Source organism: Sphaerisporangium sp. NPDC004334 (assembly GCF_053602655.1).
Genome location: NZ_JBSGDZ010000017.1, coordinates 1 through 115,343, shown reverse-complemented (window position 1 = coordinate 115,343; position 115,343 = coordinate 1). Strand labels below are relative to the sequence as shown.

At 71.7% G+C, this 115,343-nt stretch carries 93 protein-coding genes, 3 tRNA genes and 1 pseudogene (1 of these 97 running past the window's edge); 62 read left to right on the top strand and 35 right to left on the bottom strand.

The window, feature by feature from the left end:
* Positions 1–1,523: the 3' portion of an NAD-dependent DNA ligase LigA gene (gene ligA / locus ACWEN6_RS23145; RefSeq protein ID WP_452572671.1), read on the top strand. The gene continues 766 nt to the left of window position 1, outside the view; the window shows 1,523 of its 2,289 coding nt (coding positions 767–2,289); the start codon falls outside the window, past its left edge; the stop codon is at positions 1,521–1,523.
* Between the two features lie 258 nt (positions 1,524–1,781).
* On the opposite strand, the gene ACWEN6_RS23140 is transcribed toward ligA, so the two are convergent.
* A complete protein-coding gene (locus ACWEN6_RS23140; protein ID WP_452572669.1) occupies positions 1,782–2,879 on the bottom strand; it encodes a LuxR C-terminal-related transcriptional regulator in 1,098 nt (365 codons plus the stop codon).
* Positions 2,880–3,184: 305 nt separating this feature from the next.
* Here ACWEN6_RS23140 and ACWEN6_RS23135 point away from each other — a divergent pair, with 305 nt between their 5' ends.
* The 6 genes from ACWEN6_RS23135 (at position 3,185) to ACWEN6_RS23110 (ending at position 15,834) form a co-directional block, all read left to right on the top strand.
* On the top strand, positions 3,185–7,219 hold the full coding sequence (locus ACWEN6_RS23135) for a S8 family serine peptidase (RefSeq protein ID WP_452572667.1): 4,035 nt from the start codon (positions 3,185–3,187) through the stop codon (positions 7,217–7,219).
* 465 nt (positions 7,220–7,684) lie between these two features.
* Positions 7,685–9,751 carry a putative bifunctional diguanylate cyclase/phosphodiesterase gene (locus ACWEN6_RS23130; protein WP_452572665.1) on the top strand — a complete coding sequence of 689 codons (2,067 nt, stop codon included), beginning with the start codon at positions 7,685–7,687 and terminating at the stop codon, positions 9,749–9,751.
* A gap of 134 nt (positions 9,752–9,885) precedes the next feature.
* A complete protein-coding gene (gatC, locus tag ACWEN6_RS23125; RefSeq protein WP_354847287.1) occupies positions 9,886–10,185 on the top strand; it encodes an Asp-tRNA(Asn)/Glu-tRNA(Gln) amidotransferase subunit GatC in 300 nt (99 codons plus the stop codon).
* On the top strand, positions 10,182–11,672 hold the full coding sequence (gene gatA / locus ACWEN6_RS23120) for an Asp-tRNA(Asn)/Glu-tRNA(Gln) amidotransferase subunit GatA (RefSeq protein WP_380829433.1): 1,491 nt from the start codon (positions 10,182–10,184) through the stop codon (positions 11,670–11,672). The genes gatC and gatA overlap by 4 nt, the downstream gene beginning before the upstream one ends.
* Complete coding sequence (gene gatB, locus ACWEN6_RS23115) at positions 11,669–13,177, top strand: Asp-tRNA(Asn)/Glu-tRNA(Gln) amidotransferase subunit GatB (RefSeq protein WP_452572663.1); 1,509 nt, start codon at positions 11,669–11,671, stop codon at positions 13,175–13,177. The genes gatA and gatB overlap by 4 nt, the downstream gene beginning before the upstream one ends.
* Before the next feature lie 230 nt (positions 13,178–13,407).
* Complete coding sequence (locus tag ACWEN6_RS23110; protein ID WP_452572661.1) at positions 13,408–15,834, top strand: VanW family protein; 2,427 nt, start codon at positions 13,408–13,410, stop codon at positions 15,832–15,834.
* Positions 15,835–16,005: 171 nt separating this feature from the next.
* On the opposite strand, the gene ACWEN6_RS23105 is transcribed toward ACWEN6_RS23110, so the two are convergent.
* Positions 16,006–17,382, bottom strand: coding sequence for a PQQ-dependent sugar dehydrogenase (locus ACWEN6_RS23105; RefSeq protein ID WP_452572659.1), 1,377 nt, complete (start codon positions 17,380–17,382; stop codon positions 16,006–16,008).
* An 83-nt stretch (positions 17,383–17,465) separates the two neighbouring features.
* On the opposite strand from ACWEN6_RS23105, the gene ACWEN6_RS23100 reads away from it, so the two are divergent.
* The 5 genes from ACWEN6_RS23100 (at position 17,466) to ilvC (ending at position 24,903) form a co-directional block, all read left to right on the top strand.
* Positions 17,466–18,374 carry a 2-hydroxyacid dehydrogenase gene (locus tag ACWEN6_RS23100; protein WP_452572657.1) on the top strand — a complete coding sequence of 303 codons (909 nt, stop codon included), beginning with the start codon at positions 17,466–17,468 and terminating at the stop codon, positions 18,372–18,374.
* 254 nt (positions 18,375–18,628) lie between these two features.
* Positions 18,629–21,271 carry an EAL domain-containing protein gene (locus ACWEN6_RS23095; RefSeq protein ID WP_452572655.1) on the top strand — a complete coding sequence of 881 codons (2,643 nt, stop codon included), beginning with the start codon at positions 18,629–18,631 and terminating at the stop codon, positions 21,269–21,271.
* A gap of 183 nt (positions 21,272–21,454) precedes the next feature.
* The gene (locus tag ACWEN6_RS23090) at positions 21,455–23,293 is read left to right on the top strand and encodes an acetolactate synthase large subunit (RefSeq protein ID WP_452572826.1); all 1,839 of its coding nucleotides are present in this window, start codon (positions 21,455–21,457) and stop codon (positions 23,291–23,293) included.
* A 46-nt stretch (positions 23,294–23,339) separates the two neighbouring features.
* Positions 23,340–23,864 carry an acetolactate synthase small subunit gene (gene ilvN / locus ACWEN6_RS23085; RefSeq protein WP_354847308.1) on the top strand — a complete coding sequence of 175 codons (525 nt, stop codon included), beginning with the start codon at positions 23,340–23,342 and terminating at the stop codon, positions 23,862–23,864.
* Between the two features lie 28 nt (positions 23,865–23,892).
* Positions 23,893–24,903 carry a ketol-acid reductoisomerase gene (gene ilvC / locus ACWEN6_RS23080; RefSeq protein WP_354847311.1) on the top strand — a complete coding sequence of 337 codons (1,011 nt, stop codon included), beginning with the start codon at positions 23,893–23,895 and terminating at the stop codon, positions 24,901–24,903.
* 66 nt (positions 24,904–24,969) lie between these two features.
* On the opposite strand, the gene ACWEN6_RS23075 is transcribed toward ilvC, so the two are convergent.
* Together ACWEN6_RS23075 and ACWEN6_RS23070 are read right to left on the bottom strand one after the other, a co-directional pair.
* The gene (locus tag ACWEN6_RS23075; RefSeq protein WP_452572653.1) at positions 24,970–25,116 is read right to left on the bottom strand and encodes a hypothetical protein; all 147 of its coding nucleotides are present in this window, start codon (positions 25,114–25,116) and stop codon (positions 24,970–24,972) included.
* Positions 25,117–25,147: 31 nt separating this feature from the next.
* Positions 25,148–26,077 carry a hypothetical protein gene (locus tag ACWEN6_RS23070; RefSeq protein WP_452572651.1) on the bottom strand — a complete coding sequence of 310 codons (930 nt, stop codon included), beginning with the start codon at positions 26,075–26,077 and terminating at the stop codon, positions 25,148–25,150.
* Between the two features lie 189 nt (positions 26,078–26,266).
* Here ACWEN6_RS23070 and ACWEN6_RS23065 point away from each other — a divergent pair, with 189 nt between their 5' ends.
* Positions 26,267–26,737 (top strand): hypothetical protein, encoded by a 471-nt coding sequence (locus tag ACWEN6_RS23065; protein ID WP_354847318.1) that lies wholly within the window; start codon positions 26,267–26,269, stop codon positions 26,735–26,737.
* Between the two features lie 202 nt (positions 26,738–26,939).
* Here the strand turns inward: ACWEN6_RS23065 and dacB are convergent, their stop codons facing one another.
* The 3 genes from dacB to ACWEN6_RS23050 form a co-directional block, all read right to left on the bottom strand.
* Entirely contained in the window at positions 26,940–28,508 is a 1,569-nt protein-coding gene (gene dacB / locus ACWEN6_RS23060) for a D-alanyl-D-alanine carboxypeptidase/D-alanyl-D-alanine endopeptidase (protein WP_452572649.1), read from the bottom strand.
* 144 nt (positions 28,509–28,652) lie between these two features.
* Complete coding sequence (gene thrS, locus ACWEN6_RS23055; protein WP_452572647.1) at positions 28,653–29,945, bottom strand: threonine--tRNA ligase; 1,293 nt, start codon at positions 29,943–29,945, stop codon at positions 28,653–28,655.
* Positions 29,946–30,243: 298 nt separating this feature from the next.
* Positions 30,244–30,786, bottom strand: coding sequence for a DUF1707 and FHA domain-containing protein (locus ACWEN6_RS23050; RefSeq protein WP_354847326.1), 543 nt, complete (start codon positions 30,784–30,786; stop codon positions 30,244–30,246).
* An 89-nt stretch (positions 30,787–30,875) separates the two neighbouring features.
* On the opposite strand from ACWEN6_RS23050, the gene ACWEN6_RS23045 reads away from it, so the two are divergent.
* The 3 genes from ACWEN6_RS23045 to ACWEN6_RS23035 are packed head-to-tail and all read left to right on the top strand — an operon-like array spanning position 30,876 to position 34,709.
* Positions 30,876–31,460: a PadR family transcriptional regulator gene (locus tag ACWEN6_RS23045; protein WP_452572645.1), complete on the top strand. Its 585-nt coding sequence runs from the start codon at positions 30,876–30,878 to the stop codon at positions 31,458–31,460.
* Positions 31,450–32,148: an ABC transporter ATP-binding protein gene (locus ACWEN6_RS23040; protein ID WP_452572643.1), complete on the top strand. Its 699-nt coding sequence runs from the start codon at positions 31,450–31,452 to the stop codon at positions 32,146–32,148. The genes ACWEN6_RS23045 and ACWEN6_RS23040 overlap by 11 nt, the downstream gene beginning before the upstream one ends.
* Positions 32,145–34,709: an FtsX-like permease family protein gene (locus ACWEN6_RS23035; RefSeq protein WP_452572641.1), complete on the top strand. Its 2,565-nt coding sequence runs from the start codon at positions 32,145–32,147 to the stop codon at positions 34,707–34,709. The genes ACWEN6_RS23040 and ACWEN6_RS23035 overlap by 4 nt, the downstream gene beginning before the upstream one ends.
* 86 nt (positions 34,710–34,795) lie before the next feature.
* On the opposite strand, the gene ACWEN6_RS23030 is transcribed toward ACWEN6_RS23035, so the two are convergent.
* Together ACWEN6_RS23030 and ACWEN6_RS23025 are read right to left on the bottom strand one after the other, a co-directional pair.
* Positions 34,796–36,187: an MFS transporter gene (locus tag ACWEN6_RS23030; protein ID WP_452572639.1), complete on the bottom strand. Its 1,392-nt coding sequence runs from the start codon at positions 36,185–36,187 to the stop codon at positions 34,796–34,798.
* Positions 36,188–36,515: 328 nt separating this feature from the next.
* The gene (locus ACWEN6_RS23025; protein ID WP_452572637.1) at positions 36,516–37,415 is read right to left on the bottom strand and encodes a hypothetical protein; all 900 of its coding nucleotides are present in this window, start codon (positions 37,413–37,415) and stop codon (positions 36,516–36,518) included.
* A 533-nt stretch (positions 37,416–37,948) separates the two neighbouring features.
* On the opposite strand from ACWEN6_RS23025, the gene serA reads away from it, so the two are divergent.
* Entirely contained in the window at positions 37,949–39,538 is a 1,590-nt protein-coding gene (gene serA / locus ACWEN6_RS23020) for a phosphoglycerate dehydrogenase (RefSeq protein ID WP_354847344.1), read from the top strand.
* Between the two features lie 515 nt (positions 39,539–40,053).
* On the top strand, positions 40,054–40,176 hold the full coding sequence (locus tag ACWEN6_RS23015) for a hypothetical protein (RefSeq protein WP_354924863.1): 123 nt from the start codon (positions 40,054–40,056) through the stop codon (positions 40,174–40,176).
* An 80-nt stretch (positions 40,177–40,256) separates the two neighbouring features.
* On the opposite strand, the gene ACWEN6_RS23010 is transcribed toward ACWEN6_RS23015, so the two are convergent.
* Genes ACWEN6_RS23010 through ACWEN6_RS22995 form a run of 4 tightly spaced genes read right to left on the bottom strand, consistent with a single transcriptional unit; the run spans position 40,257 to position 44,202 of the window.
* On the bottom strand, positions 40,257–41,189 hold the full coding sequence (locus ACWEN6_RS23010; RefSeq protein ID WP_452572635.1) for an ROK family protein: 933 nt from the start codon (positions 41,187–41,189) through the stop codon (positions 40,257–40,259).
* Positions 41,186–42,379, bottom strand: coding sequence for a sugar ABC transporter permease (locus ACWEN6_RS23005; RefSeq protein ID WP_452572633.1), 1,194 nt, complete (start codon positions 42,377–42,379; stop codon positions 41,186–41,188). Before ACWEN6_RS23005 ends, ACWEN6_RS23010 begins: the two co-directional genes overlap by 4 nt.
* Positions 42,376–43,095, bottom strand: a complete 720-nt coding sequence (locus tag ACWEN6_RS23000; RefSeq protein WP_452572631.1) for an ATP-binding cassette domain-containing protein — start codon at positions 43,093–43,095, stop codon at positions 42,376–42,378. The genes ACWEN6_RS23005 and ACWEN6_RS23000 overlap by 4 nt, the downstream gene beginning before the upstream one ends.
* Entirely contained in the window at positions 43,096–44,202 is a 1,107-nt protein-coding gene (locus ACWEN6_RS22995; RefSeq protein ID WP_354924870.1) for a sugar ABC transporter substrate-binding protein, read from the bottom strand.
* A 126-nt stretch (positions 44,203–44,328) separates the two neighbouring features.
* Between ACWEN6_RS22995 and ACWEN6_RS22990 the strand changes: the two genes are divergently transcribed.
* The 3 genes from ACWEN6_RS22990 (at position 44,329) to ACWEN6_RS22980 (ending at position 47,971) form a co-directional block, all read left to right on the top strand.
* Positions 44,329–45,534 (top strand): ROK family protein, encoded by a 1,206-nt coding sequence (locus ACWEN6_RS22990; RefSeq protein ID WP_452572629.1) that lies wholly within the window; start codon positions 44,329–44,331, stop codon positions 45,532–45,534.
* 68 nt (positions 45,535–45,602) lie between these two features.
* Complete coding sequence (locus ACWEN6_RS22985) at positions 45,603–46,667, top strand: 3-isopropylmalate dehydrogenase (RefSeq protein ID WP_452572627.1); 1,065 nt, start codon at positions 45,603–45,605, stop codon at positions 46,665–46,667.
* A gap of 206 nt (positions 46,668–46,873) precedes the next feature.
* Positions 46,874–47,971 (top strand): branched-chain amino acid aminotransferase, encoded by a 1,098-nt coding sequence (locus ACWEN6_RS22980; protein ID WP_452572625.1) that lies wholly within the window; start codon positions 46,874–46,876, stop codon positions 47,969–47,971.
* A 43-nt stretch (positions 47,972–48,014) separates the two neighbouring features.
* Here ACWEN6_RS22980 and ACWEN6_RS22975 read toward each other — a convergent pair whose 3' ends face one another.
* Positions 48,015–48,581 (bottom strand): Uma2 family endonuclease, encoded by a 567-nt coding sequence (locus ACWEN6_RS22975; protein ID WP_452572623.1) that lies wholly within the window; start codon positions 48,579–48,581, stop codon positions 48,015–48,017.
* A gap of 516 nt (positions 48,582–49,097) precedes the next feature.
* Between ACWEN6_RS22975 and cimA the strand changes: the two genes are divergently transcribed.
* The gene (gene cimA / locus ACWEN6_RS22970; RefSeq protein ID WP_452572621.1) at positions 49,098–50,672 is read left to right on the top strand and encodes a citramalate synthase; all 1,575 of its coding nucleotides are present in this window, start codon (positions 49,098–49,100) and stop codon (positions 50,670–50,672) included.
* 152 nt (positions 50,673–50,824) lie between these two features.
* Here cimA and ACWEN6_RS22965 read toward each other — a convergent pair whose 3' ends face one another.
* Complete coding sequence (locus tag ACWEN6_RS22965) at positions 50,825–51,373, bottom strand: N-acetyltransferase family protein (RefSeq protein WP_452572619.1); 549 nt, start codon at positions 51,371–51,373, stop codon at positions 50,825–50,827.
* A gap of 192 nt (positions 51,374–51,565) precedes the next feature.
* Between ACWEN6_RS22965 and ACWEN6_RS22960 the strand changes: the two genes are divergently transcribed.
* The 3 genes from ACWEN6_RS22960 to ACWEN6_RS22950 all read left to right on the top strand — a co-directional run bounded on the left by ACWEN6_RS22960 (position 51,566) and on the right by ACWEN6_RS22950 (position 55,311).
* The gene (locus tag ACWEN6_RS22960) at positions 51,566–52,639 is read left to right on the top strand and encodes an LLM class flavin-dependent oxidoreductase (protein WP_354847380.1); all 1,074 of its coding nucleotides are present in this window, start codon (positions 51,566–51,568) and stop codon (positions 52,637–52,639) included.
* A gap of 128 nt (positions 52,640–52,767) precedes the next feature.
* Positions 52,768–53,421, top strand: coding sequence for an FMN reductase (locus tag ACWEN6_RS22955; RefSeq protein ID WP_452572617.1), 654 nt, complete (start codon positions 52,768–52,770; stop codon positions 53,419–53,421).
* 69 nt (positions 53,422–53,490) lie between these two features.
* Positions 53,491–55,311, top strand: a complete 1,821-nt coding sequence (locus ACWEN6_RS22950; RefSeq protein WP_452572615.1) for a BTAD domain-containing putative transcriptional regulator — start codon at positions 53,491–53,493, stop codon at positions 55,309–55,311.
* 88 nt (positions 55,312–55,399) lie between these two features.
* Here the strand turns inward: ACWEN6_RS22950 and ACWEN6_RS22945 are convergent, their stop codons facing one another.
* A complete protein-coding gene (locus ACWEN6_RS22945) occupies positions 55,400–56,377 on the bottom strand; it encodes a PLP-dependent cysteine synthase family protein (RefSeq protein WP_452572613.1) in 978 nt (325 codons plus the stop codon).
* Between the two features lie 113 nt (positions 56,378–56,490).
* Here ACWEN6_RS22945 and ACWEN6_RS22940 point away from each other — a divergent pair.
* Positions 56,491–56,781 (top strand): annotated as a pseudogene (locus ACWEN6_RS22940) (NAD(P)H-dependent oxidoreductase); the annotation flags it as partial.
* Between the two features lie 236 nt (positions 56,782–57,017).
* Positions 57,018–58,826 (top strand): CBM96 family carbohydrate-binding protein, encoded by a 1,809-nt coding sequence (locus ACWEN6_RS22935; RefSeq protein ID WP_452572611.1) that lies wholly within the window; start codon positions 57,018–57,020, stop codon positions 58,824–58,826.
* A 106-nt stretch (positions 58,827–58,932) separates the two neighbouring features.
* Here the strand turns inward: ACWEN6_RS22935 and ACWEN6_RS22930 are convergent, their stop codons facing one another.
* The gene (locus tag ACWEN6_RS22930; RefSeq protein ID WP_452572609.1) at positions 58,933–59,136 is read right to left on the bottom strand and encodes a DUF397 domain-containing protein; all 204 of its coding nucleotides are present in this window, start codon (positions 59,134–59,136) and stop codon (positions 58,933–58,935) included.
* Positions 59,129–59,950: a helix-turn-helix domain-containing protein gene (locus tag ACWEN6_RS22925; protein WP_452572824.1), complete on the bottom strand. Its 822-nt coding sequence runs from the start codon at positions 59,948–59,950 to the stop codon at positions 59,129–59,131. Before ACWEN6_RS22925 ends, ACWEN6_RS22930 begins: the two co-directional genes overlap by 8 nt.
* Before the next feature lie 175 nt (positions 59,951–60,125).
* Between ACWEN6_RS22925 and ACWEN6_RS22920 the strand changes: the two genes are divergently transcribed.
* Positions 60,126–60,557, top strand: a complete 432-nt coding sequence (locus tag ACWEN6_RS22920) for an ATP-binding protein (protein WP_452572607.1) — start codon at positions 60,126–60,128, stop codon at positions 60,555–60,557.
* 3 nt (positions 60,558–60,560) lie between these two features.
* On the opposite strand, the gene ACWEN6_RS22915 is transcribed toward ACWEN6_RS22920, so the two are convergent.
* Positions 60,561–61,004 carry a MarR family winged helix-turn-helix transcriptional regulator gene (locus tag ACWEN6_RS22915; protein ID WP_452572605.1) on the bottom strand — a complete coding sequence of 148 codons (444 nt, stop codon included), beginning with the start codon at positions 61,002–61,004 and terminating at the stop codon, positions 60,561–60,563.
* A 171-nt stretch (positions 61,005–61,175) separates the two neighbouring features.
* Between ACWEN6_RS22915 and ACWEN6_RS22910 the strand changes: the two genes are divergently transcribed.
* Entirely contained in the window at positions 61,176–61,622 is a 447-nt protein-coding gene (locus tag ACWEN6_RS22910) for a hypothetical protein (RefSeq protein WP_452572603.1), read from the top strand.
* 43 nt (positions 61,623–61,665) lie between these two features.
* On the opposite strand, the gene ACWEN6_RS22905 is transcribed toward ACWEN6_RS22910, so the two are convergent.
* From ACWEN6_RS22905 to ACWEN6_RS22895, 3 genes are all read right to left on the bottom strand, one after another.
* Complete coding sequence (locus ACWEN6_RS22905) at positions 61,666–62,082, bottom strand: YybH family protein (RefSeq protein ID WP_354847407.1); 417 nt, start codon at positions 62,080–62,082, stop codon at positions 61,666–61,668.
* Positions 62,083–62,187: 105 nt separating this feature from the next.
* Entirely contained in the window at positions 62,188–63,744 is a 1,557-nt protein-coding gene (locus tag ACWEN6_RS22900; RefSeq protein WP_452572601.1) for a nitrilase-related carbon-nitrogen hydrolase, read from the bottom strand.
* On the bottom strand, positions 63,728–64,309 hold the full coding sequence (locus tag ACWEN6_RS22895; protein ID WP_452572599.1) for a TetR/AcrR family transcriptional regulator: 582 nt from the start codon (positions 64,307–64,309) through the stop codon (positions 63,728–63,730). The genes ACWEN6_RS22900 and ACWEN6_RS22895 overlap by 17 nt, the downstream gene beginning before the upstream one ends.
* A 374-nt stretch (positions 64,310–64,683) precedes the next feature.
* On the opposite strand from ACWEN6_RS22895, the gene ACWEN6_RS22890 reads away from it, so the two are divergent.
* Positions 64,684–65,301: a hypothetical protein gene (locus tag ACWEN6_RS22890; protein WP_452572597.1), complete on the top strand. Its 618-nt coding sequence runs from the start codon at positions 64,684–64,686 to the stop codon at positions 65,299–65,301.
* Positions 65,302–65,456: 155 nt separating this feature from the next.
* On the opposite strand, the gene ACWEN6_RS22885 is transcribed toward ACWEN6_RS22890, so the two are convergent.
* The gene (locus ACWEN6_RS22885; protein ID WP_452572595.1) at positions 65,457–67,157 is read right to left on the bottom strand and encodes a heparinase II/III domain-containing protein; all 1,701 of its coding nucleotides are present in this window, start codon (positions 67,155–67,157) and stop codon (positions 65,457–65,459) included.
* A 312-nt stretch (positions 67,158–67,469) separates the two neighbouring features.
* Positions 67,470–67,856 (bottom strand): antibiotic biosynthesis monooxygenase family protein, encoded by a 387-nt coding sequence (locus tag ACWEN6_RS22880; RefSeq protein ID WP_452572593.1) that lies wholly within the window; start codon positions 67,854–67,856, stop codon positions 67,470–67,472.
* Positions 67,857–68,213: 357 nt separating this feature from the next.
* On the opposite strand from ACWEN6_RS22880, the gene ACWEN6_RS22875 reads away from it, so the two are divergent.
* The 3 genes from ACWEN6_RS22875 to gltX all read left to right on the top strand — a co-directional run bounded on the left by ACWEN6_RS22875 (position 68,214) and on the right by gltX (position 74,311).
* Entirely contained in the window at positions 68,214–72,041 is a 3,828-nt protein-coding gene (locus tag ACWEN6_RS22875; RefSeq protein WP_452572822.1) for a HEAT repeat domain-containing protein, read from the top strand.
* Positions 72,042–72,132: 91 nt separating this feature from the next.
* On the top strand, positions 72,133–72,909 hold the full coding sequence (locus ACWEN6_RS22870) for a fumarylacetoacetate hydrolase family protein (RefSeq protein WP_354847428.1): 777 nt from the start codon (positions 72,133–72,135) through the stop codon (positions 72,907–72,909).
* Positions 72,910–72,970: 61 nt separating this feature from the next.
* Positions 72,971–74,311: a glutamate--tRNA ligase gene (gene gltX, locus ACWEN6_RS22865; RefSeq protein ID WP_452572820.1), complete on the top strand. Its 1,341-nt coding sequence runs from the start codon at positions 72,971–72,973 to the stop codon at positions 74,309–74,311.
* A gap of 146 nt (positions 74,312–74,457) precedes the next feature.
* On the opposite strand, the gene ACWEN6_RS22860 is transcribed toward gltX, so the two are convergent.
* Positions 74,458–76,452, bottom strand: a complete 1,995-nt coding sequence (locus ACWEN6_RS22860; protein WP_452572591.1) for a M3 family metallopeptidase — start codon at positions 76,450–76,452, stop codon at positions 74,458–74,460.
* A 218-nt stretch (positions 76,453–76,670) separates the two neighbouring features.
* Between ACWEN6_RS22860 and ACWEN6_RS22855 the strand changes: the two genes are divergently transcribed.
* The 3 genes from ACWEN6_RS22855 to ACWEN6_RS22845 all read left to right on the top strand — a co-directional run bounded on the left by ACWEN6_RS22855 (position 76,671) and on the right by ACWEN6_RS22845 (position 77,332).
* Positions 76,671–76,742: transfer RNA gene (locus tag ACWEN6_RS22855), tRNA-Gln, on the top strand.
* Positions 76,743–77,151: 409 nt separating this feature from the next.
* Positions 77,152–77,224, top strand: a tRNA-Glu gene (locus tag ACWEN6_RS22850).
* Between the two features lie 35 nt (positions 77,225–77,259).
* A tRNA-Glu gene (locus ACWEN6_RS22845) sits at positions 77,260–77,332 on the top strand.
* Between the two features lie 128 nt (positions 77,333–77,460).
* Here the strand turns inward: ACWEN6_RS22845 and ACWEN6_RS22840 are convergent.
* Both ACWEN6_RS22840 and ACWEN6_RS22835 read right to left on the bottom strand, forming a co-directional pair.
* Positions 77,461–79,104, bottom strand: a complete 1,644-nt coding sequence (locus ACWEN6_RS22840; protein ID WP_452572589.1) for a hypothetical protein — start codon at positions 79,102–79,104, stop codon at positions 77,461–77,463.
* A 197-nt stretch (positions 79,105–79,301) separates the two neighbouring features.
* Positions 79,302–80,018, bottom strand: coding sequence for an IclR family transcriptional regulator (locus ACWEN6_RS22835; RefSeq protein ID WP_354847437.1), 717 nt, complete (start codon positions 80,016–80,018; stop codon positions 79,302–79,304).
* A 140-nt stretch (positions 80,019–80,158) separates the two neighbouring features.
* On the opposite strand from ACWEN6_RS22835, the gene leuC reads away from it, so the two are divergent.
* The 4 genes from leuC to ACWEN6_RS22815 all read left to right on the top strand — a co-directional run bounded on the left by leuC (position 80,159) and on the right by ACWEN6_RS22815 (position 82,841).
* Positions 80,159–81,535, top strand: a complete 1,377-nt coding sequence (leuC, locus tag ACWEN6_RS22830) for a 3-isopropylmalate dehydratase large subunit (RefSeq protein ID WP_452572587.1) — start codon at positions 80,159–80,161, stop codon at positions 81,533–81,535.
* A gap of 13 nt (positions 81,536–81,548) precedes the next feature.
* Positions 81,549–82,136 (top strand): 3-isopropylmalate dehydratase small subunit, encoded by a 588-nt coding sequence (leuD, locus tag ACWEN6_RS22825; protein ID WP_354924907.1) that lies wholly within the window; start codon positions 81,549–81,551, stop codon positions 82,134–82,136.
* Complete coding sequence (locus ACWEN6_RS22820) at positions 82,115–82,375, top strand: SCO5555 family protein (RefSeq protein ID WP_452572585.1); 261 nt, start codon at positions 82,115–82,117, stop codon at positions 82,373–82,375. Before leuD ends, ACWEN6_RS22820 begins: the two co-directional genes overlap by 22 nt.
* A 166-nt stretch (positions 82,376–82,541) precedes the next feature.
* The gene (locus tag ACWEN6_RS22815; protein ID WP_354847449.1) at positions 82,542–82,841 is read left to right on the top strand and encodes an HU family DNA-binding protein; all 300 of its coding nucleotides are present in this window, start codon (positions 82,542–82,544) and stop codon (positions 82,839–82,841) included.
* A 339-nt stretch (positions 82,842–83,180) separates the two neighbouring features.
* Here the strand turns inward: ACWEN6_RS22815 and ACWEN6_RS22810 are convergent, their stop codons facing one another.
* Positions 83,181–83,393, bottom strand: a complete 213-nt coding sequence (locus ACWEN6_RS22810) for a hypothetical protein (RefSeq protein ID WP_354924909.1) — start codon at positions 83,391–83,393, stop codon at positions 83,181–83,183.
* A gap of 65 nt (positions 83,394–83,458) precedes the next feature.
* Here ACWEN6_RS22810 and ACWEN6_RS22805 point away from each other — a divergent pair, with 65 nt between their 5' ends.
* Entirely contained in the window at positions 83,459–84,859 is a 1,401-nt protein-coding gene (locus ACWEN6_RS22805; protein WP_452572583.1) for an MFS transporter, read from the top strand.
* Here ACWEN6_RS22805 and ACWEN6_RS22800 read toward each other — a convergent pair.
* The gene (locus ACWEN6_RS22800; protein WP_452572581.1) at positions 84,846–85,751 is read right to left on the bottom strand and encodes a TetR/AcrR family transcriptional regulator; all 906 of its coding nucleotides are present in this window, start codon (positions 85,749–85,751) and stop codon (positions 84,846–84,848) included. The genes ACWEN6_RS22805 and ACWEN6_RS22800 overlap by 14 nt on opposite strands.
* Positions 85,752–85,998: 247 nt before the next feature.
* Between ACWEN6_RS22800 and ACWEN6_RS22795 the strand changes: the two genes are divergently transcribed.
* Positions 85,999–87,708, top strand: coding sequence for an MFS transporter (locus ACWEN6_RS22795; RefSeq protein ID WP_452572579.1), 1,710 nt, complete (start codon positions 85,999–86,001; stop codon positions 87,706–87,708).
* Positions 87,709–87,738: 30 nt separating this feature from the next.
* Here the strand turns inward: ACWEN6_RS22795 and cofC are convergent, their stop codons facing one another.
* Positions 87,739–88,422 carry a 2-phospho-L-lactate guanylyltransferase gene (gene cofC, locus ACWEN6_RS22790; protein ID WP_452572577.1) on the bottom strand — a complete coding sequence of 228 codons (684 nt, stop codon included), beginning with the start codon at positions 88,420–88,422 and terminating at the stop codon, positions 87,739–87,741.
* A gap of 77 nt (positions 88,423–88,499) precedes the next feature.
* Here cofC and ACWEN6_RS22785 point away from each other — a divergent pair, with 77 nt between their 5' ends.
* From ACWEN6_RS22785 to ACWEN6_RS22770, 4 genes are all read left to right on the top strand, one after another.
* Positions 88,500–89,219 (top strand): lysophospholipid acyltransferase family protein, encoded by a 720-nt coding sequence (locus ACWEN6_RS22785; protein WP_452572575.1) that lies wholly within the window; start codon positions 88,500–88,502, stop codon positions 89,217–89,219.
* A 111-nt stretch (positions 89,220–89,330) separates the two neighbouring features.
* On the top strand, positions 89,331–90,338 hold the full coding sequence (locus ACWEN6_RS22780; protein WP_452572573.1) for an NAD(P)H-dependent glycerol-3-phosphate dehydrogenase: 1,008 nt from the start codon (positions 89,331–89,333) through the stop codon (positions 90,336–90,338).
* 14 nt (positions 90,339–90,352) lie between these two features.
* Positions 90,353–91,588 (top strand): trans-sulfuration enzyme family protein, encoded by a 1,236-nt coding sequence (locus tag ACWEN6_RS22775; protein WP_452572818.1) that lies wholly within the window; start codon positions 90,353–90,355, stop codon positions 91,586–91,588.
* Between the two features lie 90 nt (positions 91,589–91,678).
* Complete coding sequence (locus tag ACWEN6_RS22770; protein ID WP_452572571.1) at positions 91,679–92,794, top strand: D-alanine--D-alanine ligase family protein; 1,116 nt, start codon at positions 91,679–91,681, stop codon at positions 92,792–92,794.
* Positions 92,795–92,966: 172 nt separating this feature from the next.
* Here ACWEN6_RS22770 and ACWEN6_RS22765 read toward each other — a convergent pair whose 3' ends face one another.
* Entirely contained in the window at positions 92,967–93,407 is a 441-nt protein-coding gene (locus ACWEN6_RS22765; protein ID WP_452572569.1) for a DUF3515 family protein, read from the bottom strand.
* Positions 93,408–93,431: 24 nt separating this feature from the next.
* Positions 93,432–93,665 (bottom strand): Lrp/AsnC ligand binding domain-containing protein, encoded by a 234-nt coding sequence (locus ACWEN6_RS22760; RefSeq protein ID WP_354847479.1) that lies wholly within the window; start codon positions 93,663–93,665, stop codon positions 93,432–93,434.
* 72 nt (positions 93,666–93,737) lie between these two features.
* Here ACWEN6_RS22760 and ACWEN6_RS22755 point away from each other — a divergent pair, with 72 nt between their 5' ends.
* From ACWEN6_RS22755 to thiD, 3 genes are all read left to right on the top strand, one after another.
* Entirely contained in the window at positions 93,738–94,706 is a 969-nt protein-coding gene (locus tag ACWEN6_RS22755; RefSeq protein ID WP_452572567.1) for a thiamine-phosphate kinase, read from the top strand.
* Between the two features lie 561 nt (positions 94,707–95,267).
* Positions 95,268–96,686, top strand: coding sequence for a cellulose binding domain-containing protein (locus ACWEN6_RS22750; RefSeq protein WP_452572565.1), 1,419 nt, complete (start codon positions 95,268–95,270; stop codon positions 96,684–96,686).
* A 91-nt stretch (positions 96,687–96,777) separates the two neighbouring features.
* Entirely contained in the window at positions 96,778–97,578 is an 801-nt protein-coding gene (gene thiD, locus ACWEN6_RS22745) for a bifunctional hydroxymethylpyrimidine kinase/phosphomethylpyrimidine kinase (RefSeq protein WP_452572563.1), read from the top strand.
* A gap of 374 nt (positions 97,579–97,952) precedes the next feature.
* Here the strand turns inward: thiD and rpmB are convergent, their stop codons facing one another.
* Positions 97,953–98,138, bottom strand: coding sequence for a 50S ribosomal protein L28 (rpmB, locus tag ACWEN6_RS22740; RefSeq protein WP_354847547.1), 186 nt, complete (start codon positions 98,136–98,138; stop codon positions 97,953–97,955).
* A 257-nt stretch (positions 98,139–98,395) separates the two neighbouring features.
* On the opposite strand from rpmB, the gene ACWEN6_RS22735 reads away from it, so the two are divergent.
* The 12 genes from ACWEN6_RS22735 (at position 98,396) to ftsY (ending at position 113,075) form a co-directional block, all read left to right on the top strand.
* The gene (locus tag ACWEN6_RS22735; protein WP_452572562.1) at positions 98,396–100,027 is read left to right on the top strand and encodes a DAK2 domain-containing protein; all 1,632 of its coding nucleotides are present in this window, start codon (positions 98,396–98,398) and stop codon (positions 100,025–100,027) included.
* Positions 100,028–100,186: 159 nt separating this feature from the next.
* Positions 100,187–102,421 (top strand): ATP-dependent DNA helicase RecG, encoded by a 2,235-nt coding sequence (recG, locus tag ACWEN6_RS22730; protein ID WP_452572561.1) that lies wholly within the window; start codon positions 100,187–100,189, stop codon positions 102,419–102,421.
* A 572-nt stretch (positions 102,422–102,993) separates the two neighbouring features.
* Positions 102,994–103,563 (top strand): 16S rRNA (guanine(966)-N(2))-methyltransferase RsmD, encoded by a 570-nt coding sequence (gene rsmD / locus ACWEN6_RS22725; RefSeq protein ID WP_380829485.1) that lies wholly within the window; start codon positions 102,994–102,996, stop codon positions 103,561–103,563.
* A 15-nt stretch (positions 103,564–103,578) separates the two neighbouring features.
* Positions 103,579–104,055, top strand: coding sequence for a pantetheine-phosphate adenylyltransferase (gene coaD / locus ACWEN6_RS22720; RefSeq protein WP_354847500.1), 477 nt, complete (start codon positions 103,579–103,581; stop codon positions 104,053–104,055).
* 48 nt (positions 104,056–104,103) lie between these two features.
* Positions 104,104–104,676 carry a YceD family protein gene (locus ACWEN6_RS22715; protein ID WP_354924935.1) on the top strand — a complete coding sequence of 191 codons (573 nt, stop codon included), beginning with the start codon at positions 104,104–104,106 and terminating at the stop codon, positions 104,674–104,676.
* A gap of 1 nt (position 104,677) precedes the next feature.
* Positions 104,678–104,857, top strand: a complete 180-nt coding sequence (gene rpmF, locus ACWEN6_RS22710) for a 50S ribosomal protein L32 (RefSeq protein ID WP_189161846.1) — start codon at positions 104,678–104,680, stop codon at positions 104,855–104,857.
* Between the two features lie 265 nt (positions 104,858–105,122).
* Positions 105,123–105,827 (top strand): ribonuclease III, encoded by a 705-nt coding sequence (rnc, locus tag ACWEN6_RS22705; protein ID WP_452572816.1) that lies wholly within the window; start codon positions 105,123–105,125, stop codon positions 105,825–105,827.
* A 3-nt stretch (positions 105,828–105,830) separates the two neighbouring features.
* Positions 105,831–106,802, top strand: a complete 972-nt coding sequence (gene mutM, locus ACWEN6_RS22700) for a bifunctional DNA-formamidopyrimidine glycosylase/DNA-(apurinic or apyrimidinic site) lyase (protein ID WP_452572559.1) — start codon at positions 105,831–105,833, stop codon at positions 106,800–106,802.
* Positions 106,799–107,098, top strand: coding sequence for an acylphosphatase (locus tag ACWEN6_RS22695; RefSeq protein WP_452572557.1), 300 nt, complete (start codon positions 106,799–106,801; stop codon positions 107,096–107,098). The genes mutM and ACWEN6_RS22695 overlap by 4 nt, the downstream gene beginning before the upstream one ends.
* A gap of 189 nt (positions 107,099–107,287) precedes the next feature.
* On the top strand, positions 107,288–107,482 hold the full coding sequence (locus ACWEN6_RS22690; protein ID WP_248958190.1) for a hypothetical protein: 195 nt from the start codon (positions 107,288–107,290) through the stop codon (positions 107,480–107,482).
* A gap of 360 nt (positions 107,483–107,842) precedes the next feature.
* Positions 107,843–111,526, top strand: a complete 3,684-nt coding sequence (smc, locus tag ACWEN6_RS22685; RefSeq protein ID WP_452572555.1) for a chromosome segregation protein SMC — start codon at positions 107,843–107,845, stop codon at positions 111,524–111,526.
* A gap of 370 nt (positions 111,527–111,896) precedes the next feature.
* The gene (gene ftsY, locus ACWEN6_RS22680) at positions 111,897–113,075 is read left to right on the top strand and encodes a signal recognition particle-docking protein FtsY (protein ID WP_452572553.1); all 1,179 of its coding nucleotides are present in this window, start codon (positions 111,897–111,899) and stop codon (positions 113,073–113,075) included.
* A 52-nt stretch (positions 113,076–113,127) separates the two neighbouring features.
* On the opposite strand, the gene ACWEN6_RS22675 is transcribed toward ftsY, so the two are convergent.
* The gene (locus tag ACWEN6_RS22675; protein WP_452572551.1) at positions 113,128–114,006 is read right to left on the bottom strand and encodes an NmrA family NAD(P)-binding protein; all 879 of its coding nucleotides are present in this window, start codon (positions 114,004–114,006) and stop codon (positions 113,128–113,130) included.
* 116 nt (positions 114,007–114,122) lie between these two features.
* On the opposite strand from ACWEN6_RS22675, the gene ACWEN6_RS22670 reads away from it, so the two are divergent.
* Positions 114,123–114,716, top strand: a complete 594-nt coding sequence (locus ACWEN6_RS22670; protein WP_452572549.1) for a TetR/AcrR family transcriptional regulator — start codon at positions 114,123–114,125, stop codon at positions 114,714–114,716.
* 78 nt (positions 114,717–114,794) lie between these two features.
* Here ACWEN6_RS22670 and ACWEN6_RS22665 read toward each other — a convergent pair.
* The coding region (locus ACWEN6_RS22665) for a cellulose binding domain-containing protein (protein WP_452572547.1) at positions 114,795–115,343 on the bottom strand (549 nt) is incomplete at its 5' end.

Genomic DNA, 115,343 nt, shown 5'->3' with positions numbered 1-115,343 from the left:
CGTTCGGGCTGCCGGTAGCCGACACCTACAAGGTCGTCGAGAGCCTCACCGAGATCAACGACTTCATCGAGTACTACCGGGAGCATCGCCACGACCCGGTGTACGAGATCGACGGCGTGGTGGTCAAGGTCGACCGCATCGAGGCGCAGCGCCAGCTCGGCTCCACCTCCCGCGCCCCCCGGTGGGCGATCGCGTTCAAGTACCCGCCCGAAGAGGTCAACACCAAGCTGCTGGACATCCAGGTCGGCGTGGGACGCACCGGCAGGGTCACGCCGTACGGGGTGATGAAGCCGGTGGTCGTCGCCGGGTCCACCGTCGAGCGGGCCACGCTGCACAACGCCTCCGAGGTCGCGCGCAAGGGCGTGCTCATCGGCGACACCGTGGTGCTGCGCAAGGCGGGCGACGTCATCCCCGAGATCGTGGGCCCCGTGGCCGCCCTGCGCGACGGCGGCGAGCGCGAGTTCGTCATGCCCACCCACTGCCCCGAGTGCGGCACCGAGCTGCGGCGGATGAAGGAGGCGGACGTCGACATCCGCTGCCCGAACGCCCAGTCCTGCCCGGCGCAGCTGCGCGAGCGCATCTTCTTCGCCGCCGGCCGCGGGGCCTTCGACATCGAGGGCCTGGGGTACGTCGCCGCGACCGCGCTCACCGCCCCGCTGCCGCCGCAGGAGCCGCCGGTGCGCACCGAGGCCGACCTGTTCGACCTGACCATCGAGCGCCTGCTGCCGATCAAGTCGGTCGTCCGCGACCAGGACACCGGCCTGCCCAAGACCGACCCCGAGACCGGCGAGCCGAAGGTCGTCACCTTCTTCGCCAACATGAACGGCGAGCCGAGCAAGAACGCCGAGCACATGCTGTCGCAGCTCCAGGTGGCCAAGGACCGGCCGCTGTGGCGGGTGCTGGTCGCGCTGTCCATCCGGCACGTCGGCCCGACGGCGGCGCAGGCCCTGGCCGCGGCCTTCCTGTCCCTCGAGCGCATCTTCGGCGCCTCGGAGGAGGAGCTCGCCGCCGTCGAGGGCGTCGGCCCGACCATCGCCGCCTCCATCCACGAGTGGTACGCCGAAGACTGGCACCGCGAGATCGTCCTGCGCTGGAAGGCGGCGGGCGTCCGCATGGAGGACGAGCCCCCGGCCGTCGAGGGCCCGCAGACCCTCGCCGGCCTCACGCTGGTGGTCACCGGCACGCTGGCCGGATACAGCCGGGATGAGGCGGGGGAGGCCATCCAGGCGCGCGGCGGCAAGGTGACCGGCTCGGTCTCCAAGAAGACCGACTTCCTGGTCGCCGGAGAGAACGCCGGCTCCAAGTACGACAAGGCCGCCAAACTGGGTGTCCAGATCCTGGACGAGGCGGCCTTCGAGACGCTCCTCGCCCAGGGCCCCGACGCCGTCCGTCCCCCACAGGAGCCGGCCGGCACCCCCGAGGATGCCACCGCCGGCGACGCTCCCGCCGACGAGGTGACAGAGGCGGCCGCCACCACGGAAGAGGTCCGCGCCGTCGAGGCCGCCGAGACGGCGGACGCCTAGGCCCTGTGGCGGGCTGTCCACGAACGTTCACCGGGCCGTCCGCCGTAACCGGCGCCGGCATCGCCGTACCACGACCCGCCGACCCGGCGCCGATGACCTCCAGCACATGGCCGGAGCGGAGATCCGTGCCCGGTGAACGTAGGTGGTCCAGGGCGGCGGACGCCCCCTTCGCCCCGCCTTGGTGGGTGTGGAACTCTCCGGGCGGGGGCGGCTCCCGTGGTCGTGCCCTCGGTCTGCGCGCGGATGTGCGGCGCCTGGTCAGGCGCCTTGGCCGGGGTGGAGCCAGCCGCGGTCGCGGGCGAGGAGGGCGATCTGGAAGCGCGTCCTCGCCCCCAGCGTCTTGGCCGCGTCGCTGATGTGCTTCTGGACCGTCCGGCGGCTCAGGTGAAGCACCCGCGCGACCGCCTCGTCCTTCATCCCCGCCGACAGCAGGAGCAGGATCTCGCGGGTCCGCTCGTCCGGGCCGCCCAGGACGGCCGCCCGGTCGGCCGCAGGGGAGGTTCGGTCGTCCGGGGCGGGAGGGCGGGGGTGGGGGCCGAGGGAGACCGGGACGGCGCGGTGCCAGATGTTCTCGAACAGGGCGGTCAGCACCTCCAGCAGCGGCGGCGAGTGCACCACGAGCGAACCGCCGGCCGGGTCGGCCCCGCCCAGAGGCATGATCGCCGCGGTGCGGTCGAACACCGCCAGCTTCATCGGCACGTCCGGGGCCAGCCGCAGTTCCCCTCCCCGGGAGGTGCCGCGCAGCGCGGTCTCCAGTGACACCGCGTCGGTGAACCCGTCGCTGTCGTAGACCGACCGCAGCCGGACCTCCTCCCCCCAGACCAGCGTGGCCGCCGGACCGGGACGTCCCTCCCCGTCGCGGGCGACGGGGACAGAGGTCACGTAGGGCGGCTTGGCCAGGTGCAGCACCTCCTCGCGGGCGGTCCTGAGCAGGTGCGCGTAACGGGTCGCGACCTCGGCGGGGGTCTCCAGGACCTCGAACAGGTCGGAGTCGACGTAGCGGTGCGCCGCGGCCCGGTAGAGCTCGTGCAGCCGTTCCATGTAGAGCTCCGCGCGGGCCAGGTCCTGGCGTCTGCGGGCCAGCAGCGACCCGAGCGAGGAGCGCGGCGGGCTCGCGCGCCAGCGCGAGGGCGGCTCCTCCACGCCGGCCCCAGCCGGTGTGCCGTCGACGCGCACCGCCAGCAGGTCGGCCTCCAGGGACGCCAGGGTGAGGCGGGTGTCCTCGGCCGTCGCGCCGACCGCCGCCGCGACGGTCCTCTCACCGGAGTCCGGATGGCCGACCAGGTATTCGAGAACCTGCCCGGCCAGGGGCGTCAGGCCGGTGCCGGCCCAGGACGCGCCGGGGGACGGGTCCATCGGGTCACTCCTCGAAGCGTGCGCGTGGCGTCGATCGTACGACCCGCCGCCCCTCTCCCCGAATCCGCCTCCGACCGAACCGATCCGAGTGACGTCTGGTGCGCGGGGGCGCGGCGGCGGTGATGGTCCGACTGGCCCGGCTTTCCGTGGAAGGCGGTCCACGTGCTGGGCGTCTCACATGGGCAGTTGCGCTAAGTGGCAGGTGCAAGGGCTTGCCCAGGGGTGGGAGCGCCGCCAGGGTGATCATGTCGATTGGTGCAAAAGCGACATTTTACCTAGTAGTAACACCCCCCGAAGGGACGAGAATGTCCGCAGGTTTCAGGCGCGTCTCAGCCGCCACAGCGGCCGCCGCGTTGCTGGCCACCGCGTTGCTGGCGTCAGGCACGCCCGCCGCGCTGGCCGAGGAGGGGCCCGGGACGGACGGTGCGGCGCACTCCGTCACGCTGGCCGACGGGTCGGTCGTCCGCTGGACCGACGACGGCACCGGCAGCCTCACCGACAAGGCGGGCAGGACCCGGGTCTTCCCGGTGCCGCAGAACTCCGGCCGCACCGGCCTGGGCGTGCCGCTCACCCCGACCGCCGCCGGTCTGCAACGCCGCGCCGACGCCGCCCGGCTGACCCCCTACACCGTGGGCGCGCCGTCCGGCCTGGCGACCTCCGCGGTGCGCCCGCGCGCCATGAACTACGGCGCGGTGGCCATCCCCGGCGCCGCCCTGTCCGCGCTCGGCCACCCCGCCGCGCGGTCCGCGACCCCGAAGGCGGCCCCGGACACGGCCCCCGACACGGCCCCGGACGCGACGCCCGACGCGAGCCCGGACGCGACGCCGGACCCGGACGCGGCTGCGACCGCGGCGCCGCCGAGTGCCGTGCCTGCCAACGAGGGGCTGACGACCTCGTTCCAGTCGTATTTGAACGCCGGTGGCGTCAACGCGGTCGGCGCCTTCCAGCACTTCGCGACCTACCTGCACGCGCTGCCCGGCAAGGGGCAGATCATCACGAACGTGTCCCTGGGCGACCTCACCGACCAGGCGATGGCCGACGCGGGCGACGACTACGTGCGCGCCTACGGCCCGACGACCGTCGTCAAGGACGGGCAGCGCTACCTCGACTACCCCTCGCTGCCGCTCATTCCGGCCTACACCGCCGACAACGACGGCCGTCTCGACCCGACCGGCGCGATCGAGGGCCAGGACCCCTACCTCGGCGAGGTCCTCATGGACTTCAGCATGATGGCGCCCCTGCCGCACGACCGGCAGCGTCCCGAGGCGACCGGCAGCGGGCCGACCGACCTGCTCGGCATCGCGCCCGGCGCCGACTACCGCCTGGTCATCCCGCAGGAGCCCTCCAGCAGGGGCATCGACGCGGCCCTGCGCGCGGCGGCGGCCCAGCGCCCGCGGCCGACCGTGATCACCGCCAGTCTGGGCTTCGGCACCGACGGGTCCATCGGCTTCCCCTCCCGCTGGCTGGAGGAGGACCCGCAGATCCGCCGGACGCTGCGCGAGATCGTGGACTCGGGCATCGTCGTGGTCGTCTCCTCCAACGACGGCACGCGGCTGGCCCTGCCCGTCTCGATCGGCCCGGACGGCGGCAGCACCCCGACCGAGGTCACCCGCAGCGCCTCCGCGCAGACGACCCTCGACGACGTGGCCGCGACCGGCACTCCCACGCTCGTGCGCGACACCGGCGTGATCTCGGCGGGCGGCACCACGGTCGACGACACCCTCACCTCGGCCGACGTCCGCACCGCCACCTATCCGGCGACCCGGTACAACGGCGCGGCGAGCTATTCTTCCGGTTTCGGCAGCCGGGTGGATCTGGCGGCGCCCGGCGACAACCTGCCGACGCTGTTCCATTCCCCCGACGGGCCGCAGGTCACGCTTAACGGCGGCACGTCCGCCTCCGCGCCGATGATCGCCGCGGCGGCGGCGAACGTCCTGTCGGCCGCGCGGGCCACCGGCCAGAAGCTCAGCCCGCGGGAGGTCCGCGACCTGCTCATCTCCACCGGCCGCCCGGTGGCCCAGCCGCCGCAGGCCGACCAGGAGCTGCACGTGGGGCCGCAGCTGGACGTGACCGCCGCCGTGGAGAAGGTGCTCGGCGGATCTCACCGCATCCCCACCGCCGCGTTGCGCCTGTCCGTCGCGCACCGGCAGCTCATCGCCACGGACGTCACCTCCTCGTTCGTCGAGGCCACCGACCCCGCCCACCTGGACCTGACCGGCCCGGCGGACTTCTGGGGCGAGTCGTCCGGCCAGAACGCGACCTCGCCGATCACCTTCGGGCTCGACATGACCGGCGGCGACGCCGATCTGACCTACCGGCTGCGCGTCGCTGACCGTGGGCGGATCGCCGCCGACGGGCCGAGCCTGCGGGTGCTCCCGGAGGAGCTTCTCGCCGCGGCGGGGCTGCCGGTGGCCGCCGACGGCGAGCGGACCGTGCCGGTGGTGTTCGAGGCGCTGCGCCACGGCAAGCCCGTCGCCGCCGTCTCGCGGAGCCTCACCTTCTCCGCCTCCGACGGCACCCGCACGGGGGCGCCCGCGCCGGTCGTGCCGGGATCAATCGCACTGGGCAAGCCCCTCACCGTGCAGTACGACCTGTCCCGCACCCGCGACCTGTCCGACGCCACGCTGGTGCTGTCCTCCGTCGGCCACTGGACGCCCCTGTCCACGACCGACAAGTTCCGCGCCCACTGGAGCACCCCGCTCGCCGGGCGCAAGGGCTCGGTGACGATCCCCGCCTCGGCCTTCGCGGCCGGCGGCGCCGGGATCTACGGCGTCGGCGTCAGCCTGAACGGCGGCGCCGTGTGGGGCGACTTCCGCGCGGTGCGCGTCGGCGAGGGCGCGGACCAGCGCCCGCAGGCGCCCCTGCTGACCGGCGGCGACGGCGAGCAGGGCCACTCGGCCCTGGTCACGCTGGCCGCGCCGAAGCTCAAGGTGTCCTGGGACGTCAAGGACGTGCGCGGCGCCGACGGCGCGGCCGTGGAGTTCCTCACCCCCGGCCCGACCCTGTACGGGTCGCTGAACACCGCGACCAACCAGAACGGCAGCGGCCCGGACGACAACGGCGTCGACCACGCCTCCACGCTGGTGCGGGCGCTGCCGTCCGCCAAGGGCACCACGGTGCTGGACCTGAACGCCCTGCGCCTGACCACCGGCACGCAGTACCCGGTGCGCGTGCTGGCGACCCGGGACGGCCGTCCGGTCGGCCAGGCGTCCCCGACGTCGTTCCTGGAGTACCGCGACGGCGAACCGGTCACGGGGGCGCTGGAGAACTTCGAGGTCACCGGCCGGACGGCGCTCATCGCCACCGACGAGTTCGCCGAGGGCGACGACGGCGGGACCCATGTGAGGACCTCGGCCACGACGCCGTACTCGCTCATCGACGGCAAGCTCGGTGCGCCGCTGCTGAGCGAGTCCGGCGGCACGCAGACGCAGTCGGTCGTGGGCTCGGACCCGGCGACCGGCCACACGCTGATCGCCCGCAGGCCGTTCGACGCCGCGGCGGCGCCCCAGCTCGACGTCCGCGACACCGCGACCGGCAAGCGCGTTCTCGCGACCACGCTCCAGGACGACACCCACGGCGAGATGACCCTCCTGGAGGGCGGCGCCGTGGACCGGGTGCGCCACCGGGCGGCCGTGACGACCTTCGACGCCCGGTCGGGCCTGGCCGAGCTGTGGCCGGTGGACATGGCGACGGGGAAGGTGGGCACGCCCATCCCGCTGAACCCGGCGAACCTCGGACGCACCTTCCGCAGCGTGTCGATCGACGCGGCCACCGGCGCCGTCTTCGCCGCCACCTCCGGCACGCAGGGCCCCTGCCTCAACACGCGGGTGCCGTTCTGGACGGTCCGGGCGGACCTGGACGCCCGCACGGTCACGCCGATCACCGACGCGCCGCGTTGCACCGCCGGGTTCTACCCCGACGGCAAGGGCGCCAAGGTGTACATGCTCGCCGGCGCCTCGACGCCCGACCGCGGGCAGTTCCCGACGAGCACCTGGACGGTCGCCGACCAGGCCACGCTCACCGGCCCGGCGCCCGCGGACCTCGGCACCCACGGCCCGGCGTGGGCGGCGCTGGACGACCTCAACCACGTCGCGGTGATCGCGCACCTGTACGAGGCGGGCACGACCGGGGACAACAACGCCCTGAGCGAGATCACCGTCATCGAGCCGGACACCGGGAAGGTCCTGGCACGGCACCCGGTGGTGAACCTGGTCAACTCGACCATCGCCACGTCGAACATCAGCCCGGACAGCAGGCAGGGGCTGTACCTGGACCCGGCGAGCCGGACCGGGTACGTGGTCAACCCCTGGGCCGACGGGCTGCAGCGCTTCCGGTACTGACGCCGCGCCGCGGGCGCGCGCGTCCGTCCAGGGCCGGCCGGCCAGGCCATACGGCACGGCCCGACCAGCGAACCCGTCCGGCCGAGCCCGGATAGGGTCCGCTACCCGAAGGCCCGTCACCGCACCGGTGGCGGGCCTTCGCCCATTGCCGCCGGCGCCCGTACTCGGAGGGTGACATCTCCTGCGCAAGTTCGGCGGTCGGTCCGGGGAGGAGCGACGGGGGGATCGGACCGGTTCCCGCCGGTCACCGGGCGGACGATCTCCGCCGCATGACGGCATCGATCCTGGAAAAATACCCCTAGAAGATTATTTCAATAAGTTTCAGTCATCCGGCATCCATGCCCCAGACGAAGCAGAACCGCCGTATGCCGGAAATAACCGGTAACGGAACGTGCCCAACCGGTTTCGCGAAGTGGCCCAGAGGTCGTACCCTCCCATAGTGACCTCTTGGGGGTTTACTTGCTTATGACGGATCCATCCGACACGAGGGACACGCCGCCGCGTCCCTTCTCCCCGCTGTGGACCTACCTCACGGGGGTCGTCGCCACGGGCCTGGCGGCGCTGCTCACCGCCGAGATCAGGCTCGGCCTCGGCGATCTCGCCGACCTGGCGCGAACCTCGCTGTTCTGGGTGCTCATCGTCCTGGTCGTGCTCGGAGAGCTCCGGCCGATCGTGGTCTCCTCCTCGCGGCTGGCCGGGGGCACGGCCACCTCGACGCTGTTCACCTTCGCCGTGCTGCTCTACCACGGGCTGTCGGTGGCCGTGCTGGTCCACTCCCTGGCGCTGGTCGTCAGCGGCCTGGTCCACCGCAGGGCCTGGCACCGGGTGCTGTTCAACGTCTCCCAGGTGACCCTGGCCACGACGGCGGCGGCCGTGGTGCTCGCCGCGTTCGGCCACCATCCCCACCCGGCGGCGCCCTGGGTGCCGGAGGGCACCGACATCGCCGCGGTCGCGCTCGCGGCGGTGGCGTACTTCGTGGTGCGCGGGCTGCTGGTCTGCGGGGCGGTGGCGCTGCACGAGCGCCGGTCGCTGCCGCGGGTGATCCGCACGAGCATCGGCCACCAGAGCCTGGTCTACGCCGCGCTCCTCGGGCTCGCCCCGCTGGTCGTCGTCGTCATGAGCCGCTCCCCGGCGCTGACCCCGCTGTTCGTCGCGCCCCTCGCCGCCCTGTACTTCACCGCCTCGCTGTCGGTGCGCCGCGACCACCAGGCCATGCACGACGGCCTGACGTCCCTGCCCAACCGCAAACTGCTGATCGTGCGCACCGAGGAGGCGCTGGCCGAGGCCCGCGAGGACGTCCGGGTCGGCCTGCTGCTGCTCGACCTCGACCGGTTCAAGGAGGTCAACGACACCCTCGGTCACCCGGTCGGCGACCGGCTGCTGCAGATCGTCGCGCACCGCCTCACCCACAGCGTGCGGCCGGGCGACGTCGTCGCGCGGCTCGGCGGGGACGAGTTCGCCGTGCTCCTGCCGACGGTCCGCGACGCCACGGCAGCTCGCGAGGTGGCGGCGCGGCTGCGGGTGGCGCTCACCGAACCGGTCCGGCTGGAGGGCATGACCTTCGACCTGGACGCCTCGATCGGCATCGCGCTGTACCCCGACCACGCCCCCGACTTCGAGCTGCTGCTGCAGCGCTCCGACGTCGCGATGTACTTCGCCAAGGAGGGCCGCACCGGCGTCGAGGTCTACCTGGCCGAGAAGGACCGCAACTCGCCCGAGCGGCTGAACCTGCTCGGCGACCTGCGCCGCGCCATCGGCCGCGGCGAACTGGAGCTGCATTACCAGCCCAAGGTCGGCCTCGCCTCGGGCATGGTGGAGGGCGTCGAGGCGCTGCTGCGGTGGTGGCATCCCGAGCGCGGCCCGATCCTGCCCGACGACTTCATCCCGCTGGCCGAGCAGTCGTACCTGATGCGGCAGATCACCCAGTACGTCATCGACACCGCGATGGAGCAGGCGGCCCACTGGTGGCACGCGGGCATCCAGGTGCCCGTGTCGGTCAACGTGTCGGCCCGCGACCTGCTCGACGCGACCCTGCCCGACCTGATCGAGGCCGGACTCGACCGCCTGGACCTGCCGCCGCGCGCCATCCAGCTCGAGGTGACCGAGCGCATCCTGATGACCGACCAGGCCTACACCGCCGACTCGGTGCACGCCCTGGTGGAGCTCGGCATCCCGCTGGCCCTGGACGACTTCGGCACCGGGTACTCCTCGCTGGTGCGCCTCCAGCGGCTGCCGGTGTGCGAGGTCAAGATCGACGGCTCGTTCGTGCAGCGGCTCGGCAAGACCGTGGACGACGAGCGCATCGTCCGCTCGATCGTCGACCTGGTGCGCTCGCTCGGGCTGCGGTCGGTGGCCGAGGGCGTCGAGAGCGACGAGGTGGCCCAGCGCCTGCAGGACATGGGCTGCGACGCCGCCCAGGGATGGCGGTTCGCCGAGCCGATGCCGGCGGGGGAGATGACCGACTGGCTGGGCGAGCGGGTGGGCGCGCCGTCCTACGGCCGCTGCGGCACGCGCGGGGTGACGGCCCTGTAGGGCCCGGGGCCGCCGGACCGGTGATCACCGGCGGTCATGGCCCGGAGAACCATGCTTAATGGTTCGGCCACGTTCGGTCACGCGCCCTAGGATGACACTGTCCGATTGCCATCCATGAAACGGGTTAACGACTCATGTCCGCCATAACCCGCGACGAGGTCGCGCACCTCGCCCGGCTGTCCCGGCTGGCGCTGTCCGATGACGAGCTCGACCACTACGCCACCCAGCTCGATGACATCATCGGCGCGGTCGCGCGCGTCTCCGAGGTCGCCACCGACGACATCCCGCCGTCGTCGCACGCGTTGCCGCTCACGAACGTCTACCGTCCCGACGAGGTGCGCCGGTGCCTGACCCCCGAGGAGGCCCTGGCGGCCGCCCCGGCGGTCGAGGACGACCGCTTCCGCGTCCCGCGCATCCTCGGGGAGGAGGCATGAGCCTGACCCGCAAGACCGCCGCCGAGCTGGGCGCCCTGATCGCCTCCGGCGAGGTCTCGGCCGTCGAGGTCACCCAGGCCCACCTCGACCGCATCGCCGAGGTCGACCCGCAGGTCAACGCGTTCCTGCACGTGGCGACCGAGTCGGCGCTGGCGCAGGCCCGTTCGGTGGACGAACGCCGCGCCGCCGGCGAGCCCCTCGGGCCGCTCGCGGGCGTACCGATCGCGCACAAGGACGTCTTCACCACCAAGGACATGCCCACCACGGCCGGGTCCAAGATCCTAGAGGGCTACCGCCCGCCCTACGACGCCACCGTCACCGCGCGGCTGCGCGAGGCGGGTCTGGTCATCCTGGGCAAGACCAACCTCGACGAGTTCGCGATGGGCTCCTCCACCGAGAACTCCGCCTACGGCCCGACGCGCAACCCCTGGGATCTCGGCCGCATCCCCGGCGGCTCCTCGGGCGGCTCCAGCGCGGCCGTCGCCTCCTACCAGGCGCCCCTGTCGACCGGCACCGACACCGGCGGCTCGATCCGCCAGCCGGCGGCCGTCACGGGCATCGTCGGCATGAAGCCCACCTACGGCGGCTCCTCGCGGTACGGGCTGATCGCCTTCGCCTCCTCGCTGGACACCCCCGGCCCGTTCGCGCGCAACGTGCTCGACGCCGCGCTGCTGCACGAGGCCTTCTCCGGCCACGACAGCATGGACTCCACCTCCATCCACGAGGAGGTGCCGCCGGTCGTCGAGGCCGCCCGCCGCGGCGACGTCGCCGGCCTGCGCGTCGGCGTGGTCAAGGAGTTCGGCGGCGAGGGCTACCAGCCGGGCGTGATCGCCCGCTTCCGCGAGGCCGTCGACCTGCTCGAGTCCCTCGGCGCCAAGATCGTCGAGGTCTCCTGCCCGAGCTTCGGCTACGCCCTCCCGGCCTACTACCTGATCGCCCCCTCCGAGTGCTCGTCCAACCTGGCCAGGTTCGACGGCATGCGCTATGGGCTGCGTGTCGGCGACGACGGCACCCGCAGCGCCGAGGACGTCATGGCGCTCACCCGCGCCGCCGGGTTCGGCCCCGAGGTCAAGCGGCGCATCATGCTCGGCACCTACGCGCTGTCCAGCGGGTACTACGACGCCTATTACGGCTCGGCGCAGAAGGTCCGCACGCTCATCGCGCGCGACTTCGAGGCGGCCTTCCACCAGGTGGACGTCCTGGTCTCGCCGACCACGCCCACCACCGCCTTCCCGATCGGCGAGCGCGCCGACGACCCGATGGCGATGTACCTCGCCGACCTGTGCACGATCCCGGCCAACCTGTCGGGCAACGCCGCCATCTCGGTGCCCTGCGGTCTGGCCGACGAGGACGGCATGCCGGTCGGCCTGCAGATCATGGCCCCCGTGCTCGGCGACGACCGTTGCTACCGGGTGGGCGCCGCCGTCGAGAAGGCCTTTGAGGACCGCTGGGGCGGCCCGCTGCTGAAGGAGGCTCCGTCCCTGTGACCACCACCCACTCCGTCATGCCGTTCGACGAGGCGCTGGAGCGTTTCGAGCCGGTGCTGGGCCTTGAGACCCACGTCGAGCTCGGCACGGCGTCGAAGATGTTCTGCGGGTGCTCCACCGCCTTCGGCGCGCCGCCCAACACCCATGTCTGCCCGGTGTGCCTGGCGCTGCCCGGCGCGCTGCCCGTGGCCAACGACAAGGCAATCGAGTCGACGATCCGCATCGGCCTGGCGCTGAACTGCACGATCGCTGAATGGTGCCGCTTCGCCCGGAAGAATTACTTCTATCCGGATATGCCGAAGAACTACCAGATCAGCCAGTACGACGAGCCGCTGTGCAGCAACGGCTACCTCGACGTCGAGGTGGGCGGCGAGACCGTCCGCATCGAGATCGAGCGGGTCCACCTGGAGGAGGACACCGGCAAGTCCACGCACGTGGGCGGCGCGACCGGCCGCATCCACGGCGCCGACTACTCGATCGTCGACTACAACCGCGCCGGCATCCCGCTGGTCGAGATCGTCACCAAGCCCATCCCGGGCACCGAGAAGCTCGCGCCCGAGGTCGCCCGCGCGTACGTCACCGAACTGCGCGAGGTCATGCGCACGCTCGGCGTGTCCGACGTCCGCATGGAGGAAGGCTCCCTGCGGTGCGACGTGAACGTCTCGCTGATGCCGCGCGGCGCCGGCGAGTGGGGCACCCGCACCGAGACCAAGAACGTCAACTCGCTGCGCAGCGTCGAGCGGGCGGTGCGCGGTGAGATCGAGCGGCAGGCGGCGATCCTCGCCGACGGCGGCAAGATCGTTCAGGAGACCCGCCACTTCCACGAGGACACCGGCGCCACCACCTCTGGCCGGTCCAAGGAGGAGGCGCAGGACTACCGCTACTTCCCCGAGCCCGACCTGCTGCCCATCGCGCCGAGCCCCGAGTGGATCGCCGAGCTGCGCGCCGAGCTCCCTGAGCTGCCCACGGCGCGGCGCAGGCGGCTGCAGGCCGAGTGGGGCGTCTCCGACCTGGACATGGCGGCCATGCACAACGCCGACGCCTTCGGCCTGGTCGAGGCGACCGTCAAGGCGGGGGTGCCCGCGGCCGACGCGCGCAAGTGGTGGATGGGCGAGCTGGCGCGGCGCGCCAACGAGTCCGGCACGCCCCTGGCCGAACTGCCGATCACGCCGGAGCAGATCGCCCGGGTGGTCGAGCTGGTGGCCTCCGGCGCGCTGAACGACAAGCTGGCCCGGCAGGTGCTCGAGGGCGTGCTGGCCGGCGAGGGCTCCCCGGACGAGGTGGTCGAGGCTCGCGGCCTGCGCATCGTCAGCGACGAGGGCGAGCTGTCCTCGATCATCGACCAGGTGCTGTCCGCCAACGCCGACGCGGCGGACAAGGTGCGCTCGGGCAAGATCGCCGCGGTGGGCGCGCTGGTGGGCGGCGTGATGAAGGCCAGCCGCGGCAAGGCGGACGCCGGCCGTGCCCGTGAGCTGATCCTGGAGAAGCTCGGCGTCTCCGAGTAGCGCCGGGCACCGAACCGTCCGTTGGTGTGCGTGTGGGTCTCGCGGAAATCGTCCGCGAGACCCGTCCGCCTTATGTGAGGCGAACCTAGCTTCCGTACTTAGTACGCTATTCACCTATAAATTGCTCATACCTGGGACTGGATTCATCCAGCGATGTTGAAGAATTTGTCAGTGGTGTTGGTTTAGGGTGATGCGGGGGATTCGGTACGGAGTGGGAGGAGGACGGAGGCGTGCGGAACGCCGGAGCGTCCATCGACCCGCCTCCCGACCCGTTCGCGGCGGTCCGGCCTGACTCACCCGTCGCGCTTCCGGCCGACCGGCAACTCGCCAAGGACACCGGCCAGCAGAAGGACTCCGCCGCAGGCCACGCGTCCGGAACGCGCAGGAAGCTGCCGCGCGGGGTCTCACCGCTGCCGCCCGGCGTGTCTCCCGAGATCTTCGTCAACACCCCGCCGCCGTCGGGTGCTCCTTCCAGCCCGCCGGTGACCCTGCCGCCGCCCGCCGGCCCACCCGAGCCGTGGCCGATGACGGCCGGCGTGCGGGTGCGCCGCCCGGAGGACGAGCCCAAGCCCGAGCCGGCGGACCTGGACGACCCTGAACCGTCCGTGCGGCGGAATGGGCTGCGGCGCGTCCTGCTGGCCGTGGGAGCGCTCACACTCCTCTTCCTGCTCGGCTACGGCGTCCCCGCCACGTTGATCTGGGGGAAGGTGCCGCCGGGAACGCACGTCAAAGACGTGCGCATCGGCGGCCTGAACGCCACCCAGGCGCTCGACCGCCTGCACGAGCGGTTCGACGGCAACGACCAGCAGGCCCTCGTCCTCATGCTGGACGGGCGGCGCGTCGGAGTGCTGGACCCGCGCGACGCCGGGCTCACGATCGACGTCGAAGCCACGATCGCCGACGCCGAGACCGGCTTCCCCAGCCCCATCGCCGTCTGGCAGTCCTTCACCGGCGAACGCGAGCTGCCGCTGCGCATCTCGCTCAACCAGACCAAGTTCGCCGACCGCCTCCGCCGGATCGCCGCGGACGTCGGCCGTCCCGCCCAGGAGGGCGCGATCGTCTACAACGGCACCATGCCGGAGCTGCGCACCCCCAAGGAAGGGCAGGTCCTGGATGAGGCGGCCACCGCCAAGGCGATCAGGCGGGCGTTTCTGGACGCCCCGTCCCCGGTGCCGCTGTCGGTGGACCTCGTCCAGCCCAAGGCGGGCATCCAGGCCTTCGACGGGGCGCTCGCGGTCGCCCGGCGCGCGGTGGCCGAGCCGATCACGCTGGTCAACGGCGGCAGGCGCGCCCACCTCACCCCCAAGCTGATCGCCGCCCACCTGACCTTCACCCCCGACCAGGCCGGCGTCGTCCGCCCCGTCTTCGACGCGCACAAGGCGGTCGCCGGGCTGGAGACCAAGCTGGTCGGCATGGCCGCGGCGCCTCGCGAGGCCGGGTTCGTCATCGAGAACCAGCGGCCCAAGCTGGTGCACGCCCGCACGGGCAAGGGGGTCGACAGCGCCAAGCTGGCCGACGCGGTGGGCAAGGTGATCACCGTCGGCGGGGCGCGCACCATCCCGGTGTCCCTGGCCATCACCGAGCCCACGCTCAGCGACGCGGAGGCCGTGAGGCTCGGGGTGAAGGAGCAGATCGCGCAGTCCACCACGACCTACCCGTGCTGCGCCGCCAGGGTGACCAACATCCACAAGGCGGCCGACCTGGTGGACGGCATGATCGTGCGGCCGGGGCAGGTCTTCTCGCTGAACGAGGCCATCGGCGACCCGGCCACCCGCGGCTTCGTCCGTGCCCAGTCCGTCGGAGGCGACCGCCTGGTCATCGCGACGGGCGGCGGCATGTCGCAGTTCGCGACGACCCTGTACGACGCGGCCTTCCTCGCCGGGATGGAGGAGGTCGCCCGCACCCCCTATCCGTTCTACGTGACGCGTTACCCGATGGGCCGCGAGGCGTCGGTGAACTACCCCGACGAGGACCTGCGGTGGCGCAATGTCACCGAGTACGGCGTGCTGGTCAAGGCGTCCTACACCGGCACGGCGCTGACGGTGTCGCTGTGGAGCACCAGGAAGTACGACCGCATCGCCATCGAGACCTCGCAGCGCGCCAACCCCGGCCAGCCGGAGACCAGGACCGTCACCGACCCCGACTGCATCCCCATGGAGGGCATCCCCGGCTACACCGTCACGGTCACCCGGGTCTTCCACAAGGACGGCAAGATCGTCAAGAAGGACCGCCCGCGGACGACGGTGTACGAGGCCGCGCCGAAGGTGATCTGCCGGCCGGAGCAGCCGAGCGGTCCCGAACGGCAGAACGACTCCACCGTCCAGTCGGAGCCCTCCGGTCAGGACCTCGACGGCTCGGCCAAGCAGCGCCGCAACGGCGGCAAGAAGCAGTCGGAGCCCAGCACGCCCGTCACCTCCGACAACAACGGCAACGGCCACAAGAACACCACGCCGAACGGCAACGCCAACCCGAACGGGAACGGCCGCAGGAACACCACGCCCAACGGCAACGGGAACGGCAACGGGAACGGGAACGGCAACGGCAACGGGAACGGGAACGGGAACGGCAATGGGAACGGGAACGGGAACGGCCGGTCGAGCAGCAGCGGGAGCGACGGCAATGGGAACGACGCCGCGGGGACGACCGGAAGCGACTGACGCCGTCACCGGCATCGTCGCCTGGAGCGGCTCCGGCCGGTGAGGCCGTCCTGACCCGGGCGTCCATCTCGGGCCGACCGGCGCCGGGCTCGGGCCCGTCCCCGCACAGGCCGGGCCGGGCTCGGGCCGGGAAAGGCCAGGGCCGGGCTCCGGTCCGCGGAGGGTTCGGGGTCAGCGGAGCGGGATGACCAGGATGCGGTCCTCGCCGCCTGTGGAAGGGGCGTGGCCGTCCTTGTTGCTGGTGCTGACATAGAGCGAGGAGCCGTCGGGGGTGGCGGCCACGGCGCGCAGGCGGCCGTACTTTCCCGTGTAGTGGGCGATGGGCTTGCCCACGCGGCCGACGCCGATCACCGGCACCTGCCACAGCCGCGTCCCGCGCAGGGCGGCGATCCACAGGGAGCCCTTCGCGTAGGCCATCCCCGAGGGCGATGCCTCGGCGGGAGACCAGGTGAGCAGCGGGTCGGTGTAACCGTCTCCGCCGCCGAAGCCCTCGACCCCCGGCCAGCCGTAGTTCCCGCCCTTCTTGATCAGGTTGACCTCGTCATAGGTGTTCTGGCCGAACTCCGAGGCGTACATGCGCTCGTCCGGGTCCCAGGCGACGCCTTGGACGTTGCGGTGCCCGTAGCTCCAGATCACGTTCTCGAACGGGTTGCCCGGTGCGGGCTTGCCGTCGACGGTCATCCGCAGGATCTTGCCGCCCAGCGTGCCGAGCGCCTGGGCCAAGGGACGCTCGCCGGTCTCGCCGGTCGTGGCGTACAGGTACCCGTCGGGCCCGAACGCGAGCCGCCCGCCGTTGTGGATGGCGCCCTTGGGGATGCCGCTGAGGATCGTCACCGGGTCGCTCAGGCGGTGCTGGTAGCGGTAGCGCACGATGCGGTTCTCGGTGGCGGCCGTGTAGTAGACGAAGACGTAGTGGTCCTGCGCGAACCGGGGGGAGACGGCGACGCCGAGCGAGCCGCCCTCCCCGCTCGGGGACACGCCTTCGATCACCCCGGCTTCGCTCACCTCGCCGGAGGGGGACACGCGCAGCAGTCGCGGGGAGCCGCGCTCGGTGACCAGAGCGTCGCCGCCGGGCAGGAAGGCGATGGCCCAGGGCACGGCCAGACCTCCCACGAGCGTGCGAGGGGTGCCGGGCGTCGCCACCTTGGCGGGGGACTCCGTCGCGCCGGAGGACGGGGCGGTGCCGGAGGACGGGGCCGTGCCGGAGGACGGGGCCGCAGTCCCGGCGCCGGTCGGCGGGACGGAGGAGCCGTCGCCGTCCGCGCGCTCCGCCTTCCCGGGCGCGCACCCCGCCAGCAGCACGGCGGCGGTCGCGGCGGCGAGCACCCGCCGCACCGCGTGCGCCCTGCTCAGGCCCGGCGCGCGGGGCGCCGTCCTCGGGCCGGCCGGTGGGAGCGGGCGGGCGGCCGGCGCGGTCCGGGCGACGGCGGGTGCGGGCGGGCTGACAGCCGGGGTGGGCGTGGTGGGCGAAGAGACGGGCGGGGGGATGGGTGGGGCGGGGTGCCGGTGGTCGCGTGCGGTGCCGGCGTGCGGTGATCCGTCGGGCATCAAGAACCTCCTCCGTCACTCCATACTGACGTCCCGCAGGCGAGGTTCCCGCCCCCGGCGGGGGGTCGTTAGGGTTGATGGTCATGAAGATTTGGGCTCCCTCGCAGGCCATCGTCGATGTCTTGACCGATCTGCCGGATGTGGAATGCGTCCTGTACGACGGAGGCGAGCGGCCGCCCGAGAACGCCGAGGACGTCGAGGTGTGGATCCCCCCGCTCATCCCGCCCCGCACGACCGCCGAACTGCTCGGCCGGATGCCCAAGCTGCGCCTGCTGCAGACGGTGACGGCCGGCGTCGAGACCTACCGCCCCCACCTGCCCGACGGCGTGATCCTGTGCAACGCGCGGGGCGTCCACGACGCGGGCACCGCCGAGTGGGCGGTCGGCGCGATGATCTCTGTGCTGCGCGACTTCCCGGCCTTCGCCGGCGCCCAGCAGCGCGGGGAGTGGACCTACCACCACACCGGCGTGCTGGCCGACGCCACCGTGCTCATCATCGGGTACGGCTCGATCGGCCAGGCGCTGGAACGCCGCCTGGACGGGTTCGAGGTGGAGGTCGTGCGGGTGGCGCGCACCGCGCGCGACGGCGTGCACGGCGAGGACGAGCTGCCGCGGTTGCTGCCCGAGGCCGATGTCGTGGTGCTGCTGGTGCCGCAGACCCCGGACACCGCGCGCATGGTGGACGCCGCCTTCCTCGCCATGATGAAGGACGGGGCGGTGCTGGTGAACGCCGCGCGCGGCTCGGTGGTGGACACCGACGCGCTCGTCGCCGAGCTCGGCGCCGGCCGGCTCAGGGCCGCCCTGGACGTGACCGACCCCGAGCCCCTGCCCAAGGACCACCCGCTGTGGACGGCGCCGGGGGTCTTCATCACCCCGCACGTGGCCGGCAGCACCCCGGCGTCGCTGCGGCGGACGTTGAAACTCATGCGATCTCAGATGCTGAGATACCTGTCCGGGGAACCGCTGAACAACGTGATCACGGGGTCGTACTGAACGGCTTGACTCTCGTTTCTGACTCGTAACGATAGGAAAGCAAACCCAAGCCGTGGCTGCCTCGTGACCTCCGATGCGTACGGTGAGTCTCACCGCGCCACCGTTCCTGACAGCGAGCAAGGCGGTTATCAGATCGGTGACGACTGAGCGGTTGTCGCCTCCTCCGCCACCGGGCGGGCGCGACACTGGCCACGTGACAGGGATGAGCCGCATGGGCGACGACGTTGAACGGCCTTCGTGACCCAAGGGTCCCGTTGACCGCCGCCGCCGGTCTCGGCGCGGTGGGCCTCACGGCTGCCCTCCTCGTCGACGCCGCCGCCGCGACGGTCACCGCGGTGGCCGGGGTGGTGGCCGGCCTCATCGCCGCCGTCTCACTCCTGGTGGCGGCCGTCCGCGTCGCGCCGGGCTGGCGCCACCAGTCGTCCGCCTGGCGCTGGCTCGCCTCCGGCACGGCCGCCTGGCTGGCCGGGGTCGGGGTGCGCCCGCTCGCCGAGGGCACGCCGTTCATGCTGACCTTCGCCGACGTCCTGCTCATCGCGGGCGGGGTGCTGCTCGCGATCGGCTGCGGCCGCACGGCGCGGCGCCGGGCGTACGGCAGGTCGCTGCTCCAGTACGCCACCAGCGCCTACATCAGCGCCGCGTCGCTGTTCACCATCGGCTGGGTCGTGCTTCTGGCCCCGCTGTACGCCAGGTCCGACGAGCCGAGCACGCTCGCCTCGCCCGTGGTCTGCCTGCTGGCGACGTGCGCCGTGGCCCCGGCCGCGCTGGCGTCGCGTTCGGCCGGGCGCCGGGTGGGCCTGGCCGCGCTGGCCGTGCTCGCGACGGTCACCGTGCAGGAATTGGCCACGGCGATGGCCCGCGTAACCGTCGGCGGCGCTCTTCCGCTCGCCGCCGGTCTGGTGGCGCCGATCGCCTATCTGCTGCTGGCCGCCGCCCCGTGGGCGAGCCGCGCCCGCGTCCGCCCGGTGCGGGCGCCGTCCTCCGCGATCGTGGAGGGGGCGCCGCTCGTCCTGGCCGCCGTCGCCACCGTCGTGCTCCTCGTCCGCGTGATCACCCAGGGCCCCGACCGGCCGGTGGCCGTTCTGCCCTTCGTGGTCGGCTCGGTCGTGGTCGTGCTGCTGGCCAAGGTGTTCGTGCTGGCCGTGGAGACCGCGAGCATGCGCGGCAATCTGGACTCCAGCGAGCGCCGGCTCATCCATCTGGCCGAGAGCGCCGGTGACATGGTCCTGGTCTGCGACAACGACGGCGTCATGCGCGAGATGGGCGCCGGGGTCGAGGCCCTGTACGGCTACCACCCCCGCGAGCTGATCGGACGCTCGATCTTCGACTACGTCCACTCCGAGGACGCTCCCGGCGTCCAGGCGGCGTTGAGGTCCCTGACGACCGAAGAGGAACCACCCCTGGAACGCCAGAGCGCGTGCCGGGTCGCCTGCCGCGTCCGCGCCGCCGACGGCACCTGGCGGCCGGCCGAGTCCGTCGCCACCCGTCACCCCAGCGAGGGGGAGGACCTCGTCCTGATCTCCACGCGGGACGTCAGCGACCAGGTGGCACTGCGCAACCAGGTCGCCCACCTCACCTTCCACGACGGGGTGACCGGCCTGCCCAACCGCGCCTACTTCGAGGAGCGCACCCGCGAGGTGCTGGCGCGCAGGGGCGGCGGCACCACGGCGGTGGTGTTCATCGACCTGGACGGCTTCACCGGCGTCAACGACTCGGTGGGGCACGCCGGCGGCGACTACCTGCTGAGCCAGGCCGCCCGGCGGCTGCGCGCGGCCGTCCACTCCGACGACACCCTCGCCCGCTGGGGCGGAGACGAGTTCGCGGTGCTGCTGGAGTCCGGCGGCTCCGGCCCGTCGACCGGTTCGGGCACCGCCGACGCCCAGTCGGCCATCGACCTGGCCGAACGGCTGGTGCGCGCGGTGTCCTCCGAGCCCTTCCGGGTGGCCGACCGCGACATCGCGCTGACCGCCAGCGTCGGCGTCGCCTTCGCCGAGGACGGCGTCCCGGCCGGCGACCTCATCCGCAACTCCGACGTGGCCACGACCCGGGCCAAGGAGCTCGGCGGCCGCCGCGTCGAGGTGTTCGCCGCACACATGCACGCCGACGTCGTACGCCGCCTCGAGCTGGCCGCCGACCTTCAGCGGGCGCTGCTGGCCGGCCAGTTCGCCATCGAGTACCAGCCCGTGGTGGACCTGGCGACCTCCCGGGTCACCGCGGTCGAGGCCCTGGTGCGCTGGTGGCGGGGCAGCACCCTCGTCCCGCCGCAGCAGTTCCTGGGCGCCGCCGAGGACACCGGGCTGATCGTCCCGCTCAGCGAGTGGATCCTGCGCGAGGCGTGCCGCGAGGTGGCCGCCTGGCGGGCCTCGTCCTGGGACATCGGGCTGTCGCTCAACCTGTCCAGCCGCCAGATCACCGCGCCGCGGTTCGTCGAGACGATCGAGGCGGCGCTGGCCGAGAGCGGCCTGCCCGCGAGCGCCCTGACCCTCGAGGTGATCGAGGAGATGCTCGTCGAGGACGCCGACGAGATCGTCAGCCGGCTGTCGGAGCTGCGCGCCCTCGGCGTGCGGCTCGCGATCGACGACTTCGGCACCGGGTACGCCTCGCTGGCGTTCCTGCGGCAGCTTCCCGTCGACATGATCAAGATCGACCCGTCGTTCGTGTCCGGTCTGGGACGCGACGAGACGCTGACGCTGCTCACCCGCACCATCGTCCGGCTCGGCCACGACCTCGGCCTCATCGTGGTGGCGGAGGGCATCGAGCGCCCCGAGCAGCTCGAACTGCTCCGTGAGATGGGCTGCACCCGGGGCCAGGGCTACCTGGTCGCCCGCCCCATGGCCGCCCGCGGCGTCGACTCCCTCATGCGCACCAGCCTGTCTCCTCTCCAGGAGACCGCCTGAGGGGATGGGCAAGCTAATCCCATATCGTGAGACTTGTGTCCGGAGATTTGACACCTGCGACGTGTCAGGGGCTATGGTTGCCGCATGCGTATCACTGGGGACTCGATTGCCGGGCTGCAGCAGCCTCGGCTTGACGGTGTAGTACTTCGCCGGCGCGCGGGTCGCTGACGAAGAGTCCCCAGCCTGCGCGCAGCCCCAGCATCGCCTCTCCGGCGAGCGGGGCATTTTTTATGGCCACAGCCAAGCTCAGCCACGCAAGGAAACGAGCCGATGACCGAAGAGATGACAGGTGCGCAGGCCCTCGTCAGGGCGCTGGAGCAGGTCGGGGTCGACACGGTGTTCGGGATCCCGGGCGGCGCGATCCTGCCCGCCTACGACCCGCTCTACGACTCCACCAAGGTCAGGCACGTCCTCGTACGCCACGAGCAGGGCGCGGGCCACGCCGCAGAGGGGTACGCCCAGGCGACCGGCCGGGTCGGAGTCTGCATGGCGACCAGCGGACCGGGCGCCACGAACCTGGTGACCGCCATCGCCGACGCGTACATGGACTCGGTGCCCATCGTGGCGATCACCGGGCAGGTCGCGGCGCCGCTGATCGGTACGGACGCCTTCCAGGAGGCCGACATCTCCGGCATCACCATGCCGATCACCAAGCACAACTTCCTGGTCACCGACGCCGATGACATTCCCCGCACCATCGCCGAGGCCTTCCACATCGCCTCGACGGGCCGGCCCGGCCCCGTCCTGGTCGACATCTCCAAGGACGCCCTGCAGGCCACGACCGCCTTCTCCTGGCCGCCCGTCATGCGCCTGCCGGGCTACCGCCCGGTGACCCGGCCGCACTCCAAGCAGATCAGAGAGGCCGCGCGCCTCATGGCCGAGGCCAAGCGGCCGGTGCTGTACGTCGGCGGCGGCGTGCACAAGGCCCGCGCCTCGGCCGAGCTGCTGCAACTGGCCGAGCTGACCGGCATCCCCGTGATCACCACCCTCATGGCCAGGGGCACCTTCCCCGACAGCCACGACCTGCACCTCGGCATGCCGGGCATGCACGGCACGGTCGCCGCCGTGGGCGCCCTGCAGCGCAGTGACCTGCTCATCGCGCTCGGCACGCGCTTCGACGACCGGGTGACCGGCCGGCTGGACACCTTCGCCCCGCACGCCAAGATCATCCACGCCGACATCGACCCGGCGGAGATCTCCAAGAACCGCCACGCGGACGTCCCGATCGTGGGTGACTGCCGCGAGGTGCTCACCGACCTGCTCGGCGCCATCAAGCACGAGCAGGCCGAGGGCCGCTCCGGCGACTACACCGCCTGGTGGGCGGTGCTCGACGGCTACCGCAAGACCTATCCGCTCGGGTACGACACGCCGGACGACGGCTCGCTCGCGCCGCAGTACGTCGTCGAGCGGCTCAGTGCGCTGGTCGGGCCGGACGCCTACTACGTGGCCGGCGTCGGCCAGCACCAGATGTGGGCCGCCCAGTTCATCGGCTACGAGAACCCGGGCACGTTCATCAACTCCGGCGGCGCGGGCACGATGGGCTTCGCGGTGCCAGCGGCGATGGGCGCCAAGATGGGGCAGCCCGAGGCCACGGTGTGGGCGATCGACGGCGACGGCTGCTTCCAGATGACCAACCAGGAGCTCGCCACCTGCGCGCTCGAAGGGGTGCCGATCAAGGTGGCCGTGATCAACAACGGCAACCTCGGCATGGTCCGTCAATGGCAGACGCTGTTCTACAACGAGCGCTACTCCAACACCGACCTGCAGTCGCCGCGCCGCATCCCCGACTTCGTCAAGCTGGCCGACGCCTATGGTTGCGTGGGACTGCGGTGCGAGCGTCCCGAGGACGTCGACGCGACGATCCGCAAGGCCATGGAGATCAACGACGTGCCCGTGGTCATCGACTTCGTCGTGCACCCGGACGCGATGGTGTGGCCCATGGTCGCCGCCGGAACCAGCAACGACGAGATCAAGTTCGCTCGCGACCTGGCTCCCGTGTGGGACAACGAGGAGGAGTCATGAGCGCACGGGCCCACGGACCATCCACCGGTTTCGCAGGAGGGAACGCATGAGCCGCCACACGCTGTCGGTTCTCGTCGAGAACAAGCCCGGTGTCCTGGCCCGGGTCGCCGCGCTGTTCAGCCGGCGCGGCTTCAACATCGACTCCCTGGCGGTCGGGCCGACCGAGCACGACGACGTCTCGCGCATGACCATCGTCGTCAACGTCGCCGAGCTGCCGCTGGAGCAGGTCACCAAGCAGCTCAACAAGCTGGTCAACGTGATCAAGATCGTGGAGCTCGACCCCTCCCAGTCCGTGCAGCGGGAGCTCACGCTCATCAAGGTCCGCGCGGACGCCGACACCCGTTCCAACGTGCTAGAACTGGTGCAGCTGTTCCGCGCCCGCTGCGTGGACGTGGCCACGGACGCGGTGACCATCGAAGTCACCGGCACGCCGGACAAGCTCGACGCCTTCATCAGGGTGCTGGAGCCGTTCGGTATCAAAGAGCTCGTCCAGTCGGGCATGGTGGCCATCGGCCGCGGCGCCCGTTCCATCACCGACCGCTCGCTCAGGGCCCTGGACCGCAGCGCGTGAGCCCTGCGGGCGCGAGCCGTAAGAATCCATGAGAGGCAAGCTAGTGACTGAGATCTTCTACGACGACGACGCCGACCTGTCGGTCATCCAGGGCCGGCACGTGGCGGTGCTGGGCTACGGCAGCCAGGGCCACGCCCACGCGCTGTCGCTGCGCGACTCCGGCGTAGACGTGCGAGTGGGCCTGCCCGAGGGCTCCAAGAGCCGCGAGAAGGCCGAGAACGACGGCCTGCGCGTCGTCACCCCGGGGGAGGCGGCCGAGGAGGCCGACCTCATCATGATCCTCGCGCCGGACCACATCCAGCGTCACCTGTACGCCGAGCACGTCGCGCCGAACCTGGTCGAGGGCGACGCCCTGTTCTTCGGCCACGGCCTCAACATCCGCTACGGCCTGATCGAGGCGCCCGAGGGCGTCGACGTGGCGATGGTCGCCCCCAAGGGCCCCGGCCACCTGGTGCGCCGCCAGTTCACCGCCGGCCGCGGCGTTCCGGTGCTGGTCGCCGTCGAGCGTGACGCGACCGGCAACGCCTGGCCGCTCGCGCTGTCCTACGCCAAGGGCATCGGCGGCACCCGCGCCGGCGCGCTGAAGACCACCTTCACCGAGGAGACCGAGACCGACCTGTTCGGCGAGCAGGCCGTGCTGTGCGGCGGCGTCTCCGAGCTGATCAAGGTCGGGTTCGAGACGCTGGTCGAGGCGGGCTACCAGCCCGAGGTGGCCTACTTCGAGTGCCTGCACGAGATGAAGCTCATCGTCGACCTCATGTACGAGGGCGGCATCTCCAAGATGTACTGGTCGGTGTCCGACACCGCGGAGTTCGGCGGCTACACCCGCGGCCCGCGCGTCGTCACCTCCGAGACCAAGAAGGAGATGCAGCGCATCCTGGGCGAGGTCCAGTCGGGCGCCTTCGCCCGCGAGCTGGTCGAGGAGTTCGACGGCGGCCAGGGCAACTTCCGCAAGTACCGCGAGGAGCTGTCCCAGCACCCCATCGAGCAGACCGGCGCCAAGCTCCGCCCGATGATGAGCTGGCTCAAGGAGAAGTAACCCGCGCATCGACAAGTGATCGCCCGAGCCGCCCTCCGGCTCGGGCGATCTGCTGTTCTGGGGACGTCAGGCGAACAGCTCGTCGCTGGAGTCGGCGGTGCCGGCGCGTCGTCCCCACTTCTCGATCTGCACAGGGTCGGAGCACTCGAGGATCTCGTCCCGCTGATCCTCGGACAGCGTGATCCCCCGCGCATCCAGCACGAGCAGCAACATCCTGGCCTCGCCCTTAACGAGGCCCTCGGCCTTAGGTCGGGGTCGGGGAGTCACCTGCCTGCGGTCGGGGCGGGGTGGTGGCGTAGCAGGGAGGCAGGGGGGCCGGCACGACCGCGGCGGGGTCCAGGACGGCGCGGCGTTCGCCGGTCTGCGAAGGGCAGTGGTAGTCGCGGCTGATGCGGATGTCGGCCACTTTCGGGGCCAGGCGGTAGGTCGCGAAGGGCAGCGTGCACTCGGTGTGGCCGTCCTCCCAGCGCAGCCACACCACGTCGTCCTTGCGCGGGTTGGCCATGGCCGAGGTGTCGTGGCTGTCGTTGAGCGGCTGGTACTCGTCGGTGACGTCGCGGAACCGGCCGGTCTGACCGTGATCGTAGAAGCAGACGTAGGGCGAATCGCATCGGTTGGGATCCTCACCGCGAACCAGGGGGATGCCCTGCTGGGCGGCGGGCCGCAGGAACAGGGTCACCACCGTGGCGATCAGCGCGCCGGCCGCGAGCCCGGCCAGGCAGGCCAGCATGAGGCGGGTGCGGCCCGCCCGAGAGGACGCCTGGTCCGGGGGGTGGGGCTGGGATGTCGCTCCCTCGGCCTCTTGGGCGGCGGGCTCGAGGTCGCCCGGGGTGGCAAGCCGCCGCCAGGCGTCCTGCCAGCGCGCGACCTGCTCCTCGATCTGCTCGGACGGCAGGTCGCAGGCGGTGAGGCACGCCGTTATGTAGGCCTCGACGAAGGCCAGTCGCGGCAGGCCGGGCAGGCCCCGTCCATTGAGCGTGTAGGACACGGTGCTCGGCGGCAGGGCGTCCACCTGCTGGCCGTCGGGGGTGGTCGAGCGGCCGGCCAGATGGCGCAGCCGGCGCAGTGAGGGCCGTCCCGCCCAGAGCCTGAGCCGATCGAGCGCGTCGACGAATTCTCCGGGGGTGCTTGCGGTTGCCGGGTCCGGCGGAGGCGAGGTCACCGCATCGCCCATCTGAAGATCACCTTCCTGACGTCGGAGAGCGTGGCAATCGGCTGGACCTCTTGCGTCTTACGCCCGCCGTACGAGATCAGTCAATTGCGTCCAATAGTGTTGCGCCGCTTGTTGGACACCTTTCCGCCCAGGTGAGCTGGCTGTGCCTGGCCGATCCAGGCGAGACACCTCAGCGGAAGGACTCACGCAATGCACGTTGCAAGAAGCGTCGCGCTCGGCGCCGTCCTGGTGGCCGGCACGATCACCGCCGCGCCGACGGTCCAGGCGGCCACCTCCTCGGTTCCCCTGAGCTCGACCGCCGCCCAGGCGTTCCAGAGCACCGCCGTCCAGGCCGCCCGCGGCAAGGAGACCGCCGCCGCCGCGGAGGCGATGGGACGGGCCGCGGCATGCCTGCACATGTACCGCCCCGAGGTGCGTCCCGGCAAGATCGCCGCCACCGTCTGGGCGCCCGGCTGCCGCGGCGTGCTCTTCGGCACCAACCTGATGCGCAAGCGCGCATGGGGCTGGCAGACCATCAAGTACATCACCTGGCGCGGGCCTGGCCCTCGGACGCTCTACGCCAACTGCAAGAGAGGCAACAAGTTCACCTACATGACCGAGGCGTGGGTCGTCGCCGCGAACCGCCCGGTCTACAGCCCCACCCGTCGCGGCCGCTGCTGACCTCACCGGCCCGAACCTCGACCTAGGCGCACGGACGGTCACCCGGCCGGTCACATGGCGCGGAACATGCAGTTCGGCCTGGTTCTCCGGACGTGGTTCTTGATCATGCCGCGTGGGGCGCCCGGAAATCCCCCTCGGGCGGCTCGCGGACGCCTGCCTTCGGGCCCGGCTCGTCGAAGCCGGGCCCGAGGTCACGGGCCGGTCAGCAGGGGGTGGGCTTGAGCCAGGAGCATTCGCGGGCGGGGCCGTCGGGGGTGGTGGGGGTGGCGGTTCTGAGCTGGGCGGGGGTGTCGACGGGAGTGTCGCGCTTGAATTGCGCGAGGCGTACGGCGATGGCGTCCTCGACGGCCGGCTTGGGGTTGCCGGTCAGGTAGTTGTTGGTGATGATCGAGAACACCAGCGGCTCGCCGTCGGCGCTGGTCACATAGCCCGACAGGCCCGAGACGCTGGTGAGCGAGCCGGTCTTGGCGTGCACGTTGTTCGCCGCCGCGGTGCCCGCCATGCGGCTGCGCAGCGTGCCGCCGGTGAAGCGGTCGGCGTTGCCGGCGATCGGCAGGGCGTCGTACCAGGTGGTGAACCACGGCTTGGCGCGCAGCGCGATGAGGTAGTCGGTCAGCTCGCCGGTGGTGACCCCGTCCAGCCGCGACAGGCCCGAGCCGTCGCGCAGGCGCACGTTCTTGACGCGGTTGGCCTTGGCGAAGGCGGTGGTGACCGCCAGGCCGGCGTCCCAGGTGCCCTTGCCGGAGACCTTGCGGCCCATCGCCTTGGTCAGGATCTCGGCGTGCATGTTGTTGCTGAGCTTGAGGAACGGCACCAGGAGCTGGGAGAGCGGCATCGACTCGCGGGTGGCCAGGGCCTTGGCCCCCTCCGGCGCGGCGCCTCGCGTGGTGGGGCCGAGCAGGCGTACGCCGTGCTTGGCGAGCGCCTTGCGGAACAGCGAGGCGGCGTACCCGGTGGGGTCGTTCACGGCCACCCACTCGTCGTAGGTGTCGGCGACCGTGCCGGTGATCACGATGGTGTTGGTGCCGTGCACGCGGTTCACCGTGATGTCGGTCTCGGGGCCGGTCGTGGCGTGGTTCTCGATCTTCACGTAGTCGGTCTCGGGCGTGGTGGTCACCTTGGCGGGCGCGCCGGCGGCGGCGCCGGGCGCCACCGAGACGATCACCGAGCCCGCGTCGTAGTCGGTGTCGGGTGCGGCGGTGAGCGCCGAGATCTGGGCCGCGTAGTAGTACGGCTCGTCGTCCCAGGCCCAGTCGGTGCCGAGCCGCACGTCGTCGAACCAGGTGTCGTCGGCGACCAGCCGGCCCGTCACGAGCTTCACGCCGGCGCCGGCGACCTTCGCCGCCAGCGCGTCGTAGTCGGCGGCGAGCATGGTCGGGTCGCCGGTGCCCTTGAGATAGAGGTCGCCGGTGAGGGCCGACCCCGCCTTTCGGCCCGTGCCGAGCACGCTGGTGGTGAAGCGGTAGTCCAGGCCCAGGGTGTCCACGGCGGCGGCCGAGGTGAGCAGCTTGGTGTTGGAGGCGGGCAGAAAGATTTTCCCGGGGTCCTGCGCGTAGAGTTGCTCGCCCGTCGCGGCGCTCTTGACCACCACCCCGGCGCGGGCCACCACCAGGTTGGACGCGCTGAGGACCTGGTCGATGTCCTTGGTGAGGTCGGCAACGCCGGGCGCGGGGTCGGCCGCGCTCGCGGGCGCGCCTCCGGTCGCCTGCGTCAGCGTGGCCGTCAGGGCGGCGGCTGCCAGCAATGTGGTGATTTGTCTACGTCTGTGCACGGGGTGCCTCCATGAGGGCTCGGCCTGGTGGGATCATCGACAACACCGCTCCGGCCGACAATACGGAAACCTACGTATGTCCACCCGGTGATCTCCTACCCCCGCGACCCCGGCGCCGCCGCCCGGCCGGTCGGCGCCGGTGTGTCAGGGGCGGACGCCCTGGTCGTCCGGGGCGGCGGCGTCGTCCCACAGATCGGTGCTGTGCGCCTCGACCACGGCGCGCACCCGGGCGAGCATCTCGGCGGCGGGCAGCGCGTCCAGGCGGCGCCCGTCCCGCAGGCGCGGGGCGACCTCGTCGCGGGCGGCCTCCCTGGCGCCGATCACCAGGTGGTAGGGCACCAGCCGGGCGGCCCGGACGCGGGCTCCCAGGCTGCCGTGCTCGGGCCCGGCGACCTCGGCGCGCAGCCCCAGTTCGGCGCAGCGGCGCAGCAGTCCGTCGGCGCGGGGCACCTCGGCCTGCGACACCGGCAGGACGGTGAGCTGGGTGGGGGCGAGCCAGGCGGGGAAGGCGCCGCCGTGCACCTCGATGAGATGGGCGACGGCCCGCTCCACGCTGCCGATGATGCTGCGGTGCACCATGACCGGCCGGTGCCGGGCGCCGTCCGGGCCGACGTAGTGCAGGTCGAACCGCTCGGGCTGGTGCAAGTCGACCTGGACGGTCGACAGGGTGGACTCACGGCCGGCGCCGTCGGCGATCTGGACGTCGATCTTCGGGCCGTAGAACGCCGCCTCGCCCTCGGCGGCCTCGTAGTCGAGCCCGGAGGCCGAAAGCGCGCCGACGAGCAGGTCGGTGGAGCGCCGCCACAGCTCGGCGCCCGCGACGTACTTGCCGCCCGGCCCGGGCAGGGACAGCCGGTAGCGTGCCGGGCGGATGCCGAGGGCGCGGTAGGCCCTGACGATCATCGCCAGCGCCGCCGCGGCCTCCTCCTCGACCTGGTCCAGGGTGCAGAAGATGTGCGCGTCGTTCAGCTGGATCGCCCGGACGCGGGTGAGCCCGCCCAGCACGCCCGACAGCTCCGAGCGGTACATGCCACCCAGCTCGGCCATCCGCAGCGGCAGGTCGCGATAGCTGCGCCCCCGGGAGCGGTAGATCAGAGCGTGGTGCGGGCACAGGCTCGGCCGCAGCACGATCTGCTCGCCCCCCAGGTCCATCGGAGGGAACATGTCGTCGCTGTAGTGGGACCAGTGCCCGGAGATCTCGTACAGCTCCCTCTTGCCCAGCACGGGGGAGTAGACGTGCCGGTAGCCGGCCCGGCGCTCGGCGCCGCGGATGTACTCCTCCAGGGCGTGCCGCACGGCCGCGCCGTCCGGAAGCCAGTACGGCAGCCCCGCGCCGATCAGCGGGTCGGTGTCGAACAGGCCGAGCTCTCGGCCGAGTCTGCGGTGGTCGTGCATCTGCATCGTGGTCTCCTCGCGGGTGTCGAGGCGGGTGACCACACGGCGAAGCCCCGGGGCACTCGCCCCGGGGCTTCGGACTAAGAGTCAGCTGTCAGCGCGCCGGGACACTCCTCGGCGGCGTCGTCGAACCAGCGCGCTTCATGCCGGTCACGGTAGCAGACGCCCGCGCGGCGGGCACGCGGTAACGAGTCGCTTACTCGTGGTCCGGAGAACGGACGGACGGGCGGGTCCCTGGAGACTCGCCCGTTTCCTTCGGGCCGTGATCGGTCGATGCGGCCTTCGGTCTCGGTGTCCGGGCGGTGCCGGCATCGCGGCGCCGGTTCGTGGACGACGGAGGTCAGGCCACCGGGGGGGCGAGGACGAAGGCGCACTCGCCGAAGGAGATCTCGTCGCCTTCGCGGACCCGGGCCGGGCCGACCAGGCGCCAGCCGTTCAGCCGGGTGCCGTTGAGCGACCCGAGGTCGACCAGCAGCCACGACTCGGTCTCGCGGCGCAGCTCCGCGTGCACGCGCGAGACCGTCAGGTCGGTGAGCACCAGGTCGCACTCTGAGCCGCGGCCCACGACGTAGCGGGTGCGGCTGTCGACGGGGAGCGCCAGCCGGGGCAGCCGGGGGCGGCGCCAGGCCGTCTCGATGCGCGTGGTCAGGTCGGACACCGAGGCCACCGCCTCGGTCAACCGGCGGCGCCACCTCCCGGACGGCGGCAGGTCGGAGACCAGATCGGTGAGCTCGACCTGGCTGCGGGCCCGCAGCGCGCGGTCGACCCGCCCGAGGAAGGTGTCGTGCGAGATCTGACCCTCGAGGGCGTGATCGCGGAGCTCGTTGATGGCGCGATCGCGGTCCCCATCGGAGGCGCGCACAGGCGGGTGCGTCGAGCTCATGTCCCGAGTATCAGGCTGGCAACGGTGAGGTGTCCAGATTATGCGGGATCTGTTGCGGCGAGCATACTGCGTATGCATACTCGGTATTCATGTCCATCAGGCACGGCCTGCTCGCCCTGCTGTCACAGGGGCCGAGGTACGGCTACCAACTGCGCGCCGAGTTCGAGGCGTCCACGGGAGCGACCTGGCCGCTCAACATCGGCCAGGTCTACACGACGCTCTCGCGCATGGAGCGCGACGGGATGGTGGCGCCCGGCGAGCAGGACGATCAGGGGCGCGTCGTGTACGCGCTCACCGACAAGGGCCGGTCGGAGCTGGACCGGTGGTTCGCCACCCCGATCGCCCAGGCCGACCGGCCCAGGGACGAGCTGGTGATCAAGCTGGCGATGGCGGTCACCGCGCCCGCGGCCGACGTCCGGCGGGTCGTTCAGACCCAGCGCACCGCCACCATGCGCGCCCTGCAGGAGCTCACCCGTGCCAAGCGCGCCGTGACGGGGGCCGCGCAGCGGCTGGTGCTCGACTCCATGATCTTCCAGGCCGAGGCCGAGCAGCGCTGGCTCGACCACTGTGAGGCCGTGCTGGCCACATCCAGGGAAACGGTCGTGTCCGCCGGTTCACCGGAGACCACCGAGGCCGTACCCGCCACTTCTCAGGAGACCACCAATGACGACTGACCGCGTCGTCCGCCTCACCGGCGTGGCGCGCATCCACGGCAAGGGCGCCGGAGCCGTGCACGCCCTCAGAGACGTGAGCCTGGAGGTCGCCCCCGGTGAGCTGGTCGCGGTGATGGGTCCGTCCGGATCGGGCAAGTCCACCCTGCTCAACGTCGCCGGTGGCCTGGACCGCCCGACGGCCGGTGACGTCACCGTCGAGGGCGCCGACCTCGGCGCGCTGTCGGCCCGTGAACTGGCGCGCCTGCGACGGCGGCACGTCGGGTACGTCTTCCAGGACCTCAACCTGATCCCCTCGCTGACGGCCGCCGAGAACGTCATGCTGCCACGCGAGCTGGACGGCGTCCGCGCCCGCCAGGCCAGGCAGGAAGCGGTGGCGGCGCTCGGCGAGGTGGGCGTGGCGCAGGTCGCCGACCGCTTCCCCGACGAGATCTCCGGCGGGCAGCGCCAGCGGGTGGCCATCGCCCGCGCGCTGGTGGGGGAGCGGCGGCTGCTGCTCGCCGACGAGCCGACCGGCGCCCTCGACTCGGCGACCGGTGAGGACATCCTCGCCCTGCTGCGGGCCCGTTGCGACGCAGGCGCCGCCGTCCTGCTGGTCACCCACGAACCCCGCCTGGCAGCCTGGGCCGACCGCGTCGTCTTCCTGCGCGACGGCGCGATCGCCGACAGCACCACTGCGGTGACCGCGTGAGCGGGCTGCGAGCGGCCCTGCGGTTGTCCTGGCGGGACGCCCGGCGGTTCAAGGGCAGGAGCGCCCTGGTCGTCATCATGATCGGCTTGCCCGTCCTGGCGGTCACGGCGACGGCCGTCCTCCTCGTGACCTTCGACCTGACCCCTCGGGAGCGGCTGGACCGCGACCTGGGCACGTCGGACGCGCGGATCGTCGCCAGGGCGCCGGGCCGGCCGGTGCAGCAGGACGATACGGGGCGATTCTGGACACTCAAGGATGCGGGGGCGGCGCAGAAGGCGCGGCCGGTGACGACGGACCGGCTGGCCGCACTGCTGCCTCCGGGCAGCCGCATTGTGCCGATCACGCCCGGACGGGAGCTCTACGCGGGCCCTGCTCTCGACCCCACCAGGGTGGTCGAGCTCGACCTGCGTGACCCACTGACTCGGGGTCTCTATCCGCTCCGGCAGGGGCGGTTCCCTGCGAACCCGGACGAAGTCGTGGTGTCCTCCTGGCTCGCCCGGCACGGCGCTCCGCTCGGGTCGCGCATCCGGCTGTCCGGCTCGGCCACCGACCATCCGGTCGTCGGGGTCGTGGACGACGCCGACCGCCTCGACCTCGACGTGGTGGTCACGCTCCCCGCGCCCGAGGCGCGCGCGCGAGCGGTCGAATGGCTGGTGGACACGCCGGGGCCCGTGCGATGGAAGGACGTGCGGCGGTTGAACGCCGAAGGGTTGTCGGTGACCTCCCGTGCCGTGGTGACCGGCAGGGATTCCGGGACTTCATGGCGCATCCGGTCGGCTCCGAGGATGAGACCCGTGGACCTGGCCGTCGGCGGGCTGGTCGTGACGATGGTGGTGCTGGAGATCGTCCTGCTGGCCGGCCCCGCGTTCGCGGTGGGCATCCGGCGCCGCCGCCGCGAGCTGGCGCTGGTCGCCGCGCAGGGCGGCTCCGCCCGCCACCTGCGGTCCATCGTGCTCGCCGACGGGTTCGTGCTCGGCGGTGTCGCCACGGTGCTCGGCGTGGCCGCGGGGCTCGCCGCCGCACGCGCCGTCATCCCGATCCTGGAGAGCGTGAACGGCGCCATCGCCGGACCGTACGAGGTGCCGATCCGCTATGTCGCCGCGGCCGCGGTGCTCGGCCTGGGCAGCGCGGTGGCGGCCGCGGTGGTGCCCGCCCGGCGGGCCGCCCGCGCCGACGTCGTCGCGGCGCTGGCCGGACGGCCGGCGCAGGCCCGAGTCCGGAACGGCCTTCCTCTGGCCGGCCTCGCGCTCGTCGCCGCCGGCTTCGTGATGACTCTTGGTTGGAGAGCGAACCGCCGCGTCATCTCGTTGCTGAGCGACCTCAGCCTCGCGACCGGAGCGCTCTGCACGATGGTGGGGCTCGTCCTGCTCACCCCATGGCTGGTGCGGGTCGCGGGCCGGCTCGCCGCCCGCCTGCCGCTGCCGTTCCGGCTGGCCGCGCGGGACGCGGTGCGCAACCGGGGACGTACCGCCCCGGCGGTCGCCGCCGTGGCCGCCGCGACGGCCGGATTGGCAGGGTGCATGATCGCCGCGGCCAGCGCGGAGACACGCTGGCTGCACGACTACCACCCCCAGGAGGTGGCCGGCGCACTGACGGTCGACATCGGCCAGCCGACGGACGAGCGGGCCGAACGCGTGCGCACGGCGTTGCGGAGCGCGCTGCCGGGAGTGCCGCTGGCCGAGGTGTACCGGCCCGCGGACAACGTGGACGCCTACGGGATGCAGCTCGCCGACTGCGCGATCAGGACGGAGTGCGGAAGCCCGTACGATGGCAACGCCTCCCGCATCGGGGGGCCCGACCTGGCACGCTATCTCGCCGGCCGCGACGACCCCCGAGCGGCGGCCGCCCTGGCGGCGGGCAAGGTCCTGGTGTTCCGGCCCGGCGCGGTGCGTGCGGGCGCGGTGCGGCTGCGCGTGCTCGGCGGTGAGCCCCGCGAGGTCAGCGTTCCGGCCGTCGAGGTGCGCGCGACTCGCGCCGCCGTCACCGACGTCCTGGTGCCGACGCGGACGGCGACGGAGCTCGGCTTCCGGCCGCGGCTCGCGGGGTTCGTCGTCGACCCCGGCCGCCACCGGGTGACGCCGGAGGAGGTGGACAAGATCCAGAGCCTGGCGAAGGTATGGCGGTCCAGCGTCTACGTCTACGTCGAGCGAGGCCCGATGAACCCGATGGAGGTCACGCTGCTGGTCCTGGCGGGGGCGGCCGTCGTCCTGGTCCTGGGCGGGACGTTCGCCGCCACCGGCCTGGCCGTGGCCGACGCCCGGCCGGACCTGGCCACGCTCGGCGCGGTGGGCGCGCCGCCCGGCCTGCGGCGGCTGGTGACGCTCGGGCAGGCGTGGTTCGTGGCCGTGACGGGGATGGCCTCCGGCACGCTCGCGGGTCTGTCCCTCGGCGTGGCCGCCATGGAGTCGACGTCCATCGCGCACCGAGTGCGGGTCTACAACCCCATCACCGTTCCGTGGGGCTCCATCGCCGCGCTGGTGGTCGCGCTGCCCCTGCTGGCGGGTCTGGTCGCCGCGGCGTTCACCCGAGCCCGGGTCACACCGCCTCGCCGCACGACCTGAGGCGGCCGGCTCGCCAGGCGCGGGGCGCAAGGGCCGCGGCCGCTGCCCTCGCACACGGGGCAGGGGCCGTCGACCAGCAGGCCGGGTCAGGCCGGGGTGCCACGGGAGGCGGTGCCGTCCGCGGTGGAGGGCTCGGCGGTGTCGGCCTTGGCCAGGTCGTCGGCGGTGAGGTCGTACTTGACCGTCATCCAGATGCCGAGGCCGACGATGACGGCCGGGATGACGGCCTGCGCCAGGATGATCGCGGTGAGGGCGCTGCCGGGCTGGGTCACGGGGTGCTCGGGGTCGGAGGACACGAAGCCTCCGACCCCGAGCACCACGCCGACCACGGCGGCGCCGAGCGCGGCCACCGCGCTCTCCACGGCCGTCCACAGGCCGGTGAACACCCCGCCCCTGCGCTTGCCGCTGCGCGCCGAGTCGTAGGCGATCACGTCGGCCAGCATGGAGAACTGCATCAACTGCACACCGGCGTACCCGACGCCGATCACCAGCGTCGCCAGGTGGGCGTAGAGCGCGCCGAAGACCGGGGTAAGCGCGGTCGCCAGACCGCCGACGAGGAACAGCGCGCCGGACAGGAGCATCGCTCCCCGTTTATCCATCTTGCGCGCCACCCACACCCACAGCGGCATGGTGACCAGCATGGGTCCCACCAGAGCGGCGAACAGGGTGCTGGTGGCCGAGACGTCCTTGACGATGTACGAGGCGAAGTACGGGGCGCCGGCCAGCATCACTCCGGTCGCGAGCGTCTGGGCGCTGGACAGGCCGAGCAGCCACATGAACGGCCGGCTGGCCCGCGCCGCGGCGAGCTGGGTGCGCAGGCTCGCCTCCGGCTCGACGGCGCCGGTCATCGGGGCCCTGGCCGTGCCGAGGAAGGAGGCCAGCATGGACAGCAGCAGCAGCGCCCCGAAGGCGATGCCCATCGTGCGGTAGCCGTCCAGCGAGTGCGCCGCGATGGCCGGGGCGAGGATGCCGCTCAGCGCGATGGCGAGCGCCACGAAGATCATTCGCCACTGCAGCAGCGAGGTGCGCTCGTGGTAGTCGCCGGTCATCTCGGCGGGCATCGCCTTGAACGGCACTTCGTACAGCGCGTACCCGGTGGCGGCCAGCAGGAAGAAGACGCCGACGAACAGGGCGGCCGGCGTGCCGGTCAGCGGGGGGCCGGAGAAGGTGAGCGCGAAGGCCACCGGCAGGATCGCCGCGCCGGCCAGCAGCCAGGGCCGCCGCGGGCCCCAGCGGGAGACGGTGCGGTCCGACCACTGGCCGACCAGCGGGTTGATGACCAGGTCCCACGCCTTGGGGGCGAAGACCACGACGCCGGCCAGCAGCGCCGGGACCGCCAGGATGTTGGTCATGTAGAACAGCAGCAGCAGGCCGGGGATGGCGCTGAAGGTGGCGGTGCAGAACGAGCCCACACCGTAACCGAGCCGGACGCTGCGCGGGACGGCCGTGACGGGAGTCGCCGTGGTCGAAGGAACCATTGCGCCATTACAGACCAGCAAGCGTTTGGCCGCCAGCCCTCCCGGGCCGCAGCTCGGTGACGATCGTGCGGGCACCGGTGTTTCGCCGACGCGTGGTCAAGGCGGCGGGCCCGGCCGTTTCGGGGCTTCCGGCAGGCGGCGCGGGCCGGGCCGGAAAGTCAGGAACCGGAGTCAGAGCGCGGCGCGGGCGCGGGACGGCAGGCGGTCGCCCGTCCCCGGCCGCGCGGGGCTCGACGGCGGCCGTGGAACGGCAGCCGCCGGCCGCGATGGCGGCCGGGGATCGGCAGCGGCCGGGCTCGGCGGTGGCCGGGGATCAGGGCGGCCGGGGTCAGCAGTCGGAGACGTCGGCGCACACGACGTGGGCGCCGAGCTCGATCATGCGGCGTTCGGTGTTGGCGTCCGCCACGCGGGCCATGAGCACCGGCGCCTCGCTGGCCGCCAGCTGCGGCAGCCGGGCGCGGACCATGCGGTGCAGGTCGCGGACGATGTCCTCGGCGTCACGGGTGTGCACCTTGACGTGCAGCATGATCCCCGAGGAGCCGGAGACCGTGCGGGCCTCGGAGATCCAGACGTGGTGCACCAGCGGGAAGTCGCGCAGCAGCTCGGAGATCGCCACGCGCAGCGCCGGCAGGATCGGATGGGCGCACCGCTTGTACCCGGGATCGACCTGCTGCATCGGCCCCGACAGGTGGGGGCGCGGAGCGGGGATCCACGCCCTCGCGGGGGCGTCGTGCGCGCTCTGCGCCACCGGGGCGGTCAGCGTCTCGTTCCGCCCGAAGGCCGGCGCGCTCGGCACGGTGCTGTGGCGGGACACCGTGGCCATCGCGCCGGTGGCGTAGGCCGTGGGCGACGCGCTGGACAGGGCCGGCGCGTGCTGGCCGCTCCGCGTGGAGGCGAGATAGCGCTGAAGGTCCTCGATGGGGACGGCCGCCGCCGCCGGCCCCGCCGCGTCGATGACGATCTCCCGCACGCCGGTGACGCGCTGGATGTCGAGGATGGTGTCGGCGTCGCACGCCGACAACGAGTGGTTGCCGCGGTGCCGTGCGTAGGTGTTCGGGCCGGTGTACCCGAGCAGGACGCGATCACCGGCCTGCGTCGTGCCGAGCACGACGGACCGGTCGGGGCGCACGGCCACCAGGATGCCCCACTCGGCAAGAGCCGCCAGTAGTCGGTGCGGGCTGCCGTGCTGCGCGAGCACTTCTCCGAGAGCGGGGTTCCCGATGCTCATACGACAAACGATAGGTAGTAGGACACGGCTTATCAGCCTAATCGTCAAGAAATGTTGTGAGCAATACCAAGATGGCGGCTCGCGCGTGGAATCCCGCGCAGGTGGGTAAGCGGCCCGCGTCTCACATGCTGGACGGTTCGGAGGCGGCATCAATTCTCGCATATCGGACAGATCGGCCAGGTCGCCCTACCTCCCAGGCCGGCCGGGGTCGGCGGAATCGTCTCGCATAGTGGGACGAAACCGGCCTCTCGCGCCTTGGGCGGGTGCCCGCTCGCCCGGGAGGGGCCGCCCGGTCCTTCGATCCGCATACTCCGACCACGCGGTCGCGCACCCGTCGCGGCCATCGCGGCGCCGTTCTGGACCCGCATGCGCCGTTCTGGACCCCGGGTGGCCGGATCGCGGCGTTCGTCCCCGAATGCCGGTGTAACCGTCGGCGGCGTGGCGTCTCGGATGGCGGACGCTCGTGAGTGCTTTCACAAGCCCGGATAGACTCGAACCTTGTCCGTGCATCCGCACTTCCCAAAGGACTACCCGTGAACAAGCCCGTCGTCCTGGTCGCAGAGGAGCTGTCCGAAGCTGGTCTGGCCGTGCTCGGAGCGGACTTCGAGGTCCGTCACACCGACGGCGCCGACCGCTCGCAGTTCCTGCCCGCTCTCGCCGAGGTGGACGCGCTGATCGTGCGCAGTGCCACCCAGGTGGACGCTGAGGCGCTCTCCCACGCGCCCCGCCTGCGCGTCGTCGCCCGAGCCGGGGTCGGCCTGGACAACGTCGACGTGGAAGCCGCCACCAAGGCCGGTGTTATGGTCGTCAACGCGCCGACCTCCAACATCACCAGCGCCGCCGAGCACACCGTCGCCCTGATCCTCGCCAGCGCCCGCAACGTCGCCCAGGGGCACGGTGCGCTGAAGAACGGCGAGTGGAAGCGCTCCAAGTACACCGGTGTCGAGCTCGACGAGAAGGTCGTGGGCATCCTCGGCCTGGGCCGCATCGGCCAGCTGGTGGCGCAGCGCCTGGCCCCGTTCGGCGTCGAGCTGATCGCCTACGACCCCTATCTGCAGCCGGCCCGCGCCGCGCAGATGGGCGTGCGGCTGGTCTCGCTGGAGGAGGTGCTCAAGCAGGCCGACTTCATCACCGTGCACCTGCCCAAGTCGAAGGAGACGATCGGGCTCATCGGTGACCGGGAGCTGCACACGGTCAAGCCGTCGGTCCGCATCGTCAACGTCGCCCGCGGTGGCATCGTGGACGAGGCCGCCCTCTACGCCGCCATCAAGGAGGGCAGGGTCGCCGGCGCCGGCATCGACGTGTTCGCCAAGGAGCCCTGCACCGACAGCCCGCTGTTCGAGCTCGACAGCGTCGTGGTCACCCCGCACCTCGGCGCCTCGACCCACGAGGCTCAGGAGAAGGCCGGCACCCAGGTCGCCCGCAGCGTCAAGCTCGCGCTGGCCGGCGAGTTCGTCCCGGACGCCGTGAACGTCCAGGGCGGCGCCGTCGCCGAGGACGTCAAGCCGGGCCTGCCGCTCGCCGAGAAGCTCGGCCGGGTCTTCACCGCCCTCGCGGGCGAGGTCGCCACCCGCCTGGACGTCGAGATCCGCGGAGAGATCGCGGCCCATGACGTGCGGGTGCTCGAGCTGGCCGCGCTGAAGGGCGTGTTCACCGACGTGGTCGAGGACTCGGTGACCTACGTCAACGCCCCGCTGCTCGCCAAGGACCGCGGCGTGACGGTCGAGCTGGTGACCAGCGACGAGAGCCCCGACTGGCGCAACGTCGTCACCGTCAGGGGCGTGCTGGCCGACGGCCGCACCGTGTCGGTGTCCGGCACGCTGTCCGGGCCGCGCCAGATCACCAAGATCGTCGAGGTCAACGGCTTCCAGATGGAGATCGAGCCGACCGAGCACCTCGCGTTCTTCACCTACGCCGACCGGCCGGGCATCGTCGGCATCGTTGGCAAGATCCTCGGCGAGCGCGAGGTGAACATCGCCTCCATGCAGGTCTCGCGGGACGCCAAGGGCGGGCGGGCGCTCATCGCGCTCACCGTGGACTCCTCCATCCCGGCCGAGGTCGTCGACCAGATCGCCCAGGAGATCGGCGCCGAGGGCGGCCGCACGGTGGACCTCGCCGACTGATCACCTCGCTGCCTCCCGGCTCGGTTCCGCGGGAGGCCGGCACCCCTTTTCGCACGCTGAGCGATGGCCGAAGGCCCGCCGCCCGTCCGGGTGGCGGGCCTTTGTTGTCTCGCATATCGAGATACTAGGTCTTCCTAGCAGACAGGCTCGCTACTGGCAGGTAACGTGGTCGGAGATGACGCGCCAGGTACTCGTAGTCCTTGCCTGCCGCGGCGGGGTCTGATAAGAGCAGGCCGGCGACCCGCCGCGGTGACGCCGCTGTTCGCCCGGCTGTGAGACCCGCGGCCCTTTCGTTCCGTGACCCGGAGCGGGGAGTCGCCCGGAGTGCGGGTTCGCGATCCGAGATCCGCGCGATCCAGTCGATCCAGTCCATCCGGCTGTTTCAGCGTGTTCATCGAGGTCCGTCGAGGTCCGTCGAGGTTCATCGAGGTTCATCGAGGTTCGTCGAAGTTCCGTCCGACCCATCCGACCGCGTGCGCCGACGCGCGCATGCCTACCAGCGAGCGAGACGTGCCATGTACGACATGTATCCCTGGAACAGTCCCACCACCGAAGAGCACCGCCACGAGGACGAGACGCCCGACCCCGTGCAGACGGCCCTCGACCGCCGCGACAACGGCGGCCTGCCGGAGAACTGACGGCCTGCCGGACAACCGACGGTTCGCTGGAGAACCGACGGCTCGCCGGAGAGACCCGCGGCCCGCTGGACGACCAGCGGTCACGCCCCTCCCGGCCGGCTCGCGTCTTCCCGTACCGAGCGGCCGCTCGCGGTCAGCGCCAGCGCCAGTGCGCCGAACAGCGGCGCGTCGTCGACGAACCTGGCCGCCGTGATCTCGGGCGGGAACGGGACCGCCCGGCGGATCTCGGCCGTCAGCCGGGGCATGATGTGGTGCGACGCGCCCATCAGCCCGCCGCCGACCACCACGCGTTCGGGGTCGAGCACCACGCACACGTTGGCCACCGCCATCGCCAGTGCCGCGACGGCCCTGTCCAGCAGCGCCCGCACCGCCGGATCGTCGCCGGCCTCGAAGAGCGAGGCGGGGCTCACCGGCCGTCCCATGAGCGCCGCTCCCTGCCGCGCCAGCGCGTGCCCTGAGATGATCTCCTCGAGCGGCGCGTGGCCTTCGCTGAACGCGGGGTCTCCCGGCTCGCCGAGCAGGTACCCGATCTCGCCCGCCGCGCCGTGCGCCCCCGGCGCCACCCTCCCGTCGACCACGAGCGCCGCCGCGAGGCCGGTGCCGAGGTTGAGGTAGAGCCCCGTTCCGACGCCGCGGAGCGCGCCCCATCGCAGTTCCGCGGCGGCGGCCGCGTTGACGTCGTTGTCGATCGCGACCGGCGTGTCGCCGAACTCCTCCCGGAGCAGCCGGGGAAGCTCCAGCCCCTCCCAGCCGGGCACGGTCGGCGCGAGGCGCACCGTCTCACCCCTGATCACCCCGAACGTGGACACTCCGACCGCCTGGAGCGTTCCTGACCGGTCCGCGAGCTCAGCGGCGGCGTCGAGGGACCTGCGCAGCACCTGCTGGGCGCCCTCGTCGCCCCGGGTCGGCAGCCGCACCTTGCGCAGCGGCCGGTCGACGTCGTCCGCCGAGGCGGTGGCGAGGGCGACCTTGGTGCCGCCGAAGTCGATGCCGAGCAGGACCCGCCGGCTCACGGGGTGCTTCCGCGGCGGGCCAGCGAGTCGATCGCCACGGCCAGGGCCAGGACGCTCGCGGTGACCATGTAGCGCACCGAGGAGTCGAGGTTCAGCAGCAGCATGCCGTTGGTGATCGCCTGGATCACCAGGATGCCGAGCAGCGCCGCGTAGGTCCGTCCCCGCCCGCCGAACAGAGACGTGCCGCCGATGACGGCCGCCGCGATGGCCATCAGCAGCATGTCGCTGCCGCCGGAACTCTGGTTGACCGCCGACAGGCGGCTGGCCGCCAGGATGCCGCCGAACGCGGCGAGGCTACCCGACAGCACGAACGCGAGCACGCGGATGCGGGTCACGTTGATGCCCGCGCGCCGGGCCGCCTCGGCGTTGCCGCCCACGGCGTACATCCAGCGTCCGAAGGCGGTGTGCCGCAGCACCAGGTCCAGAATGACGACGAGCGCCGCGAAGATGACCAGCAGCAACGGCACGCCCCGGTCGGCCTGCAGCACGACGACCGCCGCCGCGAGCACCACGGCGAGCAGGCCGGCGCGCACCACCGCCCAGGAGGCGGGCCCGACGGGCAGATCGGCGGCGATACGGAGCCGCCGGCCGAGCAGCAGGGAGCCGCCGTAGGCGCCGACGAGCGCCACGGCGAGCGTCCAGGCGAGCCACGGCGGCAGCCACGTGTCGCTCAGTTTCGCCACGAATCCGTCGAAGGGCAGGTTGATGGTGCCGCGCTCGCCGAGCAGGAACAGCAGCAGCCCCTGCCATCCGATCAGCCCGGCCAGCGTGACCACGAAGGACGGCATACGGACCCTGGTGAACAGCAGGCCGTGCAGCAGCCCGATCGCCGCGCCCGCCGCGACCGCCACCACGATGGCGAGCAGCGGGTTCCAGCCCTGCCGGACGTTCATGATGGTCATGATGACCGCGCACAGGCCGCTCACCGAGCCGGCGGCGAGGTCGATCTCGCCGAGAAGCAGCACCATGATGATGCCCAGCGAGATCGTCCCGGTGGCCGCCATCTGCAGGGCCAGGTTGGTCAGGTTCTCCGGTGACAGGAAGTGCTCGTTCAGCGATCCGAACACGACGGCGATCGCGATCAGGCCGCCGACGACGGGCCAGGCGCCGAGGTCGCCGCGCCGCATCCGTTCGACGGCCCGCTTCGGGCTGTAGGGCTTGTGCGCGGGCCGCACGGTCGTCGAGCTCATGCGGCGGCTCCGGTGATGGCGGCCACGATGGACTCCTGTGAGGTGTCGGCCGTACGGAACTCCCCGGCGTTGCGCCCGAGGCGCAGCACGACGACGCGGTCGCTGACGGCCCGGACGTCGGCCAGGTTGTGCGAGATGAGCAGGACGGCCAGCCCGCGGTCACGCAGCCGCCGGATCAGGCCGAGGACCTGGGCGGTCTGCTCGACGCCGAGGGCGGCGGTGGGCTCGTCGAGGATGACCAGCCGGGGCTCGCCGATCAGGGCGCGGGCGATCGCCACCGACTGGCGCTGGCCGCCCGACAGCATGGCGACCGGCACCCGGATGTCGCGGATGCGCACGTCGAGCTGGGTGAGCAGGTCGCGGGCCGCCCGTTCCATGCGGATGTGGCCGAGCACGGACCAGCGCCGCCGCTCCGAGCCGAGGAACAGGTTGGCCACGACGTCGAGGTTCTCGCAGAGGGCGAGGTCCTGGTAGACGGTGGAGATGCCCATGGCCTGCGCGTCGTGCGGGTTGCCGACGCGGACCGGGCGATCGTCGATGCTGATCTCCCCGCTGTCGGGGGAGATGACGCCGGAGATGGCCTTGACCAGGGTGGACTTGCCCGCGCCGTTGTCGCCGACGAGCGCCACCACCTCGCCCGGGCGCAGGTCCAGGCTCACGCCCTCCAGGGCCTGGACCGCGCCGTACCGCTTGGAGATGTCTTTCGCGCGGATCATCTAGCTGATGCCCGCCTTGGCGCAGGCGGCGGCCGTCTCGCCCTTGCAGATGTCCGCGGCCTTATAGAAGCCGTCCTTCACGATGGTGTCCTTCACCTTGTCCGCGGTGACCGCGATCGGGTCGAGCAGGAAGGCGGGGATGTCGGCGGTGCCGTTGTTCACCGTGGTCGCGGCGGCGGGCTTGTCGCCCCTGCCGACCGCCACCGCCAGTTCGGCCGACTTCTCCGCCTCGCTCCTGATGTCGAGGTAGATGGTCATGTACTGCTCGCCGGTGAGGATGCGCTGGACGGCGGCCAGTTCGGCGTCCTGGCCGGTGATGGGCGGTGTCGGGTCGTACCCGGCGCGCTTCATCGCGGCGATCGCGCCGCCCGCCATGCCGTCGTTGGCGGACAGCACGCCGACGATCTGGTCGCGGCCGAGGGCGGTGACGGCCTGCTCCATCTCCTGCTGGGCCTTGTCGGGGCTCCAGTCGGGGGTGTCGAACTCCCGGCCGATCTTGACCTTGCCGTCCAGGACGTTGTGGGCGCCCTTCTTGTAGTCGGCGGAGCTCGGGTCGGTGGTCGCGCCGTTGATCATGACGATCTGGCCCTTGGCCGCCGTGCCGTTCTTGGTGAGCGCGTCCAGGAGGGCCTGGCCCTGCATCTCGCCCACGCGCACGTTGTCGAAGGAGACGAAGTAGTCGTAGCCGATGCCCGAGATCAGCCGGTCGTAGGCGATGACCGGGACCTTCTTCTGCTTGGCCTGGTTGACCAGGGGTGCGACCGCGGCGGCGTCCACCGCGTCGAGCACGAGCACGTCGGCGCCCTGGGTGAGGGCCGCCTCGACCTGTTGCTGCTGCTTGGCGGCGTCCTGGTCGGCGTTGGAGTACAGCAGCCGGCAGTCGGGGCACAGGCTCTTCACCTTGGCCTCGAACAGCGGCCGGTCGAAGGACTCGTACCGGGTGGTCTTGGACTCGGGGAGGAAGAGCGCGATGGTCGGGGCCTTCTCGCCGTTCTCGCCGCCGGTGCCGGCCTGTCCGGTGGTGGAGGTGGTCGTGCCGGTGGAAGCGCCGCAGCCTGTCGCCAGCGCCGCCGCGACCAGGGGGACCGCGAACCATTTCGCCCTCATGCTTGCCTCTCAGGTGGTTCGAGGAGTTCTTGGCAGCATGCTGGACTTCGCGGGCCGCGTTTGGCAAGGTCTTTAACAAACTTGCGCGCGACCGTGACACGAGGCGGCCTGTGCCAATCTGGGGGCGTGGTGAGCAGCGGCGGTACGGCCAGCACGACAGCGGTGCTGCGCGTCATGAACGAGCGCGCGGTCTTCGCGGAGATCTTCAAGCTGGGCAAGGTGTCCCGGCCCGAGCTCGCGCAGGCCACCGGGCTGTCCAAGCCGACGATCTCCATGGCCCTGACCGATCTCGAACGCGCCCGCCTGGTACGGCCCGTCGGCCTGCGCGCCGGCAACACCGGGCGCGCCGCCCTGCTGTACGAGATCCGGCCGCAGGCCGGCTGGGTCCTCGCCGTCGACGTCGGAAGGGAGTTCGTCCGGCTGGCCCTGGCCGACCTGGTCGGCGACATCGCCGCCCGCAGAGACGAGCACCGCAGAGGCGGCGAGACCCCCGGCGAGCTCGTCGCCTGGCTGGGCGGCCTGGCCCGCGAACTGGTCGACGAGGCGGGCGCGGCGCTCGCCGACATCACGCTGACGGTCTTCGGCACGCCCGGCATCCACGACAAGGAGACCGGCTCGCTCCAGCTCGCCCCGAACCTCCCCGGCTGGGACCGGCCGGGAGCGATCGAACTGCTGGCGGGCGTCGCCGCCGACACGCCGTACGTCGTGGAGAACGACGTCGACCTCGCCGCCGTCGGAGAGGGGGCCTACGGCCTCGGCCAGGGGGTCGACCACTTCGCCCTGGTCTGGATCGGCACCGGCATCGGCATGGGCGTCGTCATCGACGGCAAGCTCTACCGCGGCGCGCAGGGCGCCGCCGGCGAGATCTCCTACATGCCGGTCGGCGAGGGAGACCCGCTGGTCAACCGCGGCCGGGGCATGCTGGAGTCCGTGGCGTCCGCCGACGGCGTGGTCGCGCTCGCCACCCGGCTCGGCATGGAGGGCGTGACCAGCGCGAAGGACGTCTTCGACGCCGCCCGGGCCGCCGACCCGCTCGCCCGCCGGGTCGTCGCCATCGAGGCCGACCACATCGCGCACGCCCTGGCCGGGGTGATCGCCGTGCTCGACCCCCAGCTCGTCGTGCTGGGCGGCGGCATCGGCGTCCAAGCGGGCGACCTGCTGATCGGCCCGGTCACCGACTGCCTGCGCGACCTGGTGGCGCTGCGCGTCCCCATGATCGAGGCGTCCGACCTCGGCACGGAGGCGGTGCTGCTCGGCGCGATGGCCGTGGGCCTCACCGCGGCCCGCGACCTTGTCTTCGAGCGGGCCGTCGCCCAGGTTCCCCCGCTCTGACACGCCGATCATGTCCGAGCGGTGAGATGACGTGCCCGGCCGTCGAGACGGACCGGTAGGCTACGTGCATGCGGGATTCTCACGACATCCGTCTGGCCGTCATCCCAGGAGACGGCATCGGCGGTGAAGTGGTCGCGGAAGGGCTGAAGGTCCTCCAGGCCCTCGGTCTGAAGGTGGAGACCACCACCTATGCGCTGGGCGCCGCCCACTACCACGCCACCGGCGAGATCCTGGCCGAGGAGACCCTGGCCGAGCTGCGCGGGTACGACGCCATCCTGCTGGGCGCGGTCGGCCACCCGAGCGTGCCGCCCGGCGTCCTCGAGCGCGAGCTGCTGCTCAAGCTGCGCTTCGAGCTCGACCACTACGTCAACCTGCGCCCGGTCAAGCTCTTCCCCGGCGTCGAGACCCCGCTCGGCAAGGCTCGCCCCGACGACATCGACATGATCGTCGTCCGCGAGGGCACCGAGGGCCCCTACGCCGGCGCCGGCGGCGTCATGCGCCGCGGCACCTCGCAGGAGATCGCCACGCAGGAGAGCCTGAACACCGCCTTCGGCGTCGAGCGCGTCGTGCGCTACGCCTTCGACAAGGCCATGACCCGTCCCCGCAAGAAGCTCACGCTGGTCCACAAGACCAACGTGCTGACCTACGCGGGCGATCTGTGGGCCCGTGTCGTCGAGCGGGTCTCCGCCGAGTATCCCGAGATCACCACCGACTACTGCCACGTCGACGCCGCGTCCATGTTCTTCGTGACCGACCCCAAGCGCTTCGACGTCATCGTCACCGACAATCTGTTCGGCGACATCCTCACCGACCTCGGCGCGGCCGTCGCGGGCGGCATCGGCCTGGCCGCCAGCGGCAACGTCAACCCCGCGACGCCCGGGTCGGCGTCCTGGGCGCCCAGCATGTTCGAGCCCGTCCACGGTAGCGCTCCCGACATCGCCGGGCAGGGCAAGGCCGACCCGACGGCGGCGATCCTGTCGGTCGCCATGATGCTCGACCACCTCGGGCTGACCGCCGAGGCCGCTCGCATCGAGCAGGCCGTGGCCGTCGACCTCGTCGAGCGCCAGGCCGACTGGGTCTCGCGCACCACCCGCGAGATCGGCGACGACATCACCGCACGAGTAACCGGCTGAGGGGCTGCCCTACGCCGACCGACGCGCATGGTGGCCCCCGCCCGGGGCCGCCGTGCGCGTTTTCGCGTTCTGCGCACCAGGTGAGCCACCGGGGCAAGGCCATACCGACACACTCCCGTATGCCCATTTGATGCAGTAGTTTCCCGTTACCTGGTCCGTCGCAGAATGGATGCAGGCGCGACCGACAGAGCAGAGAAGGATCCGACATGACGACCGCTCAGCAGCTCAGCTTCGACGTGCAGCTCTCCGGCGCCGCTCGCACTCCGGCCGAGCGCGAGCGCGTACTGGCGGACCCCGGTTTCGGGCAGACCTTCACCGATCACATGATCTCCATCGACTTCACCGAGGGACGCGGCTGGCACGACGCGCGCCTCACCCCGTACGGGCCGCTGACGCTCGACCCGGCCACCTCGGTGTTCCACTACGCCCAGGAACTGTTCGAGGGGTTGAAGGCCTACCGGCAGTCCGGCGGTTCGATCGTGGCCTTCCGCCCGTACGCCAACGCGGCCCGCTTCAACCGGTCGGCCGCCCGCATGGCGATGCCCGAGCTGCCCGAGCAGACCTTCGTGGAGTCGCTGGAACTGCTGGTGCAGACCGACCGCGAATGGGTGCCGACCACCGAGGGCCACAGCCTCTACCTGCGCCCCTTCATGATCGCGACCCAGCCGGCGCTCGGGGTGAACTACCCCTCCCGCACCTACAGGTACATGGTGATCGCCTCGCCGGCCGCGGCGTACTTCTCCGGCGGCGTCAAGCCGGTCTCGGTGTGGCTGTCGCAGGACTACACCCGCGCCGCGCCCGGCGGCACCGGGTTCGCCAAGTGCGGCGGCAACTACGCCGCCGCGTTCGTGGCGCAGCGGCAGGCCGTCGAGAACGGCTGCGACCAGGTCGTCTGGCTCGACGCCTTCGAGCACCGCTACGTCGAGGAGATGGGCGGGATGAACCTGTTCTTCGTCTTCGGTGACCGCCTGCTCACCCCCGACCTGACCGGGACGCTGCTGCCCGGCATCACCCGCGACTCGCTGCTCACGCTGGCCGACGACCTCGGCCTGACCGCTGAGGAGGGGAAAATCTCCATCGACGAGTGGCGGGCGGGCTGCGAGTCCGGCGAGCTGACCGAGGTCTTCGCCTGTGGCACGGCCGCCGTCATCACCCCGGTCGGCTCGGTCAAGGGCGTCGACGGCGGCTGGACCGTCGGCGACGGCACCCCCGGCAAGCTCACCCTCCAACTCCGCGACGAACTCATGGGCGTCCAGTACGGCACCCGCCCCGACCCCCACAACTGGGTCCACAAGATCTGCTGACCCATCGCCCGCCCGGCCGCCACGGCCGGGCGGGTCCTGCCGTTCAGCCGACGAGCTTGGCGGTGTCGATCGTCAGCCGCCAGGGCTCCGGCAACGCCAGAGGCTCCCCGAGCGCCACTGACACCTCCTGCCCGTACCTACCCTCGTGGGGGTGGCTGAGCAGTCGTGCCCTGCCCTCGAAGGTGTCGATCACCAGATACGCCGGCACGCCCGCCACCGCGCATTGGCCCGGCTTGACGATGTGGTCGTCGTGCGTGCTGCTCTTGGACACCACCTCGGCGACCAGAAGCGTCGCGTGGGCGTACACCTCGTCCGGCTGCCACATCGGCGGATCGGCGGGCACGACCGTGGCGTCCGGACGATAGCGGTCCATCTGAGGGCCCAGGAAGATGGCGATGTCGGGCAGGATCTCCCAGCCGCGCTCGGTCACCATGGGGATGAGCTGGAGGAGCAGCCGGTAGACGATCCTCGCGTGTTCGGCGGTGGGCATCTCTCTCACCACGACCCGGCCGTTGACGAGTTCGACCTTGCGTCTGCTCTCGAGACGGGCGCCGGTCTCGTAGTAGATGCTCTCCAGCTCCGCATGGTCGCCGAGCCGCTCGATGGCCACATCGGGTGGGGTGTCCGAAGTCGCGACGAGGTTCGTCTCCCTGTCTTCCCAATCTTCCCGGTCTTCTCGGGCGGAGTCGTCAGTCCGCGCGTCCTGATCGTCCGCTGGGTCGGCTTTCTGTGGTTTGTCCAGGACCTTGGCCATAGGTGCATCATCCCCTCCAGGTGGGTTGCCTAACGTCGCTTTGCCGTCGCTTAGCGTAAGGGGGATGGGTTACGGCCCGCCGGAAATCGAGGACGCCTGTGGATGGCGGTGGGGCCGCCGGGGCGGCGGTGACGGCGGACGTCCGGATGGTGAGATCGATGTGCCATATGGTGGCGGCATGTGGCAGACTACGGGCACCATGTTCTACGGTCTGCTCATTATCGGCAGGCGCGCTGGCTGAAAAGGGACACCGCCGGCGCGCAGACCTCTCACGTCCGTGAGGGGTCTTTTTGTTTGGGCCGGCTTTCGGGGCCCGACGGCGGACATCGCGCGCGGCGAACGCAAGAAGGCACCCCGCGAAGGAGACAAACCATGGCCGACGACCGCTTCCATGTGTACGACACGACGCTGCGCGACGGCGCGCAACAGGAGGGGCTGTCCCTCACCGTCGCCGACAAGCTCGCCGTGGCCCGCCACCTGGACGACCTGGGCGTCGGCTTCATCGAAGGCGGCTGGCCGGGGGCCAACCCCAAGGACACCGAATTCTTCCGGCGGGCTCGGACCGAGCTCGACCTGAAGCACGCGCAGCTCGCCGCGTTCGGCGCGACCCGCCGAGCCGGAGTGAAGGCGGCCGACGACCCGTTGGTCGCCGCCTTGCGCGAATCCGGCGCGCCGGTCGTGACCCTTGTCGCCAAGAGTCACGACCGGCACGTCGAACTGGCCCTTCGCACGACCCTGCAGGAGAACCTCGCGATGATCCGCGACACGGTCTCCCACCTGCGCGCGGAGGGGCAGAGGGTCTTCCTGGACGCCGAGCACTTCTTCGACGGCTACAACTCCAACCCCGCCTATGCGCTGGAGGTCCTGCGCACCGCCGCCGAGGCCGGCGCCTCGGTGATCGCGCTGTGCGACACCAACGGCGGCATGCTGCCCGACGAACTGGCCGACGTCGTCCACCAGGCGGCGGGCACGGGCGCCCGCATCGGCATCCACTGCCACGACGACACCGGCTGCGCCGTCGCCAACACCCTGGCCGCCGTGCGGGCGGGCGCCACCCACGTCCAGGGCTGCGCCAACGGGTACGGCGAGCGCTCCGGCAACGCCAACCTGTTCACCGTCGTCGCCAACCTGCAGCTCAAGCGGGGCTTCGACCTGGTGCCCCGGGAGTCCCTGGCCGAGATGACCCGCATCGCCCACGCGATCACCGAGGTCACCAACGTCACGCCCAACTCCCACGCGCCCTACGTCGGCGTCTCGGCGTTCGCGCACAAGGCCGGGCTGCACGCCAGCGCGATCAAGGTCGACCCGAACCTCTACCAGCACATCGACCCCGCCGAGGTCGGCAACGACATGCGCATGCTCGTCTCCGACATGGCCGGGCGGGCCTCGGTGGAGCTGAAGGGCAAGGAACTCGGCTACGACCTCACCTCCCAGCAGTCGCGCGAACTGGTCGACCGGGTCAAGGACCTGGAGTCGCGCGGGCACACCTTCGAAGCCGCCGACGCCTCCTTCGAGCTGTTGCTGCGCGACACCGTGACCGGCGAGCGGCGCAGGCACTTCACCGTCGAGTCCTGGCGGGTCATCGTCGAACGGCGCCCGGGCGGCGACGTGGTCAGCGAGGCCACGGTCAAGCTGCACGCCAAGGACGAGCGCATCGTCGCCACCGGCGAGGGCAACGGCCCGGTCAACGCGCTCGACCGCGCCGTCCGCCTGGCCCTGGAGAAGCTGTACCCCGAGCTGGCCGAGGTGGAGCTCATCGACTTCAAGGTCCGCATCGTCGAGGGCACCCACGGCACCGGGGCCGTCACCCGCGTCCTGGTCACCTCCAGCGACGCCAGCGGCGAGTGGGCGACGGTCGGCGTGGACGAGAACATCATCGAGGCCTCCTGGCAGGCGCTCGAGCAGGCGGTGACCTACGGCCTCCTGCGGGCGGGCCACGCCGCGTAGCGCTCGGCCGGCCGGGCTTCGTTCAACCGAGCGTGCGGGGCTCAGCCGGTTGTTCAGGGTTCGGCCGGCTCTTCAGGGCTCAGCCGGTCGTGTGCCGCTCAGCCGGTCGTGTGCCGATCGGCCGGCCTGGCGTTCGGCCCGTCACACAGCGCTCAGCCCGCTGCCGGCCGGGCGCCGGAGTCGCCGAGAAGATCGCGGACGTAGCTGACCTCGGGGACCGACGTCCGGCCTATGTTCCACAGCGACCGTCCCCCGTCGGCGTGGAAGCCGGCGCGCTCGTAGAAGCGGCGGGCGCGGCGGTTGGCCTCCAGCACCCAAAGGCGCAGGGTGGTGAACCCGGCGTGGTCGGCGCGGGCGAGCAGTTCGCGCATCAGCGCGCGGCCGATGCCCGTGCCGATCGCGTCCGGCAACGCGTACAGCGCGTAGATCTCCCCGTCCAGGGCCGTGCAGCCCTCGTCGCGGCAGGGGCCCAGCGCGGCCCAGCCCACCACCGTCCCGTCCCGTTCCGCGACGAGGTTCCGTACCGGGGAGTCGCTCCGGAAGGCGCTCCTGCGGTACTCGCTGTCGGCCTCGACGGTCATCAGGTCCAGGAACTCGCGGGGGATCATCCCCGCGTACGCGGTCTTCCAGCCGGTGACCCGGACGGCCGACACCGCCGGGACGTCCTCCACCGTCATGTCCCGGACGGACACCTCATCCACGGAGCCTCCCAGCGGTCGATGCGCGGCACGTTCCGCAAATGATCTCGCGTGACGCGGTCCTGCGGTGGTGCGCTTCGCGCGGGGCGTGCAGGGCGCGTGAATCGGACGTGCAGCGGCTGTCATCGTCGCGGCGCTTTCATCGGGACGTGACCGGAACCATCGGTCACGGCCTACTCCTGAAAGGTGATCGCCGTGCAGTTCGGCATCTTCACGGTCGGCGACATCGCGCCGGATCCCGCCACCGGGCGCGCACCGACCGAACATGAGCGCATCAAGCGGATGGTGGAGACGGCGCTGAAGGCGGAGGAGGCGGGTCTCGACGTCTTCGCGATGGGCGAGCACCACAACCCGCCGTTCGTGACGTCCTCGCCCACCACCATCCTCGGCTACATCGTGGCGCGCACCAGCAGGATCCTGCTGTCGACGTCGACCACGCTGATCACCACGAACGACCCGGTGAAGATCGCCGAGGACTTCGCGACGCTCCAGCACCTGGCAGAGGGCCGGGTCGACCTGATGATGGGCCGGGGCAACACCGGCCCGGTCTACCCGTGGTTCGGCAAGGACATCCGCGACGGCATCGCGCTCGCCGTGGAGAACTACGCCCTGCTGCGCCGGCTCTGGCGCGAGGACGTGGTCGACTGGCAGGGCAGGTTCCGCACCCCGCTGCAGTCGTTCACCTCGACCCCGCGCCCGCTCGACGGCGTGCCGCCGTTCGTCTGGCACGGCTCCATCCGCAGCCCCGAGATCGCGGAGCAGGCCGCCTACTACGGCGACGGGTTCTTCCACAACAACATCTTCTGGCCGAAGGAGCACACGCGCCGGATGATCGAGCTGTACCGCACCCGCTTCGAGCACTACGGGCACGGACCGGCCGACCGGGCGATCGTGGGACTCGGCGGGCAGGTCTACATGCGGCGAAGGTCGCAGGACGCGATCGCCGAGTTCCGGCCGTTCTTCGACAACTCCCCGACCTACGGCAACGGGCCGTCGCTGGAGGAGACGATGCGGCAGACGCCCCTGGCGGTGGGCAGCCCGCAGGAGATCATCGACCGGACGCTCCGGTTCCGGGAGGACTTCGGCGACTACCAGCGGCAGTTGTTCAACGTGGACGGCATGGGCCTGCCGCACCACGCGGTCCTCGACCAGATCGAGTTCCTCGGCGAGGAGGTCGTTCCGGTCCTCCGCAAGGAGTTCGCCTCCCTCCGACCGGCACACATCCCGGACGCTCCGACGCACGAGTCACTGAAGGCGGCGCAGCGATGAGCACGTCAACCGGTGAGGGCGGGGGAGCGGTGAGCGCGTCTGCCGGTGAGGGCGGCGCGGCGACGGGCGCGTGGACCGTCGAAAGGGACCGAACGGTGGCCGCGCGAGCCGCACAAAGCGGCGGAGCGGTGACAGGGCCGACCGGCGACGGTGGCGCGGGGCCGACGAGGCGCACCATCGCCGTGGTCTCCGCCGGGCTCGGCCGCCCCTCCTCGACCCGGCTTCTCGCCGACCGGCTGGCCGCCTCGGCCGAGCGTGAGCTGCGCGAGTGGGGGGACCAGGTCGAGACGCGCGTGATCGAGGTGCGCGAGCACGGGCACGGCCTGGTGGACAACCTGGTCAGCGGCTTTCCGGAGCCAGAACTGCGAACCGCGCTGGAAACGGTCTCAGCGGCCGACGGCCTGATCGCCGTGACCCCGACGCTGGCCGCCTCCTACAGCTCGTTGTTCAAGGCGTTCTTCGAGGTCCTCGACCTGATGGACGATCACGCGGTGGACGGTAAGCCGGTGCTGATCGGCGCGACCGGTGGCACCGCGCGCCACTCGCTGGTGCTGGAAAGCACGGTACGGCCGCTGTTCGCCTATCTGGGAGCCGTGGTCGTGCCCACGTCGGTCTTCGCGGCGCCGGAAGACTGGGGCGGCGCCGCCGCACCCGACCTGCTGGCCCACCGGATCGACCGCGCCGCGGCCCAGTTCGCCGCCGAGATCCGCCGACGGGCCGCGCCCGACGTCCGCGACCCCTTCGCGCCAACCCCCTTCACCGACCTCCTCGGCGCCGGCTGAGGCGGAATACCGGGTTGCCGCAGGTCGTTGCCGGTGACGACCAGGGGGAGCGGCTGGAGGGAGTCATCGGTGGGGGAGCGGCTGCGCTTTGAAGTGCTCGGACCGGTGCGCGCTTGGCGCGGCGACGACGAGATCGACCTGGGCAGCCCGCAGCAACGGGCGATCCTCGCGATCCTCCTGCTGCAGACCGGCCTGCCGGCCCTGCCCGACCAGCTGATCGCCGCGATCTGGGGCGGTGCGGCGCCCCGGGCCGCCGTCGGCGTCGTCCGCTCCTACGTGTCGCGGCTGCGCCGTGTGCTCGACCCGGGCCACCCGACCGCGGTGATCGAGTCGGTCGGCGGCGGCTATGCGCTACGCACCGGCGATCTCGATCTCACCGAGTTCCAGCGGCACCTCGGCCTCGCCAGGGAGGCCCGCCGGGCCGGTGACGCGCCCGCGGCGGCCACCGCACTACGTGCGGCACTCGACCTGTGGCACGGCACCCCGCTCGCCGGCGTCAACGGCGACTACGCCGAGTTCGAGCGCGTACGACTGGAGCAACTGCGGCTGACGGCGATCGAGGACCTGGCCGCCGCCGACATCGACTCCGGCCGGCACGCCGAAGCCGCGGCCGAGCTCGCGCAGGTCATCGGGGAGCAGCCGCTGCGCGAACGGCCGCGCGAGCTGCTGATGCTGGCCCTCTACCGGTCCGGCCGGCAGGCAGACGCGCTCGCCGTGTTCGAGGATGTGCGGCGGCTGCTCGCCGACGAACTCGGCCTGGATCCGGGCCCGGACCTGCGGGAGATGCAGCGCCGCATCCTCGCCTCCGACCCGGCGCTGCTCGCCCCCGCCGCTCCCGCGCCGCCGTCCGCCGTCGCCGCGCCCGGCGGTCCCACCCAGCTTCCGCCCGACCTGCCGGACTTCGTCGGTCGTGATCGGGAACGGTCCTTGATGGCCGGCGCTCTCACCCCGTCCCGGGCCAGCGTCCCGGTGGTCGGCGTCGAAGGACTCGCCGGCGTCGGCAAGACCGCCCTCGCCGTGCACCTCGGATACGAGGTCGCGGCGGACTTCCCCGACGGTCAACTGTTCGTCGACCTCGGCACCGCCGGCGAGCCGCTGGCCGAGCTGCTGCACGGCGTCGGCGTCCTGGACGCGGGGCTGCCCGAGTCGTTCAGCGAACGGATGGCGCTGTGGCGGACGCTCACCACCGGCCGCCGGCTGCTGGTCGTGTTGGACGACGCCCGCGACGCCGAGCAGGTGCGGCGGCTGCTGCCCGGCCCGGGCGGGCCCGCGGTCGTGGTCACCGCGCGGCAGCGGCTGTACGACCTGGCGTCGGCCCACTGGCTGCGGCTGGCCGGGCTGGAGGAGGACGACGCGGTCGCGTTGCTGGAACGGATCATCGGCGCCGACCGGGTGCGGCCCGAGCCTGGCGAAGTGCGCGAACTGGCCAGGCGCACCGCCGGCCTGCCGCAGATCGTGCAGGCCGTCGGCGCGCGGATCGCCTCCCGGCCGGGATGGAGCATGGCCGAGGCCAGGCAGCGCATCGGCAGGCCCGCTCCTGGCTCGCCAGTGCTCCCGGCGGAGTGCCGGGCCATCGAGCGGCCGTACGCGTCGGTGCTGGAGCGGCTCTCACCCGCGCAGGCGCGGGCGTTCCGGCTGCTGTCGGTCGCGGAGGAGCCCGAGATCTCCCTCGCCGCCGCCTCGGCCGTGCTCGAACTGCCCCTCGGCCACACCGCCGCGCTGCTGGAGTCCCTTGTGGACCTGCACCTGCTGGTCCCCGGCGACTTGGACCGGTACCACTACCCAGAGCCGCTGTGGCTCTTCGCCCGCAGCCGCACCCACGACGACGACGGCCCCGAAGTCATCCAAGCCGCCCTGTCCCGGCTCGCCCGTTCCCGCACCAGCGCTTAAGGCTTGACCCGAACCTCGGGGCGCTTCGAGCCGAGGAACACTTCGACAAGCGCAAGGCGGCAGGGACGGGATCGCACGCCGATGCAGGTCACAAGCTGGTGCGCTGCCTCAGAGTGCTCGTGTGCTGTCCGACGTCCAGCCCTTTCCCGGCGGCCCACCCGTCGTCGTGACAGGTCGCCAGATGCCGATCGGCCGCGTCGCCGATCAGCGACACCACCGTGCCGGTCTCGCCCCTGGCCCGCATGCGCTCCACCAGCTCCAGCGCCGCCCACAACGCGGTGCCCGACGAGGCGCCAACTGGCAGCCCGGTCACCTCGCGGATGTGCCGGGCCGCCGCCACACTGGCCGCGTCGGGCACGGGGACGACCAGGTCCACGAGGTCGGGCCGGAAGGCGGGCTCTACGCGTGGGCGTCCGATGCCCTCGATCCGCGAGGGCATCCCGGTGCCGTAGTCGGGCACGTCGAGGGTCCATCCTGGGAAGTAGGCCGAATTCTCGGGATCCGCCACCGCGACCCGGCAGTCCTCTCCATGGGCCCGGATCCACTGGCCGATGGTGGCCGAGGTCGCTCCGGTGCTCGCGCCCGTCACCACCCAGTCCGGCCGCACCTGCCCGAACAGCTCCTCCGCCAGGTCGTGCGGCGCGGTCCGCCCGAACTGGTCCAGGAAGTGCCCGTCGATCTCCCGAGCGGCGTTGTAGATCGCCAGCGGCGGCGTCACGAATCGGCATTCCCCGCCCAGTTCCTCCACCGGCCGCGCCCGCGCCTGGCTGCGCTCGCCCGGCATGACCACGATGTACGGCAGCCCGAGCCGCCGCGCGAACCACGCCTGGGCCACGGCCGCGTTGCCGCCGGTCGCCTCTACCACGGTCACGCCCTCGGTGACCGACCCGTCGAGTACGGCCCGGCGGAACAGTGCCCTGGCGTGCCGGTGCCGCAGGCTCCCCGTCGGTTGCGCAGACTCGTCCTTCAGCAGCAGCCTGATCCCGGGCGCCGATACCGGGAAGTCAATCAGCGGGGTGGGCTTACCCACCGCCAGCACGTCGAGAGCTCGCGTGTTCCAATCCACCGTCCCACCATGTCAGGCGCGGCTCGGAAGACTGCGCCCATTCGCTACCAGCGAGCGGGTCAGGGAATCCGCGCGCTCTCCCCTGAAATGATTGTCGCGGTTGCCCGATCAGCCCAGGTGCAGATAAGCGAAGCGCGCTGAAAACGGTCGCCGGAGCCGACGGGCTGATCGCGGTGACGCCGACGCCGGCCGCCTCCCACAGCTCGTTGTTCAAGGCGTTCTTCGAGGTCCTCGACCTGCTGGACGATCACGCGCTGGCCGGCAAGCCGGTGCTGATCGGCGCGACGGGTTGCACAGCGCGCCACTCGCTGGTGCTGGAGAGCACGGTACGGCCGCTGTTCGCCTACCTGGGGGCCGTGGTCGTCCCCACGTCGGTGTTCGCGGCGCCGGAAGACTGGGGCGGCGCCGCCGCGCCGGACCTTCTGGTCCCTCCCCGGACGCCTGAGTCGTTCCGGACACCCTCACCCGACGAGACCTCGACCTATCCGCCGATCACGCGGTGTTCGATGACCCCGCATTGTCGTCGGTGTAAATAGGTCAAGCCTCACGGCCGGTCGTCCGCAATTTGGGTCTGATGTCGAAGGACTTGGTGATCTAGTCTGCCTTCTGGGGACCGAAGATTAGAAACGGGGACAATTTCATGAGGTCAGGGGTATTTCGGCTGCTCGCGCGCGCATTGGCGGCCGCGGTGATGATCGTGCCCTTCGTGGTGGCGCCCGCGCAAGCCTGGACTCCGAGGGCGACGATCGTGTTACGGCCGGCGGCATGGACCTACGTCTCCTCAGCCGAAGCCCAGCGACCGCACTGGAACGAGGACATCGACGCGCCCGTGGGCCTGGCCGGGACGTTCGACCAGGCGGACGAGCCGCCCACGGTGTACAGGTCGTTCTTCATGAACGACCTTTCCATGCTGCACGGCAAGACGATCATCGCGGCGTCCTTGACGCTGTTTCGGTCGAACCCCGTCTGCGAGAACCGCGTCCGGGGCTTCGAGGTGTGGCAGACCGGTCACATCGACAGGCGCACCAACTGGGAGCGCCAGCCGGAGTGGACCACGATCCTCGCGGTCGTCCCGAGTCAATGGGGGTGCGATCCCAACTCTCCCTACGAGTTCGACATGACTCCGGTGGTCACCGACACCGTGGCCGGCGAGGGTGGCGAGCTCGTCCTCGGCGTGCGCGCCAGTTTCGAGGACCGGCCGCAGGGCCGTCTCAACATCCTGAACTCCCCTGAGCTGCGCATCACCTATGAGTACAAGTCGCAGGACCCCTACCTGTCCGATCCGTACCTGCCGGTTCAGGCCGTGACCGCTGACGGCTGGACCTATGTGGAGTCCGAGCACCGCAACTCGTCGCACTGGAGGCAGGACGCGTCCATGCCCGTCGGCTCGCTGGGGGGACACCGCGTCGCCAGGGCGTTCTACCGGTTCCCCGTGCCGTCGTTCGCCGGAGGCAGACCGGTGCAGGCGAAGCTTCTGGTGGCCAGGGCCGACACCTGCGGAGTCGGGGAAAAACCCCTCCAGCTCTGGGAGACCGGTCCCGTTGACGAGCACACGACCTGGCGTCGGCAGCCGCGTTGGTCGCGGCTCGTCGCCACCTACACCTGGGCCTCGTGTGACACGTCGGGGGCGATGCTGGTATTCGACGTGTCGGCGGTGGTGGCGGACGCGCAGGCGGCCGGTCGTACGACCGTGACGTTCGGCCTGCGGTCGCAGCAAGAGAGGGCTCCGCTCGGCACGTACCTCCTCCAGCAGGCGCCGTTGCTCAACATCAACCACCTGCCGCCGGTGGAGCCGCCGGCTCAGCTCATGACCGACCCGTCGGAGCGCATGTGGCCCGACATGATCGGCGGCAAGGGAGGGCCCTACCCCTGCGCGACGGGCGACGCACGGTCGTACGTTCCCTTCGCGCCCCGGCCGCAAGCGGTGCTCCGCGGCGGCGGTCCGGCGAGCGCCCACTGGCAGTGGGAGACCATCGACGGGCAGCCGGTCAGAGAGGAGTTCACCCCGATCCTGGATGGGCAGGCATCCGGTGTCCCCGTGGGTGACGACGGCGGCGCGTACCGTTGGCGGGTGCGCACGGAGGACGCCTACGAGCAGGTCAGCGAGTGGAGCCCGTGGTGTGAGTACGTGGTGGACACCACTAGGCCTGAACGGTCCGGCACGGTTGCGGGAACCCCCTACAGCGGCCCGACCCCCGTCGGCGGGCCGGGCGTGCCCGGCCAGTTCACCATGAGGCCCAACGGCGTGGCGGACGTGGGCGGTTACTACTACAAGATGGACGACGAGCAGTGGAGCCGGGTGGACGCCGGGCCCGACGGCACCGGCACGCTGACCTGGACGCCCACGGCCGCCGGACTCCATCAGTTGGTCGTGGTCAGCGCCGACCGGGCGGACAACCGCTCGATGTTCGTCACGTTCTACTACTTCGTGGTCGCGTCGGCCGGTTGATCACCGGCGGGGCTCCAGGAGGGCCGTACGGCCCCGGCTCTCCTGGTCTTCGCCTCGGACGACCGACTCTCGTCACGACGGCGCGTGAGCGCAGCCTGTCATGGGCTCAGACGCCGGACGCGTCGTGCTTGATGCCGCTCAGGAATGCCGACCAGTTATCGGGTGTGCAGAACAATGCCGGTCCGGACGGGTTCTTGGTGTCACGTACGGCGACGATGCTGGTCAGGTTCGATGCCACCTCGACACAGTTGCCGCCGTCGCCGCCGCTGTAGGTGCTCTTTCGCCACTGAGCGTCCCGAAGATCATGCATCCTGGTCCACCGCCTCGTGTATGAGCTTGAGTGATTGTCTGTACGGTACGGCTTCGGAGCTGAGAGCGTCATACCTACGGAGCAATCTGGCGATCGTGGGACGATCATCCACGATGCGTCCGTTGGGCTGTCCTTCCACGTATGCGGCGTACGAGGAGCCGTTGCGCTCGGCGATGATGAATCCGCCCAGTAGCCCGCAGAGTGCCTGCGCCGCGCGAGGCACTATCTGAATGGTCACTTGAGGGCGTTGAGCGACTTCCAATAGATGTGTCAGTTGTTCTTTGCGGACTTCGGCGGTGCCGATGGGCCGATAAAGGACGGCTTCGTCGATCAGGGCCACGACGAACGGGGCATCGTCGCGATCGAGGACCGTCTGCCTTTGCATGCGGCTCGCGAGGCGTTCGTCTATCTCGTCGGTACCGATGCCGGGCTCGGCGGCGAACAACTCTCTCGCGTACGCCTCTGTCTGGAGCAGGCCAGGGACGAGCACGGGCTCCCAGCCGTGGAGGGCTGTGGCGTCTTGTTCCTCCTCCAGCCAGGGACGAAAGTGTTCGGGGGCTTTGTGCCAGGTCGCGGCGGCGTGGAGCCTGGTCATGGCGCCGTCGAGGTCGAGGGCCTGGTCGCAGAGCTCGGCGAAGCGCTGGGACGGCGTTCGCTTGAGGGACTCGATCATGGCCACCATGGACTCGGAGAAACCGACGCGGTCCGCGAGCTGCTTCTGGGTGAGGCCGGCGGCGGTCCTGTGCCGGCGCAGCTCGAAGACGAACAGACCGCGCGGGGAGTCGTGCGGATTTATCTCATTAGAGGATGTCATATTCACCTGCCCGGGGAGAATGGCATTCGGGGTGACGCCTCACCCCCTGGATCACCCCTACTGTGCCTGGGGTGTGCGCCGAATTCACTACCGATGGTAGCCGCGCGTTGACATTCTGGTGCGGCGAAGTCCTCAGGACGCGTGTCCATTACCGGCGCAGGAAAGGTGTTCGCGCATGGCGGCAGGCCGGCTGTTGGGCGTTATCGAACTGGCCGGCTCCCCGGAGTCGGTGTCACAGGGCAGGGAGTTCGTCAGGGCGAAACTCGGTGAGGCTCATCCCGCCATTGACGACGTCACATTGCTGGTGTCCGAGGTCGTCACCAATTCCATCCTCCATTCCGATTCCGGGAACGGTGGAAAGGTGACCCTCGCCATCGCCGACCGCCATGACCTCGTCCACGTCGACGTGGTGGACGCCGGAGGCGGGTCCGCGCCGCGCGTCTGCGGCGAAACGCTCGGAGAGGGCGGCCGAGGGTTGATGCTCGTCGAACTCATCTCGCAGCGGTGGGACGTGTGCGAGGGCGGCGCCGGGCGCACGGTCTGGTTCGAGGTGAGATACGAGCGGGGAAGCGGCGACGTCGCGGAGCGCGACGCGGCGTCCTCGTGATGGTCAGCGGCTGTCGAGGACTCGCGTGAGCAACTCGACGATCGTTGTGGATTCGGCCGGGGAGAGGGCGTGCAGTAGTTCGTTCTGGGCGTCGGCGAGGAGGGCGCTGAGGCTTTCCAGGTGGTCCTTCCCCGCGGGAGTGAGCGTGACGATATTGCGCCGGCCGTGGGCCGGGTCCGGACGCTGCTCGAGAAAACCTCGCTCGGCCATCGCGGTGACCACCGCCACCACGTCGCTGCGATCGATCCCGGTGCATCGACCGAGTTCGGCCTGGCTGGATGGGCCGAACTCGTCCAGGGCCGACAACATCGCGAAGTGGTGCCGACGGGAACCCGTGCCGGCCAGTGCGCGGTCGGTCAGCCGGTTGGCCGCGATCGCCGTCTGATTGATCACCCAGCTCGGAAGGGTGCGCAGCCGGGCGGGGGTCGGGTTCGCGGTGCTGTTCACCTCGCCAGCGTAACCGAATGTTGGCAGCACCATCAATGTCCTGTAGTGTTGGCCACACCATCATTGGTCACACCATCATTAGGGCGATCAATGATGAGGCCTCCCATAAGGGCGGTCGAGTGCTGTGGTCCATCCCTTCCCGTTCGACCGGCACATCACAAGGAGACTCAGATGACCGTGAACCCCCAATCGCGCCCCAGCTTCGGCCGCGCGCTCGGCGAGACCGCGCGCCTGGTCGGCAAGCTGCACCGTCGCGCCCTCGCGGACCTCGACTCCGACTTCCCCACCCAGATGCTCCTGACCCTGCTGAAGGAGAAGGACGTTCCCTTGCCCATCGACGAGGTGGCCAAGGAGCTCGACCAGCGCATGGACCTGGCCGAGGCGGACACCCTCCGGGTGCTCGAGCGCGCCGCCGCGGCGGGCCACGTCGCATACCGGCCCGAGAACTCCCCCGCTACAGCGGAACTGACCGAAGCCGGCGACGACCACTTCGCAACCGTGTACGCGCATTCGCGCGAGGTCACCGACGCCGCCTTCGAGGGCATCGATCCCGCTGAGCTCGACACCGCTCTCACGGTGCTGCTGGCGGCCAAGGAACGCGCCGCCGCACTCGCCTGACCCGACCATGGGGGGGAGGCGCGGGTTCGCAGTCCCTTCCGCGTCACCCCGCCACGGGCGGCTTGATCTGGGTTCCCTGGGCCGACATGAGGTGCCATCCGCCGGTGGGTGTGGTGGTGAAGACGTGGGTGTAGCGGCTGTCCGCGGTGAACGGGGCGCCGTCCGGGCCGGTGAAGCTCATCCCGGTCCGGCCCACGACGATGCCGGTGCCGCCGATGCGCCGGACGACGGCCTCGCCGGGGAAGGACTCGATGACCGGGAACCGCACCGCTCCGGTCGAGACCGCGGTCAGCAGGTCGTCTCTGGTCACCACGGCGCCGTCGCCGACGGCGACCATGACGAAGTCCTCCGCCAGCAGGGACGCCAATCCGGTGACGTCGGCGGCGACCAGGGCGTCGAAGAAGCGGCGGTCGTGGTCGAGCAGTGATGCGCGGTCGTCGGCGGTGGGCGAGGTGCTCAACAGGTCACTCCCGGAGGGGCGGAACGAGTCGATCGCCGCTCGGCGTCCGACGCGGTCCGGGCCGTCCGGACCGGACGATGCTAGAGGTTGACGCCGGTGGCAAGGTCAAGCCCGCTGTGGCCTCTCACGCAGCCTGGCGGCCACGACGAAGAGCGAGGCGGCGAGGGTGGTGAGGAGGCAGAGCCAGGGGAACCAGTCGCCGAAGCGGGTGTAGGGAGTGGCTCCCGGGCCGGCGGGGACGGTGGCGGCGGCCATGGCGAAGGAGTCGGGGCCGGCGTCGGGTCTGGTCCTGGTCTCGGCGCGCACCCGTCCCCACGAGTCGGAGATCATCGGCACGCCGCGCTGGTCGGACCAGGCCACGGCCAGGCCGTTCTCCACGCCGCGCAGCAGCGCCGTACGGCTGTGCTGCCAGCCGTCGACGTCCTCGTCGGAGGCCGGGACGGCCAGCAGCCGGGCCCCGGCGGCGGCGTAGTCGCGGGTGGGGCGGGGGAAGTTGACGTCCCCGCAGACCACCATCCCGGCCCAGGGGGTGCCCGGCAGGTAGGCGAGGTCGTGGCCGGTCCGGCTCACCTGATCCATCCCGGCGTTCCACCTGTGGAACTCGGCCAGGGCGCCGCCGCCCGCCGGGACGGCGAGCGCGGAGTTGTACCGGACTCCCCCTGTGGTGTGGAGCAGGCCGATCACGATGTCGGCCCCCCGGGCGCGGCCCGCCCGTTCCATCGGGCCGACGAGGGCGGGAAGGCTCGCGTCGTCGGCGGCGAACCCCGCCTCGGGCAGCACCACGATCCCGGATCCCTCCGGAAGGCCCGCGATGCGCTCCGCGTAGGCCGCGACCAGCTCGCGCCCCTCCGGAGTCGCGACATCGGTCGCCCAGTGGCCCTGATCCCGGGCGAGGACGACGACGTGTCGCGAGCTCGCGGCGGCGGGCGAGTCGTGCAGGCGGAACGTCCCGTATCCGAGTGCGAGGGCCGATATCACCAGCCCTGCGGCCCCGGCGCGCAGCCGTGCGATGACGGGGATGCCGGTGGCGGAACAGGCGGCGATCGCGGCGGGCACGAGCAGAACCAGGTACTCGACGCCCCAGAACCCGGTCACCGAGGCGATCTGCACCACGGTGGTGACGTCGGCCTGTGTCGTGGCCAGGGTGCCCATGACGCCCGAGGGGCTGGCCAGCGAGGTGAGGTAGAGCACGCCGACCCAGGTGGCGGGGACCGCCAGCGTGGCGAGCACGGCGTGGCCCCGGACGAGCAGGGCGCGGAAGAGCAGCACCGCCACCGCGAACAGGACCGAGCCGCCGATGAGGATGCTCAGGGCGGCGGGCAGCGGGACGGCGAGGGAGGGGCGCGGGCGCAGGAAATAGTCCCAGCTGTTCGCGCTGCCGGCCAGGTAGGCCAGGAACGCGAGCGCCATGGCCCGGCGGGCGGTCACCCTCGGGGCGATCAGCAAGATCGGCAGGGGCGCGATCCATGTCAGCGCCGCGACGGGCGACAGGCCGGTGCCGAGGTACAGCAGCACCGCCGAGCACGCGGCGGCCGCCCACGACCAGGCGCCACTCGCCGAGGAGGCGGAACGGATCGTCCCTCCACCGGCGTGTCCGCGTTCCAGGCTCGTTGGGGCGGCTTCCGGTGAGGTGTTCTCTGGTGCGCTAAGAGGTGAGTCCATTGAGCATCCTTCTCGCTGAGCGCTCGCACAGGGAGCGGAAGTCCTCTTCTGACATGCCGATGCGCCGGCCGAGATAGAGCTGGACGAGGCCCTGGGTCTGCGCGGTGAGGGCCAGCGTCACCTCCAGGGGGTCGTCCGGCCGCAGAATTCCCAGGCGCATCCCTTCCTCGATGCCCCGGACGATCTGGCTGAACGGGGGCGCGTCGCCGCTGCGGTAGTCCTCGGGGAAGCGGCGGGCCTGGTCCCGCTCCTCCGTCATCAGGAACGTGTACAGATGCGGGGTGCCGAGGGCGAAGTCGAGGAAGTCGTCGAGCAGACCGAACATCCGGCCGTCCCAGTCGTCTCCCCGGCTGCGCCCGCCCCAGTGCTGGGCCAGGTCACGGAGAGAGGTCTCGGCGACGGCCCGTAGCAGCGCGTCCCTGTTGGGGTAGTGGCGGTAGATCGCCATGGGCGTGATGCCGACGGCCTCGGCCACCCGTCGCATGCTGACGGCGTCGGCCCCCCGCTCGACCAGAATCGCCCGCGCCGCCGCCGCGATGCGTCCCGCGGTCTGTCCTTCCGTCATGTCTACACCGTATACGCTCCATGTGTACGCCGTATACATGCTGGATCGGACAGGAGGGTCGGCCGCTCCGAAGAGGGACTGCCTGGTGTGCCGTCCAGGAGCGTTCACCGGTTTGAGCGCCGTGGTCGGCACCGGCATCGCCGTACCACGACCCGCCGACCTGGCGCCGATCACCGCAGCACGTGGCCGGGGGTGGAGAGCCGCGCCCGGTGAACATATGTGGTCACCGCCAGGGCACGGTGAGCGTCTTGGCTCGACCTTCAAGAGATTGACATGATCAGCGGAAGGAGACGGGGTATCTAAAGGTTCCGCGCTATGAGATGGGGTGGTTACGCATCTGCCCGTCTCTTGGGAGGTGGAGGTAGAGTCGGGCGGTGACAGTGGCGACTCTTTCCCCGGCTGCCGGGCGCATTGTCCATTCTCCTCCCCGGTTCCTGGTCCATTCTGGACATGGCGCGCCCCCTGGGCGTCCGCCGGCGCCTCCGGCGACAGCCGATGGAAGCGGCAATGCACCGCTTTTCTTCATCTCGTACTTCGATCTCGAAACGCGCAGGGTGTGCGTCCAGTGGCTCGTCGATTTCGTCGGCGATTTCACGTTCTTCACCGAGACCGTTCGTGAAGCCGTCCCCGAGCGGCCCGAATGGGAGCCGCTGTTCCGCATGCCCGGCTCCGCGATCTGGCCGAAACCACATCTGCTCGCGCGCTTACCTGAGCAGACGCCATCCCTGGGCGTGCCCGGCGTGCCCGGCGTGCTCGCGGCTCCGCAGGCACGTTTCCCCGTCGCTTCACGAGCATCGCGGCGCAGGGTGATGACCGGCGCCGCGTTCGCGATGGCATTGGCCGCATGCGCGGATGCGAGTCTGAACTTCGGCGAGGCGGCTCAGTTCATCAACCAGGCCACCGGCATCGACCCGTGGATGATCGCGGTCGCCGTCTCCGTCCTGACGGGAATCGCCTTCGACAAGCTGTATCCGCCGGACAAGCCCGGATAGGTCGCGTTCGTGGGTCGAAGGTGCGACAGCGGGCGTTCCTGAAGATCTTCTCCACAGTGGTGGGAAGGGCGGGCGGGCGTCGGCCGGCCACGATGCGACCCGCGATCGGGGAGACAGCGGGTTCCGGGAGGGCCCGCGAGGCCCTCCCGGTCGCTTCAGGAGAGGGTGCCGGCGGAGGCGCGGAAGGAGGTCCGGCCGTCGGAGGTCTCGACGGTGACGCGGGTGCCCGAGCAGGTGACCTTGGGCTCGGCGGTGCCGGGGACGACGATGGTGAGCAGGTCGCCGGCCGCGGGGGAGACGACCACCGAGGCGGGCACCTTGGCCATGTAGGACGGTGAGATCCAGCCCTGGTAGGGGTTGGTCTGGGCCCGCACGACCGACTGGCCGCCGATCGGCGCGCAGGACGGCATGGCGAGCTGCACGAGCGTGGCCTTCCATCCCGACTTGTCCTTCACGACGACCCGGCCGCCGCTGGTGGACACCGGGGTCAGCGCCGGGTCCAAATGCCAGTAGCTGCGGGCCTTCGCGCCGGAGGCCACCGTGTCCAGCACGGCCATCAGGTCGTCGCCGTGGTTGACCAGCACCGAGCGGTTCCTGCTCACGCCATAGGCCTTGTCGGTGAGCTTGTACGACTGCCGGTCGTCCTTGATCGACGAGCGGGTCAGGGACGTCGCCGTGCGCCCGCGGAAGGGCTTGCCGACCACGACGGGCACGTTGTGCGCCTCGGGCGACATGGTCCAGTAGCGGTACGCCGTCCGCTCATAGGAGTGGAACCCGGCCTCCACCAGCACGTCGTGCCCCTGCGCGTAGTAGGTCACGCCCAGGTGGTCCTCGTGCCCGTGGAACTTCAGGCCGGGGCCGAACCTGATCGAGTAGTACGCCGATTCGGGCTTGTCCCACGCCGTCCGCCCGAAGACGTAGCCGGTCCGGAACACCTGCACGGTCTTGTTCGCGTGCTTGTACCCCGCCGGCTTGACGTCCGCGCCGCCGTCGCCGATCGGGACCATGAACCCGCTGGGCTCGGTGGCATGGGTGATGTACCCCTCCAGCGACTCCCAGCGCTTCTCGATCTCGGAGGGCACCTTCCTGCCGCAGTCGGTGATGGCCTCCATGCCGACCTTCAGCCGCTCGTGCACGTAGATGCCGTAACGCGGGGCCTGCTCCTGCAGTGCGCCCTGGGAGTCGATGTCGAGCTTCACCGAGCCGGTCATGCGGCGGACGGCCAGGTCGCTCCACTCCTTGTGCCCGGTGCGGCAACCGATGCGCAGCAGGGCGATGTCCTGATCCATCCCATGGTTGTGGCCCTTCTCGTACAGGGCCGGGTCGGAGAGCATCCTGGCGTGGTCGACCAGGCTGCCGGTCAGCCAGGACGCCTTGACGTGGCGGCTCAGGCAGACCAGCACGGGCGCGCGCAGCGCGATCGGGTGCTCGTCCCAGGCGTAGGCGCTGGCGCGCGAGCTGCCCCGGGGGTTGCTCTCCACCCAGCTCTTGACCAGCGCGGTCGCGCGGTCGAGCAGCTTCTCGTCCCCGGAGGTCTCGTAGTCGGCGACCAGCCGGCCGACCCAGCGCAGGGAGGAGAACACCATGTCCCAGGAGCGGTTCTTGTACGGGCTCCAGCGCCAGTTGATCGTGGTGCCGATCTTGACGGGCGGCAGGTCGAGGAACTGCACCTCGCCGGACATGACCTGCGCGGAGGTCGGCGTGGCGGGCAGCCAGTCGCCCTGGCATTCGGCGCTCTGCTTCACCGCCGCGGCCCCGGCGGAGCGGTCGGCGCCCGCGGGCGCGGCCTGGAAGGTCCAGCCCCAGGTCAGCAGAAGGGTGGTGAGGAAAGCGAGGGCTCGTGTCCGGCGGCGCACGCCAGTTCCTTCCGTGACCGAAAAATGGGGGGAGGATCATGCTGGTCAAATCATGATGAACAGGTCAAGTCGCCGGGGTCTCTTCCGTCGCATCGTTAACAATCAGATGCCTCGGACCCAGGCTTCTCCCAGGTGTAACCCGCATTCGGGCCGCCCCGACGGGCCTGCCGGTCCGCCGCTCCCCGCGACATCGCCCTCCGGGCGTCACAGGGACCGCTCACCGCTCTGTCCCTCCAATGGTCACCGAGAACCGGTCACCGCTCTGTCCCTCCGATGGTCACGGAGGACCTGTCACCGCTCGCCGCGCGCCGGTCAGGCCTTCTTGTGGCCGGTGCTCTGGACGACCTCGAAGGTCCACAGTTCCGAGCCGGTCGCGGCCGGTCCCTGGCCATGCCCGTGCCCCTGACCGTGCCCATGGCCCTGGCCCTGCTCGGCCGCCTGGCCCTGGGCGGCGTCGGCGGCGGCGCGCGCGTGGCCCCGCTGGAAGGACTCACTCTGCTGCCAGCGCTGGAAGTCCTCCTCGCTGCGCCACCGCGTGTACACCAGGTAGCGGTCGGTGCCCTCCAGCGGACGCAGCAGTTCGAACCACTCGAAACCGTCCGACGACTCGACCATGCCCGCGCGTCCCGCGAACCGGCGTTCCAGTTCCTCCCGCATCTCGTCGGGCACGATCAAAGCGTTGATCTTCACAACCGACATGTCCACTCCTCGCCACGTGACGTCGTAGCCAGGCCCACGGCCGCACGCGCGCGGAAGGCGGTGACCGACCCTGACCCGGCACAGCCACCCTACGATCCGCCCCCCTCGCCCACGCGGACGCAGTCCCATCTCCGGTGCCGGCTGATGTTCGGTTTCTCCGATATAGGTGGGCCTTCTCCTGGATACTCGTGCTGCGCCGGGGATCGGGGGAATTCCGGCCTTTGATCAGGGTGGCGGGCAGCGGTGCCGACGCGGGAGGGGCTGTACGGGATCGGTCGGAGGCGAGGCCTCCACATGGGCCGATTCCGGCGTGCCGTTTCTCGGGAATTCGGTGGGATCAGGTGGGGGCGATCGGTGATGAAGAAGGCGTACGTCTCCTCGACCTACCGGGATCTGCGGGACGAGCGCGCGGCCGTACGGCAGGCGCTGCACGAGATGCGCGTCGCGGACCTCGCCATGGAGGCGTACGTCGCCGGCGCCCATCCCGCCGTTGAGAAGTGCCTGGCGGACGTACGGGACTGCGACCTCTACATCGGCATCTTCGCCTGGCGGTACGGCCACGTCCCGCCGGACCACGATCGGGCGATCACCGAACTGGAGTACCGGGCGGCGGTCGAAGCCGGCATACCCGTGCTGATCTTCCTGCTGCACGAGGACGCCCCCTGGCCTCGATCGAAGATGGACACGGACGTCACCCGCATCGAGGCCTTACGCGCCGAACTCGCCGACCGGCACATCATCAGCTTCTTCACCTCTCCGGAGGAGCTGGGCCGCAAGGTCGCGGCGGCCGTCCACCTCGCGCTCGGCGATCAGCGACCAGCTCTGCCCTCCGGCCCGCACCTGGACTCCGGCGCCGTCCGGACCTACTACCAGCGGCTCATCCGGCAGTACAGCAGGCTGGACCTGGAGACGCTGACCCCGCCGCGGTACGCCGACGAGATGCGCTTCGCCCTCGGCTCGGTGTTCGTGGAACAGGACGTCCGGGAGGACGTGCCGCCGCTGGACCTGCCCAAGGAGCTGTGGCAGTGGATCCGCGCCGAAGGGAACCTCGATGCGCGTGATCTTCCACACCATGTCGACCGCGAGGAGGTCCGCCGCCTCGCCACCGCCTACCGGGAGCGCCCTCGGCGCAAGGTGCTGGAGTTCCTCACCGGCGGCGAGGCCCGCAACACCGTGCTGCTCGGCGACCCGGGCGCCGGCAAGTCGACCCTGGCCCGTTACCTGATGCTCGCGCTCGCCGGGCCCGGCACCGAACTGCCGGGCTTCAAGGGGCACCTGCCGCTGCTGGTCGAGCTGAAGTCCTACGCGGGGTCGGGCCGCGCGACGTTCCTCGACTACCTGGACCACCTGTGCCACACCGAGTCGCTCGGCCTGACCTGCGACGACCTGCACGCCTACCTTGGCGCCGGCGGGCCCGCACTGGTCGTCTTCGACGGCCTGGACGAGATCTTCGACCCCGGGGAGCGGGCCACCGTGACGCGGCGCATCGCCGGGTTCGCCGAGCGGTACCCCTCGGCCCGCGTCCTGGTCACCTCGCGGATCATCGGCTACGCCAAGGCCACCCTGGCGGACGCCGGGTTCGCCCACGCCACCCTGCAGGACCTCGACCCGGAGCAGATCAGGTCCTTCCTCACCTCCTGGTACCACCTCGCGCTGCACGACCGCCCCGCCGACGCGGTCAGCCGTACCGAGCGCATCGCGGACGCGGTGGAGAACATCCGGTCGGTGCGCGAGATGGCGGGCAACCCGCTGCTGCTGACCATCCTGGCGATCATCGGACGGCACCAGGAGCTGCCGCGCGAGCGCTGGAAGGTGTACGAGTACGCCGCGACGGTGCTCGTTCAGCGCTGGGACGTCGAGCGCTATCTGCGCGACGAGAGCCCGCACGTCGACCACATCGGCGAGGAGGAGAAGGGCGAGCTGCTGCGCCGGGTCGCTCTGCGCATGCAGCTCGGCGGCCGGAGTGGGACCGGTGGCAACTACCTGACCGCCGAGGAACTGCGGGAGGAGTTCGAGGACTACCTCACGACCCGGTTCCGGCACCCGCCGGCCGAGGCCACGCGCATCGCCCGGGTGATGATCCGGCAGTTCCGCGAGCGCAACTTCATCCTCAGCCGGTACGGCACCGAGCTGTACGGGTTCGTACACCGGGCCCTGCTGGAGTACTTCTGCGCCGAGGCCTACCGCTGGCAGCTCGAACGCGACGGCACGCTGAGCTTGGACGAGCTCAAGACCGAGGTGTTCGGCGCGCACTGGAACGACCCGGCCTGGCGCGAGGTGCTGCGCCTGATCGCCGGCATGGTCACCGACGCCCGCACCGCCGAGATCGTCACCTACCTGGCCGACCAGGTCAACTGGCCCTGGCCCTGGGCCGGCTCCGGCGACGATCTGCCGTGGAACGTCATCCTCGCCGCCCAGTGCCTGGCGGAGAAGCGCCCCTCGGCCGAACTGGAGGAGGCGGGCGGCCGGGTGATCGTGCGTATCGTGCAGACACTGGAATACGGCGGCGACACGCGGGACCTGTTCGCCGTGGTGCTCGGCCTGCAGATGCTGCCCACAGCGCAGGCTCTCGGCCCGGCATGGCCGGGACGCGAGAGCTACCTGGCATGGTTCCTCCGGCGCGGGGCGCACCAGCCCTGGAGATCGGTTGTCGAGGTGGCGGCGGGGATCGCCGTCGGGCTGTTCCCGGACGACCGTCGGCTGCTGGACGCCTTGCTGACGATGGTGCAGGCGCGCTACTCCCGCGAAGGATCCGCCTTCGACACAGACGGTGCGCTGCCGGTCGCATGGCCGTTGCTGATGTCCCCGGCGCAGGAAGCCCTCCAGCGGTTCTTCGGCCACCCGGACCACCGCGCCACTCTGCTGCGCCATGCCATGGAACCTGGAGGAAAGGTACGCGCCGCGGCGGTGGCGGGTCTGGCGGGAGCCCTGGACGATCCCGCTGTGCTGCCACTGATGCTGGAGTGCACGGCCGACGAGGACCGGCGGGTCCGTGCCGCCGCGGTGACGGCGCTGTCGGGCATGCTGGACGACCCGGTGGTCCGCCGGGCGGTGCTGGACCGGGTCGCCGACGCGGCCACGGAGGTCCAGACCGCCGTGGCGCGGGCACTCGGCGGCATCGCCGCCGCCCCCGATGTGCTCCCGTCGATCCTGCGCTGGAGCAGGAACCAGTCCAGCGTGATCTGGGGCACGACTCATGATCGGCCGGCCGTCGTCGCCCGCGGTCATCTCCCCGACATCGCCGGTGATCCTGGCGGGCTGGCCCTCCTCCTGCGGTACGCGGCCGGCGGCGATCACGAGCTTCGCGCGGCCGCCGTCGCCGCCCTCGGCCATGCGCCACCGGACGACCCCGCTGTGTGTGACGCGCTGGTGCGAGCGGTGGCCGACCCGGGCCCGGAGATCCGCGTCATCGCCCTGCGCGCGGCCGCCGGCGTGGTCGCCGATCCGGGCGTGCGCGCGGCCGTGCTGCGGTGCACCGCCGACGAGGACGACGAGATCCGTACTGCGGCGGCGGAGGCTCTGGCGGGCGCCGTCCATGATCCCGCTGTCCAGACGGCGCTCATCGGACTCTGCGCCGACTCCGAGGGCAAGGTCCAGCGGGCCGCCGTGACCGCTCTGGGCAAGGCGGCCGGCGACCCGCAGGTGCGAGGCGTGATCCTGGCGATGGCCGTCGACGGACGACGCGAGAGCAGGGCCGCGGCGATCACGGTCCTGCCGGCGTTGGCCGACGAGCCCGAGGCGCGGCGCTTACTGATCACCGCTGCCACCGACGGGCCCATCGACATGCAGATCAACGCCCTCCTGGTGTTGAAGGAGCTGAGCGGTGACGCCGAGGTGCGTGCGGCTCTGACCGAATGCGCTCGGTCTGAGAGCTCTCGGACCAAGAGAGACATGATCATCCGGCTGCTCGCCGTGCAGGCCCTGGGTCACCGGCCGGACGCCTCCGCGTCGCGTACGGCCCTGCTGGAGCCGTTGATCAGTGATCATGGTGCACGTGCCCAGGCGACGCTGAGGACCCTTGTCTCGCTCCGGCCGACCCATGAGGAGCTGGCGGAGGCGCTGGCGCGTGCCACCCCGTCCGCCGAGCTGAACGAGGCCATCACCAGGCACCTAGCCTGCTGTTCGGCGGACTTCTCGATCGAGGATCTGCCCGATCTGTCGGCGGATACGGCGGCCGAGGAGTGACTGGGCCACTCGCGCCGGTGCTCTGGGAGGGCTCGGCGGGGTGCTGGTGGCGATGGCAGCGGGGGCCGGTGGGCGGCACTAGCCTTGGAGGGTGCGTATCGCAAGGTTCTCCACAGGTGAGGGTGTCGCGTTCGGCGTGGTCGAGGGCGCTCAGGGTGAGGAGTTCATCTCCAGGATCGACGGGCATCCGTTCGGCGCGATCCAGTTCACCGGCGAGCGCTACCCGCTGCAGGAAGTGCGGCTCGTGACGCCGATGCTGCCGAGCAAGATCATCGCAGTCGGCAAGAACTACGCCGAGCACGCCCGCGAGATGGGCGGCGAGCCGCCGGCCGAGCCGCTGATCTTCAGCAAGCCGTCCACGTCGGTGATCGGCCCGAGCGAGGCGATCGCCTACCCGCACAAGCTGTCCGAGCGGGTCGACTACGAAGGCGAGCTGGCCGTCGTGATCGGGCGCCTGTGCCGCGAGGTGCCGGTCGAGCGCGCCCACGAGGTCATCTTCGGCTACACCTGCGCCAACGACGTCACCGCCCGCGACCTGCAGCGCAAGGACGGGCAGTGGACGCGGGCCAAGGGCTTCGACACCTTCTGCCCGCTCGGGCCGTGGATCCAGACCGAGCTCGACCCCGCCGACCTGGCCCTCACCACCACGGTGAACGGCGAGCTCAAGCAGAGCGGGCGCACCTCCCAGCTCATTCATGACATCCCCAAGCTCATCGCCTACATCACCGACGTCATGACGCTCATCCCGGGCGACGTGATCCTTACCGGCACGCCCGAGGGGGTCGGCCCGCTGGAGGACGGCGACGAGGTCAGCGTGGGCATCGAAGGCATCGGCACTCTCACCAACCGGGTGGTCTCCCGTGACTGATCTGCAGGAGGGCTCGGCGGAGCCCACGCTCAGGGTGCGGTTCGCGCCCTCGCCGACCGGCATGTTCCACGTGGGCGGCGCGCGGTCCGCGCTGTTCAACTGGGCGCTGGCCGAGCAGTCGGGCGGCCGCTTCGTGCTGCGCGTCGAGGACACCGACGCCGCCCGCAACCGGCCCGAGTGGACCGAGGGCATCATCTCGGCCCTCGCCTGGATCGGCATCCACGGCGACTCCCCGCACTTCGAGGGCCCCTACTTCCAGTCGGCGTACGAGGAGCAGCACCGCGCCGCCGCCGCCAAGCTGGTCGCGGACGGCAACGCCTACCACTGCACCTGCACCCGCGAGGACGTCAAGGCCCGCACCGGCTCCGAGCACCAGGGATACGACGGGTTCTGCCGCGACCGCGGGCTCGCCGAGGGGGCGGTGCGCTACCGCACCCCCGACGAGGGCATCACCGTGGTGGACGACCTGGTCCGCGGGCGGGTGGAGTTCCCGAACAAGGCCATGGAGGACTTCGTCATCGCCCGCGGCGACGGCTCTCCGCTGTTCGTGCTGGCCAACGTGATCGACGACATCGAGATGCGCATCACCCACGTCGTCCGCGCCGAGGAGCACCTGTCCAACACGCCCAAGCAGCAGTTGCTGTGGCGGGCCCTCGGCGTCGAGCCTCCCGTGTGGGCGCACGTCCCGGTGATCGTCAACGAGAAGCGGCAGAAGCTGTCCAAGCGCCGCGACAAGGTGGCGCTGGAGTCCTACCGCGACGAGGGCTACCTGCCCGAGGCGATGGTCAACTACCTCATGCTGCTCGGCTGGGGGCCGGGCGGCGACCGCGAGATCATGCCGTGGTCTGAGATGGTGCCGCTGTTCAGCCTCTCCGACGTCAACCCCTCCCCGGCGTTCTTCGACGAGAAGAAGCTGCGGGCGTTCAACGGCGAGTACATCCGGGCGCTGCCGCTCGCGACCTTCATCGCGCGCTGCGAGCCCTGGCTCGACCCCTCGTGGGGGCGCGAGACGTTCGCCAAGGTCGCGCCGCTGGCGCAGACCCGCATCGCCGTGCTGTCGGAGATCACGGCCAACGTCGACTTCCTGTTCCTGGACGAGCCGGTCTTCGACCAGGCGAGCTGGGACAAGGCGATGAAGCCGGGCGCCCAGAACATCCTGGCGGGCTACCTCCAGCGGCTGGAGTCGGTGTCGTTCGACCCCGAGTCCTTGAAGACCGCGCTTGAGGAGGTCGGCGCCGGGCACGGCCTCAAGCTCGGCAAGGCCCAGGCCCCCGTGCGGGTCGCGATCACCGGCCGGACGGTCGGGCTCCCGCTGTTCGAGTCGATCGAGGTGCTGGGCCGCGAGCGCGCCCTGGACCGCCTGCGCGCGGCCCTGGCCAAGCTGCAGGACGCGGCGAGCTGAGGCTCCCAGGGCGGCGCCTGAGGCTCCCAGGGCGGCGACCTGAGGGTCCTGGGCGCGGTGACCTGAGAGTCCCAGGCGCGGTGAGCTGAAACTTCCGGGCGCGGTCCGGGCCTTCGGGCCCGGACGCGTCCGTGCCGCGGCGTGGGTCACAGGAGGCCGCGGCGCTCCAGGAGGGGCTCGATGCGCGGGTCGCGGCCGCGGAAGGCGCGGAAGGCGGTCATGGCGTCCACGCTGCCGCCCTTGGACAGCAGCTCGCGGCGGAAGGTGTCGCCGTTCTCGCGGGTCAGGCCGCCGTTCTCCTTGAACCACTCCACCGTGTCGGCGTCGAGGACCTCGCTCCAGATGTAGGAGTAGTAGCCCGCGCTGTACCCGCCCACCCAGATGTGGGCGAAATAGGTGCTGCGGTAGCGCGGCGGCACGAGGGGCAGGTCGACGCCGGCGTTGCGCAGCGCCTGCCGCTCGAACTCCTGGGCGTCGCGGGGCTCCTCGGTGAAGGTGTGCCAGGCCCAGTCGAGCAGGGTGGCCGCGAGGTACTCCACCGTGGCGTAGCCCTGGTTGAACTTCTGGGCCTCCAGCATGCGGTCGGCGAGGTCCTGCGGCATGGGCTCGCCGGTCTCGTGGTGGCGGGCGTAGTTGGCCAGCACCTCGGGCCAGGTGGCCCACATCTCGTTAACCTGCGAGGGATACTCGACGAAGTCGCGTGGCACGGCCGTGCCGGAGAACCTCGGGAACCGCACGGCCGAGAACAGCCCGTGCAGGGCGTGCCCGAACTCGTGGAACATCGTGTTGACCTGCTCCCAGGTCATCAGGGTCGGCTCGCCGGCCGGGGGCTTGACGATGTTGAGGTTGTTGACCACCACCGGCCGGGTGCCCTCGAGCTCCGACTGCTTGACCAGGCTGTTCATCCACGCCCCGCCGCGCTTGGACGCCCGGGCGTAGAAGTCGCCGAGGAACAGCCCGAGCGGGGAGCCGTCCTCGTCGGTCACCTCGAAGACCCGCACGTCGGGGTGGTAGCCGACCAGGTCGGAGCGCTCGGCGAACCGCAGGCCGTAGAGCTTGCCGGCCGCGTGGAAGACGCCGTCGCGCAGGACGCGGTCGAGCTCGAAGTACGGGCGCATCTGGCGGCTGTCGATCGAGTAGCGCGCTTCGCGCACCTTCTCGGCGTAGAACGACCAGTCCCACGCGGCGATGTCGAAGCCGGCCTCGGCGCGCAGTTCGTCGGCCTCGCGGTGGGCGTTGGCCACGGCCGCGGGGGTCAGCTTGGCGAGCATCTCGGTGACGGCGCGCGTGCCCGGCGCGGTCTGGTCGGCGACGACGTACTCGGCGTGGTTCTCGTAGCCGAGCAGCGCCGCCCGCTCGGCCCTGAGCTTCGCCATGCGGACCACGAGCTCGGAGTTCTCTGCGAGGCCCCGCTCGACGGAGGCGCGGTGGATGCGCTCGCGCAGGGCGCGGTCGGTCAGCTCCTCCAGCGCGGCCTGGCCGGTGGGCAGCACCAGGGTGAGGACGTACTTGCCATCGAGGCCCCGGGACTTCGCGGTCTCGGCGGCGGACTTGATGGCGTCCTCGGACAGGCCGTCCAGCTCGGCGGCGTCCTCCACCACGATGGCCGCGGCGTTGGTGGCGGCGAGGAGGTTCTGCTCGAAACGGGTGGAGAGGGTGGACAGCTCCTCGTTGAGGGACCTCAGCCGCTCTTGATCGGCCGGCTCGAGCTCGGCGCCCGCCCGGACGAAGTCGGTGACGTAGCGTTCGAGTAGAAAGCGCTCCTCGGCGTCCAGGCCGTCGACGGGGATGGCCTTGATGCGCGCGAACAGCCGCCGGTCGAGGTGGATGGCGTCGCTGTGCTTGGTGAGCTTGGGCGTGACGTCCTTCTGGATCTCCTGGACGGCCGGGTTGGTGTCGGAGGACGCCTGGTTGAAGAACACCGCCGAGACGCGCGACAGGAGCTCACCGGACCGCTCGAGCGCTGCCACGGTGTTGTCGAAGGTCGGCGCCTCCTCGCCGGCCGCGATGGCCTCGACCTCGGCGAGCTGCTCGGCCATGCCGCGTTCGAAGGCGGGCGCGTAGTGCTCCTCGCGAATCTCCGCGAACGGAGGCAGGCGGTAGGGCAGGGCACTGGGGGCGAAGAAGGGGTTCTCGGTCAACGCGCGGGCTCCTCACGTGGCGACGGCTCTCCTTGCAGCGTTACACAGCCTGGCCGTGCTCGGCACATCAAGCGGCGATCCTGTGGACGACCGCCCGCTTCAGGGGCCGACCAGGGGGAATCTCGTGGTTGGGCAATCGTTTTGGTCTTGGCCCCCAAGCTGGGCTATTCTTTCGGAAGTCGCGAGCGGGCCCGGCGACGAGCAGGGGCCGTGAGCAATGGGGTATGGGGTAATTGGCAGCCCGGCTGATTCTGGTTCAGCTAGTCTAGGTTCGAGTCCTGGTACCCCAGCAGGTTTCCTGCTGAGCGCCTATGTCCGTGAAGGACATAGGCGCTTCGTTTTTTCCGGCGCCGCCTCCCCGCCCGCCGCTGCCGGCGCGCCCGCCGCCGTTCGCCCGTTCGCTCGCTCCCCGTTCGGCTGCCCGCCCGCCCGCTCGCTCCGTTCGGCCGCCGTCCGCCGTCTGCCGTCCGCCGGGTGGCGCCCGCTCCGCCGGGTGGCGCGGGCCTCCGCGCCGGCCTGGTCGATCACGCGGTCCCGCGGCGTGCAGCCTCACCTGGCCGGGCCTGGGCCGACCGGGCCGGGCCTGGGCCGACGGCCGGTGGGCGGTAACGGTTTGGTCGTGCTCTGCGGGGTGCGGTAGAGTTACGGCCGTTGCCGGGGCGTCCGCAAGGGCGCCTCCGTCGATTAGGACAGCTGCAGGGTCCCGTCGTCTAGTGGCCTAGGACGCCGCCCTCTCAAGGCGGTAACGCCGGTTCGAATCCGGTCGGGACTACTCTGCAGTGACATGGCCGCAAGGCCTGTCGGCCTGGCTCCGTCGTCTAGTGGCCTAGGACGCCGCCCTCTCAAGGCGGTAGCGCCGGTTCGAATCCGGTCGGGGCTACACCGCAGCTCGGGAACCCTCGGAAGCTCGTCTTCCGGGGGTTTTTCGCATTTCCCCCCCTCTTTCGCAGCGCGGGTCCCCGCGGACGGTCGGTCCGCGGGGACGGGCGCAGGAGCGGAGCGGGCGGCCTACTCGGCGGCGTCGGGCGCGGCCTTGGAGCGGGCCTTGAACAAAGCGCGCTTGGCGGCCTTGGCGACCTGCTTGTCGGGGTGGGCCTCGCTGATGGCCTCCAGCAGCTCCTCGACGTGCGGGTGCGGCATCTTCCAGATCACCTCCAGCAGACTGCTCAGCACGGGCGCCGGGCCGATGTCGTGCAGGCTGCTGACGAACTCGGGCCGGCCGAGGCCCGCCGAGATCGTCCACATGTCCAGGATGAGCCAGTGGGTGTCGCTCTGGCTCGGCTCAGGCGCGTCGTCGATGCCGAGCTGGGCCAGGTGGGTGGCGGCGTAGGGCCGCAGCGACGGCTCGTTCAGCGCCTCCCGCCAGGCGGGGACGGCGACCGGCCCCAGCGAGCCGACCAGGCTGGCCGCCTGGACGCGGATCAGCGCGTCGGCCTCGTCCTCCGCGGCGGCCTCCAGGAGCTCCTCGGCGGCCGTCGCGGGCTCGCGCAGCCGCATCCAGGCGGCGAACTCGGCGTCGGCCTCCTCCTCGGGCAGGTCGGCGCTGAGCGACAGCAGGTCGAGCGCGGTCATCGCGTCGATCGCGGGACGCGCGTCCACCTCGATGTCGTCGTCGTCCAGCAGGTGGACCACGCCCTCGGTGCCGAGGGGGGTGAGCCGCACGCGGTCGTCCTCGACGGTGACCATGCCGTAGCCGGAGAGCCACTCGACGACGGAGGCGAGCGGGTCGCCGGCCTCTTCCCAAGCGGCACTGCCGAGGTCGTCGAACTCGGCGGCGGCCTCGGCGAGCTCTTCGCGCAGCTCGCCGAGCGGCCGTTCGCCCTCGGCGACCAGCAGCCTGACGAGCAGCGCGCGGGTCAGGCCGGAGAGCGCGAGCGTCAGATCGTCGTCGTCCAGCTCGGGGTCGCCGTAGTCGACCGAGTGGAGCCCGAGCATCCAGGCGTCCAGGACGTCCTCGTCGTTCTCGAACGGCCAGGCGGCGGTGTCCGCGTCGACGCTGACGGTGTCCTCACCGTCGGGGGTGAGGAACTCGAGGTCGACGGCGAGGTTCCACAGGTTCCACAGGGCCGGGACGGCGTGGGCGAACGGCTTCTCGTCCGGCTCGGGCAGCCCGAGAACGGCCAGGGCCTGGCTGATCTCGTCGTCGCTCAGCAGGCTGTCCTCGCCGACCTTGCGCGACCTGCCGACCCAGACGGCCAGGTCGCGGGCCTTGTGGATCAGCGGGACCTCCCGCGCCGCGTCGGCGAGCTCGGCGTCGGGGCGCAGGCGGATGGTGGGCAGATCGGCCAGCTCGTCGGTGAAGGGCTCGAAGTCGCCGAGACCCTCGACCTCTTCCTCGTCGAGCTCGTCGTCCTCCTCCTCCCAGTCACGCTCGCCCAGGACCTCCTCCATGGCCTCGACGAAGTCCTCCTCGACGGCGTCCAGCTCGTCGAGGAGATCGTCCAGGTCGTCGGAGCCCTCGGCCAGGCGGCCGGTCTCGGACAGGAAGGTCAGGTAGGAGCGCACGGCCGGGACCATGCCGTCGGCGGCCGCGTCGGGATCCTCGACGACCTGCGGGAGGCGTTCGACCAGCACCATGCGCAGGTCTTCGCGCTTCCACAGGTGGACGTCGTCGCGAGCGATCAGGCGGTGCCAGAGAGCGGCGGGTCCCACCAGGTCGGGATCACTGTCCGGTGCGTTGTCGGGTGCCCAGAGAATGAACTCTTGAAGGAGGGGACGCAGCTCCGTCGCGGCTGCCTCGATGCGATCTGTCACTCCGCCAGGCTAGTGCTTGGCGGCGGCCGTCTCTAATCAGTTCGCACGGGTCGGGGACCGGCACCGTCGGCCGGGCGCTCCCGGCCGGTCACCGATCAGTTGGCGCGGCGCATCGCCTCGGTGATGCGCTCGGCGGCGGCGACGACCGGAGCGGCGTGCATGCGGCCCGGCGTGCGGGTGAGGCGCTCGATCGGCCCCGAGACCGAGACGGCGGCGATGACCTTGCCGCCCGCGCCGCGGATGGGCGCCGAGACGCTGGCCACGCCCTGCTCCCGCTCGCCGACGCTGTGCGCCCAGCTGCGCCTGCGCACGCTGGCCAGCGTGGCGGCGGTGAACTTGGCCCCGCGCAGGCCGCGGTGCAGCCGGTCGGGCTCCTCCCAGGCCAGCAGCACCTGGGCGGCCGAGCCGGCGGTCATGGGCAGCGAGCTGCCGACCGGCACCGTGTCGCGCAGGCCGCTCGCCCGCTCGGCGGCGGCGACGCACACGCGCTCGTCGCCCTGCCGCCGGTAGAGCTGGGCGCTCTCGCCGGTCAGGTCGCGGAGCTGGGTGAGGACGGGGGAGGCGACGGCGAGCAGGCGGTCCTCGCCCGCCGCGGTGGACAGCTCGGACAGGCGGGGGCCGAGGATGAAGCGGCCCTGCGTGTCCCGGGAGACGATGCGGTGGTGTTCCAGCGCGACGGCCAGCCGGTGGGCGGTGGGACGGGCCAGGCCGGTGGCCTGGACGAGCTGTGCCAGGGACGCGGGGCCCGCTTCGAGGGCGTTGAGCACGAGGACGGCCTTGTCGAGTACGCCGACTCCGCTAGAGTTGTCCATACCCCGATACTGCCGTCTCGCTATCCGAGATGCAACTGGCATATGGGAGAGGGGCGGGTAGGCTGTCCATATCCCGAAATTTCTGTCTTGTCATATGAGACGTTTTCCGGGGGACCGAGACGCAAGGAGGCGTTCAGGACATGGGTCGCACACTGGCCGAGAAAGTATGGGAGCAGCACGTCGTCCGCCGTGCCGACGGCGAGCCCGACCTGCTCTACATCGACCTTCACCTCATCCACGAGGTGACCAGCCCGCAGGCCTTCGACGGCCTTCGCATGGCGGGGCGCAAGGTGCGCCGGCCCGACCTGACCATCGCCACCGAGGACCACAACGTCCCCACCGTGCTCGGCCCGATCGCCGACCCGGTCTCCAAGGCGCAGGTCGAGACCCTCCGCAAGAACGCCGCCGAGTTCGGCGTCCGCCTCCACCCGATGGGCGACGCCGGCCAGGGCGTGGTGCACATCATCGGCCCGCAGTTCGGCCTCACCCAGCCGGGCATGACCATCGTCTGCGGCGACTCCCACACCTCCACCCATGGCGCCTTCGGGGCGCTCGCCTTCGGCATCGGCACCTCCGAGGTGGAGCACGTGCTGGCCACCCAGACCCTCCCGGCCTACCGGCCCAAGACGATGGCCATCGAGGTCGGCGGCGCCCTGCCGTACGGCGTCACCGCCAAGGACCTCATCCTCGCCATCATCGCCAAGATCGGCACCGGCGGCGGCCAGGGCCACATCGTCGAGTACCGCGGCCAGGCCATCCGCGACCTTTCGATGGAAGGCCGCATGACCGTCTGCAACATGTCCATCGAGGCGGGCGCCCGCGCGGGCATGATCGCGCCGGACGAGACGACGTTCGCCTACCTCCAGGGCCGTCCGCACGCCCCCACGGGCCAGGCGTGGGACGCCGCGGTGGAGTACTGGCGCTCGCTGCGCACCGACGACGACGCCGTCTTCGACACGGTCGTCGAGATCGACGCCTCCGCGCTGTCGCCGTTCGTCACCTGGGGCACCAACCCGGGGCAGGGCGCGCCGCTGACCGGCGCGATCCCCGCCCCCGAGGACACCTCCGACCCGGCGGCCGCCCAGCGCGCCCTGGAATACATGGGCCTCACCGCGGGGACGCCGCTCGGCGAGATCGAGGTGGACACCGTCTTCGTCGGCTCGTGCACCAACGGCCGCCTGGAGGACCTGCGCGCCGCCGCCGACGTGCTGCGCGGACGCACGGTCAAGACGCGCACGCTGATCGTCCCCGGTTCGATGCAGGTCAGGGCCGAGGCGGAGGCCGAGGGCCTGCACGAGGTCTTCCAGGCCGCGGGCGCCGAGTGGCGGCAGGCCGGGTGCTCGATGTGCCTGGGCATGAACCCCGACACCCTCTCGCCGGGCGAGCGCAGCGCCTCCACCTCCAACCGCAACTTCGAGGGGCGCCAGGGCAAGGGCGGGCGCACCCACCTGGTGTCGCCGGCCGTCGCCGCCGCCACCGCCGTCACCGGCCGTCTCACCGCGCCCGCCGACCTGTAAGGAGCTCGCGACCATGGAAGCCTTCACCACCCACACCGGGCGGGCCGTGCCGCTGCGCCGCAGCAACGTGGACACCGACCAGATCATCCCGGCGGTCTGGCTCAAGCAGGTCAGCCGCACGGGCTTCGAGAAGGGCCTGTTCGCCGCCTGGCGCGAGGACCCGGCCTTCGTCCTGAACGACCCGGTCTACGCCGGCGCCACGGTGCTGGTCTCCGGGCCCGACTTCGGCACCGGCTCCTCGCGCGAGCACGCCGTGTGGGCGCTGCAGCAGTACGGCTTCCGCGCCGTCATCGCCGCCCGGTTCGGCGACATCTTCCGCAACAACGCCACCAAGATGGGCCTGCTGCCGGTCGTGCTGCCCGCCGCGACCGTCGAGGCGCTGCAGGCGGCCGTCGAGGCCGATCCGGCCACCGAGGTGACCGTCGACCTGGTCGGCCGCGAGGTGCGCTGGGACGGCGGCTCGGCCGGTTTCGAGATCGACGACTACACCCGCTGGCGCCTGCTGGAGGGGCTGGACGACATCGGGCTGACCCTGACGCACGCCGACGATGTGGCGGCGTACGAGAATGGTCGGCAGCCATGGCTGCCGACGACCGTCTGAACGACACCGCGGGCTCCGAAGACGAGCTGGCGCGGCGGTTGCGCGACGTTTACCGTCGGGTGGCCGCCGCGCGCATGTCCCCCGAGGACAAGGAACGCTTCGCGCGCCGCTTTGTGGCCATATGTGACAGTGCGAAGCGTGATGTCGATCACGCCTGCGCCCGCTTGGACGCCTTTCTCGCCGACCTCGAAGCCGAATCCGACACGCCGGGTAGGCGAAACATCGCGGAATGTGATTGAGTCCTGGCCGTGTGTCCTTTAATTTCAAGCGGGTAAGGGGTTTCTGACCGTTGACTGGTGGGTGCGTGCCGAAACCCCGCACCTGGCACACCGGGTGAGAACGGGGTCGCGCACTGCCGGCCGCGATGTTCATCCTCAGACAGCGGTAACAGGGGGAGCAAGCTAGATGAACAAGCGAGAACTCGTCGACGCGATCACCGATCGGGTCGGCGACAGGAAGACGGCCACAGAGGCCGTGAACGCCATAATCGAGGCCATCCAGCACGCTGTCTCGAACGGGGACAAAGTCTCTATCACGGGCTTCGGAGCGTTCGAGATGGCGCACAAGCCGGCCCGCCAGGCAAGGAACCCTTCGACCGGTGAGCCCATCAAGGTCTCCGAGAGCTGGGCGCCCAAGTTCCGGCCCGGCGCCGACTTCAAGGACCAGGTGAACGCCGCGGGGAAGAAGCTCGCCAAGAAAAAGTGATCACCTGACCCATGAGCACCTGACCGGCGATACCGGCGCCCGGGATCCCCACCAGGGGTTCCGGGCGCCGCCGTCCGTGCCCGACCCTCCGCCCGCGCTCCGCATGCTCTGTCCACAGTCCGCGCCCGGCGCTCTGTCCGTGCTCAGCGTGCTCTGTCCGGAGTCCATGCCCGGCGCTCCGCGTGCTCTGTCCGTGGTCCGTGTCCGGCGCTCCGCGTGCTCTGTCCGTGGTCCGTGTCCGGCGCTCCGCGTGTTCTGTCCGAGGGCCGACCAGAGGGTCCTCAACCGCGCCCCGCGTGTCCAGGGCCGACCTCGCCCGGTGACGTTCCGCGAGGGGCGTTACGCGCCGCTCTCGGGCAGAGGGAAGGTCGACAGGGTGATCACGGTGACGGTGCCGTCGGTGAGGGCGAAGTTCACCCGCTGGCCCGGGCGCAGCAGCCGCAACGGGCCCGCGTCGAAGGCCGCGGCGCCGAAGGGGATCTCGCTGCCGTCGTCGAGGAAGAGCGACCCCGACCGGGTGTCCGGGTCGAAGCTCCGCACCGTGGCCTGCACGCCGGCCAGTCTACTCCGCCGATATTCGTTTGACCGGTCCCCGCAGAGCGGCCATGGTGCCCTCCATGGCCACGACCGACACGACCGACACGCCGGACACGCCGGACACGCCCGACGGGCCGGACACGGCGGACGTGTCAGATGCGGCGGATGTGACGAATGCCGCGGCGGACGTGCCGAATGTGGCGGACGTGCCGAATGCGGCGGATACGCCCGATGTGCCGGACGCGCCCGACCGCTCCCGTGGATCCCGTGGTCTCTGGCACGGCAGGTCGTACGTCCTGTTCGTCGGCGCCGACGCGGTCAGCCAGGCCGGCGCGCAGGTGAGTCTGGTCGCCCTGCCGCTGGTCGCGGTGCTGAGCCTGCACGCGGGGCCCCTGCAGGTCGGTCTGCTGACGGCCGCCCAGATGGCGGCCTTCCTCCTGATCGGGCTTCCCGCCGGGGTGTGGGCCGACCGGCTCCCGCGCAGGCGCATCCTCGTCGCGGCCGACCTGCTGCGCGCGGTGGCGCTCGCGAGCATCCCCGTGGCGGTGGTGGCCGGCGGCCTGTCGCTGCCCCATTTGTACGCGGTGGCCTTCGTCACCGGGGTCGGCACGGTGTTCTTCGACGTCGCCCACATGAGTTTCCTGCCGTCCATCGTCGACCGGCGCCATCTCGCCCGGGGCAACGGGACCATCGAGACCATCCGCTCGACGGCTTCGCTGGCCGGGCCCGGCCTCGGCGGGTGGCTCGTCCAGGTGGTCACCGCGCCGCTGGCCCTGCTCGCGGACGCCGTCAGCTACGCGCTGTCGGCGGTGATGCTCAGCGCGATCCCCGCCGCCGGGATGCCGCCGCCCCGCGCCGACTCCGGCAGGCCGAGTCTGTTCATCGAGGTCGCCGAGGGGGTGCGCTACGTCGCGGGCCATCCGGTGCTGCGCGTCATCGCGCTCGTCGGCGCCCTCAACATGCTGGGGTACGGCGCGTGGACGTCGGCTCAGGCGCTGTTCGTGCTGCGCGAGCTCCGGCTCGGCCCCGGCCTGTACGGCGCGGTCATCTCCGCCTCGGCCGTGGGAGGCCTGCTGGGCGCCGTGGCCGCGCCGCGCGCCGTCGCCCGCTGGGGGACGGGCCGCACGCTGTACGGCGCGGCGGCGGTCGCGCTGCCCGCCACCCTCGTCGCGTGCCTGGCCGCGCCGGGCTGGCGCGTCGCGCTCTTCCCGCTCGGCCTGGCCGTGGCCGGGCTCGCGGGGACGGTGTTCAGCGTGACGCAGCTGAGTTACCGGCAGGCGATGTGCCCGCCGCACCTGCTCGGCCGGATGAACGCCTCCATGCGGTTCCTGATGTGGAGCGCCATGCCGTTCGGCGGCATCCTGGGCGGGCTGGTGGGGGAGTGGCGCGGGGTCGGGGACACTCTGTGGGCGGCGGCGGGCGTCATCGCCCTCGCGCACGTGCCGGTGCTGGTCGCCTTCCGGCGGATCACCCGCCTGTAGCGCCACCGCCCTCCCCGGGGGCACTGGACCCACCGCTGTCCCCGGAGGCACCCGGGCCACCGCCGTCCCCGGGGGCACCCGAGCCGCCGCCGTCTCCGGGAGCGCCGGCGCCCCCGCCCTCCACCGGGGCGCCGGTGTCGCCGTTCTGGCCCGCCGGGCTTCCCGGCTCGATGTAGCTGGCCAGGCCGCGGATGATGATCTCCAGCCCCAGCTCGAACCGGGCGTCGTAGGTGCCGCCGAACATCATGTCCGCCATGGCGAGCAGGTTCGGGAAGCGGTCGGGCGGCAGCGTGTCGAAGTACGCCTTGATGGTGGCCCGCATCTCCTCCCAGGTGCGCGCGTCGGTGTTGCGCTGGCGCTCCTGCCACATGCTCTGCTCGTAGGTGAACCCCTCGAGGAACGTGGAGATCATGTCGCCCGCCGTGGCGGCCACCCGGTCGGGCAGCCCGGCGGCGCGGAAGATGGCGAGCATGCGCTCGACGTGCGGGAGCAGTTCGGGGCTGAAGGGCACATGGGCCATGGAGATGCGGGCCATGTCGCGGTGGCTGAGCAGCCGTGCCCGGCCCTGGACGGCGTAGTCCCTGACCTGCTCGCGCCAGCGCGCGGGGTCGGGCTCGGGGAGCTCCTGGCCCTCGAACAGCCGGGCGTACATGCGCTCGAGGAGCTCGTCCTTGCTCGCGACGTGGGCGTACAGCGCCGAGACCGCGACGCCCAGCTCGGCGGCCACCTGGCGCATGCTCAGGCCGTCGTACCCCTCGCGGTCGAGCACGGTGAAGGCGGCATCGACGATGCGGCCGAGGGTGAGCGGCACGCGCACGGGGGCGGCACGCCGGCGTGACCGCTCCCAGGGGGGCGCGGGGACCTCGTTCTCCTCACTCCGTGGCTCGCTCATGCCTCACCGCCTCGTTCCTGATCGCTACCCACGGAGTCTAGTTGGCCGGTCGAACGCCGCTCGCGGTGGTGAACGCCGCTCTTTTTCGCGATATATCTTGTGTCGTGGTTGAATGCGACATATCTTGAGAACGCCGAACAGGACTGCGAACGCCGTTCAAGTGTAGAACGGTGATCAGCTATGGTGAACACTGTTCAGATCGACGATGCCGGCCGCCCGGCACCGACCCTTCGCAGAAGGAGTTCTCATGAGCACCACAGACGCGACCGCGCCGGCGGCGCCACCCGGGACGGCGCCCTACCGCTGGCGGTGGGCGGCCCTGTTCGTGATCCTCGCCGCCGAGGTGATGGACCTGCTGGACGCGATGGTCACCAACATCGCCTCGCCGACCATCCGCGCCGAACTGGGCGGCAGCGCCGCCGTCATCCAGTGGCTCGGCGCCGCCTACACCTTGGCCATGGCCGTCGGCCTCATCACCGGCGGACGGCTCGGCGACATCTTCGGCCGCAAGAAGATGTTCATCATCGGCGCCGCGGGATTCACCCTCGGTTCCCTGCTGTGCGCCGTGGCCCAGGGCCCCGAACTGTTGATCGCCGCGCGCGTCGTCCAGGGGCTGTTCGGCGCGGTCATGCTGCCGCAGGGCCTCGGCATGATCAAGGAGATGTTCCCGCCCAAGGAGATGCAGGCGGCGTTCGGCATGTTCGGCCCGGTCATGGGTTTGTCCTCGGTGGGCGGCCCGATCCTCGCCGGCTGGCTGGTCGACGCCGACTTCTGGGGCACCGGCTGGCGCATGATCTTCCTGATCAACCTGCCGCTGGGCCTGGCCGCCGTGCTGTTCGGGCTGCGCTTCCTGCCCGAGTCGCGCTCGCCCCACCCGCTCAAACTGGACGTCGCAGGCATGCTGCTCGCCTCGCTGGCCGGCCTGCTGATCATCTTCCCGCTGGTGCAGGGCCGCGAGCACGACTGGCCGCTCTGGTCGTTCCTGATGATCGCCGGCTCGGTCGTGGTGTTCGCCGTCTTCGGCTGGTACGAGTCGCGCAAGGCCAGGGCCGGGGGCGACCCGCTCGTCGTGCCGAGCCTGTTCCGCAAGCGCGCCTTCACCGGCGGCCTGGCCACCGGGCTGGTCTTCTTCTCCGGCATGATCGGCTTCACGCTGGTGTTCAACCTCTACACCCAGATCGGCCTCGGCTACTCCACCCTCAAGGCCGGCCTGTCGATGGTGCCCTGGTCGCTCGGCATGGTCGTCGGCTTCGGCATCGCGCAGCCTCTGCAGAAGTACGGGCGCAAGCTGTTGCACGGTGGCACCCTGCTCATGGCCGTCGGCGTGCTCGCGATCCTGGTCACGCTCAACCTCGCGGGCGTCGGCGTCACCCCGTGGCAGCTCACCCCCGCCCTCGCGGTCACCGGCATCGGCATGGGCCTGCTCATGGCGCCGTTCTTCGACATCGTGCTCGCCGGCGTCGAGCAGCACGAGACCGGCTCCGCCTCGGGCACCCTCACCGCCGTCCAGCAGCTCGGCAGCGCGTTCGGCGTGGCGCTGCTCGGCACCGTCTTCTTCGGCCTGCTCGGGGGCAACGTCGGCGCCGCCGCGGACGACAACGCGCCGAAGCTGCGCGCCGAGCTGGCCGCCGTCCAGGTGACCGGCGCCCCGCAGGACCGCCTGGTCGAGGGCGTGCGCGCCTGCGTGCACGATCGGGCGGTCGCCAAGGACCCGGTGCTGGTGCCCGCCTCCTGTGAGCGGCTGCAAACCGACGCGGCGTCGGCGGCCAAGGGGCCGGAGGCGGGCGCGGCCATCGGCAGGGCCGTCGCGTCGGCCGGGACCGAGGCGGCCAAGCAGGGCTTCAGCGTGGCGATGAAGACGATCCTGTGGGTCGTGGACGGCATGCTGCTGCTGACGTTCCTGGTCGCCTTCCTGCTCCCCAAGCACGCCCGCGAACAGGACGAGGTGGGTCACTGACCGGTGGGCACGTCCCTGCGGGGCACGCCTTCAGGAAGGAGTCTCCCGGGTGGGGGACTCCTTCATCGTCTCCACCACCTCCCGGGTGCGGGGGCCGACGCCGAGGGCCAGGGCCGCCGCGAGGTCCGCGGGGGTGTCGACGTCCGTGCGGACCGACACGATGCCGTCGGGCGTCAGCTCCTTGGCCCCGCCGCCCAGGTGCCTGGCCCGCGACTCCCCGCCGAACCGCGGCCGGAAGGCCACGCCCGGACGCACTCCGTAGAAGGTGGTGCCGACCTCCGCGGCGTCCGGGACGAACGCCTGGTCGAACTCGGCCGCCGCCGCCAGCGCCACGCCCAGCTCCGCCGGGCGCAGGGCCGGCAGGTCGGCCTGGAGCGCGCCGACCGGCCCGTCCGGCGCCAGCCCCAGGGCATGCGCCGCGCCGGCCCGCAGCGCGGCGTTCAACCCGGCCTGTGGGTCGGGCACCACGTGCGCCCCGAGCGCCGACAGCGCCTCGGCGGGCACCGGGTCGCCGGTGACGACCACGACGCGGGCCACCGCCGGGCAGGCCAGCGCGGCCGCGACCGTGTCGCAGGCGATCGCCACGGCCAGCGCGGCCCGGTGCGGACCCGCCGCCGCGGCCAGGCGTGTCTTGGCGGCGATGAGGGTCTTGACCGGCACCACCATGGTCCAGCCGGGCCGCGGGCCGGGCCCGCCAGGTTGCGTACGGCGCATGGCTTAAGCATCCCGCCTCGACATTCCGTGGAGGCACCCGGGAGACTGAGGGCGCACAGGCATGACTGGAGGAGTCGATGAGCCGCCCCGGACGTCCGCCCATTTTCTGGGAAGCCCTCGTGGTCGCGATCGTGAAGACGGTGTTGCTGCTCTTCACCAAGCGCGACTGGCGGGGCCGCTCCAACGTTCCCCGCAAGGGCGGTGTGATCATCGCGGCCAACCACCTGTCGTGGAGTGATCCGCTGCTGTTCGCCCACTTCGCCTACAACAACGGCCGCTGGCCGGTGTACCTGGCCAAGTCCGGGGTCTTCGACATCCCGGTCATCGGCACCATCGTCAGGAAGTGCAGGCAGATCCCGGTGCACCGCGGCAGCACCGACGCCGCGCGCTCGCTCAAGGAGGCCGAGCAGGCCCTCAGGGAGGGCTCCTGCGTGATCTTCTACCCCGAGGGCACGATCACCCGCGACCCCGAGTTCTGGCCCATGGGCGCCAAGACCGGCGTCGCCCGGCTGGCGCTGGCGACCGGCGTCCCGGTCATCCCGGTCGCCCACTGGGGCGCCCAGGAGCTGCTCCCGTACGGCCAGAAGAAGCCCCGGCTGTTCCCCCGCAAGACCTTCCGGGTGATCGCCGGGCCGCCCGTCGACCTGTCCAAGTACGCGGGCCTGCCGATGCGCTCCCAGGTCCTGAAGGAGGCCACGGCCGACATCATGGCCGCCATCACCTCCCAGCTCGCCGACCTGCGCGGCGAGAAGGCGCCCGACGCCCCCTTCGGCGAGCCCGAGACCCGCGCCGGGTGACGGCGCTCCGGCGGCCTCGTCCGCCGGCGTCGCGGTGGCCATGACAGTGAACGATCCGGCGGTGACCGTCAGAGACGGCCATGTGCCGCGGAGTGGGCGTACGGTGAGCAGATGACCAAGGCCGTCGTTTTCGGAACCGGTTCGTGGGGGACGACCTTCGCGATGATCCTGGCGGAGGCCGGCACGCCGACGACCCTGTGGGGACGGCGGGCCGAGGTGGTCGAGGCCATCGACCGCAGGCGCGAGAACCCCGAGTACCTCCCCGGCGTGCGGCTTCCCGCGACGGTGCGCGCGACCACCGACCCGGTCGAGGCCATGGAGGGGGCCGACTTCGTCGTGCTCGCGGTGCCCTCCCAGACGTTGCGCGGCAACCTGGCGCAGTGGAGCCCGCACATCCCCTCGCACGCGGTGCTCGTCAGCCTGATGAAGGGCATCGAGCTGCGCACCTCGCGGCGGATGAGCGAGGTCATCTGCGAGGTCGCGGGCGTCCCCGCCGAGCGGGTCGCGGTGGTCTCCGGGCCCAACCTGGTGGGCGAGCTGATCAGGCACGAGCCGGCCGCGACCGTGGTGGCCAGCGTCGACGACGAGGTGGCCGCGCGGCTGCAGGAGGCCTGCCACCTGCCGTGGTTCCGCGCCTACACCAACACCGACGTGGTCGGGGTCGAGCTCGGCGGCGCGGTCAAGAACGTCATCGCGCTCGCGGTGGGCGTGGCCGCCGGCATGGGGCTCGGCGACAACGTCCGGGCGATGCTGATGACCCGCGGCCTGGCGGAGATCTCCCGGCTCGGCGCGGCGCTCGGTGCCGACCCGCACACCTTCGCCGGCCTCGCCGGCATGGGAGACCTCGTCGCCACCTGCACCTCCCCGTTGTCGAGGAACCGCACCTTCGGCGAGAATCTCGGCCGGGGCATGACCATGGCCGAGACCATCGCGGCCACCAGGCAGACCGCCGAGGGGGTCAAGTCCTGCGAGTCGGTCCTGGACCTGGCGAGGAAGCACGACGTGGAGATGCCGATCACCGAGGTCGTGGTGGGCGTCGTCCATGACGGAATGACCCCGAGCGAGGCCGCGATGCTGCTGATGTCACGGACTCCCAAGCCCGAACGGTACGGCGTGTGACTTCCTCCCGACACATGCGCAGGAGGCTCGGCGAGAACAGCCGCGCCGTCCACCTGCCACCGATCCCGGCCTCCCGCCAGCTCCCCATCGGGCTGCCCGTCTGGCGCACCTCCGCGTGGAGCTTCGAGGGCTCCGCCGAGTACGCCGACGTGCTCGGCGACCGGGCGCCGGGGTTCGCCTACAGCCGCGTCGACAACCCCACTGTGGCGGCGTTCGCCTCGGGCATCGCCGCGCTGGAGGGCGCCGCGGCCCCCGAGGACGTCGCCGGGCAGGCGTTCGCCTCGGGCATGGCGGCCGTCAGCGGGGTGCTCATGACGTTCCTGCGGGCCGGCGCGCACGTCGTCGCGCCCGCCCACGTCTACGGCGGCACCTACTCGCTGCTGTCGAACGTGCTGTCGCGGTTCGGCGTGTCGGTCGACTTCGTGGACTACGCCGACCTGCGCCGCGTCCACGCCGCCGTGCGCCCCACCACGAAGATCATCTACGCGGAGACGCTGAGCAACCCGACGATGGCGGTCGCCGACATCCGCGGGCTCTACCGCATCGCCCGGGACGCCGGCGCGCTGCTGGTCGTCGACTCGACCTTCGCCACCCCCGTGGTCTGCCGGCCCCTGGAGCACGGCGCCGACCTGGTCGTCCACTCGGCCACCAAGTACATCGGCGGGCACGACGATGCCACGGGCGGCGCGGTCGTGGGGCGTCCCGACCTGATCGCGCAGATCCGCGAGGTGCGCATCGACACCGGCGGAGCGCTGGCCCCCGACGAGGCGTTCCTGCTGCGCCGGGGCCTGGCGACGCTGACGCTGCGGGTGCGCCGCATGTGCGCCACCGCGATGGTCTTCGCCGCGGCCGTCGCCAAGCATCCGGCGGTGCGCCGCGTCGACTACCCCGGCCTGGCCGGCCATCCGGGCCACCAGCTCGCCCGCCAGCTCTTCGACGCCGGCCCCGAGGGCACCAGGTACGGGGCGTGCGTCACCGTCGTCCCGAACGGCGGTTACGAGGCCGGGGTCATGCTGGCCGACACCGTGCGGCTGCCGCGCATCGCCGCCTCGATCGGCGGCGCCGAGACCAAGGTCGCCCACGTGGCTTCCACGACCCACCGCCGCCTCGACGAGCCCGCCCTGGCCGGCTCGGGCGTCGACGCGGGGGCCGTGCGCTTCTCCATCGGCCTGGAGGACGCCGAGGACCTCATCGCCGACGTCACCGAGGCGCTCGACGCGCTGCGCTCGAACACCGCCACCCGCGCCTGACCATTCCGGTCCGTCGGTGGGCGTCATGGGACGACGCGCCGCGCACCTGACAAGCAGGGACGACAGTGACGCAAGGTAGATTCGGGCATCATGAACGAGCAGCAGGAATCCCGGCCGCGCGTACGGGTGGCGGTGGTCTTCGGGGGCCGAAACTCCGAGCACGCGGTGTCGCTCATGGGCGCGGGCAGTGTCCTTTCGGCCATCGACCGGTCGAAGTACGACGTCGTGCCCATCGGCATCTCGCCGGACGGGCGGTGGGTGCTGGCGACCGACGACCAGCGGTTCGAGATCGAGGGCGAGGAGCTGCCCAGCGTGGACCCGGCCGGCACGGCGCTCGCGCTGCCGTCCGGAGGCGGTTCCCTCGTGGCGCTGGACGCCGGGACGATCCCGGCCTCGCTGGGACAGGTGGACGTCGTCTTCCCGATGCTGCACGGCCCGTTCGGCGAGGACGGCACCATCCAGGGCCTGCTGGAGATGGCCGGCGTGCGCTACGTCGGCTCGGGGGTGCTGGCCAGTGCCGTGGGCATGGACAAGGCGTACATGAAGGCTTTGCTGGCCTCGGCCGGGCTGCCGGTGGGGCCGTACGTCGTCGTGCGCGACCGCGACTGGCGCCTGGACCGAGACCGGGTGCTCAAGGACGTCGAAGCCCTCGGCATGCCGGTCTTCGTCAAGCCCTCCCGGGCCGGGTCCAGCCAGGGCATCACCCGGGTGGACGACGTCCAGGGCCTGGAGCGGGCCGTGGAGCTGGCCCGTGAGCACGACCCGAAGGTCCTGGTCGAGGCGGCGATCGAGGGCCGCGAGATCGAGTGCGCGGTGCTGGAGTGGCCGGGCGACGAACCGCCGCGGGCAAGCCTGCCCGGCGAGGTGCTGGTGGAAGAGTCGCACGAGTTCTTCGACTTCTCGGCCAAGTACATCGGGTCGGACATGGCGCTCAGCGTGCCGGCCGACATCCCCGAGGCGGTCGCGGAGGAGCTTCGGGCGATGGCCGTACGGGCGTTCGAGGCGCTCGGGTGCGAAGGGCTGTCGCGCGTGGACTTCTTCTACACACCGACGGGGCATCTCATCCTCAACGAGATCAACACGATGCCGGGCTTCACGGCCATGTCGGTGGCGCCCCAGCTGTGGGCGGCCACGGGTCTCTCCTACGCCGAGCTGGTGGACCATCTGATCCGGCTCGCGCTGCACCGCCCCGTCGGCCTGCGCTGAGCCGCCGGAGGGGTCGCCGCGGGTGGAACGGCCGGAGCGCGTCATCGCGGGCGGAAGGGCCGTCGGCCCGCCCGCGGCGGCCGCTCCGGTCAGGGACGGCGGGCGTCGGTATGCGGGTCGCGGCGGGCGTCGGCACGCGGGTCGCGGCGGGCGTCGGGTTCGGCCGTGGGTTTCAGTGGCCGGGAAACGCCGTCTTGATCGGCGCGGCCAGGTCGACGAGCACGGCCGCGGCCTGGTGCCTGGAGGAGATCGTCAGCTCGACGTAGTCGCCGTGGACCAGGGCCGTGAACAGCGACGGCCTGGCCGGGTCGGCGTACCAGGGCACGCCGTTGATCTCGGGAACCTGCTCGGTGGGATCGAGCGCGGCGGGGCGCGGCACGCCGCAGCGAAGTGCGATCTCGCCCGATCCCCACACCGCCACGTACGGCGAGGGGGGTTCGGACGGGACGCGCTCCGCGCCGTCGAGCGTGCGGGGGAGCCGGTCGTCCAGGGCCGCGCAGGCGGCCGCCGTCGCACCCTGGGGGGCCGGAGGCTGCACCCTGACCGCCGTGCCGCAGCCGGCGGTCAGGGACAGCGCCGCCAGGCACGACGCGGCCACGACGGCCCGCCCCATGGCTCCCCCCGAAGACCTCGACGCTCAGATGTGCACGATCGGACAAGTAAGGGTACGCGTGATCCCCTCGACGGCCTGAATCTGCGCGACGACCAGCTTGCCTAGTTCGTCCACGTTGTTGGCCTCGGCGCGGACGATCACGTCGTACGGGCCGGTGACGTCCTCGGCGCGTGTCACACCCTGGATGCCCGCGATCGCGCTTGCGACCGCGGCGGCCTTGCCGACTTCTGTCTGGATAAGGATGTAGGCCTGCACCATCACGTCCTCCCGCGGGGGCGAAGCTGGTTTGTTTCAGTGCCGTTACTCGATCAGTCCGAATCGCAACCGTACATGCAACAGACCTGGAGGTGTGCTATCACAGCCGCAGATCTTGGCGAATTTGGGATCATTGCCCGTATTGCCGGACGTTTGCCACAATTTCCGGCGGTATTGCTCGGTCCTGGGGACGACGCCGCGGTGGTTCGCGCCCCTGATGGACGGGTGGTTGTGACGACGGATCTCCTACTCGAGGGTAGGCACTTCCGTCGCGATTGGTCCAGTGCGTACGACATCGGGCGCAAGGCGGCGGCGCAGAACCTCGCCGACGTCGTGGCCATGGGCGCCGATCCCACCGCCCTGGTGGTCGGCCTCGGGATGCCCGGGGACACCGCGACCGACTGGGTGGACGGCCTCACCGACGGCTTCGGCGAGGAGTGCGCGCTGGTCGGCGCGAGCGTGGCGGGCGGCGACATCGCCAGGTCCGACCTGGTGGTGCTGGGGGTCACCGCACTCGGCGACCTCGGCGGACGTGCCCCGGTGACCCGCTCCGGAGCGCGTCCCGGCGACGTGGTGGCCGTGGCGGGGCGGCTCGGCCACGCCGCGGCCGGGCTCGCGCTGTTCCTGGCGGGCCGCGCCGACGACGCCTTCCCCGAGCTGGCCGACGCCCACCGGCGTCCCAGGCCGCCGTACGCGTGCGGGCCGCGGGCGGCCGTCCTCGGCGCCACCGCCATGGCCGACGTCAGCGACGGGCTGGTGCAGGACCTCGGGCACATCGCCTCTGCCAGCCGGGTGCGCATCGAGGTGGACCCCGCCTCCCTGCCCGTCCCCGCACTACTCGCCGCCGCCGCGGCCGAGCTCGGCCAGGACCCGGTGGAGTGGGTGCTGACCGGCGGCGAGGACCACGCGCTGGTCGCCGCGTTCCCGCCGGGCGTCTCGCTGCCCGCTGAGTGGAAGGTCATCGGGCGGGTGGCGAAGGGGGAAGGCGTGCAGGTCAGAGGACGGGTGAGGCAGAGGAGTGGCTGGGATCACTTCCGTGATTAACGTGAAAATTGTGACAAAGACGTGTTGAAGGTGTTATGAAGTGACGCGCTGTGGTTTCTAGGAGGAAGGCGCTTCATGGGACGGGGACGCCACACGTCATCGCGAGGCCGAGGGTCCGACCCTGACGGGGCGGACGAGCGGGGAGCCTCGAGCCGGCGCGACGACGACCGGGGAACCGAGGAATGGCTGGCCCCCGCCGCCTGGCCCGACGACGACCCCAACGCCCCCGCCTGGCCCACAACGGCCTTCGGCGCCTCCCCGGCCCCTGGCTCTCCCGCCTGGCCCACACCGGCCTCCGGCGCCTCCGCCGGCTCTGGCACCCCAACCTGGCCCGAACCCCCGTCCACGGGCGCCACGGCGTGGCCGGAGTCGCCGTCTTCTATTCCCTCGGCGTGGTCCGGGCCGCCGTCCACAGGGGCCACGGTGTGGCCGGAGCCCTCGTCCGCGGGCCCTTCGGCCTGGCCGGAGCCCTCGTCCGCGGGCCCTTCGGCCTGGCCGGAGCCCTCGTCCGCGGGCCCTTCGGCCTGGCCGGAGTCGCCGTCCGCGGGCGCGGGCGCGGGCGTGGAGGCCGAGCCGCCGAAGTCCAGTGCGTGGGACGCCGTGCCCACCCCCGCCTGGCCGACCGCCTGGGGCGACGAGCCGGACTCGGCCGGTCCCGCCGAGGACGCGCCGCGAACGGCCCTCGCGCCGCTGCCCGCCGGGGACATGCCGAGGGTGGTCCCTGGGCCGCTTCCCGGTGAGGACGTGCCGGCCGGGGGGCGTCGCTCTGGTTTCGGGGAGGACCTGCCGCGGATGTCGCCTTGGTCCGCCGCCGGCGGGGACACGCTGCGTGCCGGCTACCCCGCCGGTACCGGCGACGGCCTGAGGGCCGGTCCCGGGGCCGGCTACGAGGACGACTTTCCGGGCGTCGGCCCGGGGCCGAGCTCGGAGGACGACCTTTCGCGCGTCGGCCCGGGGCCGAGGTCGGAAGGCGACTCTCCGCGTGTGGGACCGGGGCCGCGTTCGGAGGATGACATCCTGCGGGTCGGGCTGGCGCCGGGCGGTGACGAGCGTCCCGGCGGCGCCGCCACCGAAGGCCCGCACGACGGCGGAGGCCGCAGGCGCGGCCGGCGGCGCGGTCAGGACGGCGAGGACCGCCCGAAGGCCCGGCGGGGGCGCCTCGCGGCGCTGTCGGCCGTGGCCGTGGTCACCGCCATCACGACCGCCGTGATCGGCGTCAAGCTCTCCTCCGGCCAGGTGGACCTGGTCCAGCCGCCGGACTGCCCCAAGGGCCAGGTGTGCGCGGCCATCGCCCCCGGCAAGCCACAGCGGCAGGACACCCCGCCCAGCGACACCGAGACGCCCGACACCGGCGCCCCCTCCGACGAGGCGTCCGCTTCCCCCAGCGCCGGGTCGCCCAGTTCGTCGTCCCGCCGCTCCTCCGCGCCCACCTCCGGCGCGAGCCGTCCGCCTGCCCACCGGACGCCGCAGCCCTCGGCCCGGCCGACGCCGGAGCGCACCCGGACGACCCCCACCGGGAGGCCGAGCCCGCAGGAGGACACCGCGGACCCCACGCCGGACCCCGAGGACACCGACATCACCACCTCGCCCGACGCGACGCCGGAGGCCGATGACGCCGACCCGTTGGTCGCGCCGGGCCGGGTGGCCGTCGACTTCGGCGTGTCGGCGGTGACGCCCGCCGGGTACACCGGCCGGTTGACGATCACCAACACCGGGGCCGCGCTGGACGGCTGGAGCGTCCGTGTGCCGGTCGGCGGCGAGGTGACCGGCGCCGACGGGGCGGAATGGACGCAGGAGGGCGACCTCCTGGTGCTGTCCTCGGCCGCGACGCTGGGCCAGGGCGAGACGGTCGTGGTGTCGTTCACCGCCGACGGCGACTCCGCCTCCCCGGAGACCTGCCAGCTCACCGGGGGCAGCTGCCGCCTCCGCACCGACGACGCTTTCTCCTCCGAGGTGGCCCCCGAGATCTCCCTCCGGTAAGCCACCTCCTCTCCCCCTCCAGCAGGCTCCCAGCGGCATAGTGGCCCCCTCCTGACCCCGGGACGGAGTGGGAGTTTGGTTTGATGGACGCGTGACTCCTCCCCGCGTGCTCACGGTCGCCGGCTCCGACTCGGGCGGAGGCGCCGGCATCCAGGCCGACCTGAAGACCATGCTGGCGCTGGGCGTCCACGGCATGAGCGTGATCGCGGCGGTGACCGCGCAGAACTCCCTCGGCGTGCAGGGCTACTGGGAACTGCCGCCCGAGGCGGTGCGCGCGCAGCTCGACTCGGTGCTCGGCGACATCGGCGCGCAGGCCGTCAAAACCGGCATGCTCGCCTCCCCGCGACTGGTCGCGGTGGTCGCCGAGGTGCTCGCCGGCGTGGAGGTCCCCGTGGTCGTGGACCCCGTCGGCGTGTCCAAGCACGGCGACCCGCTGCTCGCCCCCGAGGCGGTCCACACGGTGACCTCGCGCCTGCTGCCGGTGGCGACCGTGGTGACGCCGAACCTGTGGGAGGTCGAGCAGCTCACCTCGTTCAAGGTCGAGGACGAGGACGACCTGCGGCCGGCCGCCGAGGCGGTGCTGGCCCTCGGGCCCGCCTGGGCGCTGATCAAGGGCGGCCATCTGCCCGGCCGGCCGGTCGACCTGCTCACCGACGGCGTCACCGAGCACCGCTTCTCGGCCGAGCGGCTCGACAACCGGCACACCCACGGCACCGGATGCACGCTGGCCTCCGCCATCGCCTCCCACCTGGCGCTGGGGGAGGACGTCCCCGGCGCGGTGGCCAAGGCGAAGGAGTACGTCACCGGCGCGATCGCCCACGGGTTCCCCCTGGGCGCGGGCATCGGCCCGGTCGACCACGCCTGGCGCTGGCGCGGGGGCACACGGGCCTGATCTGGCCGAGAACCCGCCCGCGGGGGACACATCCGGCGCTTGGCCCGCTCCCTTGAGGCTCTCAGGACGCGCCTGCCGGCGTAGAGGGCCGCTGCTCGCTCGGCTGCACCTTCTCAGGGCGCACCTGGGGCATGGGAGCGCCCGCACACCCGTCCAAAACCGCCGTCCGTCTCGGGACATGCCAGCGGGCTCAGGGGCGGCTGCTCACTCGCCTGACCGTTTCAGGACGCGCCCGCAGGGCACAGGGCGCGCCTGCTCGCCCGGCTGGAACCTTGTCAGGGCGCGTCGCAGGGGCGCAGGGGCGCTGGTCGAGGGAGTGCGGGAACGGCGATGGCCCGCCACCCATGGTGGGTGGCGGGCCATCGAAGCCTGTGCTAGCGGGCGATCTTGCCCGCCTTGATGCAGGAGGTGCACACGTTCAGCCGCTTCGGCGTGCTACCGACCATGGCGCGCACACGCTGGATGTTGGGGTTCCAGCGGCGGCGGGTGCGGCGGTGCGAGTGCGAGATGTTGTTGCCGAAAGTCGGCCCCTTGCCGCAAACGTCGCAGACGGAAGCCACGGTCATCGCTCCTTAGATCAGTCAATAGGCCCGAAACCGAGGTAGAAGCGGCGGTCGGGCATGCCGGGACTACCGGCTGGCCACACGAGGGTATCCGATGTCGCCCGGTGCTCACCAAACGGAGGGGCGGGCGAACGGGGATAATCTCGTATCACCAACCGTAGCGCATCATCGGAGCCGGCGCGGTCCCGTGCGCGCGAACCACCGTGCGACGTGCCGCGCGGGGTCGATTCGCCGCGCGCAGGAGGGAGCCCCCCATGCCTTCGCAGCCCGCCGACGCCGGGGAGTCGCTGCGGATCCTCGACCCCGCCGCGGTGCGCCGCTGGGCCGGGTTGTGCGCCGAGGCGCTCGGCAGGGTCCGCGCCGAGATCGACGCGCTGAACGTCTTCCCCGTCCCCGACGGCGACACCGGGACGAACCTGCACCTGACGATGCTGTCGGCGGCCGAGGCGCTCGACGGGCTGCCGCACGACGCGGACGCCGAGGCCACTTGGGGCACGCTGGCGCACGGCGCGCTCATCGGCGCGCGGGGGAACTCGGGGGTGATCGTCAGCCAGGCCCTGCGCGGCATGGCCGAGGTGCTCAAGCCTGCCAAGGGCGTCGGCCGCGACCTGCGCGAGGCGCTGGCCAGGGCCGCCGAGCTGGCCAGGAGCGCGGTGGCGCGCCCGGTGGAGGGCACAGTGCTGAGCGTGCTGAGCGCGGCGGCCCGCGCCGCGGAGGAGGCGGCGGACGGCTTGGACGCTCCCGGCGAGCTGGCGGAGGTCGCCAGGAGCGCCGCGTCCGGCGCGCGCGCCGCCCTCGGCCGCACCACCGAGCAGCTCGACGTGCTGTCCCGCAACGGGGTGGTCGACGCGGGCGCGGCGGGGATGACCGTCGTCCTGGAGAGCCTGGCCGCCGTGATCACCGACTCCTATGTCGGCCGGTACGAGGTGCCCGCGCCGCCCGCGCGGTTCACCCCTGTGGGGCCGGGCGACCATGGGCACGTCGAGGAGTTCGGCTACGAGGTGATGTTCCTCCTGGATGCGGACGAGGCCGCCGTCGCCGCGCTGCGCGAGGAGCTCGACCGCCTCGGCGACTCGCTGGTGGTCGTCGGCGGGGACGGCCTGTGGAACGTGCACGTCCACGTGGACGACGCCGGGGCGGCCGTCGAGGCGGGGATGCGGGCCGGGCGGCCGCACCGCGTCAAGATCGCCTACCTGGAGGCGGCGGCGCACGCCCCCCGGCGCGGCCAGGGGCGCGGCGTGGTGGCCGTCGCGGCGGGCGACGGCATCGCGCGCCTGTTCGAGCGGGCCGGAGCCGTGGTGGTGCGCCGCGACCCCGGCTCTAGTCCCGCGCTCGGGGCCGTACTGGAGGCGATCCGGCAGGCCGGAACCGAGGTCGCGGTGCTGCCGAACGACACCGGCGTGAACGCGGTGGCCATGGGTGCGGCGGCGATCGCCCGCGAGGAGGGCGTGGTCGTCAGCGTGCTGCCCACCAAGGCGACCGTCCAGGGGCTCGCGGCCCTGGCCGTCCACGACCCGCTGCGGCGCTTCGACGACGACGTGGTGGCGATGACCGACAGCGCCGGCCACGCCCGCCACGGGCACGTCTGGGTGGCCGACCGCGAGGCCATGACCAGCGCCGGCCTGTGCCGTCCGGGCGACGTGCTCGGCGTGATCGACGGCGACGTGGCGATGATCGGCTCCGACGTCGAGGCCGTCGCCGTCACGACCGCCTCCCGCATGCTGTCGGCCGCCAGCGAGCTGGTGACGCTCATTCTGGGGGCGGACGGCGGCGATCGGCCCGCGCGGGCCGTCCGTGAGCACCTGGCATCGGCCCGGCCGGACCTGGAGATGGTCGTCCACGAGGGCGGTCAGGGCGGCTACCCGCTGCTCATCGGCGTCGAGTAGGCCGCCGGGCCGGCGTGCGCGGCGCCCGCGTGCCCGCCCGGCCCGGCCGCGGCGTCACGGGCGACCAGGCCGAGCCGACGGGCGCCGCGCCGCGAGTACGGCGTCGAGCGGGGCCGTCGCGGGGGTTCTTGTCGGCCGGGAGCGGTACAACTGGTTGACGTGACGCGTTTCGACGAGCCGCTCATCAAGGCGCTCGATCCAAAGACGGCCAAGCCGCTCGAGGGCTCGCTCAACATCACCACGGTCGGCGAGCTCCTGCGCCACTACCCCCGGCGCTACGCCGAGCGGGGCGAGCTCACCGCGCTCGACGCCCTGGAGGTCGACGAGCACGTCACGGTGGTCGGCGAGGTCTCGCGCCTCATGCGCAAGCCGATGCGCAACCGGTCGGGCACCTGGCTGGAGGTCGAGGTCGTCGACGGGCGGCGCAACAAGATCTATCTGTCCTTCTTCGGCAAGATGTCCCACGTGGTGGAGACCCGGCTCAAGCCCGGCACCCGCGCGATGTTCTCCGGCAAGGTGGGGCGGTTCGGGCACGGCGAGCGGGCCAAGTGGCAGCTCAGCAATCCCGAGTTCGAGCCGTTCGAGGAGGTCGAGTCCTCGTCGTCCTCGGCGGCCGAGTTCGCCGCCGCGCCGGTGCCGATCTACCCGGCGGCGGGCGGCATCACCTCGTGGGTGATCCGCAGGGCGATCGGCGTCGTGCTCGACACGCTGGGCCCGATCCCCGATCCGCTGCCCGACGACCTGCGCGCCCGCCACCGGCTTCCGGGCCTGGCCGAGGCGCTGGAGGCCGTCCACCGGCCGCGCGACCAGGGCGACGTGGCGAGGGCGCGCAAGAGGCTCAAGTTCGACGAGGCGTTCATGCTGCAGGCAGTGCTGGCCCAGCGCCGCCAGGCCGCCGCCGCGTGGCCCGCCACCCCCCGGCCCCGCACGGATGACGGGCTGCTCGCCGACTTCGACGGGCGGCTGCCCTTCCAGCTCACCGAGGGCCAGGTCGCCGTCGGCGAAGAGATCGCGGCCGAGCTGGCGCTGGCGCACCCGATGCACCGTCTGCTCCAGGGCGAGGTGGGCGCGGGCAAGACCGTCGTGGCGCTGCGGGCGATGCTCCAGGTGGTCGACGCCGGCGGCCAGGCGGCGTTGCTCGCCCCCACCGAGGTGCTGGCGCAGCAGCACCACCGCTCCATCGTCCGCATGCTCGGCGACCTCGGCACCGGCGGCATGTTCGGCGGCACGGCGGTGACACTGCTCACCGGCTCCATGGGCGCGGCGGGCCGCCGTGCCGCCCTGCTGGAGGCCGCGTCCGGCGCGGCGGGCATCGTCGTGGGCACCCATGCCCTGCTCCAGGAGCACGTCCAGTTCGCCGACCTCGGCCTGGTCGTCGTGGACGAGCAGCACCGCTTCGGCGTCGAGCAGCGTGACGCGTTGCGCGAGAAGGCCGGCGGCGGACGGCCGCACGTCCTGGTGATGACCGCCACCCCGATCCCGCGCACGGTGGCCATGACGGTGTTCGGCGACCTGGAGGTCTCGACGCTCAGCCAGCTGCCCTCCGGCCGGGCCCCGATCACCACGCACGTCGTCCCTGCGGCCGACAAGCCCCACTTCCTCGAACGCACCTGGGAGCGCATCCGCGAGGAGGTCGGCCTGGGCCGCCAGGCGTACATCGTCTGTCCCCGCATCGGCGACCAGGAGGGCGACGAGGGCGATCTGAGCGATGTGGCCGAGCCCGGTGACCTCGCCGAGCTGAGCGAGGCCGCCGAGGCGGGGGAGGGGAACGGCGAGCGTCGCCCGCCGCTGGCCGTCATGGAGGTCGCCCCGCTGCTGGCCGGCGGGCCACTGGCCGGCCTGCGCGTCGAGGTGCTCCACGGGCGCCTGCCTCCCGAGGACAAGGACGCCGTGATGCGCGCCTTCACGCGCGGCGAGGTCGACGTCCTGGTGGCCACCACGGTGATCGAGGTCGGCGTGGACGTCCCCAACGCCTCTGTCATGGTGATCATGGACGCCGACCGGTTCGGCGTGTCGCAGCTCCACCAGCTGCGCGGGCGCGTGGGCCGGGGCGGCCTGCCCGGCCTGTGCCTGCTGGTGACCGACTTCCCGGCGGGCACCCCGGCCCGCGAGCGGCTCGACGCGGTCGCCGCCACGCTCGACGGGTTCGAGCTGTCCCGGGTCGACCTGGAGCAGCGGCGCGAGGGCGATGTGCTGGGCGCGGCGCAGTCCGGGCGCAAATCGTCGCTGAAGATGCTGCGGTTGCTGCGCGACGAGGACGTCATCAGGGACGCCCGCGAGGAGGCCGGGTTGCTGCTGTCCGCCGATCCCGACCTGACCGCCCACCCGGCGCTCCGCGCCGAGATCGACCGCCTCCTCGGCGACGACCGCGCCGAATACCTCGAAAAAGCGTGATCGCTGCCAAAGGCAGGTGAACGGCCCGAGTCGCTCGACGTAGTGCGGCGCCGGCTTCGCCGTACCCCGACCCGCCGACCCGGCGCCGACTGGAAGAGTCGCATCGACAGGTGCAATCGGGCAAGCCTGTGGCGGTGGGGCAGCGCCGCGCCGCCACGGTGGCGTGGGGGGGCTCTGGCAGGGGATCGGCGGCGCGGTCCCGGATCCAGTGCTCGACGGCGAAATGCCCTGGGTCATAAAAAATGACCCAGGGCCCAGCCTTGGGACGGCCTCCCCCCGAATGCCGTCCCCGGCTGGGCCCACCCTCGGGTCAGGTGCCGAGGGCACCGGCGCGCGGAAGGGCTCACGATCACGCCGGTCGGCCTTCCCCTGGGTCACCATGAAGGCCGCAGAACTCATCATGTGGGCTCAGGCCGCCGTGCGGAACGACCCTTGCGCATTCGTCGACGACACTTGGCCACTCTTGACCTTGGCCCCCGGGGCCGGCCGGGGGCCCATCTCGTGCCCCGGCGGGCATGACCGCGTGTCCCGGCCGGTGCGGGGGCGGCTCGGGCTGCGGCGAGAATGGGCGGGTGACCCGAGTCATCGCAGGAACCGCCGGCGGGCGCCGCATCGCCGTGCCCCCCGGCCGTGGCACCCGCCCGACGAGCGACCGTGCCAGGGAGGGGCTGTTCTCCACCGTCGGCTCCCTGCTCGGTCCGCTGGACGGCGCCCGCGTGCTCGACCTGTACGCCGGGTCCGGGGCGGTGGGCCTGGAGGCGCTGTCGCGGGGAGCCTCGCACGCGCTGCTGGTGGAGTCCGACGTCAAGGCCGTGCGCACGATCAGGGAGAACATCGCCGCGCTGGGCCTGCCGGGGGCGGTCGTGACCGGCGACCGGGTCGAGCGCGTCGTGGCGCTCCCGTGCGCCGAGCCGTACGACTTCGTGTTCGCCGACCCTCCGTACGCGGTGAAGGACGAGGCCGTCGCCGAAGTGCTCGAACGGCTGCGCGACAACGGCTGGCTGGCTTCGGACGCCCTGGTCGCGGTGGAGCGCGAGTCGCGGGGGAAGGACCTGGTCTGGCCCTCGGGATTCAGCGAGGAGAGGGTCCGTCGCTATGGCGAAGCGTCCGTTTGGTACGGTCGCGCCGCCGGGAACCAGTGAAACTGGGGGTACGCCTTGCGTCGCGTCGTCTGTCCGGGGTCGTTCGACCCCGTCACCAACGGCCATCTCGACATCATCGGCCGGACGTCCCGGTTGTATGACGAGGTCGTCGTCGCCGTGCTGATCAACGTCGAGAAGAAGAGCCTGTTCACCGTGGACGAGCGCATCGCGACGCTCGAGGAGGTGACCCGCGAGTACGGCAACGTGCGGGTCGAGAAGTTCTACGGGCTGCTGGTCGACTTCTGCAAGCAGCAAGGCATCCCGACGATCGTCAAGGGCCTGCGCGCGGTCAGCGACTTCGACTACGAACTGCAGATGGCCCAGCTCAACTACCGCATGTCGGGCGTCGAGACGCTGTTCATGTCGACCAACCCCGAGTACTCCTTCCTGTCGTCGAGCAGGCTGAAGGAGATCGCCCGGTACGGTGGGGACGTCTCGGGGCTCGTGCCCGATCTGGTGCACCGGATGCTGGTCGAACGGCTCCGTGGCTGAGTGCTGGTATTCTTTCTCATCGGCCTTGTACGACGGCGGTGATTCGCCATGCCTCAAGAGAGCAGGAAGACGCTGCATAGCCTCGACCCCCGGGCCCCCTGGGTGATTTCGACCCATGATCTGGGACGACGGCCGGGGTCCATGCGCGAGATCTCCCGTTCCCTCCCGGCTCCGGCGAATCTCACCGTCGGCATGATCGGCGTCCCCGTGGACGCCGAGATCGAGCTGGACATCCGGCTCGAGGCAGTGATGGAAGGCGTGCTCGTCACGGGCACGGCGCGAGCCCCGCTCACCGGCGAGTGCTCGCGGTGCCTGGATCCGTTGACCTCGCAGATCGAGGTCGGCTTCCAGGAGCTCTTCTTCTACTCGGCGGAAGACGCCGCCGAGGACGACTCACTCCTCGACGGTGAACTCCTCGATCTCGAGCCGACGTTCCGCGACGCGGTGGTGCTCGCACTGCCGTTGAGCCCGGTCTGTGGTGAAGACTGCCCCGGTCTCTGCGTGGAGTGTGGGGTCAAGCTGGCGGAAGCCGGCCCAGACCACCGGCACGATAAGACCGACGCCCGCTGGGCGGCGTTGCAAGGCCTGAACATCGAGAACAACAAGACCCAGGAGGGTTGACGTGGCCGTCCCCAAGCGGAAGATGTCGCGGAGCAACACCCGCTCCCGCCGCGCGCAGTGGAAGACCGCCGCGCCGGCGCTCGTGAGCTGCAACCAGTGCCGGTCGCCGAAGCTGCCGCACGTGGCATGCCCGACCTGCGGCACCTACAACCGCCGACAGGTCATCGAGCCGTCGGCCTGATCACGCCTGCGGTGGCCGGTGAGCCGGCCGGATGCCCCGCATCCGGCCGGGACGACCGTCCACCGTTCAAAGGCGTGCGGTGGCGGTTCGCCCGCGGCCGTGGTGGGCGCCGGGGCCGCCGCAATCTCCCGGCGTCCACCACGTTTTCGGGCACCCGCGTTCCATCCGCCATCGCGACCATGGTCGTGACGTGCTGCGTGACGGCCAGAGAGACACCGTCCGAGGAGGAGACGTGGCCGCAGGTGGGAAGCCCATACCGGTAGAGATCGCCAGGGACGAGCTCGAGCGCGTCCTGGACGTCAAGCTGGACGAGCAGCTTCTTGAGCGGGCGCTGACGCACCGCTCCTACGCGTACGAGAACGGTGGCCTGCCCACCAACGAGCGCCTTGAGTTCCTCGGCGACTCGGTGCTGGGCCTGGTGGTCACCGACACCCTGTTCCGGGGGCATCCCGATCTTCCCGAGGGCCAGCTCGCCAAGCTGCGGGCGGCCGTGGTCAACATGCGCGCCCTCGCCGACGTCGCGCGCGCCCTGGACCTCGGCCGGTTCACCCGGCTCGGCCGGGGTGAGGAGGGCACCGGCGGGCGCGACAAGTCCTCGATCCTCGCCGACACCCTCGAAGCGCTCATCGGCGCCGTCTACGTCGACAAGGGGCTGGACGAGGCGTTCCGTGTGGTCCACCTGCTGTTCGACCCGCTGATCAAGCGGTCGGCCTCGCTGGGCGCGGGCCTCGACTGGAAGACCTCCCTGCAGGAGCTCACCGCCACCGAGATGCTGGGCGTGCCCGAGTACCACGTGGACGAGAGCGGGCCCGACCACGCCAAGTCGTTCACCGCGATCGTCAAGGTCGGCGGCCAGGAGTACGGGTCGGGCGCGGGGCGCAGCAAGAAGGAGGCCGAGCAGCAGGCCGCGGAGGCCGCCTGGAACGCCATCCGCGCGGCCGCCGAGGCCCGGGACAAGAAGGCCAGCTGACCCATGCCGGAGCTGCCGGAAGTCGAGGTCGTCCGGCGCGGGCTGGAACGCTGGGTCGCCGGGCGCACGATCGCCTTCGCCGAGGTCCTGCATCCTCGCGCGATCCGCAGGCACGCGCCCGGGTCGGCCGAGTTCGCCGGACGGCTGGCGGGCCGCACGCTGGTCTCGGCCGAGCGGCGGGGCAAATACCTGTGGCTGCCCCTGGCCGAGGCGCTGAACGGCTCCGAGGCCTCGGTGGGCGGCTCCGCGGATCTCCCGCAGGACAGTGGAGACGCCGGAGCGGATCTTCCTCAAGCCGGTCCGGCGGGAGAGGCCGGGCATGGCGCGTCCGAGGCGCTGCTGGCGCACCTGGGCATGAGCGGCCAGTTGCTGGTGGTCGACCCCGGCTCGCCGCTGGAGAAGCACCTGCGGGTGCGCCTGGGGTTCGCAGACGGCGGCCCCGAGCTGAGGTTCGTCGACCAGCGCACCTTCGGCCACGTGCTGGTGGCTCCTCTGCTGCCGCTGGAGCGGCCGGTCCCCGAGCCGATCGCGCACATCGCGCCCGATCCGCTGGAGGAGGCGTTCGACGAGGAGATGTTCGCCATGCGGCTCGCCACCCGGCAGACCGAGGTCAAGCGGGCGCTGCTGGACCAGTCGCTGATCAGCGGGGTGGGCAACATCTACGCCGACGAGGCGCTGTGGCGGGCGGGGCTGCACGGCGGCGCGCCCACGCGGTCGCTGAGCCGGCGCAAGGTCGCAGAGCTGCTGGCGGCGGCGCGTGCGGTGATGACCGAGGCCCTCGGTCAGGGCGGCACGTCCTTCGATAGCCTGTACGTCAACGTCAACGGCGAGAGCGGCTACTTCGACCGGTCACTCAACGTGTACGGCCGGGAGGGCGAGCCGTGCCCCCGCTGTGGCGCACCGGTCGTCCGGGAGGCTTTCATGAACAGGTCCTCCTACAGTTGCCCCCGTTGTCAACCCCGGGTGGCGACATGAGCGGGGACGCCCCGCCCGGCGCAAGTGACATCCGTCTCAACGCCTGGGTGCGCGGTCGCGTGCAGGGGGTGGGTTTCCGCTGGTGGACGCGGTCCCGGGCTCTTGAGCTGGGGTTGGTCGGGTCGGCGTCGAACCTGGACGACGGCAGGGTCGAGGTCGTCGCCGAGGGGCCGCGCGAGGCCTGTGAGAAGCTTCTCGCCCTGCTCAGGGGTGGTGACACTCCGGGGCGGGTAGATACCGTGGTGGAGCGCTGGTCACCGGTTCGCGGTGGTTTTGGTGGATTCGTGGAGCGGTAGGCGCTTCCCTTAAACCCCCTAAATGCGGTATATTTACATGTCGGGAGTGCCCATTGGCGCATTCATGGAGAGCGTTCAACTTGACCGCCTCCATTGCCGGTGCGACTCTTGATAGGAAACACGCGCACCCCTCCCGCGGCAAGAAGTGCGCGAACCAGTTTGGTCACTCAGCGTGGAGGACCCTTAACCATGGCGAAGGCTCTACTCGGCCACGTCGGCGGTCTCGACCCTCGAATGGTCTCGGAAATGCGCCGTCTCCAGCAGCGAATCCGGGATCTGGAGGCAGAGCTCACAAGGCTCCAGGCCCAGAACGACGCTCTCGCGGCCCAGTCGCGAGATGAGGCGTTCTCTCGTCTGCAGGATCGCGAGCCGGCCCTCACCTGAGGATCGGTCGGACGGCAACACACTGTCAGGGACGCCCCGCAAAGGCGTCCCTTGTCATTTTCCGGCCTTCGCGTGGCCGGCCTCGCCCGGCCGCACGCCTCCGGCGGCCGGCCTCGCCCGGTCGGCATCCCCGCGCGCCCGGCACCGGCCCGGCCCGGCACCGGCCCGGCCCGGCACTGGCCCGGCCCGGCACTGGCCTGGCTTGGCGCTCCGCGCGCCCGGTTCCGCGTGCTTCGTGGCAGGCCGCATACCCGGTGAGCACACCCGAGGGCGTCCCGAGCCGGTAGTGTGCCCCGAAGAGCGGAGGGGACCCGGGAGGCAGGCAGGCGGTCCCCGAGCGGAACGGGGAGGTCGGCGCGCGTGTATCTCAAGAACCTCACGCTGCGCGGCTTCAAGTCCTTCGCCTCCGCCACCGCCCTGAAGTTCGAGCCCGGCATCACCGCCGTCGTCGGCCCCAACGGGTCGGGCAAGTCCAACGTCGTGGACGCCCTCGCCTGGGTCATGGGCGAGCACAGCGCCAAGTCCCTGCGCGGCGGCAAGATGGAGGACGTCATCTTCGCCGGCACCTCCTCGCGGCCTCCGCTGGGGCGCGCCGAGGTGACGCTGACCATCGACAACACCGACGGCGCCCTCCCGATCGACTACACCGAGGTCACGATCAGCCGGCTGATGTTCCGCTCCGGCCAGAGCGAGTACGCCATCAACGGCGACACCTGCCGGCTGCTGGACATCCAGGAGCTGCTGTCGGACTCCGGCATCGGCCGCGAGATGCACGTCATCGTCGGCCAGGGCCAGCTCGACACCGTCCTGCACGCCGGCCCCGAGGAGCGCAGGGCGTTCATCGAGGAGGCCGCGGGCGTCCTGAAGCACCGCAAGCGCAAAGAGAAGGCGCTGCGCAAGCTGGACGCCATGCAGGCCAACCTCATCCGCGTGCAGGATCTCGCGGCCGAGCTGCGCCGCCAGCTCAAACCGCTGGGCCGCCAGGCCGAGATCGCCCGCAAGGCCGCCGTCATCCAGGCCGACCTGCGTGACGCGCGGCTGCGCCTGCTGGCCGACGACGTCGTCCGCCTGCGCGACCACCTCCACCGCGAGGCCGCCGACGAGGCCGCCGTCCGCGCCAGGCGCGCCGAGGTGGAGGCCGGCCTCGAACAGGGGCAGGGCCGCGAGGCCGAGCTGGAGGCCGCCGAGAGCGCCGCCCAGCCGCGCCTCGCCGTCGCCCAGGAGACCTACTACCGCCTGGCCGCGCTCAAGGAGCGCTTCCACAGTGTGGAGACGCTGGCCGCCGAGCGGCACCGCCACGCCGTCGAGGCCGCCTCCATCGAGCGGCGCGGGCGTGACCCCGAGGAGTACGAGCGCGAGGCCGCCGAGGTGCGCGAGCGCGAGGAGGCGCTCAAGGCCGAGCTCGAGCAGGCCGAGGAGATCCTCGAACAGGCCGTCTGGCGGCGCGGTGAGGCCGAGAGCGCCCTCGCCGTCGAGGAGCGCCGCCTGGCCGCCGCCGCGCGCGAGGCCGCCGACCGCCGCGAGAGCCTGGCCAGACTGCGCGGCGAGGTGGCCGCCGTGCGGGGCCGCGCCAGGGCCGCCGAGGAGGAGATCGGGCGCCTGGCCAAGGCCCTGGGGGAGGCCCGTCAGAGGAGCGAGCGGGCCCGCGAGGAGCACGACGCGCAGCAGGAGGCCGAGCCCGCCGCCGACCCCGCCCTCGCCGACGAGCTGGCGCGCGCACAGCAGGGCGTCGAGGAGGCCAAGGCCGCGGTGGAGGAGGCCCGGGCCGCCGTCGAGGAGGCCAAGGCCGCCGCCGAGGCCCCGCGCAGGGCCCTGGCGGAGGCCCGCGCGGCCGTCGGGGCGGCGCGGGCCGCCGACCAGGAGGCCCAGCGGGCGATCGCCGCCCTGGAGGCCCGCGGGGAAGCCCTGCGCATGGGGCTCGCCGGGGGCGCCGACGGCGGCGCGGCGCTGATGGCCGCCGGCCTGTCCGGAGTGCTCGGGCCGCTCGCCGCGATGATGACCGTGCGGCCGGGAGCCGAGGTGGCCGTGGCCGCCGTGCTGGGCGCCGCCGCCGAGGCCGTCGCGGTGGAGTCGCTGTCCACCGTCGTGGACGCGGTGGAGCTGCTGCGGGCCGAGGACGCCGGCCGGGTGGCGCTGGTCGTCGCCTCCGATGCCGCCGTGCCAAGGCCGGCGCCCGTGGAGGACGCCGAGTGGGTCTGCGACCTGGTGAGCGTGTCCGACGCCTTCCGCCCCGCCGTCGAGAGCCTGCTGTCCGGCGTGGTCGTCGTCGAGGACGTTCCGGTGGCCAGGAAGCTCGTCGAGCAGCGCCCCGACGTCCGGGCCGTCACCTGGTCGGGCGACCTGGTGGGCGCGTTCTTCGCGCACGGCGGCTCGGGCGCAGGCGCGGGCTCGGCCCTCCAGGTGCGCGCCGCCCTCGACCAGGCCGTCGCCGATCTCGAGCAGGCCCGCGCCACCGCCGAGAGCGCCGCGGGCGAGCTCGAACGCGCCGCCGAGGCCGAGCGCGTCGCCCAGCAGGCCGTGGAGGCCGTCCAGGCGCGCGCCGCGCAGGCGCAGACCGGCGTCAACACCGCCCAGGCCGGCGTGAACGCCGCGCAGGGCGAGCTCGACCGCGTGCGGGCCAGGCAGCGCGAGGCCGACCAGCGGGTCGCCCTCGCGGCAAGGCGCCTGGCCCAGCTCGACGCCGCCGCCCGGGCCGCCGGCGACGAGTGCGACCGGCTGGCCCGCAGCGTCGCCGCCGCCGAGCAGGCGCGCGACCGCGACCTCGCCGGCGTCGTCGAGCTGGAGGAGCGCCTGGCCGAGGCCGAGTACGCCGACGAGCTGGCCGCGGAGCCGACCACCGAGACCCGCGACGAGCTGGCCGGGGTCCGCGACGTCACCCGGCAGGCCGAGATGGAGGCCCGCCTGACCGTCCGCACGGCCGAGGAGCGCGTCCGCGGCATCGCCGGCCGCGCCGACCAGCTCATGAGAGCGGCCGAGCGCGAGCGCCACGAGCGGGCCGGGGCCGCCGCGCTGCGCGAGCGCCGCCGCGCCCAGGCCCAGGTGGCCGAGGCCGTCGTCCGGGGCGCGGCCCGCGCGCTCGGGGTGCTGGAGACCTCCCTGACCCTGGCCGCGGACGAGCGCGAGGACGCCGAGCGGGCGCGCGGCGAGATCGACGCCGAGCTCAAGGCGGTGCGCGTCCGGGTGCGCGAGCTGGCGTCCGAGCTGGACAAGCTGGTCAACCGGGCTCACGGCAACGAGGTGGCCCGCACCGAGCAGCGGCTGCGCCTTGAGCAGATGGAGCAGCGCGCCATGGAGGAGTACGGCGTCGAGATGGACGCCCTGATCTCCGAGTACGGCCCCGAGCAGCCCGTGCCGGTCGGCGACGGTGAGCCGGTGCCCTACGTCCGCGAGGAGCAGGAGAAGCGCGCCCGCGTCGCCGACAGGCAGATGGCCCAGCTCGGCAAGGTCAACCCGCTGGCGCTGGAGGAGTTCGCGGCGCTGGAGGAGCGGCACGCCTTCCTCCACTCCCAGCTCGAAGACCTGCGCAAGACCCGGCGCGACCTGCTCACCGTGGTCAAGGAGGTCGACGAGCGGGTCGAGCAGGTCTTCACGGCCGCCTACGAGGACGTCGCCCGCGAGTTCGAGACCATCTTCACCCGGGTCTTCCCCGGCGGCGAGGGGCGCCTGCTGCTGACCGACCCCTCCGACATGCTGACCACCGGCGTCGACGTCGAGGCCAGGCCGCCGGGCAAGAAGGTCAAGCGCCTGTCCCTGCTGTCGGGCGGCGAGCGCTCGCTGACCGCCGTGGCGTTCCTCATCTCGATCTTCAAGGCGCGGCCGTCGCCGTTCTACGTGATGGACGAGGTCGAGGCGGCGCTGGACGACACCAACACCCAGCGGCTGCTCACCCTGTTCGAGGAGCTGCGGCAGAGCTCCCAGCTCATCGTCATCACCCACCAGAAGCGCACCATGGAGATCGCCGACGCCCTCTACGGCGTCAGCATGCGCGGCGACGGCGTCACCCAGGTCGTCAGCCAGCGCCTCCGCGAACGCGAACCGGCCTGACCGTTGAACGAGGAAGCGGCCACGCCAACGCCAGACGAGGTGATGGCCAAGATCGCCGCCGATGAACCCGTGCCCTACGACCCCGACTTCGTCCGCGTGACGATGCGCGAGGGGCGCCGGTGAGCCTGGCCGTCGACGCTTCGATCGTCTTTCGCCTGCTGGCGGACGTGAAAGGCGACGATGCCTTCGGGGTGGTCCCTGGTCGTCGGCCCGAGCACCAGGTCGAGGGGGCGCGCGGGCGCAGGGATGGGGAGCGCCGCGTGGAGGGGGTGGGGATGAGGGGCGTTGAACGCTTCATATGGGTGCAACCGGCGCGGCGCGGGCAAGCCGGGGCGTGAGCATGGCCGCCCGTCTGGAAAACTGACTTCTTGTGGATGGGTACCTCGGCATCATTCTGATCGTCATCGTCGTCGCGTTGCTCGCGGCGGGCGGGATGTTCCTGTTGTTCCGCCCGAGCCAGAGGCACGCTCCGCCCGTCGCGCCGCCGCAGGCGCCGACGATCCCGGAGGAGAGGCGACCTCCGGCCACCGGTGTCATCGAGGACGACACCCTTACGACCACCGTCCCGCCGCCGGTCAAGCCGGCCGAACCCGTCGCGCCGCCCGCGCCGGCCATCGAGATCCCGCCCCCGTCCGCCGGCCGCATGGTGCGGCTGCGGGCCAGGCTCGCCCGCTCGCAGAGCACGCTCGGCAAGGGCCTGCTCGAGCTGTTGTCGCGCGACCGCCTGGACGACGAGGTCTGGGACGAGATCGAGGACACGCTCATCACCGCCGACGTGGGCGTGAGCCCCACGCGCACGATGGTCGAAGAGCTGCGCACCAAGGTCAAGGTCCTCGGCTCGCGCAGCCACGACGAGGCGCGCGGCCTGCTGCGCGAGCAGCTCCTCGCCCTGATCAACCCGGACATGGACCGCACGCTGCACACCGCCCCGCACGGTGAGCGGCCGGCGGTCGTGCTCGTCGTCGGGGTCAACGGCACCGGCAAGACCACGACCACCGGCAAGCTCGCCCGCGCGCTGATCGGCGACGGCCGCAAGGTCCTGCTGGGCGCCGCCGACACCTTCCGGGCCGCCGCCGCCGACCAGTTGCAGACCTGGGGCGAGCGCGTCGGCGCCGAGGTCGTCCGCAAGGACGAGGGCGCCGACCCGGCCTCCGTCGCCTTCGACGCGGTGTCCAAGGGCATCGACGACAAGGTCGACACGGTGATCGTGGACACGGCGGGCCGCCTGCACACCAAGACCGGCCTGATGGACGAGCTCGGCAAGGTCAAGCGCGTCATCGAGAAGAAGGCCACGGTGGACGAGGTCCTGCTGGTCCTCGACGCCACCACCGGCCAGAACGGCATGCGTCAGGCCCAGGTCTTCGCCGAGGCGGTCAACATCACCGGCATCGTGCTGACCAAGCTCGACGGCACGGCCAAGGGCGGCATCGTGATCTCCGTCCAGCGCGAGCTGGGCGTCCCGGTGAAGCTCGTCGGCCTCGGCGAGGGCCCTGACGACCTCGCCCCCTTCGACCCGGAAGTCTTCACCGACGCCCTCCTCGGCGACTGAGCCGACGCCCCGGCGGCGCGGGTGCGCCGCCCGGGGGATTCGTCCTTCGGTTTCAGGCCAGGACGGCGGGCTTGAGGGTGTCCTCGCACCACTGGCGGAAGGTGGTGGGGGTGGTGGACCGGGGGGTGCGGGGGTCGGTGTCGTAGAGGCCCTGGTCGACCGCGGCGGACATGTCGACGATGCCCTGGGCGCACGCCTCGGTCGCGCCGTGCCGGATCAGGGTGGCCTTGTACTCCACGCCGGTCACCTGCTGGTAGCGGATCGGCCGTCGCAGCACCTCGGACATGATCTGTGCCATGTCGTTGTGGGACAGGTCCTCGGGGCCGTGGATCGGCACGCTCTCCTGTCCGGTCCAGGAGCCGTCGAGCAGCAGGTCCGCCGCGACGGCGGCGATGTCGCGGGTGGCGCAGATCGGGACCCGGCGATCGCCGGAGATCGCGAGGGAGAACACGCCCTGGTCCCTGATCGGCGTGACCTGCCTGAGCATGTTCTCCATGAACCCCGGCGGGCACAGTGAGCGGTAGCTCACCCCCATGCTCTCCACTAGATGGTCCATGGCGAAGATCGCGGATATCTGCCCGGCCTTCCTCGCCGTTCCTCGGCCCAGGCTGGAGACGCCGATCACCCGCTTGACGTCCTGGCGGCCGATCGCGTCGCACAGCGGCCGGACGAAGTCCAGGACGTGGGCCGGAAGGCTCTCGGCGCGGGGGTTCGGGGGGAGAACCCAGAACACGGTGTCAGCGCCCGTGAGCGCCTTGTCGACGACGCCGGCGTCGTCCGCCGACCCGTGCACGATCTCGACGCGCTCGCGCACCTGGGGGGAGAGGCGGGACGGGTCGCGGGCGACGACCCGGATCGGCTCTGGGCCGTCCAGGACCCTCTGGAGGACCTCGCGGCCGATCTGGCCGGTGGGAGTGGTTATGACGATCATGAAAGCTCAGACCTCACTGTGGGCTTAACGGAACCGGAACTACGCTTCCTGTTGGCGCCACGCACGTTACGGAACTAAGATTCCGGTTGTCAAGCGGCGACTGAGACGTGTGAGCGATGACTGAGATCGAACGACCCCTGCGCGCTGACGCGCGCCGCAACCGTGAGCGGATCATGGCCGCCGCCGGCGAGCTGTTCGCACGGCACGGGCGCGAAGCCCAGATGGAGGACATCGCGGCCCGCGCCGGCCTGGGCATGGGAACCCTCTACCGCCACTTCCCCAACAAGCAGGCGCTGCTCATCGCGATGGTCGGCGAGCGGTTCCACGGCATGGCGGACCTGGCGCGCGCCGCCGAGCAGATCAGCGACCCCGGCGACGCCTTCGAGGCGATGCTGCGCGGCTACCTGGAGGCCGCCGACGGCGACGCGGCCTTCCAACTGGCGCTGATGGGCTCCGACGACCTCGAATGGGAGCGCATCGGGCGGCAGAAGGCCGAGTTCGCCGCGGCCGTCACCCGCATCATCGACCGGGCCGTGGCCTCCGGCCAGGTGCGCGCCGACCTCACCCTGGCCGACTTCACCGTCGTGGCCAGCGGCGTCATCTCGACGATGTACTTCAAGCCGGGCGGCCACCGCGACTGGCGACGCCATCTCCAGCTCGTCCTCGACGGCATCCGCGGCCCCGGAGGGCGGGCGACGACGCTCGAATGACGCCGGAGGCGTCCCCCGGAGTCCGGGGGACGCAGGTCGTCCTGCGCCTTCCGGGTCCGGGGAACGCCTCCGGGTCGCTCAGGAAACCGAGCAGGTCGCGCCGTTGAGGGTGAAGGCGGTGGGAGCGCCGCTGTTACCGGTGTGGGTGGCCTGGAAGCCGATGGTGGTGGAGCCGCCGGGCGCCAGCGAGCCGTTGTAGTCGACGTTCTTCGCCGTGACCTGGCCGCTGGTGGGGGTGTAGGTGGCGTTCCATCCGGAGGTGATCGTCTGTCCGCCGGGAAGGGTGAAGGCCAGCGACCAGCCGTTGACGGCGGAGGAGCCGGTGTTGGTGATGGTGATGCTCTCCGTCAGCCCGGTGTTCCACGCGCTGACCGTGTCGCTGACGCGGCAGGCCCCCGGTCCGCCGCTCGGCGTGGGAGTGGGCGTAGGAGTGGGCGTCGGCGTGGGGGTCGGCGTGGGGGTCGGCGTCGGTGTGGGAGTCGGTGTGGGAGTCGGTGTGGGAGTCGGGGTCGGCGTGGGCGTGGGGGTCGGTGTGGGGGTGGGGTTGGTGGAGGTTCCGTCGAGGCCGAGGAAGGTGATGGCGTAGGCGAGTTGGCCGGTCATGGGGAGTTGGTGGCCGACGCCGCT

Coding starts and splice junctions, on each gene's coding strand:
- ACWEN6_RS23140 (WP_452572669.1), bottom strand. CDS start 2,879: ATGGACCCGTCCCCCGGCGCGTCCTGGGCCGGCACCGGCCTGACGCCC.
- ACWEN6_RS23135 (WP_452572667.1), top strand. CDS start 3,185: ATGTCCGCAGGTTTCAGGCGCGTCTCAGCCGCCACAGCGGCCGCCGCG.
- ACWEN6_RS23130 (WP_452572665.1), top strand. CDS start 7,685: ATGACGGATCCATCCGACACGAGGGACACGCCGCCGCGTCCCTTCTCC.
- gatC (WP_354847287.1), top strand. CDS start 9,886: ATGTCCGCCATAACCCGCGACGAGGTCGCGCACCTCGCCCGGCTGTCC.
- gatA (WP_380829433.1), top strand. CDS start 10,182: ATGAGCCTGACCCGCAAGACCGCCGCCGAGCTGGGCGCCCTGATCGCC.
- ACWEN6_RS23105 (WP_452572659.1), bottom strand. CDS start 17,382: ATGCCCGACGGATCACCGCACGCCGGCACCGCACGCGACCACCGGCAC.
- ACWEN6_RS23100 (WP_452572657.1), top strand. CDS start 17,466: ATGAAGATTTGGGCTCCCTCGCAGGCCATCGTCGATGTCTTGACCGAT.
- ilvN (WP_354847308.1), top strand. CDS start 23,340: ATGAGCCGCCACACGCTGTCGGTTCTCGTCGAGAACAAGCCCGGTGTC.
- ilvC (WP_354847311.1), top strand. CDS start 23,893: ATGAGAGGCAAGCTAGTGACTGAGATCTTCTACGACGACGACGCCGAC.
- ACWEN6_RS23075 (WP_452572653.1), bottom strand. CDS start 25,116: ATGTTGCTGCTCGTGCTGGATGCGCGGGGGATCACGCTGTCCGAGGAT.
- ACWEN6_RS23070 (WP_452572651.1), bottom strand. CDS start 26,077: ATGGGCGATGCGGTGACCTCGCCTCCGCCGGACCCGGCAACCGCAAGC.
- ACWEN6_RS23065 (WP_354847318.1), top strand. CDS start 26,267: ATGCACGTTGCAAGAAGCGTCGCGCTCGGCGCCGTCCTGGTGGCCGGC.
- ACWEN6_RS23050 (WP_354847326.1), bottom strand. CDS start 30,786: ATGAGCTCGACGCACCCGCCTGTGCGCGCCTCCGATGGGGACCGCGAT.
- ACWEN6_RS23045 (WP_452572645.1), top strand. CDS start 30,876: ATGTCCATCAGGCACGGCCTGCTCGCCCTGCTGTCACAGGGGCCGAGG.
- ACWEN6_RS23040 (WP_452572643.1), top strand. CDS start 31,450: ATGACGACTGACCGCGTCGTCCGCCTCACCGGCGTGGCGCGCATCCAC.
- ACWEN6_RS23030 (WP_452572639.1), bottom strand. CDS start 36,187: ATGGTTCCTTCGACCACGGCGACTCCCGTCACGGCCGTCCCGCGCAGC.
- ACWEN6_RS23025 (WP_452572637.1), bottom strand. CDS start 37,415: ATGAGCATCGGGAACCCCGCTCTCGGAGAAGTGCTCGCGCAGCACGGC.
- ACWEN6_RS23015 (WP_354924863.1), top strand. CDS start 40,054: ATGTACGACATGTATCCCTGGAACAGTCCCACCACCGAAGAGCACCGC.
- ACWEN6_RS23005 (WP_452572633.1), bottom strand. CDS start 42,379: ATGAGCTCGACGACCGTGCGGCCCGCGCACAAGCCCTACAGCCCGAAG.
- ACWEN6_RS23000 (WP_452572631.1), bottom strand. CDS start 43,095: ATGATCCGCGCGAAAGACATCTCCAAGCGGTACGGCGCGGTCCAGGCC.
- ACWEN6_RS22995 (WP_354924870.1), bottom strand. CDS start 44,202: ATGAGGGCGAAATGGTTCGCGGTCCCCCTGGTCGCGGCGGCGCTGGCG.
- ACWEN6_RS22985 (WP_452572627.1), top strand. CDS start 45,603: ATGCGGGATTCTCACGACATCCGTCTGGCCGTCATCCCAGGAGACGGC.
- ACWEN6_RS22980 (WP_452572625.1), top strand. CDS start 46,874: ATGACGACCGCTCAGCAGCTCAGCTTCGACGTGCAGCTCTCCGGCGCC.
- cimA (WP_452572621.1), top strand. CDS start 49,098: ATGGCCGACGACCGCTTCCATGTGTACGACACGACGCTGCGCGACGGC.
- ACWEN6_RS22935 (WP_452572611.1), top strand. CDS start 57,018: ATGAGGTCAGGGGTATTTCGGCTGCTCGCGCGCGCATTGGCGGCCGCG.
- ACWEN6_RS22930 (WP_452572609.1), bottom strand. CDS start 59,136: ATGCATGATCTTCGGGACGCTCAGTGGCGAAAGAGCACCTACAGCGGC.
- ACWEN6_RS22925 (WP_452572824.1), bottom strand. CDS start 59,950: ATGACATCCTCTAATGAGATAAATCCGCACGACTCCCCGCGCGGTCTG.
- ACWEN6_RS22920 (WP_452572607.1), top strand. CDS start 60,126: ATGGCGGCAGGCCGGCTGTTGGGCGTTATCGAACTGGCCGGCTCCCCG.
- ACWEN6_RS22910 (WP_452572603.1), top strand. CDS start 61,176: ATGACCGTGAACCCCCAATCGCGCCCCAGCTTCGGCCGCGCGCTCGGC.
- ACWEN6_RS22900 (WP_452572601.1), bottom strand. CDS start 63,744: ATGGACTCACCTCTTAGCGCACCAGAGAACACCTCACCGGAAGCCGCC.
- ACWEN6_RS22895 (WP_452572599.1), bottom strand. CDS start 64,309: ATGACGGAAGGACAGACCGCGGGACGCATCGCGGCGGCGGCGCGGGCG.
- ACWEN6_RS22880 (WP_452572593.1), bottom strand. CDS start 67,856: ATGTCGGTTGTGAAGATCAACGCTTTGATCGTGCCCGACGAGATGCGG.
- ACWEN6_RS22875 (WP_452572822.1), top strand. CDS start 68,214: ATGAAGAAGGCGTACGTCTCCTCGACCTACCGGGATCTGCGGGACGAG.
- gltX (WP_452572820.1), top strand. CDS start 72,971: ATGTTCCACGTGGGCGGCGCGCGGTCCGCGCTGTTCAACTGGGCGCTG.
- ACWEN6_RS22835 (WP_354847437.1), bottom strand. CDS start 80,018: ATGGACAACTCTAGCGGAGTCGGCGTACTCGACAAGGCCGTCCTCGTG.
- leuC (WP_452572587.1), top strand. CDS start 80,159: ATGGGTCGCACACTGGCCGAGAAAGTATGGGAGCAGCACGTCGTCCGC.
- leuD (WP_354924907.1), top strand. CDS start 81,549: ATGGAAGCCTTCACCACCCACACCGGGCGGGCCGTGCCGCTGCGCCGC.
- ACWEN6_RS22820 (WP_452572585.1), top strand. CDS start 82,115: ATGGCTGCCGACGACCGTCTGAACGACACCGCGGGCTCCGAAGACGAG.
- ACWEN6_RS22815 (WP_354847449.1), top strand. CDS start 82,542: ATGAACAAGCGAGAACTCGTCGACGCGATCACCGATCGGGTCGGCGAC.
- ACWEN6_RS22805 (WP_452572583.1), top strand. CDS start 83,459: ATGGCCACGACCGACACGACCGACACGCCGGACACGCCGGACACGCCC.
- ACWEN6_RS22800 (WP_452572581.1), bottom strand. CDS start 85,751: ATGAGCGAGCCACGGAGTGAGGAGAACGAGGTCCCCGCGCCCCCCTGG.
- ACWEN6_RS22795 (WP_452572579.1), top strand. CDS start 85,999: ATGAGCACCACAGACGCGACCGCGCCGGCGGCGCCACCCGGGACGGCG.
- cofC (WP_452572577.1), bottom strand. CDS start 88,422: ATGCGCCGTACGCAACCTGGCGGGCCCGGCCCGCGGCCCGGCTGGACC.
- ACWEN6_RS22785 (WP_452572575.1), top strand. CDS start 88,500: ATGAGCCGCCCCGGACGTCCGCCCATTTTCTGGGAAGCCCTCGTGGTC.
- ACWEN6_RS22780 (WP_452572573.1), top strand. CDS start 89,331: ATGACCAAGGCCGTCGTTTTCGGAACCGGTTCGTGGGGGACGACCTTC.
- ACWEN6_RS22775 (WP_452572818.1), top strand. CDS start 90,353: ATGCGCAGGAGGCTCGGCGAGAACAGCCGCGCCGTCCACCTGCCACCG.
- ACWEN6_RS22770 (WP_452572571.1), top strand. CDS start 91,679: ATGAACGAGCAGCAGGAATCCCGGCCGCGCGTACGGGTGGCGGTGGTC.
- ACWEN6_RS22765 (WP_452572569.1), bottom strand. CDS start 93,407: ATGGGGCGGGCCGTCGTGGCCGCGTCGTGCCTGGCGGCGCTGTCCCTG.
- ACWEN6_RS22760 (WP_354847479.1), bottom strand. CDS start 93,665: ATGGTGCAGGCCTACATCCTTATCCAGACAGAAGTCGGCAAGGCCGCC.
- ACWEN6_RS22755 (WP_452572567.1), top strand. CDS start 93,738: ATGCAACAGACCTGGAGGTGTGCTATCACAGCCGCAGATCTTGGCGAA.
- ACWEN6_RS22735 (WP_452572562.1), top strand. CDS start 98,396: ATGCCTTCGCAGCCCGCCGACGCCGGGGAGTCGCTGCGGATCCTCGAC.
- ACWEN6_RS22715 (WP_354924935.1), top strand. CDS start 104,104: ATGCCTCAAGAGAGCAGGAAGACGCTGCATAGCCTCGACCCCCGGGCC.
- mutM (WP_452572559.1), top strand. CDS start 105,831: ATGCCGGAGCTGCCGGAAGTCGAGGTCGTCCGGCGCGGGCTGGAACGC.
- ACWEN6_RS22695 (WP_452572557.1), top strand. CDS start 106,799: ATGAGCGGGGACGCCCCGCCCGGCGCAAGTGACATCCGTCTCAACGCC.
- ACWEN6_RS22690 (WP_248958190.1), top strand. CDS start 107,288: ATGGCGAAGGCTCTACTCGGCCACGTCGGCGGTCTCGACCCTCGAATG.
- ACWEN6_RS22675 (WP_452572551.1), bottom strand. CDS start 114,006: ATGATCGTCATAACCACTCCCACCGGCCAGATCGGCCGCGAGGTCCTC.
- ACWEN6_RS22670 (WP_452572549.1), top strand. CDS start 114,123: ATGACTGAGATCGAACGACCCCTGCGCGCTGACGCGCGCCGCAACCGT.